The 81,275-nt window shown below is 38.3% G+C and carries 83 protein-coding genes and 1 riboswitch (1 of these 84 only partly in view); of the genes, 5 read left to right on the top strand and 78 right to left on the bottom strand.

Annotation, left to right across the window (positions count from 1 at the left end):
- A partial coding sequence (locus EO115_RS03210; RefSeq protein WP_164724039.1) for a transposase occupies positions 1 to 417 on the top strand: 417 nt, incomplete at its 5' end.
- Between the two features lie 234 nt (positions 418 to 651).
- Here the strand turns inward: EO115_RS03210 and EO115_RS03205 are convergent.
- From EO115_RS03205 to EO115_RS02990, 43 genes are all read right to left on the bottom strand, one after another.
- Entirely contained in the window at positions 652 to 2,121 is a 1,470-nt protein-coding gene (locus EO115_RS03205) for a catalase (protein WP_206168426.1), read from the bottom strand.
- Positions 2,122 to 2,563: 442 nt separating this feature from the next.
- A complete protein-coding gene (groL, locus tag EO115_RS03200) occupies positions 2,564 to 4,192 on the bottom strand; it encodes a chaperonin GroEL (RefSeq protein ID WP_126937540.1) in 1,629 nt (542 codons plus the stop codon).
- Between the two features lie 42 nt (positions 4,193 to 4,234).
- Positions 4,235 to 4,531 (bottom strand): co-chaperone GroES, encoded by a 297-nt coding sequence (gene groES / locus EO115_RS03195; protein WP_371413199.1) that lies wholly within the window; start codon positions 4,529 to 4,531, stop codon positions 4,235 to 4,237.
- A gap of 121 nt (positions 4,532 to 4,652) precedes the next feature.
- Positions 4,653 to 5,225 (bottom strand): ANTAR domain-containing response regulator, encoded by a 573-nt coding sequence (locus EO115_RS03190; protein WP_126937538.1) that lies wholly within the window; start codon positions 5,223 to 5,225, stop codon positions 4,653 to 4,655.
- Complete coding sequence (locus tag EO115_RS03185; protein ID WP_164724038.1) at positions 5,203 to 6,663, bottom strand: sensor histidine kinase; 1,461 nt, start codon at positions 6,661 to 6,663, stop codon at positions 5,203 to 5,205. The genes EO115_RS03190 and EO115_RS03185 overlap by 23 nt, the downstream gene beginning before the upstream one ends.
- The gene (gene tsaD, locus EO115_RS03180; RefSeq protein WP_126937536.1) at positions 6,656 to 7,696 is read right to left on the bottom strand and encodes a tRNA (adenosine(37)-N6)-threonylcarbamoyltransferase complex transferase subunit TsaD; all 1,041 of its coding nucleotides are present in this window, start codon (positions 7,694 to 7,696) and stop codon (positions 6,656 to 6,658) included. The genes EO115_RS03185 and tsaD overlap by 8 nt, the downstream gene beginning before the upstream one ends.
- Complete coding sequence (gene rimI / locus EO115_RS03175; protein WP_126937535.1) at positions 7,693 to 8,145, bottom strand: ribosomal protein S18-alanine N-acetyltransferase; 453 nt, start codon at positions 8,143 to 8,145, stop codon at positions 7,693 to 7,695. The genes tsaD and rimI overlap by 4 nt, the downstream gene beginning before the upstream one ends.
- Entirely contained in the window at positions 8,145 to 8,933 is a 789-nt protein-coding gene (gene tsaB / locus EO115_RS03170) for a tRNA (adenosine(37)-N6)-threonylcarbamoyltransferase complex dimerization subunit type 1 TsaB (RefSeq protein WP_126937534.1), read from the bottom strand. The genes rimI and tsaB overlap by 1 nt, the downstream gene beginning before the upstream one ends.
- Complete coding sequence (tsaE, locus tag EO115_RS03165) at positions 8,930 to 9,400, bottom strand: tRNA (adenosine(37)-N6)-threonylcarbamoyltransferase complex ATPase subunit type 1 TsaE (RefSeq protein ID WP_126937533.1); 471 nt, start codon at positions 9,398 to 9,400, stop codon at positions 8,930 to 8,932. The genes tsaB and tsaE overlap by 4 nt, the downstream gene beginning before the upstream one ends.
- A 25-nt stretch (positions 9,401 to 9,425) precedes the next feature.
- Complete coding sequence (gene thiL, locus EO115_RS08425; RefSeq protein ID WP_206168425.1) at positions 9,426 to 11,264, bottom strand: thiamine-phosphate kinase; 1,839 nt, start codon at positions 11,262 to 11,264, stop codon at positions 9,426 to 9,428.
- 348 nt (positions 11,265 to 11,612) lie between these two features.
- Positions 11,613 to 12,341, bottom strand: a complete 729-nt coding sequence (locus tag EO115_RS03150) for an ABC transporter ATP-binding protein (protein WP_126937532.1) — start codon at positions 12,339 to 12,341, stop codon at positions 11,613 to 11,615.
- Positions 12,342 to 13,883, bottom strand: coding sequence for a glycine betaine ABC transporter substrate-binding protein (locus EO115_RS03145; protein ID WP_126937531.1), 1,542 nt, complete (start codon positions 13,881 to 13,883; stop codon positions 12,342 to 12,344).
- A gap of 113 nt (positions 13,884 to 13,996) precedes the next feature.
- Positions 13,997 to 14,551: a GerMN domain-containing protein gene (locus EO115_RS03140; RefSeq protein ID WP_127010051.1), complete on the bottom strand. Its 555-nt coding sequence runs from the start codon at positions 14,549 to 14,551 to the stop codon at positions 13,997 to 13,999.
- Positions 14,552 to 14,555: 4 nt separating this feature from the next.
- On the bottom strand, positions 14,556 to 15,797 hold the full coding sequence (locus EO115_RS03135) for an N-acetylmuramoyl-L-alanine amidase (RefSeq protein WP_126937529.1): 1,242 nt from the start codon (positions 15,795 to 15,797) through the stop codon (positions 14,556 to 14,558).
- Positions 15,798 to 15,897: 100 nt separating this feature from the next.
- Positions 15,898 to 16,674: a ComEC/Rec2 family competence protein gene (locus EO115_RS03130; protein WP_240628925.1), complete on the bottom strand. Its 777-nt coding sequence runs from the start codon at positions 16,672 to 16,674 to the stop codon at positions 15,898 to 15,900.
- 248 nt (positions 16,675 to 16,922) lie between these two features.
- Positions 16,923 to 18,521, bottom strand: coding sequence for an NAD(P)H-hydrate dehydratase (locus EO115_RS03125; protein ID WP_126937527.1), 1,599 nt, complete (start codon positions 18,519 to 18,521; stop codon positions 16,923 to 16,925).
- 11 nt (positions 18,522 to 18,532) lie between these two features.
- Entirely contained in the window at positions 18,533 to 18,895 is a 363-nt protein-coding gene (gene acpS / locus EO115_RS03120) for a holo-ACP synthase (protein WP_164724040.1), read from the bottom strand.
- A 4-nt stretch (positions 18,896 to 18,899) separates the two neighbouring features.
- Positions 18,900 to 19,547: a ribulose-phosphate 3-epimerase gene (gene rpe, locus EO115_RS03115; protein WP_126937525.1), complete on the bottom strand. Its 648-nt coding sequence runs from the start codon at positions 19,545 to 19,547 to the stop codon at positions 18,900 to 18,902.
- A gap of 1 nt (position 19,548) precedes the next feature.
- Positions 19,549 to 20,409 carry a ribosome small subunit-dependent GTPase A gene (gene rsgA / locus EO115_RS03110; RefSeq protein ID WP_126937524.1) on the bottom strand — a complete coding sequence of 287 codons (861 nt, stop codon included), beginning with the start codon at positions 20,407 to 20,409 and terminating at the stop codon, positions 19,549 to 19,551.
- Between the two features lie 8 nt (positions 20,410 to 20,417).
- Positions 20,418 to 22,319: a Stk1 family PASTA domain-containing Ser/Thr kinase gene (pknB, locus tag EO115_RS03105; protein WP_126937523.1), complete on the bottom strand. Its 1,902-nt coding sequence runs from the start codon at positions 22,317 to 22,319 to the stop codon at positions 20,418 to 20,420.
- Between the two features lie 11 nt (positions 22,320 to 22,330).
- The gene (locus tag EO115_RS03100) at positions 22,331 to 23,029 is read right to left on the bottom strand and encodes a Stp1/IreP family PP2C-type Ser/Thr phosphatase (RefSeq protein WP_126937522.1); all 699 of its coding nucleotides are present in this window, start codon (positions 23,027 to 23,029) and stop codon (positions 22,331 to 22,333) included.
- On the bottom strand, positions 23,029 to 24,075 hold the full coding sequence (gene rlmN, locus EO115_RS03095) for a 23S rRNA (adenine(2503)-C(2))-methyltransferase RlmN (RefSeq protein ID WP_126937521.1): 1,047 nt from the start codon (positions 24,073 to 24,075) through the stop codon (positions 23,029 to 23,031). The genes EO115_RS03100 and rlmN overlap by 1 nt, the downstream gene beginning before the upstream one ends.
- Positions 24,072 to 25,430 (bottom strand): 16S rRNA (cytosine(967)-C(5))-methyltransferase RsmB, encoded by a 1,359-nt coding sequence (gene rsmB / locus EO115_RS03090; protein ID WP_126937520.1) that lies wholly within the window; start codon positions 25,428 to 25,430, stop codon positions 24,072 to 24,074. The genes rlmN and rsmB overlap by 4 nt, the downstream gene beginning before the upstream one ends.
- Complete coding sequence (locus EO115_RS03085; protein WP_126937552.1) at positions 25,402 to 26,169, bottom strand: DUF116 domain-containing protein; 768 nt, start codon at positions 26,167 to 26,169, stop codon at positions 25,402 to 25,404. Before EO115_RS03085 ends, rsmB begins: the two co-directional genes overlap by 29 nt.
- The gene (fmt, locus tag EO115_RS03080) at positions 26,162 to 27,139 is read right to left on the bottom strand and encodes a methionyl-tRNA formyltransferase (RefSeq protein ID WP_126937519.1); all 978 of its coding nucleotides are present in this window, start codon (positions 27,137 to 27,139) and stop codon (positions 26,162 to 26,164) included. Before fmt ends, EO115_RS03085 begins: the two co-directional genes overlap by 8 nt.
- 2 nt (positions 27,140 to 27,141) lie before the next feature.
- Positions 27,142 to 27,615: a peptide deformylase gene (def, locus tag EO115_RS03075; protein WP_126937518.1), complete on the bottom strand. Its 474-nt coding sequence runs from the start codon at positions 27,613 to 27,615 to the stop codon at positions 27,142 to 27,144.
- 8 nt (positions 27,616 to 27,623) lie between these two features.
- Complete coding sequence (gene priA / locus EO115_RS03070) at positions 27,624 to 29,804, bottom strand: primosomal protein N' (protein ID WP_126937517.1); 2,181 nt, start codon at positions 29,802 to 29,804, stop codon at positions 27,624 to 27,626.
- Between the two features lie 224 nt (positions 29,805 to 30,028).
- A complete protein-coding gene (gene metK / locus EO115_RS03065; RefSeq protein ID WP_126937516.1) occupies positions 30,029 to 31,219 on the bottom strand; it encodes a methionine adenosyltransferase in 1,191 nt (396 codons plus the stop codon).
- A gap of 49 nt (positions 31,220 to 31,268) precedes the next feature.
- A riboswitch (SAM riboswitch) is annotated at positions 31,269 to 31,371 on the bottom strand.
- 56 nt (positions 31,372 to 31,427) lie between these two features.
- A complete protein-coding gene (gene coaBC, locus EO115_RS03060) occupies positions 31,428 to 32,609 on the bottom strand; it encodes a bifunctional phosphopantothenoylcysteine decarboxylase/phosphopantothenate--cysteine ligase CoaBC (RefSeq protein ID WP_126937515.1) in 1,182 nt (393 codons plus the stop codon).
- A gap of 242 nt (positions 32,610 to 32,851) precedes the next feature.
- Complete coding sequence (locus EO115_RS03055) at positions 32,852 to 33,298, bottom strand: GNAT family N-acetyltransferase (protein ID WP_126937514.1); 447 nt, start codon at positions 33,296 to 33,298, stop codon at positions 32,852 to 32,854.
- Positions 33,299 to 33,470: 172 nt separating this feature from the next.
- Positions 33,471 to 33,911 carry an ATPase gene (locus EO115_RS03050; RefSeq protein ID WP_126937513.1) on the bottom strand — a complete coding sequence of 147 codons (441 nt, stop codon included), beginning with the start codon at positions 33,909 to 33,911 and terminating at the stop codon, positions 33,471 to 33,473.
- Between the two features lie 20 nt (positions 33,912 to 33,931).
- Positions 33,932 to 34,411 (bottom strand): pantetheine-phosphate adenylyltransferase, encoded by a 480-nt coding sequence (coaD, locus tag EO115_RS03045; protein ID WP_126937512.1) that lies wholly within the window; start codon positions 34,409 to 34,411, stop codon positions 33,932 to 33,934.
- 15 nt (positions 34,412 to 34,426) lie between these two features.
- Positions 34,427 to 34,972 carry a 16S rRNA (guanine(966)-N(2))-methyltransferase RsmD gene (gene rsmD, locus EO115_RS03040; RefSeq protein WP_126937511.1) on the bottom strand — a complete coding sequence of 182 codons (546 nt, stop codon included), beginning with the start codon at positions 34,970 to 34,972 and terminating at the stop codon, positions 34,427 to 34,429.
- Positions 34,973 to 35,056: 84 nt separating this feature from the next.
- Complete coding sequence (locus EO115_RS03035) at positions 35,057 to 36,061, bottom strand: NAD(P)H-dependent glycerol-3-phosphate dehydrogenase (RefSeq protein WP_126937510.1); 1,005 nt, start codon at positions 36,059 to 36,061, stop codon at positions 35,057 to 35,059.
- Positions 36,058 to 36,654: a glycerol-3-phosphate 1-O-acyltransferase PlsY gene (plsY, locus tag EO115_RS03030; RefSeq protein ID WP_126937551.1), complete on the bottom strand. Its 597-nt coding sequence runs from the start codon at positions 36,652 to 36,654 to the stop codon at positions 36,058 to 36,060. Before plsY ends, EO115_RS03035 begins: the two co-directional genes overlap by 4 nt.
- Positions 36,655 to 36,659: 5 nt before the next feature.
- A complete protein-coding gene (der, locus tag EO115_RS03025; RefSeq protein ID WP_126937509.1) occupies positions 36,660 to 37,994 on the bottom strand; it encodes a ribosome biogenesis GTPase Der in 1,335 nt (444 codons plus the stop codon).
- A 131-nt stretch (positions 37,995 to 38,125) separates the two neighbouring features.
- Positions 38,126 to 40,033 (bottom strand): bifunctional 4-hydroxy-3-methylbut-2-enyl diphosphate reductase/30S ribosomal protein S1, encoded by a 1,908-nt coding sequence (locus tag EO115_RS03020; protein ID WP_126937508.1) that lies wholly within the window; start codon positions 40,031 to 40,033, stop codon positions 38,126 to 38,128.
- Between the two features lie 9 nt (positions 40,034 to 40,042).
- Positions 40,043 to 40,648, bottom strand: a complete 606-nt coding sequence (locus EO115_RS03015; RefSeq protein WP_126937507.1) for a 1-acyl-sn-glycerol-3-phosphate acyltransferase — start codon at positions 40,646 to 40,648, stop codon at positions 40,043 to 40,045.
- On the bottom strand, positions 40,641 to 41,327 hold the full coding sequence (cmk, locus tag EO115_RS03010) for a (d)CMP kinase (RefSeq protein WP_126937506.1): 687 nt from the start codon (positions 41,325 to 41,327) through the stop codon (positions 40,641 to 40,643). The genes EO115_RS03015 and cmk overlap by 8 nt, the downstream gene beginning before the upstream one ends.
- Positions 41,327 to 42,574 (bottom strand): NAD(P)/FAD-dependent oxidoreductase, encoded by a 1,248-nt coding sequence (locus tag EO115_RS03005; RefSeq protein WP_126937505.1) that lies wholly within the window; start codon positions 42,572 to 42,574, stop codon positions 41,327 to 41,329. The genes cmk and EO115_RS03005 overlap by 1 nt, the downstream gene beginning before the upstream one ends.
- Positions 42,575 to 42,582: 8 nt before the next feature.
- Positions 42,583 to 43,305, bottom strand: a complete 723-nt coding sequence (locus EO115_RS03000) for a pseudouridine synthase (RefSeq protein ID WP_126937504.1) — start codon at positions 43,303 to 43,305, stop codon at positions 42,583 to 42,585.
- A gap of 1 nt (position 43,306) precedes the next feature.
- A complete protein-coding gene (gene scpB, locus EO115_RS02995) occupies positions 43,307 to 43,846 on the bottom strand; it encodes an SMC-Scp complex subunit ScpB (protein WP_126937503.1) in 540 nt (179 codons plus the stop codon).
- Positions 43,843 to 44,574 carry a ScpA family protein gene (locus EO115_RS02990; RefSeq protein WP_126937502.1) on the bottom strand — a complete coding sequence of 244 codons (732 nt, stop codon included), beginning with the start codon at positions 44,572 to 44,574 and terminating at the stop codon, positions 43,843 to 43,845. The genes scpB and EO115_RS02990 overlap by 4 nt, the downstream gene beginning before the upstream one ends.
- A 175-nt stretch (positions 44,575 to 44,749) precedes the next feature.
- On the opposite strand from EO115_RS02990, the gene EO115_RS02985 reads away from it, so the two are divergent.
- Positions 44,750 to 46,576, top strand: coding sequence for a phosphoethanolamine transferase (locus EO115_RS02985; RefSeq protein WP_126937501.1), 1,827 nt, complete (start codon positions 44,750 to 44,752; stop codon positions 46,574 to 46,576).
- A 118-nt stretch (positions 46,577 to 46,694) separates the two neighbouring features.
- Here the strand turns inward: EO115_RS02985 and EO115_RS02980 are convergent, their stop codons facing one another.
- From EO115_RS02980 to EO115_RS08365, 30 genes are all read right to left on the bottom strand, one after another.
- On the bottom strand, positions 46,695 to 48,302 hold the full coding sequence (locus EO115_RS02980) for a glycosyltransferase family 39 protein (RefSeq protein ID WP_126937500.1): 1,608 nt from the start codon (positions 48,300 to 48,302) through the stop codon (positions 46,695 to 46,697).
- Between the two features lie 33 nt (positions 48,303 to 48,335).
- Positions 48,336 to 48,656: a hypothetical protein gene (locus EO115_RS02975; protein WP_126937499.1), complete on the bottom strand. Its 321-nt coding sequence runs from the start codon at positions 48,654 to 48,656 to the stop codon at positions 48,336 to 48,338.
- Between the two features lie 8 nt (positions 48,657 to 48,664).
- Positions 48,665 to 50,110 carry an Asp-tRNA(Asn)/Glu-tRNA(Gln) amidotransferase subunit GatB gene (gene gatB, locus EO115_RS02970; protein WP_126937498.1) on the bottom strand — a complete coding sequence of 482 codons (1,446 nt, stop codon included), beginning with the start codon at positions 50,108 to 50,110 and terminating at the stop codon, positions 48,665 to 48,667.
- On the bottom strand, positions 50,107 to 51,564 hold the full coding sequence (gene gatA / locus EO115_RS02965; RefSeq protein ID WP_126937497.1) for an Asp-tRNA(Asn)/Glu-tRNA(Gln) amidotransferase subunit GatA: 1,458 nt from the start codon (positions 51,562 to 51,564) through the stop codon (positions 50,107 to 50,109). The genes gatB and gatA overlap by 4 nt, the downstream gene beginning before the upstream one ends.
- Before the next feature lie 10 nt (positions 51,565 to 51,574).
- Positions 51,575 to 51,859 carry an Asp-tRNA(Asn)/Glu-tRNA(Gln) amidotransferase subunit GatC gene (gatC, locus tag EO115_RS02960; protein ID WP_126937496.1) on the bottom strand — a complete coding sequence of 95 codons (285 nt, stop codon included), beginning with the start codon at positions 51,857 to 51,859 and terminating at the stop codon, positions 51,575 to 51,577.
- A 163-nt stretch (positions 51,860 to 52,022) separates the two neighbouring features.
- Positions 52,023 to 53,234, bottom strand: coding sequence for an ABC transporter permease (locus tag EO115_RS02955; RefSeq protein ID WP_126937495.1), 1,212 nt, complete (start codon positions 53,232 to 53,234; stop codon positions 52,023 to 52,025).
- Positions 53,227 to 53,964 (bottom strand): ABC transporter ATP-binding protein, encoded by a 738-nt coding sequence (locus EO115_RS02950; protein WP_126937494.1) that lies wholly within the window; start codon positions 53,962 to 53,964, stop codon positions 53,227 to 53,229. The genes EO115_RS02955 and EO115_RS02950 overlap by 8 nt, the downstream gene beginning before the upstream one ends.
- On the bottom strand, positions 53,964 to 55,031 hold the full coding sequence (locus tag EO115_RS02945; protein ID WP_126937493.1) for an efflux RND transporter periplasmic adaptor subunit: 1,068 nt from the start codon (positions 55,029 to 55,031) through the stop codon (positions 53,964 to 53,966). Before EO115_RS02945 ends, EO115_RS02950 begins: the two co-directional genes overlap by 1 nt.
- Positions 55,032 to 55,170: 139 nt before the next feature.
- Positions 55,171 to 56,130, bottom strand: a complete 960-nt coding sequence (gene pfkA, locus EO115_RS02940; protein ID WP_126937492.1) for a 6-phosphofructokinase — start codon at positions 56,128 to 56,130, stop codon at positions 55,171 to 55,173.
- Between the two features lies 1 nt (position 56,131).
- Positions 56,132 to 56,695, bottom strand: coding sequence for a shikimate kinase (locus EO115_RS02935; RefSeq protein ID WP_126937491.1), 564 nt, complete (start codon positions 56,693 to 56,695; stop codon positions 56,132 to 56,134).
- 84 nt (positions 56,696 to 56,779) lie between these two features.
- Positions 56,780 to 57,118, bottom strand: a complete 339-nt coding sequence (locus EO115_RS02930) for a hypothetical protein (RefSeq protein ID WP_164724037.1) — start codon at positions 57,116 to 57,118, stop codon at positions 56,780 to 56,782.
- Positions 57,119 to 57,197: 79 nt separating this feature from the next.
- Positions 57,198 to 57,740 carry a hypothetical protein gene (locus EO115_RS02925; RefSeq protein ID WP_164724036.1) on the bottom strand — a complete coding sequence of 181 codons (543 nt, stop codon included), beginning with the start codon at positions 57,738 to 57,740 and terminating at the stop codon, positions 57,198 to 57,200.
- Positions 57,730 to 58,557, bottom strand: coding sequence for a hypothetical protein (locus tag EO115_RS02920; RefSeq protein ID WP_126937488.1), 828 nt, complete (start codon positions 58,555 to 58,557; stop codon positions 57,730 to 57,732). The genes EO115_RS02925 and EO115_RS02920 overlap by 11 nt, the downstream gene beginning before the upstream one ends.
- Positions 58,558 to 58,566: 9 nt before the next feature.
- Positions 58,567 to 59,028, bottom strand: coding sequence for a hypothetical protein (locus EO115_RS02915; RefSeq protein ID WP_126937487.1), 462 nt, complete (start codon positions 59,026 to 59,028; stop codon positions 58,567 to 58,569).
- Positions 58,985 to 59,569, bottom strand: a complete 585-nt coding sequence (locus EO115_RS02910; protein WP_126937486.1) for a hypothetical protein — start codon at positions 59,567 to 59,569, stop codon at positions 58,985 to 58,987. The genes EO115_RS02915 and EO115_RS02910 overlap by 44 nt, the downstream gene beginning before the upstream one ends.
- 22 nt (positions 59,570 to 59,591) lie before the next feature.
- A complete protein-coding gene (locus tag EO115_RS02905; protein WP_126937485.1) occupies positions 59,592 to 59,816 on the bottom strand; it encodes a hypothetical protein in 225 nt (74 codons plus the stop codon).
- 122 nt (positions 59,817 to 59,938) lie between these two features.
- Complete coding sequence (locus EO115_RS02900) at positions 59,939 to 60,373, bottom strand: hypothetical protein (protein WP_126937484.1); 435 nt, start codon at positions 60,371 to 60,373, stop codon at positions 59,939 to 59,941.
- Between the two features lie 29 nt (positions 60,374 to 60,402).
- A complete protein-coding gene (locus tag EO115_RS02895; RefSeq protein WP_126937483.1) occupies positions 60,403 to 61,017 on the bottom strand; it encodes a prepilin peptidase in 615 nt (204 codons plus the stop codon).
- A 22-nt stretch (positions 61,018 to 61,039) separates the two neighbouring features.
- Positions 61,040 to 61,417 (bottom strand): competence type IV pilus major pilin ComGC, encoded by a 378-nt coding sequence (locus tag EO115_RS02890; RefSeq protein ID WP_126937482.1) that lies wholly within the window; start codon positions 61,415 to 61,417, stop codon positions 61,040 to 61,042.
- Positions 61,418 to 61,425: 8 nt separating this feature from the next.
- The gene (locus EO115_RS02885; protein WP_126937481.1) at positions 61,426 to 62,601 is read right to left on the bottom strand and encodes a type II secretion system F family protein; all 1,176 of its coding nucleotides are present in this window, start codon (positions 62,599 to 62,601) and stop codon (positions 61,426 to 61,428) included.
- Positions 62,602 to 62,613: 12 nt separating this feature from the next.
- Positions 62,614 to 63,609, bottom strand: a complete 996-nt coding sequence (locus tag EO115_RS02880) for a type IV pilus twitching motility protein PilT (protein ID WP_240628923.1) — start codon at positions 63,607 to 63,609, stop codon at positions 62,614 to 62,616.
- A complete protein-coding gene (locus EO115_RS02875; RefSeq protein ID WP_126937480.1) occupies positions 63,606 to 64,619 on the bottom strand; it encodes a GspE/PulE family protein in 1,014 nt (337 codons plus the stop codon). The genes EO115_RS02880 and EO115_RS02875 overlap by 4 nt, the downstream gene beginning before the upstream one ends.
- 242 nt (positions 64,620 to 64,861) lie before the next feature.
- Positions 64,862 to 65,707 (bottom strand): DoxX family protein, encoded by an 846-nt coding sequence (locus EO115_RS02870; RefSeq protein ID WP_164724035.1) that lies wholly within the window; start codon positions 65,705 to 65,707, stop codon positions 64,862 to 64,864.
- A gap of 33 nt (positions 65,708 to 65,740) precedes the next feature.
- Complete coding sequence (locus EO115_RS02865; protein WP_126937478.1) at positions 65,741 to 66,550, bottom strand: zinc ribbon domain-containing protein; 810 nt, start codon at positions 66,548 to 66,550, stop codon at positions 65,741 to 65,743.
- An 82-nt stretch (positions 66,551 to 66,632) separates the two neighbouring features.
- Complete coding sequence (locus EO115_RS02860) at positions 66,633 to 67,601, bottom strand: serine hydrolase (RefSeq protein WP_126937477.1); 969 nt, start codon at positions 67,599 to 67,601, stop codon at positions 66,633 to 66,635.
- A 60-nt stretch (positions 67,602 to 67,661) separates the two neighbouring features.
- A complete protein-coding gene (locus EO115_RS02855) occupies positions 67,662 to 68,582 on the bottom strand; it encodes a DUF805 domain-containing protein (RefSeq protein WP_126937549.1) in 921 nt (306 codons plus the stop codon).
- A gap of 246 nt (positions 68,583 to 68,828) precedes the next feature.
- Complete coding sequence (locus EO115_RS02850) at positions 68,829 to 70,718, bottom strand: acyltransferase family protein (RefSeq protein ID WP_126937476.1); 1,890 nt, start codon at positions 70,716 to 70,718, stop codon at positions 68,829 to 68,831.
- A 144-nt stretch (positions 70,719 to 70,862) separates the two neighbouring features.
- Positions 70,863 to 71,348 carry a hypothetical protein gene (locus EO115_RS02845; RefSeq protein ID WP_126937475.1) on the bottom strand — a complete coding sequence of 162 codons (486 nt, stop codon included), beginning with the start codon at positions 71,346 to 71,348 and terminating at the stop codon, positions 70,863 to 70,865.
- A 94-nt stretch (positions 71,349 to 71,442) separates the two neighbouring features.
- Positions 71,443 to 71,694: a helix-turn-helix domain-containing protein gene (locus EO115_RS02840; RefSeq protein WP_126937474.1), complete on the bottom strand. Its 252-nt coding sequence runs from the start codon at positions 71,692 to 71,694 to the stop codon at positions 71,443 to 71,445.
- A gap of 5 nt (positions 71,695 to 71,699) precedes the next feature.
- Positions 71,700 to 71,858 carry a hypothetical protein gene (locus EO115_RS08365; RefSeq protein WP_164724034.1) on the bottom strand — a complete coding sequence of 53 codons (159 nt, stop codon included), beginning with the start codon at positions 71,856 to 71,858 and terminating at the stop codon, positions 71,700 to 71,702.
- A gap of 88 nt (positions 71,859 to 71,946) precedes the next feature.
- Here EO115_RS08365 and EO115_RS02835 point away from each other — a divergent pair, with 88 nt between their 5' ends.
- Genes EO115_RS02835 through EO115_RS02825 form a run of 3 tightly spaced genes read left to right on the top strand, consistent with a single transcriptional unit; the run spans position 71,947 to position 77,282 of the window.
- Complete coding sequence (locus EO115_RS02835; protein WP_126937473.1) at positions 71,947 to 74,733, top strand: tyrosine-type recombinase/integrase; 2,787 nt, start codon at positions 71,947 to 71,949, stop codon at positions 74,731 to 74,733.
- 37 nt (positions 74,734 to 74,770) lie between these two features.
- Complete coding sequence (locus EO115_RS02830; RefSeq protein WP_126937472.1) at positions 74,771 to 76,357, top strand: ATP-dependent endonuclease; 1,587 nt, start codon at positions 74,771 to 74,773, stop codon at positions 76,355 to 76,357.
- A 58-nt stretch (positions 76,358 to 76,415) separates the two neighbouring features.
- On the top strand, positions 76,416 to 77,282 hold the full coding sequence (locus EO115_RS02825; RefSeq protein WP_126937471.1) for a DNA adenine methylase: 867 nt from the start codon (positions 76,416 to 76,418) through the stop codon (positions 77,280 to 77,282).
- Positions 77,283 to 77,602: 320 nt separating this feature from the next.
- Here the strand turns inward: EO115_RS02825 and EO115_RS02820 are convergent, their stop codons facing one another.
- The 5 genes in view from EO115_RS02820 to menE are tightly spaced (at most 36 nt apart) and all read right to left on the bottom strand, a layout consistent with a single transcriptional unit that may run on beyond the window.
- Positions 77,603 to 78,331, bottom strand: a complete 729-nt coding sequence (locus EO115_RS02820) for a YebC/PmpR family DNA-binding transcriptional regulator (RefSeq protein ID WP_126937470.1) — start codon at positions 78,329 to 78,331, stop codon at positions 77,603 to 77,605.
- A gap of 9 nt (positions 78,332 to 78,340) precedes the next feature.
- Positions 78,341 to 78,913 (bottom strand): RNA methyltransferase, encoded by a 573-nt coding sequence (locus tag EO115_RS02815; protein ID WP_126937469.1) that lies wholly within the window; start codon positions 78,911 to 78,913, stop codon positions 78,341 to 78,343.
- Complete coding sequence (gene trmD / locus EO115_RS02810; RefSeq protein WP_126937468.1) at positions 78,914 to 79,744, bottom strand: tRNA (guanosine(37)-N1)-methyltransferase TrmD; 831 nt, start codon at positions 79,742 to 79,744, stop codon at positions 78,914 to 78,916.
- A 36-nt stretch (positions 79,745 to 79,780) separates the two neighbouring features.
- Positions 79,781 to 80,206 (bottom strand): PaaI family thioesterase, encoded by a 426-nt coding sequence (locus tag EO115_RS02805; RefSeq protein WP_126937467.1) that lies wholly within the window; start codon positions 80,204 to 80,206, stop codon positions 79,781 to 79,783.
- Position 80,207: 1 nt separating this feature from the next.
- A protein-coding gene (menE, locus tag EO115_RS02800) for an o-succinylbenzoate--CoA ligase (protein WP_126937466.1) crosses the window boundary here: on the bottom strand, positions 80,208 to 81,275 show its 3' portion. 429 nt of this gene lie beyond the right edge of the window; only the last 1,068 of its 1,497 coding nucleotides appear in the window; the start codon falls outside the window, past its right edge; it ends in the stop codon at positions 80,208 to 80,210.

Here is an 81,275-nt window from a genome sequence, read left to right as displayed (position 1 = left end):
CGAAGGATTCTTATGAAGAACCCTGGTAAATTAACTGAAAGCGAACGAATAAAGCTGTTAGAAATACTACGTATATCTGATGACCTGCGGCGTGCATATGGACTTAGATTAGCCTTTAGAAAGATATTTAAGATATACAGCATACCTAACATAGAAAGATATATACAATTATGGTTAAATACAGTAGAAAACAGTCATCTACCAGAGTTTAGTAATTTTAAAACTTCCTTTACCAGTTGGTTCCCTCAAATTGTTAATGCTTTTGTATTACCATATTCCAATGGGTTTACAGAAGGGTGTAATAATAACATTAAAGTATTAAAGAGAATCAGTTATGGATTGCGTCATTTTGATCGTTTCAGAGTTCGTATACTTCTATTAAGCAAAAAGAATAGCGCTAGCTATTTAGATAGCTAGCGCTAAGAACTTCTTATATGAGCAGCCCCCACATTTGACAAAGAGCCTATCTTTGAACGCAGTTGTGCATAGCAGTTTATGGCATCCCCATTGCCTAAATAATGACAAAGCATAAAGACCGCGACATGTTCCGGAGCAAACCTACCGTAGGATCAGTTTGTGGAGGAATATGTTGCGGTCTTTTATTATATACTATTTTCGGGAAGACGCCATAAACAAATAGCGCTTCAAGTGTTACCCGATGTCAGCAGGTGTAGAGAAATCTACTGTAATACCCAATGCTTTCGCTACGCCTTCACCATATGCAGGGTCACATGCATAGCAATGTTTTGCATGGCGTTCTTGGATAAACAATGGAACTCCTGCCATGTTGTTCGCTGTGTTTTTGAACAATACTTCTTGTTGTTCTGGAGTCATGAGACGGAACAATTTACCAGGCTGTGTGTAGTAATCGGAATCATCTTCACGGAAGTCGTATTGGTATGCTTTACCAGATACGTCATATCCTGGATCTTTGTATTGTGCTTGGTTAGCCCATTGGCCAAAGCTATTTGGAGCATATCCAATAGTAGAGCCATGGTTGCCATCTACACGGCCTTGTCCATCACGATGGTAAGAATTGAATGGGCATTTAGGCGCATTCACAGGAATGGATGGATAGTTTGTACCTAAACGATAGCGTTGTGCATCAGCGTAGGAGAACAAACGACCTTGTAACATGCGGTCAGGGCTGAATCCAATACCAGGGATAATTGTGGATGGAGCAAATGCTGCTTGTTCTACATCTTGGAAGTAGTTTTCTGGGTTGCGGTTCAATTCCATTACCCCTACTTCAATCAATGGGAAATCTTTTTTGTACCATACTTTTGTAAGGTCAAATGGATTATATGGAAGTGCTTCTGCTTGCTCTTCTGTCATCACTTGGATGTACAATTTCCAACGAGGGAAATCACCTTTAGCAATTGCATCAAACAAGTCACGTTGTGCACTTTCACGATCATTTGCAATAATCGCAGATGCTTCTTCTTCAGTTAAGTTTTTGATTGGTTGTTGGCATACCCAGTGGAATTTAACCCATACGCGTTCGTCGTTTGCATTGATTAAGCTATATGTGTGGGAACCAAAACCATGCATATGACGGTAGCCATCTGGAATACCACGGTCACTCATGACGATTGTAATTTGGTGCATTGCTTCTGGCAAGCTAGACCAGAAATCCCAGTTAGCAGTAGCATCACGAAGATTAGTTTCAGGATTACGTTTTACCGCACGATTCAAGTCAGGGAATTGCAATGGATCACGGATGAAGAATACTGGTGTGTTGTTACCAACTAAATCCCAGTTACCTTCTTCTGTGTACATTTTAACAGCGAAACCACGAATATCACGTTCTGCATCAGCCGCACCACGTTCACCAGCTACTGTGGAGAAACGTACAAACAAATCAGTTTGTTTGCCCACTTCAGAGAATACTTTTGCTTTTGTATATTTTGTAATGTCATTTGTCACTGTGAAAGTACCAAATGCACCAGATCCTTTCGCATGCATACGGCGTTCAGGAATTACTTCACGAGCAAAGTGGCCTAATTTTTCCATCAACCACACGTCTTGCATTAATACAGGACCACGTTTTCCAGCAGTAGCGCTGTTGTTATTATCAGGTACCGGAGCACCAAAGGCAGTTGTTAATTTTTCTTCTTTCATAACTTTCTCCTTTGTAAACTTATACATATCATAATAAAATTAAAACCTATATTTTATTATAACGGATAATTATTATCCGTTAACTTATGAACTCATTATAGAACTTTTTCTATATGTTGTCAATAATAATTTTCCATTAAGTTTTATTATTTTTGATGTTATAAACTATAACATTATCAATTCCTGTATTTTAGTGTGCAAATATAGCTACTAACCCACATCTACTTCTTTTTTAGACTATGATATACTTCATCTTACTTTAAATCATATAGGTAAGTAATTCAATACAATAATTTCTATGTTCCGTCTTAATACATTAATAGTCTTATCTCATCTTATATCACAATGCAAAAAGGACTATGAAAGAATAGTTATCTATTCTTCCATAGTCCTCATATGATTCATTTAATTAAATGGTATCACGAATGCATGCAATCTTGGATTACATCATACCGCCCATACCGCCCATTGGAGGCATTGGAGGCATCATTGGTGCATTTTCTTCTACTTTATCAGCTACGATGGATTCAGTAGTTAATACTAATGCTGCGATGGATGCTGCATTTTGCAAGGCAGAGCGTGTTACTTTAGCAGGGTCCACGATACCAGCTTTAACCATATCTACATATTCTTCTGTTAATGCGTTGAAACCGATGCCGCTTTCAGTAGATTTTACACGTTCTACTACCACAGAACCTTCTAAACCTGCATTGTAAGCGATTTGACGTAATGGTTCTTCCACTGCACGACGCACAAGATTTACACCTGTTAATACGTCACCAGTAGCTTCGATACCGTCTAATGCTGAGATGATGTCGATCAATGTAGTACCACCACCTGCAACAATACCTTCTTCTACAGCTGCACGAGTTGCGTTCAATGCGTCTTCGATGCGAAGTTTTTTATCTTTTAATTCTACTTCTGTTGCCGCACCTACTTCGATAACAGCTACACCGCCAGACAATTTAGCCAAACGTTCTTGTAATTTTTCTTTATCAAATTCAGATGTTGCTTCTTCTGCTTGTGCACGAACTTGTGCGACACGACGAGCAATTACATCTTTGTCGCCATTACCATCCACGATGATAGTTTCGTCTTTTGTGATGCGAACTTGACGAGCTGTACCCAAGTGTTCTAATTCCACATTGTCTAATTTCAAGCCTACTTCTTCACTGATGACAGTACCACCAGTTAAAATAGCAATATCTTCTAACATAGCTTTACGACGGTCGCCGAAACCAGGAGCTTTTACTGCTACTGCTTTTAATGTACCACGAAGACGGTTCACTACTAATGTAGCCAATGCTTCGCCGTCTACGTCTTCAGCGATGATCACAAGTTCTTTACCAAGTTTTACAACTTTTTCAAGAGCTGGCAATAAATCAGCAATCACAGAGATTTTGCGGTCAGTGATCAAAATTAATGGTTCGTTTACAACTGCTTCCATTTTATCTGGGTCAGTTACCATGTAAGGAGATAAGTAACCGCGGTCGAATTGCATACCTTCTACTACATTTAACTCAGTTTGCAATGTTTTAGATTCTTCTACAGTGATAACACCGTCGTTGCCCACACGGTCCATCGCTTCAGCAATTAATGCACCGATTTCTTCGTCAGCAGCAGATACGGATGCTACTTGAGCGATGTCTTGTTTACCATTTACATTAATCGCTTTAGATTGAATTTCAGCTACTAATTTTTTCACCGCTAATTCGATACCTTTTTTTAGGATCATTGGATTAGCACCAGCTGCCACATTGCGCATACCTTCTTGGATCATAGCTTGTGCCAATACAGTAGCCGTAGTTGTACCATCACCTGCTACATCATTAGTTTTTGTAGCAACTTCTTTCACTAATTGTGCACCCATGTTTTCAAATGGATCTGGAAGTTCAATATCGCGAGCGATAGTAACACCATCGTTAGTGATTGTTGGGGCACCAAATTTTTTCTCTAATACTACATTGCGACCTTTAGGCCCTAAAGTTACTTTTACTGCATTTGCTAATTGGTCAACACCACGACCTAATGCACGGCGTGCTTCTTCGTTGAATAAAATTTCTTTTGCCATTGTCTAGCCTCCTATACAAGGGATACCCCTCAATTGCTTAGATTATAATACTGCTAAAATATCTTTTTCACTGATGATTAAATGGTCAAGACCATCGATTTTGAACTCAGTGCCAGCATATTTGGAGAACATAACTGTATCGCCCACTTTAACTTCTGGGGCTACACGTTCGCCATTGTCACATAATTTACCAGGACCCACAGCAATAACCGTACCTTCAGATGGACGTTCTTTTGTGGAAGATGCTAAAAAGATACCACTTTCCGTTTTTGTTTCTACTTCTAATACACGAATGATGACACGATCGCCTAATGGTTTCATTGTTATACCTCTTCTCATATACACTATAATATCGATGTTAGCACTCAATAAGAGTGAGTGCTAATCACAAGTATTATTATAAATCATTTTTAAATTTTTGCAAGTCCTTTTTGACTTTTTGACCAAATACCTATATCACTTATTTTTTTGTTTGATAGGCTGCGATGATTTTCTTACATGTTTCTAGCACACTAATCCTCTTATCCATACTGAAAGTCCGGATTTTTTCATACGCTTTCTCTTCTGAAAAACCATGAAGTTCCATCAATATGCCTGTAGCCTTTGACAAATATTTTCGTTCTTCTAAAGAATTTTCTACACCTTTTAATTGATCCATCAGAGCGGTTTCTTCTTGAAAGCGGGCCATAGCCATTTGCAGAGCTGGACCTAAATCCGGTTCACGCAAGGGCTTAATTAAATAACCGTATACTCCAGATTGGGATGCCTTTTGAATTAAATCATCTTGGCTGTAGGCTGTTAAAAGCACCACCGGCGCCAATCGCTTGTGGCGAATTTGACGAGCTGCCTCAATACCGTCTAACTCAGGCATTTTTACATCCATGAGCACTATATCTGGCGCAAGGTCTTGGCATAGTTGGATGGCTTCGACTCCATTGGCACCTTCACCTATAACGGTATGGCCTTGGCTTTCTAATATATCTCGCAAGTCCATACGAATCAGCGACTCATCATCTACTATTAAGACGCGCATACTCTTCTCCTTTGTGAACCCAAATATCTACTACAGTCCCTGTTCCTTGGGATGTCCAAGAAATTTTTCCATTCAGTTCATTCCGCACTAAGTTGTCAATAATTTGTAATCCCAACCTGCGTTGTCTAGTACTTTCAAAATCATCTGGCAAACCACAACCTGTATCACGGATAGTAATGTGTAGCATATCATGATTTGCGGCATCCCTTATGTCTCGCACTTCCACCTGTACTTGACCTTCAGTTCTATCTTTAAAAGCATGTTTAAAAAGATTAGAAAAGAGTTCATTCATGACCAAGGACACATAGCTAGCCTTATGGGATGAGATAATGATATCGTCTCCTAGGTATTCCATGTCGATCCGTTGCTCAGAAGATCCTAATCCCTGTCGTAACAAACGCCACAGTTCTTCGATAATACTACGCAATGCCACATAATCTTCATCAAAATTTGACACGATTTCATGGACGAGAGCCATACTTTCAATACGATGAATACTGTCTTGTAAAGCTTGTTTCACATCATCAGAGCCACTACGACGGCTTTGCATGCGAAGTAATCCTGCCACAGATTGCAAATTATTTTTCACTCGATGGTGCACTTCTTTGATAACGGAATTTTTCACCAGTAATTCTTGATCTCGCTTGCGCAGTTCTGTTTTGTCTTGCAATACCAAGATACCACGCTTCCACTTCACCCCAAGAACGACGGGAATCATCACTTGTCGCAATGCAATGTCACCATATAACTCCTCATCAATGGTACCCACTCTATCTTCTAATGCTTTTTTGATACGGCCTACTTTCAAGGTACTACTATAAATAGACGTTCCCTGTAGTCTCCGATCGATACCAAAAATGTCTCCTAATTTTTTTGCCGCTCGGTTTGCATAGAGTATGGTTCCGTCTTGTTCAAAAAATAGAATCCCATCTAGGACGGAAATTCCCTCATACAGTTCTGGTTGCTGTAGTTGTGGTACCAACATGCCTTGAAATGTCGTCTGTGACACGATAGACATAAACTCGTCGTAGCGATTGGAGTACACTTCAGATACAGGGTTTGTGAAAGCGCAGGCTCCAATACACTTACCCCCATTATCTACAATAGGATATATATAGGCATAGTAAGACTCGATTGTCATACCTGTATCTGTCGATTCCTCCCACTCCATAAGACATGCATAGGACTTGCCACTACGTAACATCTGCTGGATAGGATGGTCCATAGGCACTTCGTATTTCTGTACCATTCCTGTATGACCACTGTCCAGTGCACCACTAAGTAAAAGGTGCCCATCCTTAGCTTGCACTAAGAGGGACACCCCTTGTTCACTGATGGCTTTACCAAAGCTTAATCGCTGAGAAAACTGCAATAGTAAAGCCTGTTGTGTTGGATATAACTCAGTTTCTTTGTTTAGGATATCTTTCCAACTAGCCATGTTGGTTTCCTTTCCACAAATCGCTGCCCAATGGAATGGACGGTTTTGCATTCAATGTGTAATTGCTGAATTTACCAGCTTGTGCCATATAGTAAGCTCGGCATCCAATCATAGCCGCATTGTCTGTGGCCAACATAGATCCTGCTGTGAGGTATGTCAAGCCTTCTGCCTCACACATAGCTTGTAAATCTCGTTGCAGTCCGCTGTTAGCCGACACGCCACCAGCTAGAGCAATCTTCGTTTCTCCTAATGTATGAGCCGCTTCTTTCATTTTATCTACCAATACGTCTGTAATAGCCTTCTGAAAAGAGGCTGCCACATCTTCATGACAGATGGATTCACCTTTTTGCTGTTTTCCATTGATATAGTTAAGAACAGATGACTTCAAACCACTGAAACTAAAATCGAAATTTCCTTTTTCTAATAAGGGTCTTGGAAACTCTATGGCATCCGGATTTCCCTCTTTCGCCAACGCATCAATATGTGGTCCTCCCGGATATGGGTACCCCAACACGCGAGCGATTTTATCGAAGGCTTCACCTGCGGCATCATCACGTGTTTGACCTAGTACTTGGAAACTTTCATAATCTGTCACATGGACGATTATAGTATGCCCCCCAGATACAACTAAGCACAAGAATGGAGGTTCTAACTCAGGATGTAACAGAAAGTTTGCAAAGATGTGACCCTCCATATGATGAACACCGATCAAGGGAATATCTTTCGCAAAGGATAGAGCCTTCGCCGCTGACACCCCTACCAAAAGAGCCCCAACTAAACCAGGCCCATAGGTGACACCGATATGATCCATATCGTCTAATGTCAAATTCGCATCTACCAAAGCTTGGTCAATCACTGGCATAATCTGTTCTATATGATGTCGAGACGCCACCTCTGGCACGACACCGCCAAACTTTCTATGTATGGGTACTTGACTGGAAATTACATTAGAAACGACCGTTCTGCCATCTTGCAACACTGCTGCCGATGTTTCATCACAACTAGTTTCAATAGCTAGTGTGTAGATACTCATGCCAGTTCCTCCATTTCTTTCCTCATAATCAGCCCATCTTCTACTGGATCTGAATAAAATTGTTTGCGTACTCCTACCGCTGTAAAGCCAAGTCTACGATACATGGCTTGAGCTACAATATTGGAGACACGCACTTCTAAAAAAATATGTTTCATGCCTTGTTTACGGAGCATTTGCGTTAACTTACGAGTCATTTTAGATCCATAACCTGCACGACGATGTTCAGGATGTATGGCAATATTCGTAATCTGACCTTCATCCAAAACTAGCCAAGATCCTGCATAACCAATAATCTTGCCATCTTCTGCTTCTGCCACAAGGTACAGCTTATCTTCTACTTCTAAATCATCTAATAAAGCTTCCTTTGACCATGGTGTTGAAAAACAGGCTGTCTCTATTTGGTAAATACCTTCAATATCACTTCGTAAGGCTTCTCGTAAGGTGATCATTATCGTTCACCTGCTGCTTCACGAACTACTACTGTAGGTTCCACGTAGGTACCAGTAGCTAGGATATCTTTGTTTTTCTCATCCCAAACCACTTCCGCTTCCGATTTACGAATATAGAATGGCTCAATGGACTGCGCATCAAGAATCGTACCATTCATAAATTGTGGCAATGCCACTTGAATGACATGAGATGCCCGTGGGCGTTGTTTCGATTCATGTCCTAGTGCGAGTTTCAAAGGATCAATACGGCCTTCTTCTACGCCTAGGGCATATTCTTTTTCTAGACGCTTCAAACCATCCCCAACAATAACTACTGGATGTGTCTCACATAGTTTCACTAAAGATTCCAGCAATTCTGGTACTTGATGTACTTCTATTGTATCTAAAGCAATCATATCCGTGCCATTCCACTCATACTGACGGCCATAGACCTGTTTCTTTTGTGCATCAATGACAGTGCATATCCGATAGTTAGAATACATAAAACTTTGGGCTAACACATCGGTGGTGAGTACGCCTACTACGGGTACATTCCAAGCATACGCCAAGGCCTTTGCCGTGCCTAAGCCAATGCGCAATCCCGTAAAGGATCCCGGTCCAATGGTAACGGCAATACCTTTTATATCAGATTTCTTGACTTTCCCCGTTGTCAGCACCGCTTCAATATGTGGCACCAATTGCTCAGAATGAGTAAGCCCTGCCTGTACAATGAGTTCGCTTCGTATTTCTTTGTCATTTCCCACCGCCACACTGGCAATGGCACTACTCGTTTCAATTCCTAAAATCATATCTCTCCTATGCGGTGTAATGTTTCCTCTGAAAGTAAATCCGTACGAACTGTAAACTGACGAGATCCATCTGCATTCACGTCGATAGTAATCCAAACCGTTGTGTCTGGTAACTCATCTTCAAATTTACTAGCCCATTCCACAATGGACTTTGTTTCCTCTGTATATTCGTAAAAACCGATGGTTTCTAGCTCTTCTACCAAATCCATTCGATACAAATCAAAGTGATACAAATAGATTCCATCTACATCATAGGTATTCATCAAAGCAAACGTAGGGCTTGTCACTTCTTCTGTGACCCCAAAACCTTTCGCAATCCCTTGAGAAAAGTGCGTTTTCCCTGCCCCTAGCGTGCCATCTAGAGCAATACAAATAGGGCTTTCATAGTCTTTTATAAATCTCCCTAAGCTGCGACCTAGAGCCAACGTTTCTTCTACGGAATGCGTTGTATATTGTATGGTGTTCATAATATTCCTTTATATTCTATCTTTATTAATCGTTGTATTGCATTTCTTTAGATAAATGATTATACCCTTTAGGTTCCACTGTAACCCATTGTCCATCACGGTCTACTAACACCTGTGCACTGCCAGCTTTAATGCATCCGATAATCGTGAATGTATCAGTCGGTAACTCCTCTGCTTTATCAGCTAGAATTGTTCCCACTAGCTGAAAGTCTTCGCCCCCCGTCCACATAGGCAGATAAGGGCTCATATGGTGACTTTCACAGTAGGCCTGTACCTCTGGATGGATGGGTAATGTATTTTCATCAATGTAAATGGTCACCTGCGATGCTTTAGCTATCTCGTTGAGCTCGCTAGACAAACCGTCGCTGATGTCGTTCATAGATGTGGCACCTAAGTCTCTTGCTATTATACCACATTCCACATGAGGAATGGGGCGTTGATGAACGGATTGACTCACCGGATAGTCCTCACTGCCCTCTAGCAAACTGTGGAGACCCACATAGGATAAGCCTAAATAATTTGTGATAAATACAACGTCACCATCTTGAGCACCACTGCGAAGGACAGATTGATTTGTTGGAACATCTCCGAAGACTGTGGCTGAAATGACAAAAGGGCCTTCCGTTGATACAGTGTCGCCACCGATGATATTCACATCGTAGTCTGCACATATATGGCGCAATCCATTGTAAACTTCTTCCACATAGGATGTATCTCTTCCCTTGGGCACTGCAATAGACACCACCATATGACGTGGGGTGCCACCCATCGCTGCTATGTCACTGATATTGGCGGCCCCTAGACGATACCCTACGTCAAAAGGAGCCGTAGTACTATCACTAAAGTGAATGCCTTCCACCATCATGTCCGTACTAACCAATTGATCCACATCACGAGGCGTATCATAGACAGCACAATCATCACCAACGCCGACCTTTACGTATGTAGAATCGTGGATACTATGTTGTGTTAATTTGTCGATAAGAGAAAATTCGTCAAGCCCAGGACTCATATTGTTAGATACATTAGAATTACTCTCTATAGTATTACCATTGGCTTTATTAACATGCATACTTCGATTCGATAACACATGGTCTTCGTCTAGCAGTAAATTCCGCAAAAAACGTTCCAAATATTCCGTTGTTCTATACACACCCAGTTTCAAATTTTGATAATTGGCACGTACCAAGGCATTCCTAAAATACCACGCATGGTCGGCAAACATATCATTAGTCACCGTAAAACCTAGGGTTCTAAGATATTTAATGAAAAATACCGCTGTCGTTCTCGTATTCCCTTCACCGAACACATGAATCTGCCATAATCTGGCAACAAAAGTCGCCAAATGACGAATCGTCTCTGATATATCTATGTTAGCATAGGAAAAGTTTTTTTCTTGCTCTATATCATAGAGTAAAGTCGCCCCTAGTTCAGACATACTACCATAGGTCACCGTATCTCCATCGAGAATCCATTCTTTTTTTGTGATATTGTAATCTCGTATATTGCCCGCATGAGGATAGATGTCTGCAAACAATTGTCTATGAATCGATAAGTACTCGCTAGGTGTAAAACTAAAAGCTTTTTCTAACAGTATCTCCGATATACGAAGTGATACTATATCCGCCTCTGCCATTCTATCATTTTGATTTGGATAGGATTCATAATAACTTTCCAATAATGTATGAACGGCCTGTAAGGACATCTGCCCTTCAATATTCTTCTTTGCTAAGTCTACTAAATACGCAGACGGCGTCAACCCATCGACAGCTTGCAAGCCAATAGCTGTTTTCCAGACTTGGACTTTTTCATATTGACTGGCTTCACCTTGACGGATATATTCCTCAAAAGGATCCTTGCGCATCGTACCACCTCGTTTCTTATATACAACGTCATTAGCCAATTATCTATTCTCACAGACTAATACAGCAGAACTGTGTATACCTAACTATGAGTATTGTATAACACTTTCACTATACATGTTGTTCTTATTGTACCATACTAGCAACTAAATATAAGATAAATTTATCTAAAATTCTAAACCAATACTCCCTACATTCATTCGATGCATGCCTATATCCATCACTATCTTTACAATCTCTCTAATAAGACTAGTATATCTTCTATTCCTTAGTATACTCATCATACTATATAAAACAAAGGGACCCTTATCAGGTCCCTCTATCATTGGATAGTGCTTAACTATATGACACTACCGCGTCATTTCAATCAATTGTTTCACATACTCATTACTAGGATAGTTCTTAACTTCTTCTGTAGTTCCGTATTGTTGTATCTTTCCTTCGTGCATAACAAGGATATGAGTCCCTAGCTTAAATGCTTCATGCATGTCATGGGTGATAAACACAATCGTACAATCCGTTTGTTTATGAATCTGTTTCAAATCTTCTTGCAGTTGGTACCTCGTAATGGAGTCCACCGCTCCGAATGGTTCGTCCATGAGCAATATCTTTGGCGAGTTTGCATAGGCTCTTGCGATACCTACTCGTTGTTGTTGTCCACCCGATAGTTCCTTGGGATACTTTCCCTTACTATCCAATGGAAGTCCAACTAATGAAAGCATTCGATTGACAATGGTATCCACTTCTTTTTTCGGCGTTCCATCGAGTTTTGGTACATACCCGATATTATCTGCTACCGTCATATGGGGGAACAATCCATCCCCTTGAATAGCATAGCCAATCTTTCTCCGTAAAGAGATAATATCCTGATCAATAACCCGTATTCCATTGATAGTAATATCTCCTTCATCGGGAACAACTAATCCATTAATCATTTTTAAAAGTGTTGTTTTACCTGATCCTGAAGTACCTACAATACAAAGAAAGTCACCTTCATTGATTGTTAGATTGAAATTTCTCACCACCCATTTACCTTGATAAGATTTTCCAATATTTTTATATTCTATAATTTGATTCATCTATTTCGCCACCAATCCTTTAGATTGCAAAAATTCCTTCGCCACTTGTTTCGGATCTTCCTTATCAATTTCTACTTTTTTATTTAACTGTGCCATGGTACTTTCATCTAAGATACCATCTAAACGATGTAAAACAGTTTCTAGTTCAGGATGTTTCTGTAACGTTTCCTCACGAACGACCATACCTGCCATGTAACTTGGATACAAGTTTCGATCATCCTCTAAGACTACAACCCGTGGATCAGACAGCTGACCATCTGTCGTAAACACAGTCATCGCATCAATTTTCTTATCAAACAAGGCTTGATATTTTAATCCATTGTCCATATCTACTTCTTTTTTGAAGTGATAATTATAAGCTTTAGCTAACGCTTTATAACCATCTTCTCGTTCAAAGAAATCATATTCTGCACCAAATATTAACTGTCCTGCATATTTCGATAAGTCAGTAAATGTTTTAATACCATATTCCTTTGCTAGGTCCGCTCGAATGCCTATACTATAGGTATCATTAAATCCAAACATGCCTTTCCACAAAAAGTGATACTTATCCTTGTATTCTGCTGTTAACATCGAAAACTTATCATTCTTATACTCGTCCTGATGTTTCAAAACAACTTGCCAAGATGTGCCAGTGTACTCTGGATACATATCAAAATCACCACGAACCATACCCGGATGAATATTAGATGTACCACCGCCTACACCATGGGTATACTCTACTTTTAGATTCGTATCTGCCTCAATGAGAGTACCCACAATTTCCGCCAAGATGTATCCTTCTGATACGGGTTTTGATGCAATATGTATCGTATCATGTTTGCTATATTGTTGCAGTCCAAAAACAGTCCCCATAGCAATCAATAGAAACCCCACTGTATAGCCCATTCTTTTGTTGACCACTGTATGGATCTTATGTTGCTCCACTAATTTGCCAATGACACCTAAAATGCGGTCTATCACTAGTGCTAATAGTGCAATCAAAATCCCACCGATCCAAATCAATACTTCATTATTCGTCGTAATGCCACGATAGATGGCAACACCTAATCCACCTGCGCCTACAAAGGATGCAATACCCGCTAATGCAATCGTCATAGTCACCATATTCATAATCGATGAATGAATCACAGGAAATGCTAATGGCAACTGTATCTTCCATAAAATTTGACTATCGGTACTCCCCATAGCTCGACTGGCCTCAATAATCTTTGAATCAATAGTGGTAATCCCTACATAAGTACCACGAACAATGGGTAACAAGGCATATATAATCAGTGCAATGATAGCCGTTGTATTCCCCACCCCTGTGAAAGAAATGAGAAATCCTAACAGAGCTATAGACGGTATCGTGTAAGCAATATTCACTACAGATATCACCGAATTTGCCATTTTCTCGTTTTGTGATATCCATATTCCAATTGCAAGGCCTACAATAGTAGCAATGATAACGGATATAAATGTTATTCCTATATGTTCTATTAATAACTGCACATAAAATGATGAATTGCTTCCTAACTCTTCCATTATTTTTTGTATCATCAAGTCCTCCTTTCCTACAGTATCTTTGCAGGTATAATATCATAGTAAACTACCATGAATTTAGCGTATAAAAATGTTGGAGGCTCTTCGATAAGAGTCCCCCAACGTACAACTTAATCTTTTACTATTTTGTCTTTCATTTGTTTTAATGGATGCGTTAAGTCAATATCCCCATAGGTCGGTAAGGTTACGCCTTTTACCTTTACATAGACTTTATGTACACCATCAAATTCCACCGCTGTATTTACAATAGAGGCAATACGCAATGTGGCTGTTAAACCAGTAGCATCTTGTAAAAAGTCATCATTCAATACTACCGTCACTGTATCATCATGTTTTGCCGTTTCTACTACTTTTGTTCCTTTTGCAAACACAGGATACTCCGCACGACCATCTTGCTCAATCATCAAGTTAATAGCATCTTTTACAGTTTTACGATTTGCATCTATTGTCAATGGCTGTGGCATAACACCTTTTCCATCTTGTCGTGGTACATATACCATTATTTTTGTCATTGCTTCTTGTGCATTGTTTGTTTGCCCTTGACTCGCTGCTTGTTGCGTTTGTTTTCCCAAGTCTACTTTAACATCCTGAGAATTACACCCAGCTAAAGCGATTATACATATGCTCATCATGGCAATTAAGCTATTACGCAATGATTGTTTCATGACATTAACCTCCAAAATATGCTTCCAAACCATTTGCTATTTCATTAGCAAACTGTTGACGTGTACTCGCTTCTTTCAGATGTGCTTCCTCAGTAGGATTAGAAATGAATCCTAATTCTACTAAAATAGAAGGCATCAAAGAATGGCGCAATACATATAAATTTCCAGGTTGAATACCTCTATCTCCGTTGAATCCACTATGGTCAGCTATTTGTCGTTGCACAGATGAAGCTAGTTTTTTTGATTGCTCAGATCCATCAAAATAATACGTAGCTATACCACCTACATTAGGATTCGAGAATGAATTGATATGGACACTGATAAATGCATCTGCTTGGTTCACATTAGCTACATCCACACGAGCTTGCAACTCATCAACACCACTAGCGTGAGGTCCATATACGTCCACATCTGTAGTCCGTGTTAACACTACTTTAGCACCTTTTGCTTCTAAGACCGATTTTAAATATTCTGAAATAGGTAATGTAACCTGCTTTTCTTGCAGCCCTGTAGGCCCGATAGCACCGGGATCACTACCACCATGACCAGGGTCAAGGACAATAATTTTACCACTAATACCACCAGATGTACGATAGTTAACACTTGTTGGCTTAGCTGGTTGTGGTTGCGGCTGCGCTGGTGCAGAATTCACTACAGGAGGAGCTACCTTTGCCGGCACATTTGATTTCACAGTTTCTGGCTTTGTAGCAGGTTTAGGTGTAGCCTTAGCTGTAGTAGCCTTTTCCTTCGGTTCTGAAGCAGGCTTTGCTACTGGTGCAACTACAACCGGTTTTTTACCATAGTAATTTTCTCTAGGAGCCACACCCTTTTGTTGAATATCTACTACCATACGATATGGTTTATTATTGACTGTATCTTTTTTTAATGTAAACACTTTTAAATCTGCTACATCAATAGGTTTTGGTGTTTCAATAGTTACTACTGTATCTGATCCTTTTTGTGATAGAGTTGCTTGTTTAGCAATTCCATCATCCATTGTGACAGATGTAGGTGCTCCAGCAATAACAGCATTCTTTAACGTTAATGTCGTAGAAGTTCCGCTGGCACTAATAGAAGCATTCGCATGTACTGGACTAGATAAACTAAATACCATTCTAACAAATGGTACAGGTGCATCATTTCTAGTCACCCAATGAAAATCTGTCACATTAGCAGCACGAGTTCCCCCAAAGACCATCGGTAAGACAAACATTAACATTCCTAACAAGGTAAATAACTTACGCAAATATATCACTCCAATCTATGTTGCTTTGGATAATTTCCTTTAGACAGTATCTTAATTATACCATACTTTAGGAAATGATTCATGAATATATTGTGAAAGATTATCGTTCTGTACGAACATCATAGTCTTTACCATCTGTTCTAATAGTAACCGTTCCCATTGTATCTGTACGATATATCTCTACATTTTCTTTTGAAAGTCGTTCCAAAGCCTTTGCACCCGGATGTCCATAAGAATTATGTAATCCAGCAGAAATAACGGCTATTTCTGGACGTATTGAGCGAATAAAATCTTTTTCACTAGATCCATTGCTTCCGTGATGCCCTACTTTCAGTACTTTACTCGACATTTTTGTATTTTGTTCTTTAATTAATCGCGCTTCTTCTTCTTTCTCAGCGTCACCCGTCATAAGCATAGAAAATTTACCAAATGTTAGTTTTCCTACAATAGAGTTATTATTTTGATGCACATGTCCTTTGGAATCTCCCAGAACTTCTCCTTTCCATGGAGCAAACACGTCAAAGTACGCGCCATTACCAAGATCTAATCGATCACCTTTTTGTAACACTTCTCGATGAATTTTTTTAGTTTCTATAATTTTTAAATACGTTCTGTAGGTTCCACTATCGATTTCAATTCCATTATCATAGACATGTTTAATAGGGAATTCCTTAGCAATCGCATAAAAGCCTCCAATATGATCTGCATGGGGATGCGTTAAGATTATATTTTCCAACTCTTTTACACCATATTTTTTTAATAAAGCAACGACTTGTGGGCGGTGTTCTATATCTCCTGTATCAATCATCGTAAATGAATCCCCAACTTGAATTAAGATAGCATCACCTTGCCCTATGTCTAAGACATGAACTTTCATAGTCCCGGATGCTTCTTTTGTTCCTTGTGTGGACTCAACCTTGGTTGAACTGGCATTGGCCATCGATATATCTGAACTACATCCTAATATCGATAGTAAGGTGATGAATAGAGTCCCCAATATAAGCAGATATTTATATATATTTCGTTTCATCTATAGTTTCTTTCCAACTCAATAACTTACATACTTAACAAGTATATTTCATCTATAAAACTAGGACAGGTAGAATATTACTACTACGTTTGATTTTATAAAGATTTTTGTTCCGAATATCCTCTAATCTCTCGAATCACTTGTCCCATTCTTACAGCTACTTCTGATGGGGTAAATCCAGGACCGACTTCTGCTAACGTCCTATCACCGGCTACACTATGAGCATATACAGCAAGTTTTATGGCTCTATGAACCTCATCAGTTTGATTCAACATAGATCCAATCACACCTGCTAATACATCACCCATACCTCCCGTACCCATATATGGATTACCGGAAGTAGTAAGACTAACTACACCTGTTGGTGTACCTATCAATGTAGGTTGACCTTTTAATACTACATACACGCCATAGGAAGCAGCAAATGTATGAACTATACTAATCGGATCAGCATCTATTTCTTCTATTGATTTACCAGTAAGTATAGAAAACTCTCCTTTATGGGGAGTAAGCACAATAGAATGACCTGTTTTACTTAGAATGGAAGCCTGTTTCTTAAGTAATTCTAAGTCACTAGCTATAGCAATCAGTCCATCTGCATCAATGACAATATGAGAATCATGAGTCACTTCAAATCTCTGTAGTAGCTGATTTCTATACATTTCAGTTCTACCACCACCAGGTCCAATTACCACTGAACTATTGACATCCAAGGTGACGACATTCTCAATAGAATTTATCATCATTTCAGGACGACTCATTGTTCGTAACGATTCTAATTCATTAGTACCTGATAGTATGGTGACTTTTCCAGCCCCACTCCGTAAAGCTCCTTCAGCACTTAATATAGGAGCACCGTAGATACCAGGAGAGCCACCTACTACATAGACATGGCCATTGATTCCCTTATGAGCAATGGGAGATCTTGGTGTTATATATAAACTATCTTTAGTATTCCAAAATATATCGATATATGGTTCCTTATTCATAGCTTTTGACAGTGTATCATAGGCCATAGGAAAACCAATTGTTCCTATTGTCATATGTCCCACATATTCACGACCTGGATACAGCAACATACCTACTTTAGGAGCTAACAATGTCACTGTTTCATCTGCTCGAAACGTATACTCATCTACTTCACCAGTTAATCCATTCACACCACTTGGTATATCAATGGATATACATCTACGATTCGAACTTTCAAGCCCCCACCATTTGCATTGTTCGAAAATAGTTTGAACATACTCCGGTAATGTACCCTGAAAACCAGTTCCAAACACACCATCTACAACGATACCTGCATTAGTTAATACAAATTCAGGTAGCTGTTCTCCTGTATCCATAATTTCTTCTAATAGAATTATTTCAATCCTATTTTCTAATGTATTTATAATCTTCCACTGCTGTTTAAATAGTGTTGATCCCTTTTGGGGTTCTCCTAGTATAACAACAATAGGTGGTTCCATAGCAACTTCCGCCAACAGTCTGGCTGCTACAAGAGCATCTCCTCCATTATTTCCTATGCCACATAAAAAGACAGCATTTTTGGGGCCTTTTATTTCTCGTATATGTCGTTGTACCACTTCAAAAACAGATCGACCTGCTTGTTCCATCAAATGTGATACAGGCAGTCCTAGCGCCTGAATATATTGATCAAATTTTGTCACTTGCTTTGGGGTTAATACTCTCATAACTATTTCCTCTAGTATACAATCACAGTACTGGTAGCATATTCACGACAATGACTAATAGATACTTGCATGGTGTCATATCCCAATGCTTTCATTTGCTCACCAAAGTATCCTGAACAAGTAAGAAGCGGTGCTCCCCACGCATCATGACTGACTTGTATATCTTGCCATGAACCATAGCGAAACCCTGTTCCTAACGCTTTCACGCATGCCTCTTTAGCTGCAAAGATACCGGCAAATGAAGCGGCGGCTTGTTTATTTCTTCCCCATGCATAGTTTCTTTCGTACTCTGTAAAAACACGATGCAAAAAGGATTCTTTTTGCATCGCTTGTTCCATTCGATGTATTTCTATTATATCTGTACCTACTCGAATCATATCATCCTCGCAATTGGCGAATCATATCTGCTCGATCTGAGGCTCCAAATACAGCTGAACCCGCTACTAACATAGTAGCCCCAGCTTTACGTACAAGTGGAGCCGTTTCTAAATTAATGCCTCCATCTACTTCCACAACGGCTGTTGTGTTACCTACTGCATCCAACAGTTGACGAGCTTGCTGTACTTTTTTTACAGCATTGGAAATGAAAGATTGTCCACCAAATCCTGGATTCACACTCATAATTAAAATTAAATCTAAATCGCTAGCAATATCCTCTAATAAGGATACTGGTGTAGATGGGTTCAAGGAAACACCAGCTTTCATTCCTGTGCTTTTAATAGCTTGAATCAATCGGTGCGCATGTGGTACAACTTCCCAATGAAACGTAAAATACTCTACACCTATCTTAGCATACTCTTCTACATAATCAGCGGGATTTGTCACCATTAAATGAACATCAAAAGGCAATGTAGTATGTGGGCGTAATGCTTTTACAATTGGTGCACCAAATGTTAGGTTTGGTACAAAATGACCATCCATAACATCGATATGAAGTAAATCTGCACCACCTTCTTCAATCGTGCGAATATCTTCTCGCAAGTTTGAAAAGTCTGCAGACAACATTGATGGGGCAATTTGAATCATTTTATCTTCTCCTTTGATCTTCAATTTCAGATTTTATAGTCAAGTAGGATTGATATCTTTGTTGACTAATTTTGCCAGTTCCCATAGCTTCTTTTACTGAGCAGATAGGTTCATGACTGTGAGAACAGGGGCTAAATTTACAACCTGTATCATACTGACTAAACTCAGGAAATGCATACGTTAACTCTTCTAGCGTCATTCCTGTATGTTCAATCGCAGAAAAACCTGGGGTATCCATGATAAAAGAGCTTTCATCCAAACTATACAGTGAGGCATGTCGAGTAGTATGTCTACCTCGTTTAATTTTATCGCTTACAGCTCCAGTTTGGAAGGCAAAATTAGGGTCTACTGCATTGAGCAAGCTGCTTTTGCCAACCCCCGATGGGCCAGCAAAAGCACTGATCTTTCCATGCAATACACGACGCAACTCTTCAATGCCTTCTCCTGTATAGGTAGATGTGCATAGTACGGTATATCCAATATCCTCATAGATACGTTGTAACTGTACTGTTTCTTCTGAGTGCAAATCATACTTATTAATAACTAATACAGGAGGAATATTACTATGATGAATCATGACTAACAAACGATCCAACAGTAATGGATGTATATCAGGTTCCCTAGCAGCCACCACAACTACTACCTGATCAATATTAGCAATCGCCGGTCTACGTAAAGAATTTCTACGTTCCGCTATACCATCAATCCAACCATCATCTGTGATGGTAACCGTATCCCCCACTAGCAAGGAATACCGCTCCTTTTTTAATCGGCCTCTCACTTTACATTCACGCACTTCACCATTTTGTATTTGTACGTAAAAGTAGCCATTCATATTCTTAACTACAACACCTTGTTCCATGCTCTCTCCTATAAGGATTGTTCCTGTACTAATGCGCCATTTAAGAATGTCTGTACTCGTACATTTCCACTACCAGAAACACGTTTTACAATTCGATCACCTGGGGCATTGGTACCGTCATAGACCACACGACTTCCTTCATCATCTATGATAACAACTTTGATGTGCTGTGATGGTTTTCCATTTGGTACTGTCACATCAATTTCACCTTTTGTAGGCCCGCTATTTTTGCTAGATTGCGAATCTTTTTTATCAGCTTTAGCCTCACCTACTAAGCTTACACTTTCATCTCGTTTGACAGATGATCCTGGCGCAGGACTCACATCTGTAACAATGGCTGTATCTTCATTTGAGCCAGAAATTTTACTGATGCTTAATCCTAAATTACCTAGAGCCTCTTTAGCTTCCTTAATAGTCATGCCCACTACATTAGGAATCTCTATGGTCGAAGACTTCGTTTGATTTACCGTAATATCAACGGTAGCTCCTTTAGATGCTTTACCACCAGCTTGTAATCCTTGACTGATGACTACGCCATCATCTTTACTCGTATCACTGACATAAGTAACCTTACCAATAGATAATCCTAAAGATTTTAATTTCTCTCTTGCCTGATCAAAGCTCATACCTTGTAAATCAGGAATTGTAATATCTCCAGCTCCTTTACTTACTACCAAGTGAACTAATCGTTGTTCTTTTACAGATTCACCAGGTTCTGGACTTTGAGAAATAACTTGTCCTGCTGGAACATCTGAATTTGTTACTTCTGAACTAGATACTCGTAAATGACGTTCTTCTAATAAACGTGTAGCCACACTTAACTGTTTACCAACCACATTTGGTACATCTACAGTAGAATTACTCCAGAAATTACCGAAGCTTAAAAATGCCCATAAAAAAGCTAGTATGAATGCAAATAAGGCTCCCCCAAAAATATATTTACGAGGTAAGCTGCCCAATTTAGCAAAAATGCCATCTTGAGATTCTTCCTCTTCTTCTAATACCTCGGTATCCATTGGTGGCAAGACCTGCGTAGCAAAATCATGCTGCATAGGCCTAGCAGAAGTGCCTCCACGATATCCTAAAGACATACGTAAGGCCTGAATCATCTCAGAAATAGATCCAAATCGCTTGCCTGGCTCTTTCTCAAGAGCAACTAACACGACTTGTTCTAGTTGTGGCGGTATTAAGTTATTTTTAATTCTTGGAGCAATCACTCTATCCTTAACATGTTGTAAGGCCACACTAACAGGCGTTTCACCTCGGAAAGGAACTTCTCCTGTCAACAATTCATATAATACCACGCCTAAAGAGTATATATCTGTACTGACATTGATGCTTTTACCACTGGCTTGTTCAGGAGAAATATAATGTGCCGATCCCATGACAGAGTTAGTATACATCATCGTCGCCGCAGAATTAATAGCCCGAGCAATCCCAAAGTCTGTTACTTTGATTCTACCAGTATCTGTAATCAAAATATTATGTGGTTTCACATCACAGTGTACGATGCCCATAGCGTGCGCATGTTCAAGCCCCTCTGCTATAGCAATCGTAATTTTAACAGCTTCTTGTACAGAAACATGGGCATGATGTTGAATATATTCTTTTAATGTACAACCAGCCACATATTCCATAATGATATAATGATAGCCTTGGTCATAGCCTACATCATACATACTCACTACATTGGGATGATTCAATTTACCTGCCGCTTGTGCTTCTCGTTTAAAGCGGGCCACAAAGTCTTGGTCACTACCAAAGTTTTGATGCAAAATTTTAATAGCTACAGGCCTTCCCAACAATGTATCTTTACCCTGATATACATCAGCCATACCACCGACACCAATTTTTTGTCTTACTTCATAACGATGGTCAAAGACTAATCCTACTAATGTATGTCTATCCATATGTCACCTCTTTATATTCGTCCAAGTATGATTGTTACATTATCACGTGCCCCTGCATCATATACAAGTTGCACTAAATCTTCCAGAACTCTACTTTCAGATGATTCTTCTGAAAGTATCTCTTCAATACGACTTTCTTCAATATAACCAGATAAACCATCACTACATAGTAGGATTCGTTCACCTTCATGAACTTCAACCATTCCTGTATCAACTTCTACTGTATTATATACACCTATAGCTCTTGTTAGCATGTTCCGCTTTGGATGATGAATCACTTCAGCTTCTGTAATCGTACCTGCATTGACCAACTCTTGTACCATAGAATGGTCATTTGTCATTCTACGTAACTGGCTATCACCATAGATATATAGACGACTATCTCCTACATGAGCCCATAATAAAGTATCTTCCTTTACATAGGCTACTACAGCAGTAGTTCCCATACCTTCTAATTCCTTATAGGATTGGCTTTTTTCAAAGACCATACGATTCGCTTCTAAAATAGCCTCACGTAATACGTCTACAGTAATTATATCTGCCTTTTCAATGACATCCACGATAGTATCTACTACCATCGTGCTGGCATATTCACCACCGGTATAGCCACCCATGCCATCTGCCACTATAAGAAGTGGCCCTTTGGCATAGAATCTATCTTCATTTCGTTGACGAACTAACCCTGTTTTACTAACCCCTAAACTAATCATTACATCCCTTCTTTCAAAGATTGTTGATGTTGTATCTTTAATTGACCACATGCCGCTTGTATTTCATCGCCCATTTCTTTACGAATTGTAACAGAGACACCATAGGACTCTACAATTCGTTTGAAATCTTGCATTGCTTTCATAGCTGGTTTGTATAAATTAATATGCTCATTTCCATTAACAGGAATTAAGTTTACATTACAATGAGGAAACTTTTTAGCAATTTGGCCTAATTCATGAGCTTCTTTCTCAGAAGCATTCACATCTTTAATTAGTATATATTCAAATGTGACACGGCGCTCTGTTTTTTTATAATATTCACTAACCGCATCTAATACATCCTGCAATGCATAGGTAGCACCAATTGGCATAATCGCTTTTCTCGTAGTATCTGTAGTAGCATGTAAGGATAAAGCCAATGTAATGGGTAATCCTTGATCCGCAAATTCATAAATTTTAGGTACAAGCCCACAGGTAGACACTGTCATACGACGATATCCAATATTAAAACTTTCTTTTTCATGGATAAATCGTAATGCTTCCAATGTATTTTCAAAGTTTTGTAGTGGCTCACCTGAACCCATAACTACAATCGAGTGTACCTCTTCTTGTATTATACTCTCAAACAGCAATAGCTGTCCGACAATTTCAGCTACGGTCAAATTGCGAAATAAACCTTCCGTAGTAGATGCACAGAAAATACACCCCATAGCACAGCCCACCTGCGATGATAAACAAACTGAATTGCCATAATGTTGGCGCATTAACACCGTTTCTACCTGATTGCCATCAGAAAACCTAAGCAATAGTTTTTTGGTATTTCCGTCAGAGCTAGTGCTTTCTTTAACTACAGTAGGAACTGTTATTGTACAATGCGCTTGTAACCAAGTACGCATGCCTTGTGGTAGCTGTAACATCTCATCCATAGAAAATATATGCCGTTGATATATATAGTCCATGATTTGTTTCGCTCTAAACTTAGGAAATCCACCTTCCATGACGACTTTACTTAAAGCTGGCAATGAAAGGCCCACTAATTCAATCATTCTTTCTCCTTACGTAACCGTGCTATAAAGAACCCATCCATATCATACACATGTGGTAATAAAGTAACCATCGGACCCTCTGTTTTAAATGGTAACAATGGAGCTACATCTTCTAAGGTATAATTCGTATGTGTATTTAAAAATGCTTGTATAACATGTTCGTTTTCTAGTTCATTAATCGTACATGTCGAATAGACTAAGTAGCCACCTAATTTGACATAGGAACTAGCATTTTCTAGAATCTGTAGTTGCAATTCTGGTAAAGAAGTTAATTGTGATGCATCTTTTCGCCATCGCATATCTAACTTCTTCTGTAATATTCCAAGTCCTGAGCAAGGTGCATCTACTAACACAGCATCATATTGTGCTTTCCATGCTTCATAAAAAGCCGTAGCATCTCCTTGTTGTGCAGTGACATTAGTTGCACCCATACGTTTCGCATTCTCTTCTAGCAAGTTCACTTTATGCTCATGAATATCTGTAGCTACTATGGAGCCTGTATTTTTCATTAGTGTAGACATGTGGAGTGTCTTCCCGCCTGGTGCTGCACAAATATCTAGTATATGCATTCCTTCCTTAGGGTCCATTGCATAGGCAACGGCCATCGATGCCTCATCCATAAAGGTCAATGCACCTTGTTGTACCCATTTAGCTTGTTGTAGCTGCCCTTTATGAGAGTGCACAATTATAGCCTCTGGAATCATATGGCTAGGCTCTACATTCCATCCGGCTTCTGTTAACTCCTCTAACAAAGCTTCTCTGGAAATTTTTAATGTATTTACCCTGGCCGTCAGTAAAGGAGTTTCATTGAACCATTCACATACATCGCTGGTTTCTTCCACACCTCTTTGTTGTATCCACAAGTTAACCAACCATAATGGCTGATTATAAATAAAGGATATTCTTTCCGCCTCTGAGGTTGCGAGACTATCAATACTAATCTCTTCTCGTTTGCGATCTACGTTACGTAATACGGCATTAATGAATCGATCCATACCAGGAGCTACTTTTTTTGCTAGTTTTACACTTTCATTCACAGCTGCACTAGAAGGTACTTTATCCATATAAATTAATTGATATATGCCTAATCGCAAAATCTCTAATACTAAGGGTGACACCTTTTTAACAGGTTTCTTGGTTAGATGTTCTATGATGGCATCTAAATAATTTTGTCGGCGCACCACACCATACACAAGCTCTGTAAAAAACCTACGATCTAAATCTTCTAACTTTTCTTGCATTATATAATGAGGTAACACAATATTGGCATATTTTTTATCTCGATTAATATCCACTAATGCTTTCATAGCAAGGCGTCGAATATTTTTATGTTCTTTTCGCTGTATCGTTTCCATACAATAACCTTTCTACGACAAGTCTAACATCTTCTGTATTTACTCGCGTATTACAACAAGGTCCACAAGGGCGTTCATTCAGTACTCCAATTACTGGAATTGGGAATACATCTGCCATACCACTGACCAAATCCCGTTCACAAGCAATTGCAACAATGGCTCTTGGACGTATCTCTTTAATTTTTAATCGGGCTAAGGTACCTCCCGTGACAACTAGGAAATGACATCCATATTGGTTGGCTATTTCTAACAAGCTCCCCACCTGACATCGACCACATTGTTTGCAATTATATACATCCGTCGTCACTTTATGTACACACTCTGAAAGTTGTATACAGTGAGGTGTCAGCAATAATAATGTGTCTGGCTCTACCCGATATACTTGAGTATTTACTAAATGGTTAATGAATGCAATCAGAGATTGACTAACCTCATCTTTTGTATATCCACATATCTTACCTAATGTAGTCACAATAGGAAATAACATATATAATCCACGGTTAGATAGACGCAACAAAATAGGATGCTGAATTGAATACTGTGCTACTAGTACCATATAAGCCCACATGAACCATCCGATTCCCAGTGGGAGTAATAAGAATATTTCTATACAAGTACCGAATATGCCCCATTCTAGAAAACTAGGGTGCATCATCCATAATATCCAGCCCCAAACCATAGAGAGTAGGCTTACTGTTAATGCTGTCAGTAGTAAATACAAATAATAGGATTTATTCATTTCCAAAATAAGCTCCTAATTGGAGTTGATGCCCTCGAACAAAATCACCAGCACTCATTCGCTTTTTATTCTCTGGCTGTACTTCTGTCACTCGCAACACACCTTGGCGTGTAAAAATACTAAATGATTCTTTATCGATGCCTACAACAGAACCTTCCTTAGGATATCCACAAGCGTTTTTCAAATTTTCTGGTGCATACATGGATTCATGATCTACTTTAGCATGCCAAAATTTAATACGTTTGCCTTCAAAAAAAGTAAAACATCCAGGACTTGGATTAAATGCGCGAATCTTTGCCGCTAACACATGAGCTGGTTCAGTAAAGTCCAATAGACCCATTTCTTTTGTTATTTTACCTGTTTCAATGGCCTCTGCATGATTCTGAGGTGTTCTACCTAACGACCCATCTTGTAAGCCCGCCAAGACAGGTACAATCATCTCCGCTCCTAAGTGTGATAAAGCTTCGAATATTGTACCAGAAGTATCTTCTTCCGTAACAGGGATTCGTTCCATACAGATGATATCTCCCGTATCTAACCCTTCATCCATCTGCATGATAGTCATGCCAGTTTCAGCTTCTTCATGAAGAATTGCATATTGGATAGGTGCTGCCCCTCTAAATTTTGGCAATAAAGAGGCGTGCAAGTTGATACACCCTAATGGTGGCTGATGAATTAACCAAGGCGGTAAGATTTTACCATATGCAATAACCACTACAATATCTGGTGCCAATGTTTCTAGCAACCTTTCAGCTTCTTCATTGCGCAATGACTGCGGTTGATATACTGGTATATCATGCTGTAATGCCAACTCTTTTGTAGGTGGCATTTGCAATTTATTGCCCCTTCCTTTCGGTTTATCCGGTTGACAAAAAACGCCCACTACATGGTGTTTGCTTTGGATTAGAGAAGCTAGTGTAGGAACAGCTATATCTGGTGTTCCCATAAATACAATACGAAGTGGATTCATGATTATTGCCCTTTTTTATGAATCATAATCTCATTAGGATTCACTAATTTTTCTACAAATAAAATCCCGTTTAAATGATCAATTTCATGTTGGAAGATACGAGCCAAAAAGCCTTCTGCCTTAATCTTAATTTTTTTGTTATTGCGATTTAACCCATGCACTTCTACTTTTTCATAGCGTTCCACTTCGCCGAACAATTCCGGTACACTTAAACAGCCTTCTAGGCCAATTTGGGCACCCTCTTTTTTGACGATTTCTGGATTGACAACTTCAATAAGCCCATTGCCATCATCTAATACTATAATACGCTTAGATACATTAACTTGTGGTGCTGCTAATCCTACGCCATCAGTTTTATACATAGTTTCCGCCATATCATCTAATAATTGACGAATTTTTTTATTAACGAACTCTACTGGTTCCGCGATTTGTTTTAATACAGGGTGTCCTGTAGTCATAATTTCTAATACTGCCATAGTTCCTCCTATACTGGATCCACATCAATATACATGTGGGGCATTGTAAATATATCTGAATGATACATATATGATTTAATCTGCTGCAAATTAATGCCTCGTATCATAATACAAAGTCGATACATATCTCGTATCTTAGTAGCACCATTTTCATAAGGCCCTAATATATCAATACCTTGTCCATGACTAGCCTTACGTAACGTATTAGCTAATTCAGTAGCTCTTTCTTTTACTTTTGAAAGTGTCGTATCTAGCAAGGTAATTTGAATCATTTCACCGATAGGCGGATATTGTAATGCTTCCCGTCCTATCATTTCTTCTTTGAAAAAGCTTTCATAGTCATGATTCGTACTGTGAATAATAGCATAATGATCAGGGTTGTAAGTTTGTATAACTACATGACCTGATTTCTTGCCGCGTCCTGCACGCCCTGCCGCTTGTGTTAATAAATTAAACGTACGTTCTGCTGCAGTATATACGGGAATATGTAACACTGAGTCAGCCGTGATGACACCCACTGCGGTAACATTTAAAAAATCATGTCCCTTTGCTACCATCTGTGTACCTAATAAAATGTCATAGGCACCCTTTCCAAAATCTCCAAGAATACGCTCTGATGCTCCCTTTGTAGAGGTTGTATCTTGATCAAGTCTAGCGATTCTTGCTTGTGGAAAGCATTTTTGTAACTCTTCTTCAACCTTTTGTGTTCCAGTTCCAAAAAATTTAATTTTCTGACTGCCACAATGAGGACATATATGTGGAACCGTTTCATGATGATCACAATAATGACATTGCAAGTCTTGGTGTGCCTGATGATATACCATAGATATGTCACAATGTGGGCACTGTATTGTTTTACCACATTCACGACACATCACAAACGTGCTATGACCACGACGATTTAACAACAAAATCATTTGTTCTCGCTTCTCTAAGGTCTCTTGAATCAGCTGAGTAAGAGATGCGGAAAACACCGAATAGTTACCATAGAACATTTCTTCTTTCATATCTATAACCTGTACCTTCGGCATAGGCTGATGAAAAATACGATGTGGTAAAGAAAGAAGTGTATACTCTTGTTGTTGTGCCTTGTAATAGGCTTGTACCGACGGCGTGGCTGAACCAAATAGTAAGGGACAATGATTCGCCTCACTACGCCAGCGTGCCACCATCCGAGCATCATATCTCGTCATATCTTGCTGCTTATAAGATGGATCATGTTCTTCATCTACTACAATCAAGCCAATATCTTCCGTTGGCGCGAACACAGCAGAACGAGCACCAATAATAATATGACTATCCTTTCGACGCAGTCGTTCCCAATTATTATATCGTTCACTTTTTGTCAATTGGCTATGAAACACTACGACTTCCTGTCCAAATCGCTCTACAAATCGTTTTACAATCTGCGTAGTCAAAGCAATTTCAGGCACTAAGACGATAGCAATTTTATCCTGCTGAATCGTTTCTTGCACGGCTTTTAAGTAAATTTGTGTTTTACCACTGCCTGTAACACCATGAAGCAAAAAAGTCTCACTTCGTGCATCTTGAATACATTGATGGATTGGTGTATAGACTTGTTCCTGAGCTTCACTTAAAGGAATTGGCTCTGTATATTCCTTGTCTTCATAACGAGTCTTCGTCATCTCATACCGAAGCTCCAAATTTATATGAGAGCATTCTTTCACCTGCTTTATGACTGGTGCACTAAACCCTAACGAACGCAATGTAGTGACCGATGTGGGACCATGATCTATCAAATACTGGGCCAACAAACGTTGTTTCTGCTTTCTAGGCTCAAATAGACCGATATGAAAAGATGAGCTAGGTACCAACCATTCAACCTTAGGTCGATCATAGGATTTTAACTTACTTTTATCGACTGTAAATAAACTCAGTGCTTCTGCAAATGTACACAAGTAATATTCACTTAACTTCCGAGCTGTTGATAGCATTTCAGAAGAAAACCAAGGTGTAGGGTCTAATACAGATAGAATAGGCTTCACTACAAATGGCATCTCTTTCATTTCACTATACCCTACTAAAATTCCTTCTTCTCTAGAGGCTCCTAATGGTACGGCAACACGTGTTCCTACAGGAATCTTGCCAAAAGATTCAGGGATTTCATATGTTAAAGGTTTATTCAATTGTTTCGCAGGACGATTAATAATAATTTCACCTAATTGCATAATAACCTCCTGACTAAACACTCTTCATTATACCACGATTATAGCATTCATTCCTACTATAAGAAACGTTCTTACTATGCTTTTTAACAATCAGAAATATGACTCTTATTTGTATGAGCATACACAAAACAGGGTAGGGAATTTCCATTCCCTACCCTGTAGTCATTTACTATATATTATCCATCGATTATATTTCTATAACAATAGATGTAACCACTTATATATTACAGACCTGCTTCTTGACGAAGAACTGCAGCTTTGTCAGTACGCTCCCATGGAAGATCTACATCTGTACGACCGAAATGTCCATAAGCAGCCGTTTTTTTGTAATGTGGTTTCAACAAGTCTAGCATTTCAATGATACCTGCTGGACGAAGATCAAAATGTTTGCTTACTAATGCAGAGATTTTTTCCTCTTCAATTTTTGCAGTACCAAATGTTTCTACCATGATAGAAACAGGTTTTGCTACACCAATCGCATACGCAACTTGTACTTCACATTTGTCAGCAAGACCAGCTGCTACGATATTTTTAGCTACATAACGAGCTGCATACGCTGCAGAGCGGTCAACTTTTGTAGGATCTTTACCGGAGAATGCTCCACCGCCATGACGAGCCATACCACCGTAAGTATCTACAATAATTTTACGACCAGTTAAACCAGCATCGCCTTGTGGGCCACCGATTACGAAACGACCAGTTGGGTTGATGAAGTATTTTGTATTTTCATCAATGAAACCTTCTGGAAGCACTGGATCGATAACATATTTTTTAATATCTGCTTGAATTTGTTCCAATGTTACTTCTGGACCATGTTGCGTGGAAATAACGATTGTTTCAATGCGTTTTGGTTTTCCATCTACATATTCCACAGTCACTTGTGTTTTGCCGTCTGGACGAAGATAATCCAAAGTGTTATCTTTACGAACTTTTGTTAATTGACGAGATAAGCGATGAGCCAAGCTAATAGGCATAGGCATTAACTCTTCAGTTTCATTGGATGCGAAACCAAACATCATACCTTGGTCGCCTGCACCAATTTTATCGAATGCATCACTACCGCCTTCACGGGATTCCAATGCTTCATCAACGCCCATCGCAATATCTGCAGATTGTTCGTCAATCGCTACGTTTACACCACAAGTATCAGCATCAAACCCATATTTTGCACGAGTATAGCCAATTTCACGAATTGTATCACGAACAATATGAGGAATATCTACATACGTTTTTGTAGTAATTTCACCTACTACATGAACTTGACCTGTTGTTACTAAAGTTTCACAGGCAACGTGTGCTGTTGGATCTTTTTCTAAAATAGCATCCAATACAGCATCTGAAATTTGGTCAGCAATTTTGTCTGGATGACCTTCTGTTACAGATTCAGAAGTGAAAAATACATGTTTTTCTGCCATGAATAAACCTCCAATAAAAAAATTCCTCATCCCAAGATGAGGAATCATATCCCCATCTTCCGATCAAAGATCGTTGGATTTAGCACCTTCTCCCCTAAGGAATGGTTGCTGTAGCTTCAAAGGGCCTTTCCCTCCACTACTCTTGATGAGACTGTATCATACATATAATACTTAGTTTAAAATCACTATATACTATTATAACACACATTTATAGGTCTGCCAAGGCTTGAATGATGCGTTCTGCTACATCAATTTTAGACATCGTTGGCAGAGATACAATTTGATCTCCTGGATAAATAAATGTAACTTCATTTGTATCTACATCAAATCCAGCATTAGCTTTACTTACGTCATTGGCTACTAGCATATCCAAGTTTTTTTTACGAACTTTTTCTTTACCATATTCAATCACATATTGTGTTTCTGCAGCAAATCCTATCAGCTTTTGATGCGCTTTAGACGCCCCTAATCCAGCCAAGATATCTGGATTTTTTACTAATTCCAATGCCATCGAATCTTGTTTTTTAATCTTGTTATCTGCTGTTTCCGCCACTCGATAATCAGCTACTGCAGCTGCCATAATCACAGCATCTACATCATGATAGTATCCATCGATGACAGCTTTCATTTCCATAGCAGAGCGAACTGGTACAAATGTAACTCCATAAGGCACATCTAATTCCGTAGGCGCAGATACTAGAATTGTATTGGCACCTGCTTGTGCAGCCTTGAGTGCAATAGCATATCCCATTTTTCCACTCGAACGATTTGTGATAAACCGAACTGGATCAATCGGCTCTTGTGTACCTCCCGCACTCACCAAAACGGTTTTACCATTCAGTATATCTGTTTTACCCAAATGAAAGTCTACCCATTTCACAATATTCTCTGGATTAGGCAACCTTCCTTTTCCTTCTACTCCACAGGCCAGTAAACCACTATCTGGTTCCATAATCATGACGCCTCTACTTCGTAAGGTATCCAAATTTTCTTGTACTGCTGGATGCGCATACATATTGCTATTCATTGCAGGACATACAAAGATAGGTGCCGTAGTAGCCAATAGTTGTGTTGATAACATGTCATCAGCAATGCCATTTGCCATCTTTCCGATGATATTAGCCGTCGCTGGTGCCACAATATAAGCATCTGCCCAAGTTGCATAAGCGATGTGCTCAACATTCCAATCATGAACCTCTTCAAACATATCTACAGCTACAGGATGCTTGCTTATTTCACCAAATACAAGAGGACTTACAAACTTTGTTGCATTCTTAGTCATTACTACTTTAACATCGGCCCCTGCTTTACGTAGACGGCTCACTAAGTCTACTGCTTTGTAGGCTGCAATCCCAGCAGTTACACCTACTACTATATGCTTATCTTTCAATGCCTTCACCTTTTTCTATGCCAACACTAAAATGATGCAATCATCATTGCTTCTTTTACCATACCCATTATACATTATATATCTACGGATTACACCTATTTTTTCATAAAAGCCAACACTCTTCCTGCATGTAATACTGCTTTAACCTAGCCTGTCACATATGAAAGCTGCAATAGAAATATTACTATTGCAGCTCTTTAATCATAATTCTTACTAATGTATATATAAGCGCCTACTACCTATTACAGAGGCAACGATAAATGGACCACTGTTTTTACAGGACGTTTCGTATCATCTAATTTTTTAAATCCCAAATTAGTATATAGTTCTTTTGCATTTTCCATACTTGGTAAGCTATCTAGTAACAGTGTCTTATATCCAAATTCACGAGCGTCTTCCACTACTAATTTAGCCATATTACTACCTAATGAACTATGACGAAAGGCTGGTCTTACATACAAACGTTTCATAGCCGCTGTATTGTTATCCACATTGCGCAAAGCGACACAGCCTGCAGGCTTATTATCGATAAAAGCAATATATAAGGCTTCCCCTTCACCCTTATACTTATCTTCCAGTCCATGAAACTCTCGTAAACTTGCGGATACACCAAGGGATCTAACGTATTCTACAAACAAATCTTTTACTTCATCAATATAATCATGACCATTACGAATTTCAAAGTTCATAGGTATTCCTCCTCATAGTATTACATGAAACTGATACTGATAGTATTCGACACGCACTATAAAAGTCCTTTTATTTTTCTAATTTATTTTTAATTTTTGAAAACATTCCATAAGATAAAAAAGAAAACACTTCTTATAAAAGTAGTAAGAAGTGTTTTACATAAGTCACATATTATTTTTGTAAAGTTTGACGATTTTCTTTTAAAGATTCTAGTGTTTTTTCTAAATTAGATTCTACATACTTGAAAACGTCACTAGCATATTGTATAGAACTATTTTTCAATTCTTCAGAGGATTTATTTGCTTCTGCAATAATATGATTGGCATGTTCTTGTGCTTGTTTAACCAATTCACTTTCTTCTGTCAATTTTTGAATATATTCTTTTGCTTGTGCTACTAATGCTTCTGCTTGTTGTTGCCCTTCTGCAATAATACGATCGCGTTCAGCAACAATGCGACGAGACTCTTCTAATTCTAGCGGAAGGGATTCTGTCAATGCGTCTACGAGACGCATGATATCCTCTTCTTCTATCATTTTCTTATTTGTTAAAGGCATATGACTGCTAGTTTCAATCAAATTTTCCAATTCTTCTAATAACTTTTCTGTTTTCATGATATCCTCCTAGTTTAATTTTATATATTAAATTTACTTTCTAACGCTTCTTTCACTGCTGGTGGTACTAATCCTTCTAATTTTCCACCAAATTTAGCAAGTTCACGAATCCCTGTAGAACTCACAAAGGAATATTTATTATTCGTCATAATAAATACAGTTTCAATATCATCATCTAAAAATTTAGAAAACAAGGCTCTCTGGAATTCATATTCAAAATCACTCAAGGCTCGTAACCCCCGAATAATAATATGACCGTCGCGGGATTTGACATAGTCATTCAATAATCCTTCACCGAAATCAACTTCTATATTAGGAATATGAGCCACTGACTGTCGAATTAAATTCGCTCTTTCTTCTAATGTGAACAAGTAGTTTTTATTTGGGTTTTCTGCGATGAGCACAACGAGCTTATCTACTAATTTACTAGCCCTCTCAAAAATATCTACATGTCCATTCGTAACTGGATCAAAGCTACCAGGACACACGCCGATTCTCATAGTATACGTCCCTTTCTACACTTGCTTGCACAAAAAATCTACACGGGTATACCCAGCTGATAAAGATTTTATAATATTCCATTTAGGCAATATATTTAATGCTTCATCCTTATGACGCTCTATAATTAGTATGCCATCATCACTCAGTAAATCTAGGTGATCTACCATATCTAATGTTTTTTTTACATACCCTTTTTCATAAGGAGGATCTGAAAAAATAAGATTAAACTGTTGACCTTGCAGTCGACTAAGAGCAGACTCCATTGTGGATTTTACGATCTCTAGTCGTTCTTCCACCTTACAATGTTGAGCATTTTTACGAATACAATCACTTGTTCGGGTGTCGATGGCAATAGCCTTCTTAGCGCCTCTACTCAGCGTTTCGATAGCAAAGGCACCAGTACCAGAAAAGATATCTAGTACGTGAGTCTCAAAAAATCCTCTGCGACTCTGTATAACATTGCATATACTCTCGCGCACACGATCTTGTGTAGGCCTTGTATCTATTCCTTTTGGTGCTTGTATGGTATGCCCTTTAGCTGTACCTGAAATTATTCTCATACGCTTTTATTACCTATTACTCGTATATTCTACATGATTTTATGATACCGTACAATATACATTTCTTAATTTATGTAGATATCCCTAATTATTTTTTATAACTTCTTGCTTTACATCGCGCATCATTAATCGATGCAACATTTCAATAGGCGAAACTTGATTATATAACACCTCATACAAGGCATTTGTAATCGGCATTTCCACCGCATTTGCTTTCGCTAAATCATAAATAATTCTAACTGCAAAAAATCCTTCCACTACCATCTGGGATCGATGTATAATCTCGTCCATAGTTTCCCCATTCGCTAGCTTTTGCCCTGCTCGTCGATTTCTACTATGAGGACTCATGCACGTCGCAATCAAATCTCCCATACCTGAAAGACCCGCATATGTTTCTGCCTTCGCCCCCATAGCCACACCAAACTTTGTCATTTCATGAAGTCCCCTGGTGAGCAAAGTAGCCAACAAATTATCTCCTAACTGCATACCATGTGCGATACCAGCAGCTAAGGCAATAATATTTTTTGTAGCTCCCCCAAGCTCAACGCCAATTACATCTGTATTGCCGTATACTCTAAATGTAGCACTGCCTAATGCCTCTTGTAGTATGGAAATAGCCTCTTCACTATAACTAGCTACCACTGTAGCAGCCGGTAGGTCCCGGCCCACTTCCTCAGCATGATTGGGCCCAGATAAAATAGCCATTGCTTTTACTAGGCTTCCAACTTCTTCTTCTATCACTAAGGATAGCCGTTTTTCACTTTCTTTTTCAAGTCCTTTAGAGCAACCAACAATAATCATGTCTTCGCATAACCACGCTTTTAATTCTTGTAAGGTACTCCGTACATAACTAGAAGGGGTAACCATAAGAACTACTTGAGCACCTTCTAATGCCTTTTTATACGAATGTTGAAAGTCTAATGTATTTGGTAATACTACATCAGGTAAGTATGGATTGATACGATATTCACGCAAATATTTTGCTTTTTCTTCGGTTCGACAGTACATGGTCACCTCATGACCTGCAGCCAATCCCTTTAAGGCCAATGCAGTGCCCCAGCTACCTGAACCTATAACAGCTATTTTCATGGTGAATCATCCTTTTTAATACGTTTCACAGCCAATTCTTTACCTTGTAATAAACGAACTATATTTTCTCTATGTCTAAATACCACAAATGCAGCAGCTATGCCTCCAAATATAATGTAAGGAACTGGCTCTGCCATAACATACATCAACACTGGCACTAATACAGCTGCAACAATGGATCCCAACGATACAAAAGACGTAAACTTAACAATTACAGCCCATACAGCAAAACAAATTGCTGCTACCACAGGTGATAATGCAATGAGCACACCTAATCCTGTGGCTACACCGCGACCACCTGAAAACTTCAAGAAAATAGACCAATTATGTCCAATCATTGCACATAATCCACCTGCAATCATCCATTCAGGATTGGGGTAAAATAATAGCACACCTACTGCACCTTTACCAGCATCTCCCAAAAATACTGGCAATGCTGCTTTCAACCCTAGCACTCTAAATATATTGGTAGCTCCAATATTTTTACTTCCATAATTACGCACATCTGTTTTGAAAAACAACTTTCCAATGATAAGACCTGTGGGTATCGATCCTATGATATAAGCCGCTAATAAGAGAACGGCAATTTCCATGGTTATCATTCTTCATCAGTTCCCTTCTTGCCACGTAATACTAGGCGAATTGGAGTACCTTCAAACCCAAATGATTCGCGTAAACGGTTTTCCAAGAAACGCATATAAGAGAAATGAATCAAATCCGGCTCATTCACAAACAGAATAAATGTAGGCGGTTTCACACTTGCCTGCGTCATATAATAAATCTTAGGAATTCGACCGCCACGAGATGGCACTGGATTTACTGTTTGTGCATCGGACAACAATTGATTCAACACGCTTGTAGAAATGCGCATGTGCTGTTGTTCTGATACATATTTGATGAGTTCTGCTAATCGATGAACACGTTGTTTGGTCAACGCAGAAGCAAATAGAATTGGCGCATATCGTAAGAAGGCCATTTCATCATAAATATCTTCTGTAAAACGCAATGTGGTTTTATCATCTTTTTCCACAAGGTCCCATTTATTAACAACAATTACTAAGCCTTTACCTGATTCGTGAGCATAGCCAACGATTTTTTTATCTTGCTCTGTCACACCATCTGTAGCATCTAACACTAATACCACGATATCTGAACGATCAATAGCACGCAAAGAACGAACAATACTATATCGTTCCACTGGCGCATCAATGCGAGATTTACGTCGCATACCCGCTGTATCAATTAGCACGAAATCCTGTCCATCATGACTCCAATGCGTATCAATCGAATCCCTTGTGGTCCCAGCCACATCACTCACGATAACACGCTCTTGACCTAACAACGCATTTGTCAAAGACGATTTACCTACATTAGGTCGACCAATTAAGGCCACATGGATTGTATCCTCATCTTCTTCTGTAGCACTTTGTGGTGGAAAATGTTTAACCACATCATCTAATAAATCACCTAAGTTCATTAAGTTTTTTGCTGAAATACCAATTGGGTCGCCAATACCTAAGTTATAGAATTCATAAATATTAGCTTCCTGGTTAACGCTATCGATTTTATTAACAACTAAAATGACCGGCTTACCACTTGCTCGCAACAAGTTAGCTACTTCTTCATCGGCAATCGTAATCCCTTGTTTACCATCTACAACAAATAAAATTACATCTGCTTCTTCAATAGCCAATTGTGCTTGGAAACGCATCATCTTTGGAATTTCATGGCTGTCAGCAGTGATGAACTCAATCCCACCTGTATCGATCATAGTAAATTCTCGTTGTAACCATTCTGCATCGAAGTAAATTCGATCACGTGTTACACCCGGAATATCTTCTACAATAGAAATTCGTTTATTCACAATAGCATTAAATAATGTAGACTTGCCTACATTAGGGCGCCCTACAACTGCTACTAATGGTTTTGACATTCTTTCACCTCATATCGCAACTCCCATCATGGGAGATCTAACACATAATTTATCACCTTATATTGTAACATATAAATGAGCGCAAAAAAAGAACAGTAAACCTAAGGGCTCACTGTTCTTTTAATTAGAAATTATTCAGCTTCTTCTTCAGTCGCTACTGGTTCCATTAATTGAGTTAATTTTAAACCTAATTTCTTTTCTTCTTTGTTGAAGGAAATAACTTCTACTTCTACTTCTTGACCGCGGCTTAAGTAGTCTTCTACTTTCGCATTGCGTTGTTTAGTCACTTGAGAAATGTGAAGTAAACCTTGAATGTCATCATTAATAGCAACGAACGCACCGTATTGAACTGTACGAACAACTTTACCAGTTACAACATCACCTACATGGATAGTTTCTTCTGCGACATCCCATGGGCTTTTTGTTAATGCTTTTAAAGATAAAGAGATTTTGCTATTTTCTTCATCAAAAGATTGTAATTTAACGTCGATTTCTTGACCTACAGCTAACACGTCTTCAACGCGTTTAATTTTTTGCCAGGAGATGTCGGAAATATGAAGTAAACCTTCGATGCCTCCGATATCAACAAATGCGCCATAAGGCATGATTTTACGTACAGTACCTTTGTAAGTACCGCCAACTTCTACGTTTGCTAAAGCTTCTTTTAATTTAGCTTGGCGTTCCACTTCAAGTACTTCACGACGGGAAAGAACCAAACGGTTTTTCTTCTCTTCAACTTCAAGTACTTTAGCTTCGAATTCTGTACCTACTAAGTTATCAAGGGATTTTACAAAGTGTACATCACCTTGGGAAAGTGGAATAAAACCACGTAAAGACTTAACAGTTACGACTAAACCTGCAGGGATTGCATCCACACCTTTACAGATGATTGGTTCATCTTTTTCTTGTGCTTCAATAACATATTGCCAATCTTCATCTTTAGCCAAACGAGTGATAGAAAGATAGATAGGGCTATCTTCTTTGATGTGGTTAAGGATAACAGCTTTGATTTTGTCTCCTAAATGTAACACATCTTTTGCAGAAGCTGGAGTTGGGTAAGCAATTTCTTTTTTCTCTAATTGTGCTTCTGTTTTGTAGCCGAAGGATACATATGCACGTTCGTCATCGATTTGTACAACTTCCCCTTCAATCACATTACCTTTCTTAAATTCTTCTGCTTGCGCTTCTGATGCTGCAAATAATTCTGCAAAATTTTCCATCGTCTGAATGACCTCCTTAATTATCCAGTCTGGTGTCGATGCACCAGCCGTTACTCCTACTGTTGTGACGCCTTTCAACCACGCCAGTTGTATTTCAGTAGCAGTTTCGATGTGGTATGTAGTACACCCTACATCACGACATACTTCTGCTAATCTAGTCGTATTGCCCGAGTTTTTACCCCCTACCACGATCATTAGATCCACTTCCTTTGCTAAGGCTACTGCTGAATTTTGACGTTCTTCTGTAGCTTGGCAAATTGTTTTGAAAATCTTCTGATCATTAGATTTTTGTTCTAATATTTTTATTATACTTTGAAACTTAAATTGTGAAAAGGTAGTTTGTACTACAACTCCGATTTTTTCCACGAATTGAATATTTTTAGCATCCTCTTCTGTTTCTACAATGATACCTTTATTTCCAGCCCATAGATTGATACTTTTTACTTCAGGATGCTTTTTCTCTCCTAAAATGACCAAGGTTAAGCCTTCCTCTACTACGGACTTGGCATCTCGTTGTGCCTTCTGTACATGTGGACAAGTCGCATCTATCACTGGGAGTCCTCTATTTTCAGCCTCTTCATAAATTTCAGGCCCTACACCATGCGAACGTATAATGATAGTTCCTTCTTCCACATCCCCTAATTCATTAATTGCATATACACCATTGCTCTCTAATTTACCAACCACTTGTGGATTGTGAATAATAGGACCTAATGTATAGCTTACATCTTTGGAATCTGCTGCTTTTTCTGCCATGGTAACAGCTCGTTTCACGCCATAACAAAAGCCACAGTTCTCTGCTAATCGTATTGTAAACATCGTTTTCCTCTAGTTATATTTACCTGCTTTATAATCATCAATCATCGTTTGAATTGCCTCTTTTACAATGGCATTCACATCAGCAATAGCTTCTACTGTAGGCTTCGCTTTTTTTATTACAATTGGTTTTCCAATAATAACAGCTACCTCACCACGAACCATTTTATCACTGCCAACAATTGCCAACGGAACGACAGGTACTCCTGTACGCAATGCCATCGAGGCTACACCATCATGAAAACGACCTAAAGAATCACCTTTTTGTCGTGTTCCTTCTGGAAAAATACCAAGCATTAAATTATTTTTTAATAAATTCATAGCATGGCGAATAGCAATTTTATCTACCCCTCCACGACGAACTGGAAACGCACCTAGCCATGAGCATACAGCTTTAGAAATTGGATTTCTAAAAAGTTCTTCTTTTGCCATAAAATTCACATGTCGAGGTAGTGCAAAACCACAAAGAGGTGGATCATTATTACTTTTATGGTTAGGGGAAATAATTACAGGACCTTCTTTGGGTACATTCTCTCTGCCATATACTTTTGTTTTATACCACCAGCCATAGACAATCGTAAAAGCAGATCTCCATAAACACTCAGAAAATCTATCCATGACGTTCTCCTTTTTCAGCATTTCTGATTAATTCTGTCAATTTTTGTACAGTTTCTTCAATGGACAAATGATCTGTTTCCACAACAACTGCATCGTCTACACAAATGAGTGGAGACTCTTTTCGTTCCATATCCATTGTATCTCGGTCAGCCACTGTGCGACACACCTCTTCTAGAGTAATATCTTCCTTATCTTTTAACTCTAACCAACGACGATGTCCACGTGTTTCTACAGAAGCCGTTAAATACACTTTTAATTCAGCATCTGGCAATACTACGGATCCAATATCTCGACCATCTAATATCACACCGCCTACACTCGCCATGCTGCGTTGCATCTCTACTAATTTCGTGCGCACTGCTTTTTGAGCTGCTACTTGCGATACATGACTCGTTACATATTGTGTACGAATTTCTTTAGATACATCACGATTATTTACTAATACTCGTAAACCATCTTCCACTGGCACTAGTTGCAATTCAATATGATCTAATGCAGCTTTCACTGCAGCTGTATCAGAAATTTCAATCTCCTGATCTAACAAAGCCCAAGTAATTCCTCGATACATAGCTCCCGTATCGATATACAAATAGCCTAATTGTTTAGCCACAACTTTAGATATACTACTCTTTCCTGCCCCTGCAGGTCCATCAATAGCTACTGAAATTCGTCGATTCATTATGCTATATCTCCTTCTGCTGCATGTGTAGCAGCCACATATGCTGTAGAAAATGCTGCTTGTAAATTATATCCACCAGTGAAAGCATCTATATCTAATACCTCACCAGCCATATACAATCCTTGCACTAATTTAGATTGCATTGTTTTAGGATCTACTTCTTTTACGGAAATACCACCTGCCGTCACTATCGCTTCTGCAATCGGTCTAGGGCGATGAACCGATAATCTCATATCTTGCATAGTATCTACTAAACGCAAGCGCTCTTCTTTTGTAATATCATGAATGGCCTTCGTGCCTTCAATCTTAGCTAATTGGCAGATAACTGGGATGAGTTTTGTTGGTAATAAGCCTTTCAAAACATTCACTAATTGCTTATTTTGTGCTTCAGAAAAATCACGTTGTACTCGCTTATCCAATACTTCACGGGTTAAAGCTGGCTTTAAATTAATAGAAATCTCAATCGATTCAACTTTTTTCTTTAACAATTTAGTCACAGTATGCGATGCAGATAATACGATAGGTCCCGTAACACCAAAATGAGCAAAGAGCATCTCTCCAAATTGCTTTGTCTGTACCTTATTTTTTGCGATAATAGAGACTTCGACATTTTTTAAGCTAAGCCCCATAATATCTTTTACCCAAGATTCTTTTGTTTCTAAAGGAATCAATGATGGTCGTAATTCTACAATGGAGTGTCCCACTGTTTTTGCCAATTCATACCCATCACCAGAAGATCCAGTTAAGGGGTAAGACATGCCACCTGTAGCAATAATAGCAGCATCACAAGTATACTTCCCTTTATTAGTAACAACACCTTGTATATGTCCATCTTGTACAATGAGATCTGTAACGGATTCCTCCAAATGTAATGTGCCCCCTAATTTACGGTATGTATCAATAAATGCATTGCGTACATCTAAGGCTTTATCAGATTCAGGGAATACTCTCCCTCCTCGTTCTACTTTTGTCGGTACGTTCCATGAATGTAGCATTTGAATGACATCTTCATTCGTCCATTGTTGGTATGCACTATACAAGAACTTACCATTACCTGGTGTTTGTTTAATAAAATCTTCAATAGGTGCTGCATTTGTTACATTACAACGTCCTTTTCCTGTAATGCCCATTTTAAGCCCAACCATTTTCATTTTTTCAATGATTCTTACAGAGGCACCTAATTGAGCGGCACGAACTCCTGCCATAAGGCCTGCGGCCCCACCACCAATGACAATAATTTTTTTCATACGTATCCTTACTTAATCGCCTGTAACTGTTTTACTTCTTCGCGCGTCAATCGTCGAAAAGCGCCCCGCTTTAACCCTTTCAGGTTTAATCCAGCATAGTTAATCCGTTTTAAATTGTGGATCGAATAGCCAAAATGTTCAAACATACGACGAACTTGACGATTGCGGCCTTCATGTATCGTAATTTCTACAGTTGTAAGACCTGTTTTCCCATTAAACCCGTAGTCTGTAATTTCACAAGGCGCCGTCAAACCATCTTCTAGAGTAATCCCCACAGCTAACTGTTCTAAATGTTCATCAAATACACGGTCTTTTACTTTCACTTCATAAGTTTTAGTAACACCTTTGGAAGGATGTGCCAAATTTTGTGCCATAGTGCCATCATTGGTCAATAACAACAGTCCCTCTGTATGATAATCTAAACGCCCTACCGGATATATACGAGCTTTTACGTCTTTAATATAATCCATCACAGTTTTACGCCCTTCTGGATCTGTAATTGATGTAATCACACCTTTAGGTTTATTAAAAATATAATATTCCAATGCTTCCGGTTCCAACAATTGTCCATCTACCTTCACACGATCACGTGTAGGATTCACCTTGGCTCCTAATTCCTTGACATACTTTCCATTGACCAATACTTTTCCTGCTGTAATCAATTCTTCAGCTTTACGTCGTGATGCAACTCCACAACGGGCTATATATTTTTGTAAGCGTTCTAATTCCATATTATACGCCTCCTTCTTTGTCTATTTCTATATCATCAGTGAACACCATAGATTGCTGTAGCTCTTCCAAAGAATTGGCCCCTACGGTTCTCAAAAAATTTTCTGATGTACCATAAATAACAGGGCGTCCAATCGTTTCCTTCCGTCCTAATTCAATAATCATATCACGTGCTAGCAACTGTTTTAATACTTTTTCACAGTTCACACCTCGGAACTCTTCAATTTCACCTTTTGTTATGGGCTGTTTGAAAGCCACTACAGCTAATGTTTCCATAGCGGCTCCAGATAATTTCTCATCACGATGGCGAATCTTACCGACGAATTCGCTACACTCTTGCGCACTCACCAACTCGATGCCTGCCGCACTCCTACGAATACGAATACCTCTTCGTTCTTGGATAAGAAGTTCCTCATAAGCAGCCACAACATCTTCTATTTCCGGTATATACACTTCAAAAATATCCGATAAAGTATCCATTGACAATGGCGAGGCTGCTGCGAACAACACAGCTTCTAACTGATGAAATTCTACTCCACTCATCGTATTTCTTCCTCTCCAACACCTTCTACAATTATACTATATACATCGTGATCTCCCACAATAATTCTAAGTAATTGTCGCTTCATTAATTCTAGCAGGGCTAAAAAAGTGACTACTCCTTCTTCTTTAGATGTAGTCTTTTCAAATAATTCCATACAGGATACTTGCTTCCCTCTAGTCACTAACAACACATCTTCAATGCCTTGTTCTAATGTATATTCTTCTCGCTCCAGAGTCACCTTAGGCACATCTATCTCAGGTCGATTATATCGTTCTTGTACTTTTTGAAAGCATGCCACTAAGGCATCCCACTCGACTGAACACACCACATCGAGCCCAATTTCACTTAGCTCTTCTGGCCGATTAAATACATAGGAACCTTCTGCTACTCTTTCATCGAGTACCAAGGTTAATTCTTTAATTCTTTTAAATTCAACCAAGCGATTGACCAATTCATCTCTTGGATCGTCTATCGTTTGTTCATCATTTCCATTTGATTTAGGGAGTAATAGTCTTGACTTAATTTGCAATAAAGTAGCTGCCATCACTAGAAACTCGCTACTATACACAATATCAAATTGATTCCATGTATTTAAAATTTCCATATATTGAGATGTGATATGAACAATAGGAATATCATAAATATCAATTTGATTTTTTTCAATCAAATGCAACAGTAGGTCCAAAGGCCCTTCAAAAATATCTAATTTAAAGTCGTAGGTATTCATGAATAGTCCTCTCTACTAAAAATAAGGCATGGCTTTCACCACACCTTGTATGAAAAAATTGCATTTCCAATTCGAAACGGTTAGAATAATACATAGACATACTAGTGTATGTATCTACTAAGTATTATAAATGATATGAGGGAAAATTGCTACACCCAGAAAGAGAGGCGACAATATGCATCGTCAAAGATGGAAGCAGCTCGGTCTGTATACCATCGTGTCCACCATCATCGGAGTGGCACTATTTTATATTTATGAACCTATTACCCTAGGATTTGATTGGGAGGACGTATTCACATTATTTCTTCCATCTATCTTAGGCCTCACAGTGTTACAATCCCTGATTCGAAGTTCTTTTACAAAAGGATATATGTTCGGTCATGGTCTTGTCGGAATTAGTTGGGCTTTAACATTTCCCCTTTTATTTCACTGGTCCTATGAAAAACCATTTTATTTTTACGAGTTTGCCAATGACTTTTTATTTGGATTAGTCATTTTCTGCTTTCTGACCGCAACTCATTATTGGTTGCGTCAATGGGGGAAAGCAAGACAGGTTTGGGCTATTGGATATAGTGTATTAGATATTATATTACTCATTATCCCTGCGGGACAAATTGGGTATTATTTATCGACTTGGCATTGTATTACCCCTGCTACTATGATGGCTCTATATCAAACAAATCCAGAGGAAGCTTTAGGCTTTGTTAAAAACATTGTCGGTGTTGGTGGCATCATCGGTGTGATTATAGGCATTCTATTACTGCTCGGTATATTCTATTACCTGAATGTACGAGGCACTGACAAAATTGATGAAGATAATTTCCTCAATGATTTTTTTAAACGATATAATACTGATATGAAATGGCTACTTTCCATCATCCTTATCATCTATGGTGGATATTATGTGCTTCCACAAACAGATATCGTAAGTAACTGGCTAGGCGTAGAAGCCTACATGAAAGAGCTTCAAACTTATAATGATAAGCATGTCAGCGTATATGAAAATTTACAGTTATCTACAACCGAAACAGCTGCACAAAAAACACCTGGAACTATCATTTTAGTCATTGGTGAATCTTCTTCTAGAGATTACATGAAAATGTATACCCCAGACTTTCCTTATGACGATACGCCTTGGCAAGGTTCCTTATATGCAGATCCTAACTTTAATGTGTTTAAACATGCCTATTCTTCCTACGTACAAACCGTTCCTACCCTTGAAAGAGCGTTAACAGAACGCAACCAATATAATGATAAACCATTCTTTGATTCGACTACGATTATTGACGTAGCAAAAAAAGCTGGGTATCATACATCATGGTTATCTAACCAAGGCGTATATGGAGAATATGATACAGCTATCTCTTTAATTGCAAAAGCTAGCGATACCCCACGTTGGGCACATGAATCTTACTCCTTCTCCGATCAATATGACGGTGCCTTACTGCCACTCTTAAAGGATGTAAAGCCAAATCAAAATAATTTCATTGTGATCCATATCATGGGTAGTCATATCTACTATAATGACAGATATCCACATGAATTTAGCAAATGGAAAAAAGGTCCTAATCCAGATGGGATTGAAGCCTATGCTAACAGTCAATTATATACAGATTGGTTGTTACAAGAAATTTATACCTATGCAAAAGATAACTTAAACTTACAAGCTATGATCTATTTCTCTGATCATGGCGAAAATATTAAAACATCTCACAATCCTGATATCTTTAACTTTGGTATGACAAGAATTCCTATGTGGGTATACTTATCCCCTACTTACCGTAATGCATATCCAGATACAGCTAACACCCTGAAAAATCATGAAACACAATATTTCACTAATGATTTATTGTATGATATGCTTGTAGGCATACTGCATGCTCCATCAGCTAATTATGATGTGACTCGTGACTTCTCAAACAAAGCGTATCGTTTTAACGCTAACAATTTAACAACTATGTTAGGACAACAACCATTGTCCAATGATCCAGAAGGAAAGTAGTGTTTCTTTAATTCAATACTACATACTTTATATAAAAATAGAGGAAAGTTGATACTTTTTAATCAACTTTCCTCTATTGTATTTAGAGCTATTTTGTTACAGTCCCTTTTTCTATATATTATTGTCCACTATAAAAAGTACCCCTAGAATCTTGATGTATTACTTTCAATTTCTGAAATAATTCCATCTTCTCAAAGTCCTTTTGGTGTTTTCTCGGCACATAAATCAATGCCTTTTGTAATCGATCAGCATTAGATAACAACTCTTTAGAGCTTATCTTAGGCATAATATTTTTACCAGCATCCCATACATCACCATTGTCACTGTCATCCAGTAATACCGTATTTCTACCTAAATAGTACGTTAAGGACGTTTGGTATGTACCATATTGGTATACATCTGCCTGCGTGTTTGCTTCCATACGATTCACTAAGGTTGCCAATGGCTTTCCAGACTGCCCTTCTACAATTGGTACAATAGACGGCGCCAAGGATATGAAAAATACAATGGCACTTAGAAAAATTCCGTAAACCAACGTAGGTCCATTTCTCTTCATGGCAGCATAGATAAGCCCAACTAGAGATACTACCACTGACACCCACAACCACGAGCTATTGATCTGTTCTATTTGAGTTCCTACCGCAGCCAAAGCTAATAAAACCGGAAATGAGCTTAGAGCGTATAAAACAAAGACTTTCAGAGTCATTCGTGATTGTTCGTATCGTTCTAAACAAGCATGTATGCCCATACCTGTCCATAACGCTAAAGGAATCATCATAATAAATGTATAGGTTAAATATTTAGTGGCCATACACGTGTAAAATAAAACTGTTCCTACTAGCCAAAAGATAGACCAATACCATATATAGGCATGCTTTTGCTCATTCAACCCACGCAAAGTAAAACTAGTCCAAGGAAGCATTGCAACAGGCAATAAGACAAGGTATAAATACCACCAGTTACGAGTCGGATGTTCCGGCACAGTCGCTCTTGTTACATTATGCAGTCTCAAGAATCCATTGATAAATGCTTCACCATGCGTTACATACATATATCCGTACCAAGGAGCAACGACAGCTATAAATGCCAAGATTCCTTTCCATGAGAATACATATTTGAACCAATCCATCCGTCGATTTAATAGAACATAGAGAACCAATATAATCCCCGGTAATATGATCCCCACAGGTCCCTTCGTCAATACAGCGAGTCCAGCACAAATATAAGCATATACCATATGGCGATGACTTTCATCGGTAATTCCTCGATACAGATAATAAAAAATACCTAACGAAAATAATAATAAGTACCCATCTGTAAGAACGGCATGGCCAATATACCAATATTCTAATGCAGTTCCTAAGGCAATACTACTCCATAGCGCAATACGCTCTACTTGATAGATGGTAAGAGCTACTCGATACATGGCTAACACAGTCATCGTAGAAACTACTACTGAAGGAATCCTAGCCGCTAAATCTGAAACACCGAACACGGAAAAGGAAGCAATCAATCCCCAATAAGCCATAATGGGTTTATCGAACCAATAGATATCATAAATCATAGGGGATAAGTAGTCTCCATGTTTCATCATAGTCACTGCTGACAACGCATAATTGGATTCTACTGTATCAGTAATCGGTAAGGCCCATGCCATCCACAGATAAAATAAAAATGTGACAACACCTAGTAGGCTAAATCGCTTCCAAGATACTGTTTGTTGCATATAAAAACCTCATTTGTAACAAATTACAATATGCTATCCTATTATACGAACGATGAGCCATGCTAAAAATAGTATCACTAATCCAGTAAATAAGAATTTAGCTAATAAGAAGAGTATTGTTAGAATTGCAATCAATCCCAATACTAAGCCTACTTTCCATTTCCAGCTAATAGCATTCCACAGTATGGTCTTTACATTAGGCATAGTATAATATATTTTTTCTTGATTGGATGATTCATGATGAGGAGCATCATAAGGACGCCCCTCCTCATCAATCGTAGTTCCTTCAAAATTGCGTAACTCTTCTTCTGAAAGAACTCGTGTTCCTTCTTCATATTTTTGTTCTTGACTCATAGTCACTCCTATAGAGCTTGTAAATGTTTCTCCAACAATTCATTCACCACGCCAGGATTTGCTTTACCCTTGGAGGCACGCATGACTTGACCTACCAAGAATCCGATGGCTTTACCTTTACCAGATTTGAAATCTTCCACAGATTTTGGATTATCTGCAATGATTTGTTTTACGATTTCTTCAATGGCTCCAGTATCAGTGATTTGCACTAAGCCTTCTTCTTCTACAATTTTGTCTGGATTTTTACCAGTTTCAAACATTTTGACAATGACTTGTTTTGCAATTTTACCAGAAATTGTGCCTTTTTCAATTAGGCTAATCATAGCCGCCAATTGTTCTGGTTGCACTTTACTATCTGCATAGGAAATATTCGCATCATTCACAAGTTTTGCCAAATCACCAATGATCCAGTTAGATGCCGTTTTTGCATCAGCTCCAGCTTCTACGACAGCATCAAAATAATCGGCGGTAGCACGTTGGCTTGTCAATGTACGAGCATCTTCACTAGATAAACCATAGGCTTCCATAAAGCGCTGCTGTTTCGCTTCTGGCAATTCTGGTAAGGATTGACGGATTTCTTCCACATAGTTAGGATCAACTACGATAGGTACCAAGTCTGGTTCTGGGAAGAAACGGTAATCATTTTCCTTCTCTTTCTTACGCATGGAAAGAGTGATACCTTTGCTATCGTCCCAAGTACGAGTTTCTTGAACAATCGTTTCTCCGTCTTCCAATGCTTCTGCTTGACGAAGTGCTTCGTATTCAATGCCTTTTTGGATCCCTGTTAAAGAGTTCATATTTTTAATTTCGGTTTTCGTACCTAATTTTGTTTCTCCCACTGGGCGAATAGAAATGTTCGCATCACAACGCAAACTACCTTCTTCCATACGTCCGTCAGATACACCTAAGTATTGTACAATAGCACGAATTTTATCCACATATTGGCGTGCTTCTTCACCAGAACGAAGATCAGGTTCTGATACGATTTCCAATAATGGTACACCTGTACGGTTGTAGTCTACATTGGAGCTATCAGAGCTAGAAATAGTAGCACCACTATGCACTAATTTACCAGCATCTTCTTCCATGTGAATACGATTGATGCGAATGCGACGAGTTTCCCCATTCACCTCTACATCAAGATGACCATTTACGCAAATTGGCAAGTCAAATTGAGAGGTTTGCCAGTTTTTAGGTAAATCTGGATAGTAATAGTTTTTACGGTCAAATTTATTGAATAGTACGATTTCGCAGTTCAATGCTAAACCGACTTTGATGGCATATTCTAACACTTTTTGGTTGAACACAGGCATAGTTCCTGGCAAGCCTAAGCAAGTAGGACATACATGTGTGTTATGGTCGCCCCCGAAGGCCGTTGTACAGGAGCAGAAAATTTTTGAATTTGTTTTCAGTTCAGTATGAACTTCAAGGCCTACGACTGTTTCATATTTCATAGTTTCAATTCTCCCATAGTTGGCAATTTTGTAAATTCAGGACATTCTTGTTCAAAGCTATAGGCAGCTTGTAACAATGTACTTTCACCCATAGCAGGCGCCAATAATTGCATACCGATTGGCATACCATTAGAACCAAATCCAGCAGGAATACTGATACCTGGGATACCTGCCAAGTTAACTGGCACTGTACACACGTCTTCTAAATACATCATCAATGGATCGTTGATTTTTTCACCAAATTTGAAAGCTGTATTCGGAGCAGTTGGCGTCAACAATACATCGCACTCTTGGAATGCTGCATCAAATTCATTTTTAATTAAGCGACGAGCTTTCAGAGCTTTCAAATAGTAAGCATCATAGTAACCAGAACTCAATACATAAGTACCTAACAAGATACGGCGTTGTACTTCTTCCCCAAAGCCTTGAGTCCGAGTTTTAGTAGACATTTCCACTAAGTTATCTGCTGGCACGCGAAGGCCGTAGCTAACTCCGTCATAACGAGCTAGGTTAGAACTAGCTTCTGCTAAAGCGATGATATAGTACGCAGACAACGCATATTTTGTAGTTGGCAAGGAAATATCCACAATAGTGGCCCCCATATTACGATACGTTTCAATAGCTTTTTCCAAAGCTGCACGTACTTCTGGATGTAACCCTTCACCAAAATATTCTTTAGGCACACCGATGCGCAAGCCTTTTACATCTTTCACAAGAGCTTTTGTATAATCGACACGATCTCCTGGGATGGATGTAGAATCATGGAAATCATGGCCTGTAATAGTATTCAACACGATGGCTGCATCACGTACATCTCTTGTCACAGGGCCAATTTGGTCCAACGAAGATGCATAAGCAATTAAGCCATAGCGAGATACATTGCCATAGGTTGGTTTCAAACCAACCACACCACAATAGGATGCAGGTTGACGAATAGATCCACCTGTATCGGAACCTAATGCCCAAATAGCACTACCACTGGCAACCGCTGCTGCACTACCACCAGAAGAGCCACCAGGTACATAGTCTACATTCCAAGGATTGGTAGTTTTTCCTAAGGCAGAGTTCTCTGTAGAACTACCCATAGCAAACTCGTCCATATTTAATTTACCCAAAATAACTGCATCTTGGGATTGTAATTTTTCGATAACCGTTGCATTGTAAGGAGGCACAAAATTTTCTAACATATGGGATCCACATGTAGTAGCCACCCCTTTTGTACAAATATTATCTTTAATAGCTCCTGGGATACCTGCTAGTGCAGAAATAGCTTCCCCTTTTGCAATCTTAGCATCTACAGCCTCTGCTTGAACTAGGGCTGCTTCATGAGAGTCTGATAAGTACGCATGCACTGTAGGCTCTACATTATCTTTATGTGCCAATACAGCTTTCGTAAGCTCTACAGCAGAAATTTCTTTAGTTACTAATTTTTGATGTAATTCAAAAAGAGTCATGTATCTTCTCCTAGTTTTGTACAACACGAGGTACTCTGAAATACCCATTCTCTTCTTCTGGTGCATTTTGTAATGCTTCTTTTCTTGGCAATGATGGTTTCATTTCATCTACACGATATACATTTTGTAATGGCACCGCGTGAGCCATTGGCTCTACATCTGTTAAATCTAATTCTTCTAATTCCTCAACATAGGTAAGGATATTACTGAGGGCTTTTTCAGCGGCCTCTAAATCTTTAATTTCTAATCTGGATAATAAGGCAATATTCTTAATTTCCTCTTGACTAATTTTCATAGACACACATCCTTTCAATTTATATATTATACCATATTCTCTTGGGAAAAAGAAAAATACCAATATACAACAGAGCCTTCTTCTCTAATTATATTGGTATCTTCCATATTTTTAAATAGTCATATCAACTGCATAGATCTATTTCAGTATCGGCTATTTTAATCTATTCATAATGTAATGCATCGATTGGGTTTAATTTTGCTGCTTTTCTCGCTGGATATAAACCAAATACTAAACCAATGGTCATCGAGAAACCAAACGACAAAATAATAGGCCCTGTGGTCACAACAGTTTTTAAATTGGCTCCCGCTCCAATTAACTTCGACGCACCTATACCAACTATAATGCCTATGGCTCCTCCCACCAAAGACATTACAACGGCTTCAATTAGAAATTGAGTAATAATAGTACGATATGTTGCACCTAATGCTTTGCGTACACCGATTTCTCGCGTACGCTCAGTAACGGATACAAGCATAATATTCATAATCCCAATACCACCTACAAGTAAGGATATGGCCGCCACTGCTCCTAAGAATATAGTCATTCTAGAAGTACTCTCTTCTACAGTTTTCATAATAGACGCCATATTATTGACATTGAAATCATCGAGGTCGGGGTTTCTAATACCATGCCTAGCTCGTAGAATATTCTCTATATCTACTTGCACACGTTCTAAGTCTTGCCCCTCTTTAGCTTGTACTAAAATGGTACGTAAATAATCAACACCCATGACACGTTCCATCATTGTCGTATAGGGAACTACAATCACATCATCCTGATCATTTCCCATTGTTCCAGAACCTTTTTCGTCAAGAACACCTACCACTTTAAAGGGGCTATTATAAATACGAATATCCTTGCCAATAGGATCTTCTCCAGCAAATAAGTTTTTTGCTACAGTGGATCCAATAACAGCTACCCTTTCACGTCGTTCAATTTGACTTTCACTAATAAAACGTCCCGCTTTCAAGGTCCAGTTATTCACATATTGAAAGTCAGCATTAGCTCCATTGACAGTAGTTGTCCAGTTTTTACTCATGTATACAGTAAGATATGTATTAGCCGCCACTGGAGATGCAGCCTCCACACTGTCTAGCTTCGTAATCGCTTCATAATCACTAAGCTTCAGCGATTTTGTTGCCCCCGATGGTGGTCTTACACCTGGTGTACGAGGTGGTCCGGGATATACCATTAATAGATTACTACCCAAGCTAGAAATAGATTCTGTAATTTGTTGACGCACTCCATATCCGATAGAAACGAGGGCAATCACTGCTGCTACACCAATGATGATACCAAGCATAGTTAATAAGGATCGCATCTTATTGGCTATTAGAGATGACCAAGCCATTAAGAAACCTTCTTTATACATGGCTTTCACCTCCTAACTGCAACCCTTTCATATATGGATTCATTCTATCTTCTACAATAAGACCGTCTTTTAATACCACATTGCGACCTGCATATTCAGCAATATCTGGTTCATGAGTGACTAAAATTATAGTACGACCTTCTTGATATAATTCCGTAAAGATATGCATTACATCTAAACTTGCTTTTGAATCTAAATTCCCCGTAGGTTCATCAGCCATAATGATAGCAGGATCGTTAGCCAACGCACGGGCAATCGCCACACGCTGACGTTGACCACCAGATAGTTCTGCAGGCATATGATCGAGTCGACTTCCCAACCCAAGATCAGTTAACAGTTGACTAGCTCGTTCTATTCGCTCTTGCTTTGACACACCTCCATATACCATAGGTAATGCCACATTATCTAGGGCTGTTAGTTTAGGAAGTAGGTTAAAACTTTGGAATACAAATCCGATCCGTTTATTTCGCACATAGGCCAATTCATCATCAGTAAGGTGCGCTACTTCTTCTCCGTCTAAACAATACGATCCCGAAGTGGGTCTGTCTAAACAGCCTAATATATTCATAAACGTAGACTTACCAGAGCCTGATGGCCCCATAATAGAAGTAAATTCCCCTTCATAAATAGACAAGTTAATACCATGTAATACAGGTACCGTTAACTTTCCATTTACATAGGTTTTGGTAATTCCATCTAAGTTGATAACTGGTTTTTTAGGCGTTTCCATTAGAATGGCCCCCTCTGTTGTGTTTTTTTAGAAGCTGTAATATCTCCACTGACAACGATTTCATCGCCTTCAGCAACGCCTGATATAATTTCGATGGTAGTGTCACCAGTCATACCTGTTTTTACGCTGGTTCTCACAGGTTTGCCATCTTTGATGACATAAATAAATTCTCCTACTTTATCAGAACGAACAGCTGCCAATGGAACTACCAATACATTTTGACGTTCTTCACCGTGAATCGTAGCACGGGCCGTCATACTAGGGAAGAAATTATCTACATCTGCAGATGGAATAGACACTCGAACTGTATAATACACAACAGAAGAACTAGTCGTGCCCATATTTCCTTTAGTACCTAAAGAAATATCTTTTACCGTACCTGTAAATGTTTTTCCTGGATGTGCATCTACTGTAAAGTCCACTTTGGCACCTTCTTTTACACTACCAATATCAGTTTCATCCACAGTCAAATAAATTTCTAATTCTGATAAATCGGCAATCGTAGCAATGATCATCTGTGTAGAAATGCCTGTTGCAATCGTTTGTCCAGCTTTTAACGGCTCTCCTATAATTGTTCCATCCATCGGTGCTGTAATCGTGCTATCTGCCAAATTAGCAGCCACCTGATCATAGCTTGCTTTTGCTTTTTCATAAGCAGCTAATGCATTATCATAGGTTTGTTGAGATACAGCTCCTTGCGCTGCTAATACACGATACCGATCTAAATCCGTAGATGCTTGGTTCAGTGTAGCTCTAGCATTATCGACAGACGCCTGTAATTGACGTGCATCAATAGTAGCAATCACTTGTCCTGCAGATACTTTTTGATTTGCTTTTACTAGTACCGATTGTAATTTTCCTGGGATATTAGTAGACACATCTACATAATGCACTGGGTTGATCGTACCTGTAGCACTAATGGTAGAAGAAATATTTCCCTTCGTCACTTTTCCCGTTGTATAGGTAGGCGCACTTTTTGCATCATCATTAGCAAACCATTGCCATCCCCCAATTACAATTACGAGTACCCCAACAATAAGGGCCCATAACTTTTTTTGTTTCCACATAGAGAGTCTCCTTTCTTATGTTATTCTCATAGTATAAAAATATATTGATACATCATAATAGTAGTATGTACAAAAAGAAAAAGAAAACCATATCGATTTTCTTTTCTTATACACTACACACATGAACTTACTATGAAGTTTATTGACCTAATATACGAATTAATCGATACAAAGATGTATCTAATGGATATTCTGAAACTTCTGCTACATCATAAGAAACAATATGAATGGAGTGACATTGTACACCTATTAAATGATGATATTTGCCCTCTAACAAAGCAAGCACTGCGGATTCACCTAAACGAGCGGCCATCAAGGCATCATAGGCTGATGGAGCTCCTCCCCGTTGCAAATATCCTAATACGGTAACTGATGGTGCATACTCTGTATGGGTCTTAATATACTGTGCCACTTCATAAGCGCTATAAGCGCCTTCAGCCACAATGATAATGCTATTTCGCTTCCCATTTTTTGTCGTTGCCTCAAGAGACTGTTTTACTTCCTCTAAAGTCATGGGCACCTCTGGAGTAAGGACAACCTCTGCACCACAAGCAACACCAGCATAGACTGCAATATGTCCTGCGTGGCGTCCCATAACTTCTACAATGGCCACTCGGTCATGGGCAGTAGATGTATCTCGAATCTTACTAACCCCATCAATAATCGTATTCAGTGCTGTATCAAATCCAATCGTATAATCTGTACCATTCATATCTTTATCAATGGTGCCGGGAATCGTAACCGTTGGTAAGCCTAATTCGGATAACACTCTAGCACCACACATGGATCCGTCCCCTCCGATTACTACTAGAGCGTCGATGCCATGTTTGACTAAATTTTCATACCCTCGCTTTTGATGTTCTATCTCTTTAAAGTCGAGGCAACGAGAAGATTTTAAAATCGTTCCTCCCTTGTTCACAATATTGCCTACACTTCGTCTAGTCAAAGGAACAAAGTCTTCTTCTAAAACGCCCGAAAAGCCTCGCTGTATTCCTACTACATCGAGGCCCTCATAAATTGCACTTCTTGTTACGGAACGAATCACTGCATTCATTCCTGGTGCGTCACCACCACTCGTTAAGATACCTATACGTTTCATATTATTCACCTTGGTGTACTTTTCGCCGTTTAAAATATATACCTTTCGAACGAACTGATGCATCAATACTAGTCACTAACTCATCTGTATGACTATGTGTTGTATCTAGCACATGATCACACTTACGATAGAGGGGCTTCCACCTCCGCATCATCCATGCTACATATCCAGATACATCATCATAATTCATCGTCGGCCGTTTGCCTATCCATCGATTGACTCGATTTACAATCCTAAAATGAGAGGCCCTAATACCGACAATGAAAGAATATTTTTGCATATATCGTAACGTTCTCATGTCAAGAGGAAAGTTTCCACCTACAGAAATCACTGCTTCATGATACATAGCAACCTTCTTAATCACTTCAAACTCTGCGCGTCGAAACGCTTTTTCACCTATTGTTTTAAATATATCAGCAATAGGCATATTATATCGTTTTTCTAATATCCGATCTGTATCAACAAATTGCCAGCCTTTAGCATCTGCTAAATTTCGACCTAAGTGACTTTTTCCACTCCCCATTGATCCAATGAGGATAATATTTCTCCTAATAGTCGTTTTCATCCTATACTATATCTCTTCTTCCATGTAATAGTAATTTTTACTTTATTTTACTATACTCGACTATAGTTTGACAAACATAGAGACCTATTTTTTATGATTTTCACGTATCTTACATTGTAGTTTTGTTACACTTTGTACATGAGTAATTTTTTCTATTTTAAATTGGATAGTAGGATGTATTTTTTCTACTCCAACCATCCACTGAATCATATCTATAGTAGATCCTTGTAGCACTACCTCTATATAGGTATCTTCTTTGTGCGTACTAACTACAATAATAGGTGTATTTCCTATAGTGCTCAATAGTATATGATCCAACCCTTCCACATCTAGTATCTCCTCATCTAACTGTTTTATATATTGATATCCTTCACTTTCTAAAAATGACGTTTCCCCTTCTTGCAATTGCTGTTCTTTTGTCATTACCTCGCTAATACGTGTACATTCTCTTTCATAATAGCTACCCATACCAAGTGCCACACTTACTATCAAAAAGTATAGGCTAGGTATTGTGAGTAGAAGTTTTTTTCGTATTTGTATCCCGTTCCATAGTACCTGTAATCTTAATACGATACATTGAAGACGTGGGTTCCTTTTCCACCATTTCTTCATAATGGAGTGGCCCTCCTAGCCTAGACAAGGATGCGCTAAATTGATGTAAGTCTTCTTTATTAGCACCTCGTGCTTCTAAATACCATTGGTCCATGGTAGACCATTCTACTAGTTGTATATGATGTACATTTGCTGCATCTAATATATGGATTAGTTCTTTCATTGTTCCTTGCGTATATTCATTATCACCTTTTCGATAGGCATCATATACTTGATGTGCTTCTGTTGCATCGATATGATGCGACTGCACTGTTTCATACTCTTGTAACATGTCGTGATATACAATATATTGTTTTCCACAATATACGATAGATAGTACTAAACACATGACAATCATAGTCAAAAATATCCATACTATTCTTTTATATTCTATATACCAGCACATCCATTGAATGTCTGGATCAATAAAGTTGATTGTCTTTTTATTCCACATATAATAATATCCGTTTTGCTAATCCCATAGCCATCTCATGAATCATTGATTCTGAATTATAATCTGTTCCTTTGCCTACCAAATGTACTGCCTCTTGCTCTAAGGCACCATACCTAGTAAATACATCTTCATACATAGCTTCCACATCTCCTTTAAACCCAGTGATAGCAACACCTTTTGGATAAGGAATGCGCCAGTTCTCTCCTTGTTTGATAAGCTTATCACAAGCCTGAAGAATATCTACAACTTCCTCTGTTACTAGTTCGTTAGCTATACAAAACGTATCACTCCACAAAGATACACGAACTCCATCTGTCTCAGGATAGATAAATAGCATAGATTCTTCTCTACCTCTGCTATGTGCCAATGGTTCCGGCCAATATGTAATCACTTTGATATGTCCTTGCCCTCTTTGAATAGCTTTTGCCATCCCTCTCCCATCTTTGTTATTTAATGCTACTATCAACAAAAGCATACCATTCTTTGAAGGTCTAGATGCATAATCTATTGCCACAGGTGCGTCTTCACTATCAAATGCACGAAATCCTTCACGCTTTGCAAAGCTATATTGATCACCGACCTCCATTTGTGGTGTTTCCATACAAATAGCACGCAGAGCTCCTTCATATACACATCCTATCCAGGCGTCCTCTTCTCCATATAAATCAAAGAAATCTTCCGTATCTTGTTCAATGGTTCCCCTTCTATGTTGCGTAATTACATTTTCTATCACAGTCTGCCCATCTACTTTATAGGCTACTATACCTACAATTTCATCTATACCTACTACAATTGCCATAACGCGTTTTTGCTTCATAATACCTCCTCATTCTACTACTTCTTTGATTTGAATCTCTTGCAATATTCCCTCTCTATATACTGCTTGCGCGTAAATATCCTTTTGTATATGTATTCCTGTTGGCATATGTTCACAAACTAATCGAATTCTATACTGCGTATTGTTCTTTTTATAATAGATAACAGTAATTCGTTCATCTTCCTTATCTTCTACGACTAATTTTGGTGATCCACTTCCTGTAATTTCCTTTTGATGTGCTAAAAAATAATCTATTCTCGTTGCTAACAGCATTCCTCTTTCAATACCATATTGGCATTGTACAAACCTGTATTCATCAATCATGCTTTGATATGTAATGCTTACCATACTCTGCCAAGCGGCCCATATACTGATTGTTGCCATCCCTACTAAGATAATCATGTAAGAAATAAATCCCTCTTTATGACTATGCATCATCTCTTTTATATAGTTTTTCCAAATAGGTTGCATATGGCATTACTCCAGTTGTAACAATATACCTATGGTTTCCACCTTCTATAAAATGTACATGCAATCGCTCCCAATAGGGCTGTATTTGAGAATACCACTGCATCGTAATCAATCCGCTTTTTTCTTGTTGAAAGACTATATTATCCAACGGATATACCCATATACTGGCTACCTCAGGACTAATTTCACTTTCTGTAATATCTTGTTTTTGACCATTCGATAGAATCGTCACTAAAGAATATTTATATAGTCCCAGTCTCCAATGATAGGGGGATCTCACCTCTAGCCCATGATTATGTAATGTAGGAACTACAGGACTATAACGAATGCGGTTCATAACTTGTATCCTACTAAATCTAGCATCTAATAGTAATTCATGACGATGATGCAGCATATGTAGAGACTTAATTCCATGACTTATTAGTACTAAAAAGCAAGTGATAATAATGACAAGTAAAACGCTAGCGATGAGACCTTCTACCAATATATACCCTGCATCTGAATTTGTTTTTATTTTCCTATGTATACTTGCAAATTTCATAGTGTAGCACCTATCTATAAGATTACTTTCCTAGCAAGTACGTAGTAAACCGATGTGCTTCTTTTTCGTGTCGATATGCTACCACCGAGAGTATATAGAGTCCATTGCTTCCTTCCTCTATTGTTCTTTGAAAGGTATACATTCCTATGGGCGGTGGGTTTTCTTCTATAGAACTATTGTTAACCCAAGCTGCTTTTCCCTCCTCCATATATAACGTCATAGCTTGCAAGGTTCGATCTTCTTCCATTATATGGCTATATTCTTGAATGCTATGTATCATCAGCATACCTAGGACAGAACAAAATACACTCATCACAAATAATGATACGAGTACATCCATATACAAAAAACCAGAACTAGATGTTGCTTTCAAAACCTTGATTCCTCCCATCGTATACGACCCGATTGTTGTGCAAAAATATAAGTTCGTTTATATCGGATCTTGTCATCTACTAATGTAACTGTATATATTTTGCCAATTCCTCGTGCCATCTCAAAAGTAATTGCTGCTCTACGTCCAGTAAACTCTAAGTGCATAGAGTCTGGCAATGTGTGATACACCAGCCCTTTTGTATCATTCATGTACCGATATGCATGTGGTTCTAAAAGAATACGATTAACTCCTACACCATGCTGTAAATCTCCATATAATGTTGCTAACTGTATCCGCTTCATGTGAGCAAATAATAGCCGTCCCTCTCGATCAAACTCGGTATATTCTTTTCGAGCACTCGTATTAAGTAGTCCAACCATGGCGATAACAATAGATACTATCAGTAAATAAATGAGTATTTCTACTAACATGGAACCTCTACAAGAGTTAACCCTATCTTTCACGGTATCCACCTCATACTAGGATATATAACAAGGATCATAGTAGCGACACTAAAAGAAGGACCAAAGGGAATATAGATATGTTTTGAGGTTGTACACCGTACCATACAGCTATAGATGATACCGATGATTGACGATAGCCCACATAAGATAAGACAATCCAAAGAAGATAACCAGCAACTAATCGCCATAAGCCATTTTATGTCACCCCAACCAACACCACCACGGCTTATCCATCGTAAACACCACCATAATCCACCCATACAAAGTGCTCTCACTATGACTAAACTCATCTCTCCATATCCTATCCATTGGTAGACAAATCCACATATACAGATAAGTATCGCTCCCTCATCAGGGAGAATATAATACAGCTTATCGATGGTAGATCCCCAAAAGAGCGTTATTTCCAACATATGAAGTAATACCAATTGAGTTAAATTAGAGATCCATCCGAGTTCAAAGGCATATACTAGCGCTAATGTTCCTATTGTATGAGGAATAGTGATAATGCAAAACCATCCAATATGTTCTTTTATATAGTTCCAAGAGACAATGAGATAGAGGCTAACAATCCCTAGAAGTTCAGCTACACCTCCAATAACATATTCCATGATTCCCTCTTCCTTCTATTAATTAATTTTCACTATCTGGTGCAGTAACAGCAATATGCTTTCCTTTACCACCTTCATTTTGAACGCTTGTTACGGTATACTCCCCGCCTTTCGGTGTTTTCACATGTTCTGTTAAGTACCCTTCTTTATATAATGTGTCCACTGTTGGAACAGAATCTGTAGATTGTTCCATCATATACAACTGTGCTGCATTAGAGATGGTTGTAACATCTGATTTAATTTTTGCTTCCTTTGCTTTATTAGAAGCATTTAAAAATTGTGGCATTGCTAATGATGCTAAAATCGCAATAATGGCTACAACCACCATTAGCTCAACTAATGTAAAGCCACCTTGTGAACGTTGTTTTTTGTTTAGTATTCGTTGACGAATTCTTTCCATATGTCCTCCTATTGAATCCCTGAAATTGAATTAAACATAGGTAACATCACTGCTACCACGAGTAAAGCGATAATGACGCCCATAATACTGAGCATAATAGGTTCTAGTAATTGTTCTCCTCGTTTCATTGTGCGATTCACGATTCCTTGGTAATACGTATGAATCTGTTCTAGCATACTTTCAATATCCCCAGTTTCTTCACCAATACGTAGCAAATCCCACACTAGTGGAGTTCCTAATTCTACGGTGCGTAATGACTCTGTAAACCCATGACCCTGGCATATTGTATCTTTCACTTGCTTCTGTAATGTGGTTGCCCATAGATTGCCCCAAAGTGATTCTGTCATCATTAGCATTTGTAGAATAGGAATACCACTGGCAATTAATAACTTCCAAAGTTGGCTCATTCGTACTAATGTGAAAGCAATAGCCCATTCTTTTTTTTGTATCCACCTCCACACATATCGATGCACCTTAGTTTTAATACTATCTAAATGGTATATATACCAAACGAGTAGCACCAATACTGTACAACAGCCTACTAACAATAAGCCATTATGCTGAAGCCATCTACCTCCTGAAAATAGCATAGCCGTAAATGGTGGCAGCGCAATATGCATAGTCATAAATACTGACTCAAATTGAGGTAAAATAAACCCTATCGCTACACCAATAAAAACCAACATTAAGATTAGCAAAAATGAAGGATACGTAATAGCCGATATGACTTGCTGCCGTAATCGATATTCTTCTTCATACATACAGTGAATCATCTCCAAGGCTTCTACAATAGTACCTGATGATTCTCCTGCTTCCAGTATAATGACTGCAATAGACGGACACCCATACTTAACAATACTCTTAGATAGAGGCATACCTCTTTTCACATCTTCCCGAATATCTTGATAGGGAATTCCTGTTTGCGTAGTATCCACAAGCATGTCTAATGCCTTTTTCAAGGATATACCCGCTCCTAATAACATGTGTAATCGGTAGGAAAATTGAATCATATGTTTATGTTTCCAATGTCTTTGCTGTTTATTATCAGTTGTACGGTCAATTCGAATCGGCTTGATTCGTTGATACTCTAACGTGAGTAATACTTCTTCTTCTGAATCTCCCCATACTTTTCCTGACACAATTTTTGCTTCTGTGGTAAATCCTTCGTAGGTATACCAACTCATACATCCCCCTAGTTATCCATTTACTTGCAGCACTGCATCCAACATTGGCAACGATCCATAGGTCTTTCTAAGCTCTGCTACTGCTATTTCCAACGTTTTCATAGGTCGTTGTGTTTCTTGTAAGGATACAATCTGTGGTTCTTTCCTTTGTCGAATCAAATTCGCTACAGCTGGTGTATTAATTAAAATATCTCGAACGGGAATAAACCTGTCCTCTATAACAACTAGGCGTTGACATATAACGGCTCGTAATATCTGTGAAAGTTGTGTTCGCACTTCCTCTTGCTGATGAGCAGGAAACATGGATATCATACGGTTAATCGACATAGTTGCGCGCTGTGTATGCAAGGTAGCAAAAACAAGATGCCCTGTTTCAGCCGCATGCAGCGCAGCTTCTAAAGTTTCCTTATCACGTACTTCTCCAATTAAAATCACATCTGGATCTTCTCGCAGTGCGTCCCGTATGCCATCCGCCATATGATGAAAGTGACTATGTAATTCACGCTGATGGATAAGAGACCGCTTGTGTTCTAAGACATATTCAATGGGATCCTCTAAAGTGATAATATGACGGTGCATAGTCTCGTTAATATGCATTAAACAAGATGTCAACGTATAGGATTTACCCGAGCCAGTAGCTCCTGCAATAATTACCAATCCTTCTTTAAAGGATGTAATCTTACGCAATAAATTACCTTCTTCTGATGTATCTAACCCAGCAGTTGGTGGATATAAAATTCGCAAAGTACCTCCCCAACCACATCTCCATCGAAATAGGTGAACGCGAATTCGATACCCTTCAAAGGTCATCGCCCCATCATAAGACATCATAGTATCTATAGGTTCCTCAGTTTGCTCACAGATAAACTCATCAATATCTTCCTCTGTCACCGTATAATCCGTAGCACGTACATCCATACCTAATCTCCAATAAATAGAGCCCTGTTGTATATGGATATCTGTGGCGCCTAATTGAATTGCATGTTCTATCATTAGATTCCATTTCACAATAATACCCCCACTCGACGCACTTCTTCCGTGGTTGTAACCCCTGCAGTGACAGCTTGAGATGCAGCGTCTTCTAAGGTACATACTACATGGTCCTCTATATGGTTCCACTCATGATTGTCCTTAGGGATAGACAATAGTTCAAATAACCCACATCTCCCTCGATACGTTCCATCATGATACGTTCGAACTAAACGTTGAGAAATCGCTCCTATCAGAGTAGCTCGGATGATGTATTCTTCTACACCCATATCCACTAATCGTTCTATCACACCAGTAGCCCTATTGGTATGAATCGTAGACAGCACACGATGCCCTGTCAATGCAGCTTGTACGGCTAATTCTGCTGTTTCACGATCTCGAATTTCTCCTACTACAATCGTATCGGGATCGTGTCTTAAAATAGATTTAAGCCCTTTACTAAACGTCATTCCTATTCCTGGATTGACTCCTATTTGTACTGCTTTCGGTACAATCCTTTCAACTGGGTGCTCTAGAGTAATAACTTGCTCTTCATCTCCATTTAATTCTTGTAAAAGAGCATATAAAGTAGAACTTTTACCAGATCCTGTTGGACCACAGACTAATAATAGACCATGTGGCCTTGCTAATAATTGATACACTTCCTGTCTAACAGCATCAGGCATACCTAGTTCCTCTAGAGAACGGATCTGTTCATCATGCCAAAATAGCCTGCATACTAAACTCTCACCATATACACCAGGTAGCGATGACATCCGTATTGTCCCAGATTTACCATCTTGATTCCATACATACCGCCCATCTTGTGGCAATCGTTTCTCGCTAATATCTAAGGAACTTAATAATTTCAAGCGATTAATGACTTGCTCGCCTTCTGGCATGGGAATAGTATCTATGTGTTGTAATCTGCCATCAATACGAAATCTAACTTGTACACCTGTTTCTAATGTATCAAAATGCATATCACTAGCTCCACTTTCATAGGCCCTTTGAAAAAAATGATCTAGTTCAATTTCCACATGGTACATTCCATCACCTCCTTTACTCGTATAGTTACAATTCTTCTTATGCCATAAATACCCTTGCAAACACTCTTAACAGTCACTATTTCCTGACAATCAGCATTGACTCGTAGTCCATGATATAAGTAAATTTGCTTAACATAATGACAATCTTCGTAATTGAATACAAAGAAAAAAGCAGTCATAAGAATTAATCTTATGACTGCTAATACAGCACTATGTAGTTGTAATTATAGATTGGTATCCACTTATTTTGTATCAGTAAGCACAATGCGATCTGCCTCTGTCAATGTAGGTGGATGTGTATAATTATGGTATAGCATAGCCCCTGTAATGGTCAGTACAATACAGGCAATGCCCCCAACCAACAGAAACTTTTTGCCATCAATATGTCTACGGTAGATACCTATACCTACCAATCCTAAAGCACCAATAAAGAGTATAGCTCCTAAGTATTGAACTAATTTTATATTTTTATCATGGTGGATGAGGAAATCAGCTTGAATTTGAATTTCTTCTCCATCGATAAAGTTATCCAGTAAATTCCATCGTAGCGTCCTATTCTGATTTGAAACATCGGTAGAATTTGTACGAAGCGTAGGTTCTGGCAAGTTTAAAGTATAATTAGATTCTGCTGATTCTAAAATTTTTTTTGCCATAGCTTTTGATTCAAAGTCAGTATTCTTATTATCTTTTTTGTTAGCATCTTCCGGTAAAATCAAATCAAAGCTGTATGTATCATAGAAAAAACCTTTTCTGTATTTTACACCTTTTCCATCTTCCGTTGGATTAAATAACTTAATTCCCGAACCGACCAAAGATTGAATATTAGGATACTCTTTATCAGCTGTAAACCCATTCTCTGTGTTTGTGATTGTAAAGCCACGCTTAGAAAAGTCAGCCCGTTGTTCATCAAATGACTTTCCTTTTTCTCTTACCAATGCAGCAACTGATGGATCCATCCCCATCTCAACATGTTGATGTACAGCTCCATCTTGCCGTATTGTTGTTCCAATCTCTGCAGTAAAACATCCGGATACCAATAATAAACAGGCTCCCAAAGCCATTGTACTCATCGCTTTTATAAGCTTCATACTCATGTCCCCTTATTTAGTCATGTCTCCTTATTATAGTCCACGAGCAGATTTAAATTCATCTAGTTTAGAGTAGAACAAGTCATACATTTTACCACCCTCAGCATAGCGATATTGGTAACCACGTAAACCATCAAACATGGCATTCATGCGTTCTTTTTGAAGATTATTCATGTCTTGAATTGCAGAACGGCTCGTTGGATCAAGTCTATTCATAGTTTCACTATCAATAGTCACTTGTTGTACTTTGCTAGATCGGAAAGATTGTGTTGCCATACCCGATGTAATCGAACCACCATTGATATCGTCCGCCATGGATTTTAAAACGGATTCAAATTCCATTAATCGATTAACAGCAGCTTGTTGTGCTTCTTTAGTCATCTGAGCTTGCAATTTTTGTGCTTCTGCCGCTTTAGCCTTTTCTTTTTCAGCTTCTTTTGCCTTCGTATCTTCAGTTGTCACTTCTGGGGCTTTAGTAACTACTGGTTTACTATCATTCGATGTAAAATACCATCCTACGATACCTAAAATAACAACAGCAAAGGCAATTACAATCCACTTCAAAGTTTTATAAAAATCATCTTTCCCTTGATTTCCATTGGAATAGGCAACCTGTTGTTGCCCCATATGTTGCTGCTGATTCGGTTGTGCAGATACTGGTTGCACACCAACAGGAGCCCCTGCCTGTCCGCCAATTGGCGTTCCGCAATGGCGGCAGAACTTAGTCATCCCTTCAATGCTTTCACCACATTTACTACAAATGTCATTAAATGTACTTCCACAAGAATTACAGAACTTTGAACCCTCTTCATTTGATGTTTGGCAATTAGTACAGACTTTCATAGGTCCCCCTTATTATTTACTAAAAATACTACAAAAAACTATAAAACCACAAGAGTATTATACATACTAGTTATTCAAATACCTAAAATATACTGTCATCAACATAAGTTGCTATATTTCTAAAATGATATATTTCCGCTCCTCGAAGTTGATAGGGATCACTTAACGTAATTAGCACATAGGCATTTTCTTTATTTCCATCATGATTTTGAAAGATAATCCCACCATCATGATATACGCCTCCTAATTCACCTGTTTTATGAGCAATCGATCGATTGGGTAGGGCTTCATTAAATGTCTCTGTATCCGTTTGACCTAATAAATAGGTCAACATCTTTTCTCTAGATGCACCTGACATGTTCTTTCCATCTAACAGATTCATAAACCAAGTTCCTAAATCTTTGGCAGATGTATAGTTTTCTCGCCCTTCTTCGATGGCAGTCAAGTCCATCATATTTCGCTGTAATTTTGTATCTGCATATCCATGCTTAACAATATACGTATTGATATTTTCCATTCCCAGTCGGTGGATTAATATATTCGTGGCTGTATTATCACTTACTGTAATCATTAACTTTGCTAATTCATCTATGGTCAAAGCCGTTCCTACAGAATAGCCAGATAATATTCCCGCTCCACCAACTTGATCTGAACGTTGCAATAAAATTGTCTCGTCTAAGGAAATACGTCCGGCCTCTACTTCTTCAAACAAGTAGCCTAAAATATACACTTTAATCATACTTGCTGCACGCATAGGCTTAGATTGCTTTACCACCGACTCACCATGATAACCAATATATACGGATTCATACGGAGCCAATTGTATTGAGTCACTAATCTGTGATAACTTTTGTCTAGCCTTCTGCTTGTTCTCTACAGCATCTCCATATGTGTGAACATCATTCTGATCAGAAGAAGATATCTCACTTTTGGACATAATATTCTCTTGAGATGTCTGACTAGTTGATGCTACTCCACATCCCACAGAAAGGCATGTCAATGATATGGAGAAAAGAAGTCCCATTGCTAATTTGTAGTTCTTCTTTTTCATAGTCTCTCCTTTTTGTTTATACTACGATGCTGATACAACTAGTATATCTTTTAAATATAATTAAAATTTTGAGTACAATTCGAGCCAAATGAACATCCATTGAACAAATACTACTAATCCCATAGTTGTCATTAAAGAATGTATGACACTTTGTACTGTATATACCACACCTAGTTCCATAGAAATTTCTGGTTCTTCATGTACGCTTGTATATGGAACATAGCGCCCAAATTGATTAAATTCTTTATCATCTTTTGTAGTAGATAATACAAAAATTCTCCAAGTCATTAATACAAATGTTAGAATACTTCCCCAAAGATGGAACTTAGGAATCAATACTAATACTAGAGGCCATAATACCCAAATGCCGTTTTTATTAATATCATGAGCACGGCGCACTAAATTCGTTAGATTGCCAATACCAATGACAATGCTCAAGAATAAAGACAAATATGCTAAAATACCAGGTTCTATGGCTTTACCAAATGATGCAAACCCAAATAGTAAATCACTAAGGTCACGAATCTTTATGCCTTTAACAGTAAGCGCTATTTCAGCATACAATAGTAAGCCACAGACACTAATCACAATAAAATATAAGAGTGATAGTCCTATCATAGTTCTGAAGAACTCTGTTCGACTTGATCGATTCCCTACATCAAATAATCTAGACGTAGCTGCCGTAAATCCTAACTGAAGATATTCTTTTAGTAACCCCACACCTTGTTTCCACACAGATGCAACATCTTGTACACCTCTACCGCCACCAAACACAAAGTCGAGCACTTGTTGCTTATCTACAGCATCTACTTGGTTCTTCATCTCTTGAGTCATCTGATGGATGCTATTAGGTTGTCCCATCTGATCTTGATGTGCTCGTTTTTCAGTTTCCACACTTTCTGGCCCATTTAATCTTGTTCCACAGGAGCCACAAAACACACTATTATCAGGTTGTTTTGCGCCGCAATTCATACAAAACATAGTTTTCTCCTTATTGTAATGACTTATTATAATACTTACCTATAGCATACCATATTTCTAATGCATATAAAATGGGGCTGTAACAAAATGTACTTTTTTACATTTTAGTTACAGCCCTTTTTACATGCAGAAACTACCAAGGTTCTTGAGATAGTACTATCACAAGATATCTTGGTAGTTTTTCCATTTTAGACGCACTTAGGAGCTGTAACAAAATAGCTTCAAGTTTATAATTTATAGATATAATTATCGTTTTTTGTGTTTTTTAGATTTAGAATCTGCTTCTATTTTTAGCAATTCTTTTTTCATCTCATCATGAATGAACTTAGAATATTCTTTTACACCAGTATCATTTGGATGAATACCATCATCACCCAACCAATCTCGATGCTTGGCTGCTATACTAGCCCAATCAATGATATGAATATTAGGATGTTCCTCTGCTAATTGCTTCAGGTACTCATTATTTTCATCAATCCATTGGACTCCCGGTGCATAGTTATTAACCCAGAAGATTTGACGTTCTGAACCAAGGTAGTCTACAAATGCCTTAGTTTTATCTTCATAGTATCCCGTAATTGGACCGTTGGTACCAAGACCAACTAATACTACATCACCTAGTAGATTTTGTGCATCAAATTGCTTTGCTACATCTAATCCGGCCCCTATATAGCGAGATACTTTTGCATCGATTTGTATCCCTGCAAAATCTTTTCGCATCGCGTGAGAAGAACCAAGCATAACAGAGTCACCAATAGCCGCCATGTGAATCATGCCTTTAGGATCATCTACAGATGTCAAATCAACTTCCTTAGCATTTTCTGCCGCTTGTGATGCAGCATTTCTAGTCAATCGCATTTGTAAATCATTCACATCTTGTTGCTTCTCTGAAGGTACTGTGGCCAATGCATAGATACCTAGTAATACACAAAGAGCCGCTACTACGGAAACAACTTTTATGAAATAAGATCGTAATATAGCGACATAATCCCGCAATGTTGTCTGACGAAAACACCAGTTTGTAACAGCCTCACTCCATACGGACACTAAAATGATAGTAAGTACTAACACAATATAATATCCTATAGATGACTCAAAATAGTCTATAATTCCATTCTGTTCAAATAAATAGATAATTGGATACTGCCACAAAAACAATCCATAACTATGCTTTCCTAACCATTTCAAGATAGGCACATCTACTAATGTCCCTAACGGAGTACTTGGTCTTTCAACAAGCCACACCATGAAAGCAAATAGAACTGTAAATGCCGTCATCCACAGAGTGTAAGTAAGAGGGCTTTGTCCATCTAAATAGAAATAACCAATACCTGTTGCTATCGTCGCTAAGGTCAACCAAATAGCACCCATCACATTGCCTTGTGCCGTAGATTTTCGATATTTCTTTTTCTCACTACGATGTAATCCTAATGCTGCCCCTAACAGTAAGGCAAACACTCGTGTATCTGTACCATAGTAGAAGCGAGAAACATCCATCCCTTCACTATAGGTAAGAGGCATAATCATAGATGTACCGACCGTCAATAAGCCAATCCAAACAAGGCCTAATTTATAACCCCATTGTTTCGTCAATATTCGGTACGTCCAAAATAGAAACGGCCAGACCACAATATATTGCAATTCCACTCCCATAAACCACATATGAGTAAAAGGAGATGTATTGACAAGTCGAGTAAAGTAATCTGCATTTTGAGCAATTTGCCACCAGTTATTGTACCCTAAAAAGATAGATATAATTTCAGGTCGAATCCCCGCTAATGTCTCAGGAACTATAGCATAACAGAGACCAAGGATAACTGTCACCATTAAAATTAACGGGATAAACAATCGCTGTGCTCTCCGCACAAAATATCGACCCACACTATAGGTATGTTGTTTCCACTGTAGATTCGTTGTGAAAGCCAATAGATACCCCGATAAAAGGAAGAAAAGAGATACCCCTAAAAATCCACCACTACCGGCTGTGGGGAACAAATGATACAATGTAACACCTAAAATGGCAATTCCTTTGAGACCATCAATCCCCCTCACAAATTTCTCTGATTTTGCCCCGTTATTACGTTTTTTTACACCTGAAATGGCTCCTTGATGAGGTTCTTCTAACTCTGGTGACATGACATTTCTCCCTTTCCTCGCATGGCGACAAGACTATAAAACTACTTTCGTTGATATATAATCTACATTATAGCATAGAGAAGAGATCATGCGTAGAGTGATTTTATAATGGAATATGAAAATATTTAAACTCTACCGTTCATCTTACAAACGATCATAAAATTCTTGAAGGAATCGACTACGACCAAAGAACTTTTCACCTGTCAAAATATAATAGGCTGCTTCTGCTGGCTGTATAGATCCTCTAGTCGCCGCTTCCATATCATCTGGTCTTATCTGTCTTGTGTTACCATTATCATCGAATGCATATAAGCGTTTATTAACAAGATCATATAAGAACTTTCTCGTTGTATATCCATACATGCTAGGGCTACTTGTATCAGCACCACTTACAAAAAATGTATTTACTGCTATAATCATTTTACTAGAAGTTTGTTCTACTATGACAGCAGATGTTCTATCCATGTATTGTCCCATCCCCATGCGTGAATACATTTGTGGGAAATTCGTATTATAATCAAAATATGCAAGTGTACCATTTCCTATATACGTCGTAGGTGCTACTTTTGCCTGTCCTGTCACCATCATTCCCATTGCTAATACGCCTGCTAGCGCTATCTTTTTTAACATAGTTTTATCCTTTCTTACATGGATTTATATCCTTTTTAGATATAAACACGATAACCACCATCGCTCGTAAAGAATCATCTTCATTCGCATTCGATTACATAGGGTCAATATGAATCAATACATATCCTTTTCGCTTTGTATCATAATGAATACATAAATCATATCCACACTCTATATTCTCTTCATGTAAATAATTTCGTAATTCATCAATGTCTCGCTGAACAGATCGTTCATTAATACAAAACTCCTCTGATAACTCATGCTTATTCAGTGTTTCACCTTGTAATAGTCGCCGATGCATAATCAATATACGCTGTACTTTTCCTTTTTTACCCTCTTTTCGCATAGACCTTACCGCTCTATCGTGGCAATAATTTTTACTATGCGACCACAACCGGCCTCACGAGCTTTCACCTTATTGGCTGCCTCGCTTCTAGAGCTGGCACTTTCATACGCTGTATGTACGGTTGTGCTATTAGGATAGTGAAATTTTACCATATATCGTTTCATTATATCCCCTCTCTCTCATATATAACAATAACTCGTATACTATAAAACCAGTATACATATACTTAAATTATAAGAAACAATATCAACTATGGTCAACACCTTTTTCTACTTTCTACAAACATTTGCCATCTTAACAGCAAATACTGTAAAAGAATGCTATAATAATGACAGCATTCAGACTATGATTATTAACGATACTATAAAAGGAGTTCTTATGATTCGTATTGCTTTTGGTCAAATCCAAGTACAACCGGGGCAACCGCAAATTAACTATCAATCGATGTTACAGGCTATCGCTTATGCTAAAGCAGTCAATACCGATATTCTGATCTTTCCCGAGTTATGTATCAGTGGCTATCTTGTAGGAGATCTATGGGATCAAATTTCTTTTGTAAAAGATTGTCTCTACTATGGTGAGGAACTAGTGAAAGCAACAAAAGATTCTAACCTCTCCATTGTATTTGGTAATGTAGCTATAGATCATCAGTTACAAAATCAAGATGGAAGTCTCCGAAAATATAATGCACTATATGTAGCTTCTCAGGGGAAATTATTACATAACGAATCTCAACCATATCCATTTACGATTAAAACATTATTACCATCTTATCGCTACTTTAACGAACCACGGTATTTTACTAGTGCCACAACAGTATCTGAAGAAAAGCAAATTCCGCTTACTGTTGTTAATCAACCTGTCACTATCCCTACTCGTCACGGTACTTTCATAATTGCGCCTATGATCTGTGAAGATAGTTGGGATACTCATTACAATCATTGCCCTACTGCTACTATGATGAGTGCTAGCAAAGAGCAAGGCATCCCTGTAAACCTAATTGTAAACTGTTCGGCTTCTCCTTTTAGCATGCAAAAACAAGAGCAACGGCATCAGCTGTTTAGTCAACAAGCTGCTAAGTATCATACACCTATTGCGTATGTAAATGCTGTGGGCATCCAAAATAATGGAAAGAATATTTGTCTCTTCGATGGGTGTTCTACCTTATATGATGCACAAGGATCTATTGTTGAAGATACACCAGCCTTTGAAGACACTGTGCGCCCTGTGTTATTAAAAGATACACTATGGAGTCCAGCTGAAGATACAAAGGAATCAACTTCTGTTCCGTTAGAAACAGCATCTGAGGGGCATCATTTTTCTCAAAGCCATTACATTCCTAATCTATACAAAGCACTACACTATGGTATTCGTCAATTTTTAAAACAAACTGGGATTCAGCGTATTGTCATTGGTGCTTCCGGTGGTATTGACTCTGCTGTCAATGCAGCGTTATATAGCACAGTCATTCCTCCTGACCACCTCTACTTAGTCAACATGCCAAGTCGCTACAACTCAGATATGACAAAAGACTTAGCCTATCAATTGGCAAAGAATATTGGTTGTCATTACGGTGTTACTCCTATCGAAGATGGTGTTACAGCTACCATACAACAATTAGAGAGTACACCATTTGATTTACTTAGTGATACTACTATTCACACCCCAGATGAAGCACCTAGTACCATAGTCACTAACAGATCTACACTTACTCTTAGCACCTTAGGTAAAGAAAATATCCAAGCCCGTGATCGTTCTTCTCGTATCCTAGCTGGCATTGCTTCTGCTGTGAATGGGGCTTTTACATGCAATGGAAATAAAACAGAATTTACCATTGGCTATGCAACAATGTATGGTGATTTGGCTGGATTCCTGGCTGCTACTGGGGATTTGTGGAAACAAGATGTATATGCGTTAGCACAATACATGAACGAAGAAATTTTCAAACGAGAAGTAATTCCCCAAGGTTCTATCGAGGTCGTACCAAGTGCAGAACTCTCTTCCGCACAAGACATTACACAAGGCATGGGAGACCCACTGCAATACGAATACCATGATAGATTGTTCCGTTCCTTTGTGGAAGGTATTCCTGTGGATAGAAACGATGTCTCTTCCAATCGTACTCGACTAACACCAGAGGAAATTTTGCATGCTTATGCATTGGGTACACTAGATGTAATGCTAGATTTACCAAAATCGATTCGCCACTATTTTCCTAACGCAAGCTCTTTCATAGCAGACTTAGAGTGCTGGTGGAAATCTTATAATGGCCTAGCTGTAGCTAAACGAATTCAAGCTCCCCCTATCTTACTTGTAAGTGAACGAGGCTTTGGAAATGATCTCTGTGAAAGCCAAATAAAAGTCTACTTCTCACGACAATATGAGGAACTAAAACATAAACTAGAAGCTATTAAAAATGATATTATGACAAAGAACTATGCCCTGGACATGACACTACCTCCTGCCGTTAAATCAAATATTCATAAACCATTTACACCAGAGGAGATTTCCATATTATGGCAGCACACAGATGATATCCTTGTACGTATCGTATTAATTTATATCTATACTGGAATGAGACCTGTTGAGCTCTACCAGGTGAAACTAGAAAATGTAAATCTAAAGGAGCAATATGTAATTGGTGGTTCAAAAACAGCTGCTGGTAAAGATCGTATGATTCCTTTAGCTGATTGTATTATGCCCTTTATAAAAGAGATTTACAGTAAATCACATTTCTCACGTTCAGAAACATTACTTCCCCCTAAATTAATCCCTACACGTTTATCAAGACCTATAGAGCATTTATGTGAATCCTTAGGATTATCTAAGCATAAACCACATGACACACGTCTAACGTTCATCACCCTGGCACGCAATGCCGGTATGGATATCTATATTCTAAAATCCATTGTAGGTCATACACATACCGGAGATGTAACCAGTGACGTATATATCCATAAGACAAGAAAACAATTCCTAGATGCCGTCAATACATTACCTGTAACATTTACTGGGGAAATGATGAGTATGTCAAAATAAACATTTTTAAAATATATAAATTTATAAGGAGATTATTATGAAAATTACCTCTCTAACTATTAATGATTTTAGATGTTTCAAAGATGCTAAATTTAATATTGGTCAAAATATTACTATTTTTTCTGGCACAAATGCCGTAGGTAAATCTACAATTCTTGGCTTATTAGGAAACTCTTGTGAATTAAAATCAAATAAAGGTCGTCCAATATTACAATCTGCTTTTAGATGTGAATGGAGTGATTTATTTAAAATGTCTCCTACATTTGATACTAGCAAGTCAAATATTGCAAGTATTTCATACGATAGCGAACCTGACTTAAAGTACAGAATAACATGGCAAGAAAATAACACCAGAGGACGGCTTATCCCCTTGACTATAACAGCAGATGGTAAACGGTCAAATGCAAAGCAGTCACATCCTTCCCTATATTTAGGATTATCACGTTTATTTCCTTTAGGAGAAGCTTTAATATCATCTGACAAAAATCCAATGACTATTAATAATATTCCTGATTCATTTCTTACAAATTATCAGAAAATTCTCTCTATCAATGAGAATATTCAGTCAGTTAATCGTGTTTACCTTGATGGGAATAATAAATCACCTATAGGCATTAATACTGATAAATATGATTACCTTACTAATTCTGCTGGGCAAGATAATCTAGCACAAATTCTTTTAGCAGTCGAATCATTTAGAAAGTTACAAATGGACTTTCCTGATGACTATAATGGTGGGCTACTATTAATTGATGAACTTGATGCTGCATTGCACCCATCTGCACAAAATAGATTATTTGATTATTTATATACATCTTCTAAAAAATTAGATTTACAAATAGTTTTTACAACTCATAGCATTTCTCTATTAGATTATGCACGTTTAATAGCTGAACCACAACAGCATTCAAACGATGATATTAAGCCGATAGAAATATATTTTTTGAGTCGTGCCAACAACGAACCTACTCCAACAATAATATCTTCACCTGGTCCATTATTATATAAAAATCTCCTTCAAGAAACATCAAATAGAATAAACCAGAAAATAAAAATTATTACTGAAGATGCAGAAGCAAGATGGGTCCTTAACCACCTATTACCAGAATCTATTTTACATAAAATTAATTTACTTGATACAACAGTTGGTTGTAATGAAGTATTGTCTCTAAGTAAGTGTGATCCAACTTACTTTGGCACTAGAATTATAGTCCTTGATGGAGATATAAAAACTAAAAGAAAAAACATGAATGATATTGCCGCTCAAAATGCATCTGGACATCATATTTATATTTTACCTTCAACTAAACCTATTGAAGTAAGTCTACTTGATTTTCTTACTTCCAACTCCAGTAATGCTAAGGATTATTTAAATCAATACACTTGCCTTGAAAATGGACTTACTTATAATTATTTTAAGAATACAGATTTATCACAATTCAAAAAAAATGGAAATAAACGAGAAAAGTTAAAAGCATGGTTTAAATATCATAAATCACAATTTGATGATACCAGTTTATTTAGCTATTGGATTAAAGAATATGAACAAGAAGGAAATGATTTAATTGAGGCTATCAAAAACGCAGTGGATTCAATTTCTAAAAAACTATATATTCCTGAATAAATTTTTATGTCCAAACATCATTTTCTGTTTTATAATAAGATAAAAGGAGGTGTATCAAATGCCAAGAACAAAATCAATACTAAGATATCCAGGTGGTAAAACACAACTGGCAAAATTTACAAATCATCTTATAAAAATTAATAAAATTCAATCCCCTATATATTGTGAACCATTTTCTGGAGGTTCTGGCATATCTATGGAACTCTTACTAGCTAATCAAGTAAATAGTATCATTCTTAATGATTTAGATCCCTCCATATTCTCTATTTGGTATTCCATACTATATGATACTGATAGATTAATTTACACGATTGAAAATACACCTATTACTATAGACGAATGGTACCACCAAAAAGAAATATATTTAACATTACGAGATATCTCAGATTACAACTTTTCCCTAGCATTTGCTACCTTATTTCTGAATCGTACAAATCGTGGTGGTATAATTACTGGTGGTCCTATAGGTGGATACAAACAATCGTCAATATACTCTATTGATTGCAGATTTAACAAACAAAATCTAATAAAAAAAATTAAGGATATTTCTAAACAAAAAAATAGAATAGAACTTTATATGTTAGATGCAAAGAGATTAATTTCAGAGATATTGCTTACTAAAGATCCTAATCAATTATTTATATTTTTCGATCCTCCTTACTATCACCAAGGACAAACGCTTTATAAAAACTCACTTACTCATACTGACCATATGGAGTTATCAAATTCTATTAGATTAATGAATCAATACAAGTGGATTACTACTTATGATGATTGTTCAGAAATTCAAGATATATATTCTGACTATAATTTATACACATATCAACTACGTTATTCTATTAATAAAGTTCGTAATGCTAACGAATACATATTTAGTAGTCCTATCACTCAAATAGAATCTTTTGACAAAGTAATATTGAAATAAAAAAGAGCACAGCCTTTATAGCTGTGCTCATTTCATTAATGCTTATTGATAATATTTTTGAAAGTTTGCTTATCAATATAGAAATAAATACCTCTAAAATTCTTTATATCACAAATAACCTAATTACCAGGAATCGTTAAAATAAATCCTAATAATTAGATATGTAAATTTAGACATTTTTTATATTTATTCTACTCTCTGTAATATCATTCATATGAAAAGGTTGTGCAACTGTTTTATTTTTTGCCATTTTTAAGGCATAATTGATAAAAGTAGCACTCTAAAAACCTTTATAGAGCGCTACTTTATCACTCTTCTAACTACTCAATATTAAGAATTGAATTGTGATACACATCTTGTACGTCGTCTAAGTCTTCCAACATATCTAGTACACGTTGCATATTCACTGCATCATCACCGGTCAATTCCATATTAGAATCTGGAACCATTGTAATTTGTGCCATGTCTGTAGCGATAGCTGCCTCAGCTAAGGCAGCTTCTACCGTATCGTAATCATCTGGTAATGTATAAATAACGAATACATCGTCTTCTACTTTGATGTCTTCCGCACCAGCATCAAGAGCCAATAAAGTCAATGTTTCTTCATCATTGCCTTCTTGCGGAATAACAAATACACCTTTGCGTTTGAACATCCAGTTAACGGAGCCACTTTCACCTAGGTTACCACCACGTTTGGAGAAGGCATGACGCACATCAGCAGCTGCACGGTTACGGTTATCTGTCATCACTTCTACAAGGATGGCAGCACCGCCTGGGCCGTATCCTTCATAAGTAATTTCTTCGTAGTTATTCGCATCACCAGCACCGGCACCTTTATCGATGGCACGTTGGATATTATCTTTCGGAATATTATTTTCACGAGCTTTTTGTAACGCTAATTTCAAGCGCATATTGCCTGTTGGATCTGTACCACCAGCTTTCACAGCCACTGTGATTTCACGGCTAATTTTTGTGGTAATTTTTGCTTTTAACGCATCATTTTTACCTTTTCTATGTTTAATATTTGACCATTTAGAATGTCCTGACATTGTGTCCTCCTATTTATTCCACCACGCTTCGCCTCGTAAGCGGTCTAATATAATTGATACGGCACTACGAACTGAAAGGTGATTGTACTCTCCATGTCCATAGATGGGTTCTAAGATATAATCGAAATCTTCCATTGTTTCCTTCGTCATACCATACCCCGTTCCAAATAATACTACCACAGGACGGCTCTCACTTTCAAGTGATTTACGAAGCGATGCATAAGTGATGGTATTATCGTAGGTCCTTGCATCAGTGGTGCACACAATCGGAGCCTGTCCTTCTAGCTCCGTCACCATATCGATAGCTTGTCGAATGGAATTGACTAGCTCCACATGTTTGAAAGCATCTTTTCGATCTGGATTATAAGTACTACCAAACCCTGTCTTCCAATGACTCATCACCGTCTCTGCTAATTCTCGTTGGCTCGGCACATTATGAATAATAAAATATCGTTCTACATCATATGTCGTAGCAGCTCTGGCAATATCATGAATATCATAATTCGTGATAGCCGTTGTAATCACTTCACCATGTTTATTCATAATGGGATAATGAACGAGGCCGATATATAAATTCGCCATTTATTTCCTCTTTTCTATTGTAAAAGTAGATCTTCTTAAGACTTTCTCTACAACTCGTTTTTCATCCTCAGATATACCCCTATCTAACAATCGTTGCAAAGCCTTAGCTTCTTCTGTTGTTAACTCACGATGTAACAAATCCGATCGCAGCATTGCTGTTCGTTTCAACGATTCTTCTAGCCGCCATTGCTCAATATGTTTATGATGACCGCTAAGCAGAACATCTGGCACCTTCATACCCCTATATTCTTGAGGCTTCGTATATTGTGGACATTCAAGTACAGGATGATAAAAGGAGTCTTCTATAGCACCTGATGTCGCTCCCAAGACGCCAGGAATCATACGAGCCACTGCATCAGCTACCACCATGGCCGGTAATTCACCGCCAGTTAACACATAGTCACCAATGGATATAGTTTCATCCACTAAGTGTTCCTCCACGCGGAAATCTACACCTTCATAATGTCCGCACACAATAACAAGCTGATCATAGGTAGCTAATTCCCTTGCTTTTTCTTGGGTAAAAGTTGTCCCTGTAGGACCCATAAACACAACATGGCGTTTGTGATTCGCCTTTGTATTACGATGTTCTTCTATAGGCATCTGCAATACATGTTCCACAGCTTCAAAAAGAGGAGGTGCTTTCATAAGCATACCAGCGCCACCGCCATAAGGAGTATCGTCCACTTGCCCATGCTTGTTATGAGAAAACTCCCTTGGATTTGTCACTTTCATATCCAATCGATTCGCCTGTAAGGCACGTTTGATGATGGAATGTGTAAAAAAGGCATCAAAAAACTCTGGGAACAAAGATATAATATCTATTTTCATAGGCTATACACCTCCTTTCACTAACTTGCCAACTACCTATACATTCACAATACTATTTGTCACTGTCATATGAGACAACAATCGATCTTCTTCATCGAAGATATTAATTATCCACACATGATTGCGACCACCTTTGTGCAATAATTGACCACGCGCTACTACATAGCCCTCGCATCGTTTTGGTTTCACATGATTTGCTGTTATAGATTGACCTACCGCTATACGCTGTTTGGTAGATTCTGAGCCTATACCACATTCACTAGAGGGCTTAGTTTCTTGTGCCAATATAGCATTTGATGCCATCCCTGCCAATGCTTCTCCATAAGCCAAATACACACCACCATTAACGAATCCAAAGGGTTGTGCATGAAATGATGAAAGTCTCATAGTACTTTGAAAGGCTTGCCCAGCACAGTGGAATGTCCCTATCTGTAATTGTTCTAATAAAGAGGTCTCCTTCATACTATGCCCTTTCTACTTTGTTAATCAACTCTTGTCGCAATATTTTTCCCATGCCATTTTTCGGCAATGTATCATAATATACAATTCGCTTCGGTACTTTATACTTCGCTAAACGATTCAGTAAATAGTCTACTATATCTTTTTCTGTGTGAGTCGTCACCACACAAAGAACAGGCACTTGTCCCCACTTAGGATCTGATACAGGAATAACTGCACATTCCAAAATACCGTCCATTCCATATAAGACATCCTCGACTTCCTTAGGGTAAATATTCTCGCCACCAGAAATGATGATGTCCTTTCTGCGGTTCAAAAGATATAAAAATCCATCTTCATCTACGTAGCCAATGTCATCTGTATTAAAAGCTCCTTTAATGGATTCTTTATTAAGGTATCCTTTCATCAGCATCGGTGATGAAATCCACACTTCACCTACCCCTTCTTCATCAGGGTTTCGAATTTCAATGGTAACACCCTCTAAAGGATATCCCACAGAGGCTAATTTATGAGGATAATTCTGAACATTAAATGTCGTACTTTGTGCAAACGTTTCCGACATACCGTACGTTTTATAGACTGGTAAGTTTCGTCGTACGCATTCTTGTAACAGTGGCATCGGAATAAACTCGCCACCTAATAAGATAGCCCGTAAAGTTGGTGCTTGTATTCGTTCTACTATACGTTGTAGTACCGTAGGTACCAACGATACTATGGTAACCTCTTCTGTTTTTAATGCATCTAATACAACTTGCTCCGAGAACTTTTCACGAATTGTCGCTCTTGTGCCATTATACAAGGTACGCAAAATAATAGATAAACCACTGACATGGAACATAGGGAGTACTACAAGCCAATTGTCCTCTTCCTCCACACCGAGCACTTTTGCAGAAGCTTTCACATGGGCCTCAATCTGCGACCACCGCACAGGTACCGATTTGAATTTGCCCGTTGTAGCACTAGTATTAATAATGCAAAATACTGTTTCATCACATGGGTTCCAGTTTAGATTGCTCTCACAATCTGTAGAATCTTCAACATCGCCGTCAATGTGCATAGGAGAAATAGCCTT

Source organism: Veillonella sp. CHU740 (genome assembly GCF_003992055.1).
Taxonomy (GTDB): domain Bacteria; phylum Bacillota; class Negativicutes; order Veillonellales; family Veillonellaceae; genus F0422.
Note: the sequence above shows the minus strand (reverse complement) of the source record. Positions and strands in the feature narration are given on the sequence as shown.

Bases quoted from the DNA above. Each gene is read 5' to 3' on its own strand.
- EO115_RS02925 (WP_164724036.1), bottom strand. From the start codon at position 57,740: ATGTGGAATAAAAAGACAATCAACTTTATTGATCCAGACATTCAATGG.
- thiL (WP_206168425.1), bottom strand. From the start codon at position 11,264: ATGCGCAAGGATCCTTTTGAGGAATATATCCGTCAAGGTGAAGCCAGT.
- EO115_RS02805 (WP_126937467.1), bottom strand. From the start codon at position 80,206: ATGAAGGAGACCTCTTTATTAGAACAATTACAGATAGGGACATTCCAC.
- EO115_RS08365 (WP_164724034.1), bottom strand. From the start codon at position 71,858: ATGAAACGATATATGGTAAAATTTCACTATCCTAATAGCACAACCGTA.
- EO115_RS02885 (WP_126937481.1), bottom strand. From the start codon at position 62,601: ATGAGTTGGTATACCTACGAAGGATTTACCACAGAAGCAAAAATTGTG.
- EO115_RS02835 (WP_126937473.1), top strand. From the start codon at position 71,947: ATGGTCAACACCTTTTTCTACTTTCTACAAACATTTGCCATCTTAACA.
- EO115_RS02945 (WP_126937493.1), bottom strand. From the start codon at position 55,031: ATGTGGAAACAAAAAAAGTTATGGGCCCTTATTGTTGGGGTACTCGTA.
- EO115_RS03085 (WP_126937552.1), bottom strand. From the start codon at position 26,169: ATGAATAAATCCTATTATTTGTATTTACTACTGACAGCATTAACAGTA.
- EO115_RS03185 (WP_164724038.1), bottom strand. From the start codon at position 6,663: ATGGCTAGTTGGAAAGATATCCTAAACAAAGAAACTGAGTTATATCCA.
- rsmB (WP_126937520.1), bottom strand. From the start codon at position 25,430: ATGGAAACGATACAGCGAAAAGAACATAAAAATATTCGACGCCTTGCT.
- EO115_RS03050 (WP_126937513.1), bottom strand. From the start codon at position 33,911: ATGAAAACAGAAAAGTTATTAGAAGAATTGGAAAATTTGATTGAAACT.
- EO115_RS02935 (WP_126937491.1), bottom strand. From the start codon at position 56,695: ATGAAAACGACTATTAGGAGAAATATTATCCTCATTGGATCAATGGGG.
- EO115_RS02990 (WP_126937502.1), bottom strand. From the start codon at position 44,574: ATGAATACCTACGACTTTAAATTAGATATTTTTGAAGGGCCTTTGGAC.
- EO115_RS03015 (WP_126937507.1), bottom strand. From the start codon at position 40,648: ATGGATAGATTTTCTGAGTGTTTATGGAGATCTGCTTTTACGATTGTC.
- gatB (WP_126937498.1), bottom strand. From the start codon at position 50,110: ATGAAATATGAAACAGTCGTAGGCCTTGAAGTTCATACTGAACTGAAA.
- EO115_RS03140 (WP_127010051.1), bottom strand. From the start codon at position 14,551: ATGAAACAATCATTGCGTAATAGCTTAATTGCCATGATGAGCATATGT.
- tsaD (WP_126937536.1), bottom strand. From the start codon at position 7,696: ATGAGTATCTACACACTAGCTATTGAAACTAGTTGTGATGAAACATCG.
- rimI (WP_126937535.1), bottom strand. From the start codon at position 8,145: ATGATCACCTTACGAGAAGCCTTACGAAGTGATATTGAAGGTATTTAC.
- EO115_RS02825 (WP_126937471.1), top strand. From the start codon at position 76,416: ATGCCAAGAACAAAATCAATACTAAGATATCCAGGTGGTAAAACACAA.
- rsmD (WP_126937511.1), bottom strand. From the start codon at position 34,972: ATGAGAATAATTTCAGGTACAGCTAAAGGGCATACCATACAAGCACCA.
- EO115_RS02955 (WP_126937495.1), bottom strand. From the start codon at position 53,234: ATGTATAAAGAAGGTTTCTTAATGGCTTGGTCATCTCTAATAGCCAAT.
- EO115_RS02920 (WP_126937488.1), bottom strand. From the start codon at position 58,557: ATGAAGCAAAAACGCGTTATGGCAATTGTAGTAGGTATAGATGAAATT.
- tsaB (WP_126937534.1), bottom strand. From the start codon at position 8,933: ATGATTTTAGGAATTGAAACGAGTAGTGCCATTGCCAGTGTGGCGGTG.
- EO115_RS03035 (WP_126937510.1), bottom strand. From the start codon at position 36,061: ATGAAAATAGCTGTTATAGGTTCAGGTAGCTGGGGCACTGCATTGGCC.
- groL (WP_126937540.1), bottom strand. From the start codon at position 4,192: ATGGCAAAAGAAATTTTATTCAACGAAGAAGCACGCCGTGCATTAGGT.
- EO115_RS02845 (WP_126937475.1), bottom strand. From the start codon at position 71,348: ATGTTAAAAAAGATAGCGCTAGCAGGCGTATTAGCAATGGGAATGATG.
- def (WP_126937518.1), bottom strand. From the start codon at position 27,615: ATGGCAGTATTAGAAATTATGACTACAGGACACCCTGTATTAAAACAA.
- trmD (WP_126937468.1), bottom strand. From the start codon at position 79,744: ATGAAAATAGATATTATATCTTTGTTCCCAGAGTTTTTTGATGCCTTT.
- EO115_RS02950 (WP_126937494.1), bottom strand. From the start codon at position 53,964: ATGGAAACGCCTAAAAAACCAGTTATCAACTTAGATGGAATTACCAAA.
- priA (WP_126937517.1), bottom strand. From the start codon at position 29,804: ATGCAATTAGGTGAAATTATTATTAATCGTCCTGCGAAACAATTGAAT.
- EO115_RS03190 (WP_126937538.1), bottom strand. From the start codon at position 5,225: ATGCGCGTCTTAATAGTAGATGATGAGTCGCTGATTCGTATGGACTTG.
- EO115_RS03005 (WP_126937505.1), bottom strand. From the start codon at position 42,574: ATGAAAAAAATTATTGTCATTGGTGGTGGGGCCGCAGGCCTTATGGCA.
- EO115_RS03205 (WP_206168426.1), bottom strand. From the start codon at position 2,121: ATGAAAGAAGAAAAATTAACAACTGCCTTTGGTGCTCCGGTACCTGAT.
- EO115_RS02850 (WP_126937476.1), bottom strand. From the start codon at position 70,718: ATGTCACCAGAGTTAGAAGAACCTCATCAAGGAGCCATTTCAGGTGTA.
- EO115_RS02865 (WP_126937478.1), bottom strand. From the start codon at position 66,550: ATGAAAGTCTGTACTAATTGCCAAACATCAAATGAAGAGGGTTCAAAG.
- scpB (WP_126937503.1), bottom strand. From the start codon at position 43,846: ATGAGTGGAGTAGAATTTCATCAGTTAGAAGCTGTGTTGTTCGCAGCA.
- plsY (WP_126937551.1), bottom strand. From the start codon at position 36,654: ATGGAAATTGCCGTTCTCTTATTAGCGGCTTATATCATAGGATCGATA.
- EO115_RS02980 (WP_126937500.1), bottom strand. From the start codon at position 48,302: ATGCAACAAACAGTATCTTGGAAGCGATTTAGCCTACTAGGTGTTGTC.
- EO115_RS03130 (WP_240628925.1), bottom strand. From the start codon at position 16,674: ATGAAAGTTCATGTCTTAGACATAGGGCAAGGTGATGCTATCTTAATT.
- EO115_RS02900 (WP_126937484.1), bottom strand. From the start codon at position 60,373: ATGTTAGTAGAAATACTCATTTATTTACTGATAGTATCTATTGTTATC.
- EO115_RS03145 (WP_126937531.1), bottom strand. From the start codon at position 13,883: ATGATACAAAAAATAATGGAAGAGTTAGGAAGCAATTCATCATTTTAT.
- fmt (WP_126937519.1), bottom strand. From the start codon at position 27,139: ATGAATCCACTTCGTATTGTATTTATGGGAACACCAGATATAGCTGTT.
- EO115_RS03100 (WP_126937522.1), bottom strand. From the start codon at position 23,029: ATGATTAGTTTAGGGGTTAGTAAAACAGGGTTAGTTCGTCAACGAAAT.
- cmk (WP_126937506.1), bottom strand. From the start codon at position 41,327: ATGAATCGACGAATTTCAGTAGCTATTGATGGACCTGCAGGGGCAGGA.
- EO115_RS02875 (WP_126937480.1), bottom strand. From the start codon at position 64,619: ATGTACCATGTGGAAATTGAACTAGATCATTTTTTTCAAAGGGCCTAT.
- EO115_RS02915 (WP_126937487.1), bottom strand. From the start codon at position 59,028: ATGCAACCTATTTGGAAAAACTATATAAAAGAGATGATGCATAGTCAT.
- EO115_RS02870 (WP_164724035.1), bottom strand. From the start codon at position 65,707: ATGAAGCTTATAAAAGCGATGAGTACAATGGCTTTGGGAGCCTGTTTA.
- EO115_RS03125 (WP_126937527.1), bottom strand. From the start codon at position 18,521: ATGAGAGTATTAACCCCAAAGCAAGTGACAAAATTTGATCAATATATT.
- EO115_RS02930 (WP_164724037.1), bottom strand. From the start codon at position 57,118: ATGACAAAAGAACAGCAATTGCAAGAAGGGGAAACGTCATTTTTAGAA.
- EO115_RS02890 (WP_126937482.1), bottom strand. From the start codon at position 61,417: ATGGAAAGAATTCGTCAACGAATACTAAACAAAAAACAACGTTCACAA.
- EO115_RS03020 (WP_126937508.1), bottom strand. From the start codon at position 40,033: ATGTTTACAATACGATTAGCAGAGAACTGTGGCTTTTGTTATGGCGTG.
- EO115_RS02860 (WP_126937477.1), bottom strand. From the start codon at position 67,601: ATGAAAAAGAAGAACTACAAATTAGCAATGGGACTTCTTTTCTCCATA.
- EO115_RS02905 (WP_126937485.1), bottom strand. From the start codon at position 59,816: ATGGAAGAAGATCGAACCTTGCAAGCTATGACGTTATATATGGAGGAG.
- EO115_RS02820 (WP_126937470.1), bottom strand. From the start codon at position 78,331: ATGTCAGGACATTCTAAATGGTCAAATATTAAACATAGAAAAGGTAAA.
- EO115_RS03150 (WP_126937532.1), bottom strand. From the start codon at position 12,341: ATGAATCAAATTATAGAATATAAAAATATTGGAAAATCTTATCAAGGT.
- rlmN (WP_126937521.1), bottom strand. From the start codon at position 24,075: ATGATTGAATTAGTGGGCCTTTCATTGCCAGCTTTAAGTAAAGTCGTC.
- pknB (WP_126937523.1), bottom strand. From the start codon at position 22,319: ATGGATAGACATACATTAGTAGGATTAGTCTTTGACCATCGTTATGAA.
- EO115_RS02840 (WP_126937474.1), bottom strand. From the start codon at position 71,694: ATGCGAAAAGAGGGTAAAAAAGGAAAAGTACAGCGTATATTGATTATG.
- EO115_RS03055 (WP_126937514.1), bottom strand. From the start codon at position 33,298: ATGAACTTTGAAATTCGTAATGGTCATGATTATATTGATGAAGTAAAA.
- EO115_RS02815 (WP_126937469.1), bottom strand. From the start codon at position 78,913: ATGGCGAATTTATATATCGGCCTCGTTCATTATCCCATTATGAATAAA.
- EO115_RS02975 (WP_126937499.1), bottom strand. From the start codon at position 48,656: ATGAGTCAAGAACAAAAATATGAAGAAGGAACACGAGTTCTTTCAGAA.
- groES (WP_371413199.1), bottom strand. From the start codon at position 4,531: ATGAGAAGAGGTATAACAATGAAACCATTAGGCGATCGTGTCATCATT.
- rsgA (WP_126937524.1), bottom strand. From the start codon at position 20,409: ATGGAACAAGGTGTTGTAGTTAAGAATATGAATGGCTACTTTTACGTA.
- EO115_RS02910 (WP_126937486.1), bottom strand. From the start codon at position 59,569: ATGAAATTTGCAAGTATACATAGGAAAATAAAAACAAATTCAGATGCA.
- rpe (WP_126937525.1), bottom strand. From the start codon at position 19,547: ATGATTCAAATTGCCCCATCAATGTTGTCTGCAGACTTTTCAAACTTG.
- EO115_RS02895 (WP_126937483.1), bottom strand. From the start codon at position 61,017: ATGGAATATGTTATTGGAGGTGTAGCTGAACTTCTAGGGATTGTTAGC.
- tsaE (WP_126937533.1), bottom strand. From the start codon at position 9,400: ATGAACACCATACAATATACAACGCATTCCGTAGAAGAAACGTTGGCT.
- EO115_RS02855 (WP_126937549.1), bottom strand. From the start codon at position 68,582: ATGTTTTGTATGAATTGCGGCGCAAAACAACCTGATAATAGTGTGTTT.
- der (WP_126937509.1), bottom strand. From the start codon at position 37,994: ATGTCAAAACCATTAGTAGCAGTTGTAGGGCGCCCTAATGTAGGCAAG.
- metK (WP_126937516.1), bottom strand. From the start codon at position 31,219: ATGGCAGAAAAACATGTATTTTTCACTTCTGAATCTGTAACAGAAGGT.
- EO115_RS02830 (WP_126937472.1), top strand. From the start codon at position 74,771: ATGAAAATTACCTCTCTAACTATTAATGATTTTAGATGTTTCAAAGAT.
- pfkA (WP_126937492.1), bottom strand. From the start codon at position 56,130: ATGAAACGTATAGGTATCTTAACGAGTGGTGGTGACGCACCAGGAATG.
- coaD (WP_126937512.1), bottom strand. From the start codon at position 34,411: ATGAGAATCGGCGTGTGTCCTGGTAGCTTTGATCCAGTTACGAATGGA.
- gatC (WP_126937496.1), bottom strand. From the start codon at position 51,859: ATGAAAATTAGTCAAGAGGAAATTAAGAATATTGCCTTATTATCCAGA.
- gatA (WP_126937497.1), bottom strand. From the start codon at position 51,564: ATGACTCTTTTTGAATTACATCAAAAATTAGTAACTAAAGAAATTTCT.
- EO115_RS02985 (WP_126937501.1), top strand. From the start codon at position 44,750: ATGCATCGTCAAAGATGGAAGCAGCTCGGTCTGTATACCATCGTGTCC.
- EO115_RS03000 (WP_126937504.1), bottom strand. From the start codon at position 43,305: ATGGAATTAGAACGCTTACAAAAATATATAGCCCGTTGTGGAGTTGCA.